Annotated in this window: 77 protein-coding genes, 10 tRNA genes, 1 other RNA gene, 1 pseudogene and 1 riboswitch (1 of these 90 only partly in view); of the genes and pseudogenes, 38 read left to right on the top strand and 51 right to left on the bottom strand. The window is 69.9% G+C overall.

Annotation, left to right across the window (positions count from 1 at the left end; all coding sequences use genetic code 11):
- Positions 1-487 precede the first annotated feature (487 nt).
- Positions 488-1,036 (bottom strand): MarR family transcriptional regulator, encoded by a 549-nt coding sequence (locus tag ABZ855_RS32670; protein WP_360813036.1) that lies wholly within the window; start codon positions 1,034-1,036, stop codon positions 488-490.
- Positions 1,037-1,184: 148 nt separating this feature from the next.
- Between ABZ855_RS32670 and ABZ855_RS32665 the strand changes: the two genes are divergently transcribed.
- On the top strand, positions 1,185-2,459 hold the full coding sequence (locus tag ABZ855_RS32665; RefSeq protein ID WP_360813056.1) for an MFS transporter: 1,275 nt from the start codon (positions 1,185-1,187) through the stop codon (positions 2,457-2,459).
- Between the two features lie 29 nt (positions 2,460-2,488).
- Here the strand turns inward: ABZ855_RS32665 and ABZ855_RS32660 are convergent, their stop codons facing one another.
- The 3 genes from ABZ855_RS32660 to ABZ855_RS32650 all read right to left on the bottom strand — a co-directional run bounded on the left by ABZ855_RS32660 (position 2,489) and on the right by ABZ855_RS32650 (position 6,676).
- Positions 2,489-3,319: a methyltransferase domain-containing protein gene (locus ABZ855_RS32660; protein ID WP_360813034.1), complete on the bottom strand. Its 831-nt coding sequence runs from the start codon at positions 3,317-3,319 to the stop codon at positions 2,489-2,491.
- Positions 3,320-3,378: 59 nt separating this feature from the next.
- A complete protein-coding gene (locus tag ABZ855_RS32655) occupies positions 3,379-5,064 on the bottom strand; it encodes a SpoIIE family protein phosphatase (protein WP_360813032.1) in 1,686 nt (561 codons plus the stop codon).
- Between the two features lie 220 nt (positions 5,065-5,284).
- Positions 5,285-6,676 (bottom strand): NAD(P)/FAD-dependent oxidoreductase, encoded by a 1,392-nt coding sequence (locus ABZ855_RS32650; RefSeq protein WP_360813030.1) that lies wholly within the window; start codon positions 6,674-6,676, stop codon positions 5,285-5,287.
- 380 nt (positions 6,677-7,056) lie between these two features.
- Here ABZ855_RS32650 and ABZ855_RS32645 point away from each other — a divergent pair, with 380 nt between their 5' ends.
- Together ABZ855_RS32645 and ABZ855_RS32640 are read left to right on the top strand one after the other, a co-directional pair.
- Entirely contained in the window at positions 7,057-7,860 is an 804-nt protein-coding gene (locus tag ABZ855_RS32645; RefSeq protein WP_360813028.1) for a helix-turn-helix domain-containing protein, read from the top strand.
- Between the two features lie 195 nt (positions 7,861-8,055).
- Entirely contained in the window at positions 8,056-10,059 is a 2,004-nt protein-coding gene (locus tag ABZ855_RS32640; protein ID WP_360813026.1) for a sigma-70 family RNA polymerase sigma factor, read from the top strand.
- 163 nt (positions 10,060-10,222) lie between these two features.
- On the opposite strand, the gene ABZ855_RS32635 is transcribed toward ABZ855_RS32640, so the two are convergent.
- Positions 10,223-12,421 carry an asparagine synthase-related protein gene (locus ABZ855_RS32635; protein ID WP_360813024.1) on the bottom strand — a complete coding sequence of 733 codons (2,199 nt, stop codon included), beginning with the start codon at positions 12,419-12,421 and terminating at the stop codon, positions 10,223-10,225.
- Positions 12,422-13,186: 765 nt separating this feature from the next.
- Here ABZ855_RS32635 and ABZ855_RS32630 point away from each other — a divergent pair.
- From ABZ855_RS32630 to ABZ855_RS32615, 4 genes are all read left to right on the top strand, one after another.
- Positions 13,187-14,611, top strand: a complete 1,425-nt coding sequence (locus tag ABZ855_RS32630; RefSeq protein WP_319213160.1) for an MFS transporter — start codon at positions 13,187-13,189, stop codon at positions 14,609-14,611.
- Between the two features lie 82 nt (positions 14,612-14,693).
- Positions 14,694-15,911, top strand: a complete 1,218-nt coding sequence (gene lhgO / locus ABZ855_RS32625; protein ID WP_360813054.1) for an L-2-hydroxyglutarate oxidase — start codon at positions 14,694-14,696, stop codon at positions 15,909-15,911.
- 247 nt (positions 15,912-16,158) lie between these two features.
- On the top strand, positions 16,159-16,932 hold the full coding sequence (trmB, locus tag ABZ855_RS32620; RefSeq protein WP_360813021.1) for a tRNA (guanosine(46)-N7)-methyltransferase TrmB: 774 nt from the start codon (positions 16,159-16,161) through the stop codon (positions 16,930-16,932).
- A 79-nt stretch (positions 16,933-17,011) separates the two neighbouring features.
- Positions 17,012-18,421 carry a PrsW family intramembrane metalloprotease gene (locus ABZ855_RS32615; RefSeq protein WP_360813019.1) on the top strand — a complete coding sequence of 470 codons (1,410 nt, stop codon included), beginning with the start codon at positions 17,012-17,014 and terminating at the stop codon, positions 18,419-18,421.
- A 32-nt stretch (positions 18,422-18,453) separates the two neighbouring features.
- Here the strand turns inward: ABZ855_RS32615 and ABZ855_RS32610 are convergent, their stop codons facing one another.
- From ABZ855_RS32610 to ABZ855_RS32595, 4 genes are all read right to left on the bottom strand, one after another.
- Complete coding sequence (locus ABZ855_RS32610; protein WP_360813017.1) at positions 18,454-19,398, bottom strand: aldo/keto reductase; 945 nt, start codon at positions 19,396-19,398, stop codon at positions 18,454-18,456.
- A 160-nt stretch (positions 19,399-19,558) separates the two neighbouring features.
- Positions 19,559-20,620, bottom strand: a complete 1,062-nt coding sequence (locus tag ABZ855_RS32605) for a M23 family metallopeptidase (RefSeq protein WP_360813015.1) — start codon at positions 20,618-20,620, stop codon at positions 19,559-19,561.
- An 11-nt stretch (positions 20,621-20,631) separates the two neighbouring features.
- Positions 20,632-20,789, bottom strand: a riboswitch (cyclic di-AMP (ydaO/yuaA leader).
- Positions 20,790-21,075: 286 nt separating this feature from the next.
- Positions 21,076-21,149, bottom strand: a tRNA-Met gene (locus tag ABZ855_RS32600).
- Between the two features lie 54 nt (positions 21,150-21,203).
- The gene (locus ABZ855_RS32595) at positions 21,204-22,343 is read right to left on the bottom strand and encodes a dihydrofolate reductase family protein (RefSeq protein WP_360813013.1); all 1,140 of its coding nucleotides are present in this window, start codon (positions 22,341-22,343) and stop codon (positions 21,204-21,206) included.
- Positions 22,344-22,426: 83 nt separating this feature from the next.
- On the opposite strand from ABZ855_RS32595, the gene ABZ855_RS32590 reads away from it, so the two are divergent.
- Both ABZ855_RS32590 and ribA read left to right on the top strand, forming a co-directional pair.
- Positions 22,427-22,960 carry a MarR family transcriptional regulator gene (locus ABZ855_RS32590; protein WP_360813011.1) on the top strand — a complete coding sequence of 178 codons (534 nt, stop codon included), beginning with the start codon at positions 22,427-22,429 and terminating at the stop codon, positions 22,958-22,960.
- A 146-nt stretch (positions 22,961-23,106) separates the two neighbouring features.
- The gene (ribA, locus tag ABZ855_RS32585; RefSeq protein WP_360813009.1) at positions 23,107-23,784 is read left to right on the top strand and encodes a GTP cyclohydrolase II; all 678 of its coding nucleotides are present in this window, start codon (positions 23,107-23,109) and stop codon (positions 23,782-23,784) included.
- A gap of 268 nt (positions 23,785-24,052) precedes the next feature.
- Here the strand turns inward: ribA and ABZ855_RS32580 are convergent, their stop codons facing one another.
- The 4 genes from ABZ855_RS32580 to ABZ855_RS32565 are packed head-to-tail and all read right to left on the bottom strand — an operon-like array spanning position 24,053 to position 25,480.
- Positions 24,053-24,379, bottom strand: coding sequence for a hypothetical protein (locus ABZ855_RS32580; protein ID WP_360813007.1), 327 nt, complete (start codon positions 24,377-24,379; stop codon positions 24,053-24,055).
- Positions 24,376-24,723 (bottom strand): hypothetical protein, encoded by a 348-nt coding sequence (locus ABZ855_RS32575; protein ID WP_360813005.1) that lies wholly within the window; start codon positions 24,721-24,723, stop codon positions 24,376-24,378. Before ABZ855_RS32575 ends, ABZ855_RS32580 begins: the two co-directional genes overlap by 4 nt.
- A 29-nt stretch (positions 24,724-24,752) precedes the next feature.
- Complete coding sequence (locus ABZ855_RS32570) at positions 24,753-25,139, bottom strand: hypothetical protein (protein ID WP_360813003.1); 387 nt, start codon at positions 25,137-25,139, stop codon at positions 24,753-24,755.
- Positions 25,139-25,480, bottom strand: coding sequence for a hypothetical protein (locus ABZ855_RS32565; RefSeq protein WP_360813001.1), 342 nt, complete (start codon positions 25,478-25,480; stop codon positions 25,139-25,141). The genes ABZ855_RS32570 and ABZ855_RS32565 overlap by 1 nt, the downstream gene beginning before the upstream one ends.
- A gap of 183 nt (positions 25,481-25,663) precedes the next feature.
- Here ABZ855_RS32565 and ABZ855_RS32560 point away from each other — a divergent pair, with 183 nt between their 5' ends.
- From ABZ855_RS32560 to ABZ855_RS32540, 5 genes are all read left to right on the top strand, one after another.
- Positions 25,664-25,936 (top strand): winged helix-turn-helix domain-containing protein, encoded by a 273-nt coding sequence (locus ABZ855_RS32560; RefSeq protein WP_360812999.1) that lies wholly within the window; start codon positions 25,664-25,666, stop codon positions 25,934-25,936.
- A gap of 68 nt (positions 25,937-26,004) precedes the next feature.
- Positions 26,005-27,150, top strand: a complete 1,146-nt coding sequence (locus ABZ855_RS32555) for a YihY/virulence factor BrkB family protein (protein ID WP_360812997.1) — start codon at positions 26,005-26,007, stop codon at positions 27,148-27,150.
- A 108-nt stretch (positions 27,151-27,258) separates the two neighbouring features.
- Entirely contained in the window at positions 27,259-27,681 is a 423-nt protein-coding gene (locus tag ABZ855_RS32550; protein ID WP_319213169.1) for a phage holin family protein, read from the top strand.
- Positions 27,678-28,355, top strand: a complete 678-nt coding sequence (locus ABZ855_RS32545) for a DUF3618 domain-containing protein (RefSeq protein ID WP_360812994.1) — start codon at positions 27,678-27,680, stop codon at positions 28,353-28,355. The genes ABZ855_RS32550 and ABZ855_RS32545 overlap by 4 nt, the downstream gene beginning before the upstream one ends.
- Positions 28,352-28,618 (top strand): DUF4235 domain-containing protein, encoded by a 267-nt coding sequence (locus ABZ855_RS32540; RefSeq protein ID WP_360812992.1) that lies wholly within the window; start codon positions 28,352-28,354, stop codon positions 28,616-28,618. The genes ABZ855_RS32545 and ABZ855_RS32540 overlap by 4 nt, the downstream gene beginning before the upstream one ends.
- A 114-nt stretch (positions 28,619-28,732) precedes the next feature.
- Here ABZ855_RS32540 and ABZ855_RS32535 read toward each other — a convergent pair whose 3' ends face one another.
- On the bottom strand, positions 28,733-28,936 hold the full coding sequence (locus ABZ855_RS32535; protein WP_319213172.1) for a cold-shock protein: 204 nt from the start codon (positions 28,934-28,936) through the stop codon (positions 28,733-28,735).
- A gap of 242 nt (positions 28,937-29,178) precedes the next feature.
- Positions 29,179-29,517: a MerR family transcriptional regulator gene (locus tag ABZ855_RS32530; protein WP_319213173.1), complete on the bottom strand. Its 339-nt coding sequence runs from the start codon at positions 29,515-29,517 to the stop codon at positions 29,179-29,181.
- Positions 29,518-30,178: 661 nt separating this feature from the next.
- On the opposite strand from ABZ855_RS32530, the gene ABZ855_RS32525 reads away from it, so the two are divergent.
- Positions 30,179-30,538: a hypothetical protein gene (locus tag ABZ855_RS32525; RefSeq protein ID WP_360812990.1), complete on the top strand. Its 360-nt coding sequence runs from the start codon at positions 30,179-30,181 to the stop codon at positions 30,536-30,538.
- 126 nt (positions 30,539-30,664) lie between these two features.
- On the opposite strand, the gene ABZ855_RS32520 is transcribed toward ABZ855_RS32525, so the two are convergent.
- The 8 genes from ABZ855_RS32520 to ABZ855_RS32485 all read right to left on the bottom strand — a co-directional run bounded on the left by ABZ855_RS32520 (position 30,665) and on the right by ABZ855_RS32485 (position 40,981).
- Positions 30,665-32,206: a DEAD/DEAH box helicase gene (locus ABZ855_RS32520; RefSeq protein WP_360812988.1), complete on the bottom strand. Its 1,542-nt coding sequence runs from the start codon at positions 32,204-32,206 to the stop codon at positions 30,665-30,667.
- Between the two features lie 244 nt (positions 32,207-32,450).
- The gene (locus ABZ855_RS32515) at positions 32,451-32,654 is read right to left on the bottom strand and encodes a cold-shock protein (RefSeq protein ID WP_123439992.1); all 204 of its coding nucleotides are present in this window, start codon (positions 32,652-32,654) and stop codon (positions 32,451-32,453) included.
- 400 nt (positions 32,655-33,054) lie between these two features.
- Positions 33,055-33,127: transfer RNA gene (locus ABZ855_RS32510), tRNA-Lys, on the bottom strand.
- Positions 33,128-33,247: 120 nt separating this feature from the next.
- The gene (locus ABZ855_RS32505; RefSeq protein WP_360812985.1) at positions 33,248-34,783 is read right to left on the bottom strand and encodes an amino acid permease; all 1,536 of its coding nucleotides are present in this window, start codon (positions 34,781-34,783) and stop codon (positions 33,248-33,250) included.
- 91 nt (positions 34,784-34,874) lie between these two features.
- A complete protein-coding gene (locus tag ABZ855_RS32500) occupies positions 34,875-37,052 on the bottom strand; it encodes an FG-GAP-like repeat-containing protein (RefSeq protein WP_360812983.1) in 2,178 nt (725 codons plus the stop codon).
- Positions 37,053-37,209: 157 nt separating this feature from the next.
- Positions 37,210-39,471 carry a DEAD/DEAH box helicase gene (locus tag ABZ855_RS32495; RefSeq protein WP_360812981.1) on the bottom strand — a complete coding sequence of 754 codons (2,262 nt, stop codon included), beginning with the start codon at positions 39,469-39,471 and terminating at the stop codon, positions 37,210-37,212.
- 231 nt (positions 39,472-39,702) lie between these two features.
- Positions 39,703-40,275 carry a hypothetical protein gene (locus ABZ855_RS32490; protein ID WP_360812979.1) on the bottom strand — a complete coding sequence of 191 codons (573 nt, stop codon included), beginning with the start codon at positions 40,273-40,275 and terminating at the stop codon, positions 39,703-39,705.
- A 355-nt stretch (positions 40,276-40,630) separates the two neighbouring features.
- Positions 40,631-40,981 (bottom strand): metallopeptidase family protein, encoded by a 351-nt coding sequence (locus ABZ855_RS32485; RefSeq protein WP_319213183.1) that lies wholly within the window; start codon positions 40,979-40,981, stop codon positions 40,631-40,633.
- A gap of 115 nt (positions 40,982-41,096) precedes the next feature.
- On the opposite strand from ABZ855_RS32485, the gene ABZ855_RS32480 reads away from it, so the two are divergent.
- Together ABZ855_RS32480 and ABZ855_RS32475 are read left to right on the top strand one after the other, a co-directional pair.
- On the top strand, positions 41,097-42,719 hold the full coding sequence (locus ABZ855_RS32480; RefSeq protein WP_360812977.1) for a metallophosphoesterase: 1,623 nt from the start codon (positions 41,097-41,099) through the stop codon (positions 42,717-42,719).
- A 48-nt stretch (positions 42,720-42,767) separates the two neighbouring features.
- Positions 42,768-42,840: transfer RNA gene (locus ABZ855_RS32475), tRNA-Glu, on the top strand.
- Between the two features lie 116 nt (positions 42,841-42,956).
- Here ABZ855_RS32475 and ABZ855_RS32470 read toward each other — a convergent pair.
- From ABZ855_RS32470 to ABZ855_RS32460, 3 genes are all read right to left on the bottom strand, one after another.
- Entirely contained in the window at positions 42,957-43,247 is a 291-nt protein-coding gene (locus ABZ855_RS32470) for a hypothetical protein (RefSeq protein ID WP_360812975.1), read from the bottom strand.
- Positions 43,248-43,323: 76 nt separating this feature from the next.
- On the bottom strand, positions 43,324-44,361 hold the full coding sequence (locus ABZ855_RS32465) for a DNA topoisomerase IB (RefSeq protein ID WP_360812973.1): 1,038 nt from the start codon (positions 44,359-44,361) through the stop codon (positions 43,324-43,326).
- Between the two features lie 58 nt (positions 44,362-44,419).
- Complete coding sequence (locus ABZ855_RS32460) at positions 44,420-44,830, bottom strand: helix-turn-helix domain-containing protein (RefSeq protein WP_360812971.1); 411 nt, start codon at positions 44,828-44,830, stop codon at positions 44,420-44,422.
- A 130-nt stretch (positions 44,831-44,960) separates the two neighbouring features.
- Between ABZ855_RS32460 and ABZ855_RS32455 the strand changes: the two genes are divergently transcribed.
- Positions 44,961-45,806: an ANTAR domain-containing protein gene (locus tag ABZ855_RS32455; protein WP_360812969.1), complete on the top strand. Its 846-nt coding sequence runs from the start codon at positions 44,961-44,963 to the stop codon at positions 45,804-45,806.
- A 60-nt stretch (positions 45,807-45,866) separates the two neighbouring features.
- On the opposite strand, the gene ABZ855_RS32450 is transcribed toward ABZ855_RS32455, so the two are convergent.
- From ABZ855_RS32450 to ABZ855_RS32435, 4 genes are all read right to left on the bottom strand, one after another.
- Positions 45,867-46,028: a hypothetical protein gene (locus tag ABZ855_RS32450; RefSeq protein WP_360812967.1), complete on the bottom strand. Its 162-nt coding sequence runs from the start codon at positions 46,026-46,028 to the stop codon at positions 45,867-45,869.
- A gap of 112 nt (positions 46,029-46,140) precedes the next feature.
- Complete coding sequence (locus ABZ855_RS32445; protein ID WP_360812966.1) at positions 46,141-46,587, bottom strand: DUF6098 family protein; 447 nt, start codon at positions 46,585-46,587, stop codon at positions 46,141-46,143.
- 24 nt (positions 46,588-46,611) lie between these two features.
- Complete coding sequence (locus tag ABZ855_RS32440; protein ID WP_360812964.1) at positions 46,612-46,806, bottom strand: CsbD family protein; 195 nt, start codon at positions 46,804-46,806, stop codon at positions 46,612-46,614.
- Between the two features lie 42 nt (positions 46,807-46,848).
- The gene (locus ABZ855_RS32435) at positions 46,849-47,856 is read right to left on the bottom strand and encodes a Ppx/GppA family phosphatase (RefSeq protein WP_360812962.1); all 1,008 of its coding nucleotides are present in this window, start codon (positions 47,854-47,856) and stop codon (positions 46,849-46,851) included.
- Between the two features lie 288 nt (positions 47,857-48,144).
- Between ABZ855_RS32435 and ABZ855_RS32430 the strand changes: the two genes are divergently transcribed.
- The 6 genes from ABZ855_RS32430 (at position 48,145) to ABZ855_RS32405 (ending at position 53,685) form a co-directional block, all read left to right on the top strand.
- A tRNA-Asp gene (locus ABZ855_RS32430) sits at positions 48,145-48,219 on the top strand.
- A 31-nt stretch (positions 48,220-48,250) separates the two neighbouring features.
- A tRNA-Phe gene (locus ABZ855_RS32425) sits at positions 48,251-48,324 on the top strand.
- Positions 48,325-48,472: 148 nt separating this feature from the next.
- Complete coding sequence (locus ABZ855_RS32420) at positions 48,473-48,802, top strand: hypothetical protein (RefSeq protein ID WP_360812960.1); 330 nt, start codon at positions 48,473-48,475, stop codon at positions 48,800-48,802.
- A 55-nt stretch (positions 48,803-48,857) separates the two neighbouring features.
- Complete coding sequence (hrpA, locus tag ABZ855_RS32415; protein WP_360812958.1) at positions 48,858-52,889, top strand: ATP-dependent RNA helicase HrpA; 4,032 nt, start codon at positions 48,858-48,860, stop codon at positions 52,887-52,889.
- Positions 52,890-52,983: 94 nt separating this feature from the next.
- Positions 52,984-53,058: transfer RNA gene (locus ABZ855_RS32410), tRNA-Asp, on the top strand.
- A 423-nt stretch (positions 53,059-53,481) separates the two neighbouring features.
- Entirely contained in the window at positions 53,482-53,685 is a 204-nt protein-coding gene (locus tag ABZ855_RS32405; RefSeq protein WP_360812956.1) for a DUF6274 family protein, read from the top strand.
- Positions 53,686-54,130: 445 nt separating this feature from the next.
- On the opposite strand, the gene bldC is transcribed toward ABZ855_RS32405, so the two are convergent.
- Complete coding sequence (gene bldC / locus ABZ855_RS32400) at positions 54,131-54,337, bottom strand: developmental transcriptional regulator BldC (protein WP_003949541.1); 207 nt, start codon at positions 54,335-54,337, stop codon at positions 54,131-54,133.
- A 512-nt stretch (positions 54,338-54,849) separates the two neighbouring features.
- Positions 54,850-55,701: a hypothetical protein gene (locus ABZ855_RS32395; RefSeq protein WP_360813052.1), complete on the bottom strand. Its 852-nt coding sequence runs from the start codon at positions 55,699-55,701 to the stop codon at positions 54,850-54,852.
- Between the two features lie 242 nt (positions 55,702-55,943).
- Between ABZ855_RS32395 and ABZ855_RS32390 the strand changes: the two genes are divergently transcribed.
- Positions 55,944-57,038: a Glu/Leu/Phe/Val dehydrogenase dimerization domain-containing protein gene (locus ABZ855_RS32390; RefSeq protein WP_360812954.1), complete on the top strand. Its 1,095-nt coding sequence runs from the start codon at positions 55,944-55,946 to the stop codon at positions 57,036-57,038.
- Positions 57,039-57,337: 299 nt separating this feature from the next.
- Entirely contained in the window at positions 57,338-57,604 is a 267-nt protein-coding gene (locus ABZ855_RS32385) for a DUF3073 domain-containing protein (RefSeq protein ID WP_319213195.1), read from the top strand.
- 252 nt (positions 57,605-57,856) lie between these two features.
- Here the strand turns inward: ABZ855_RS32385 and purM are convergent, their stop codons facing one another.
- From purM to ABZ855_RS32355, 6 genes are all read right to left on the bottom strand, one after another.
- Complete coding sequence (gene purM, locus ABZ855_RS32380) at positions 57,857-58,963, bottom strand: phosphoribosylformylglycinamidine cyclo-ligase (protein ID WP_360812952.1); 1,107 nt, start codon at positions 58,961-58,963, stop codon at positions 57,857-57,859.
- Positions 58,964-59,016: 53 nt separating this feature from the next.
- Positions 59,017-60,546 (bottom strand): amidophosphoribosyltransferase, encoded by a 1,530-nt coding sequence (gene purF / locus ABZ855_RS32375; protein ID WP_360812950.1) that lies wholly within the window; start codon positions 60,544-60,546, stop codon positions 59,017-59,019.
- 94 nt (positions 60,547-60,640) lie between these two features.
- Positions 60,641-61,501 (bottom strand): META domain-containing protein, encoded by an 861-nt coding sequence (locus ABZ855_RS32370; RefSeq protein WP_360812948.1) that lies wholly within the window; start codon positions 61,499-61,501, stop codon positions 60,641-60,643.
- Positions 61,502-61,586: 85 nt separating this feature from the next.
- Positions 61,587-62,411, bottom strand: a complete 825-nt coding sequence (locus tag ABZ855_RS32365; protein WP_360812946.1) for a sterol carrier family protein — start codon at positions 62,409-62,411, stop codon at positions 61,587-61,589.
- Between the two features lie 7 nt (positions 62,412-62,418).
- Entirely contained in the window at positions 62,419-62,619 is a 201-nt protein-coding gene (locus ABZ855_RS32360; protein ID WP_360812944.1) for a DUF397 domain-containing protein, read from the bottom strand.
- Positions 62,616-63,536, bottom strand: coding sequence for a helix-turn-helix transcriptional regulator (locus ABZ855_RS32355; protein WP_319213201.1), 921 nt, complete (start codon positions 63,534-63,536; stop codon positions 62,616-62,618). Before ABZ855_RS32355 ends, ABZ855_RS32360 begins: the two co-directional genes overlap by 4 nt.
- Before the next feature lie 188 nt (positions 63,537-63,724).
- Here ABZ855_RS32355 and ABZ855_RS32350 point away from each other — a divergent pair, with 188 nt between their 5' ends.
- Positions 63,725-64,228 carry a hypothetical protein gene (locus ABZ855_RS32350; RefSeq protein WP_360812942.1) on the top strand — a complete coding sequence of 168 codons (504 nt, stop codon included), beginning with the start codon at positions 63,725-63,727 and terminating at the stop codon, positions 64,226-64,228.
- Between the two features lie 5 nt (positions 64,229-64,233).
- Positions 64,234-64,787: pseudogene (locus ABZ855_RS32345) on the top strand (Uma2 family endonuclease).
- 28 nt (positions 64,788-64,815) lie between these two features.
- Here the strand turns inward: ABZ855_RS32345 and ABZ855_RS32340 are convergent.
- Complete coding sequence (locus tag ABZ855_RS32340) at positions 64,816-65,070, bottom strand: hypothetical protein (protein WP_360812940.1); 255 nt, start codon at positions 65,068-65,070, stop codon at positions 64,816-64,818.
- A gap of 325 nt (positions 65,071-65,395) precedes the next feature.
- Between ABZ855_RS32340 and ABZ855_RS32335 the strand changes: the two genes are divergently transcribed.
- Positions 65,396-65,950, top strand: a complete 555-nt coding sequence (locus tag ABZ855_RS32335; protein WP_360812938.1) for a DUF4232 domain-containing protein — start codon at positions 65,396-65,398, stop codon at positions 65,948-65,950.
- A 91-nt stretch (positions 65,951-66,041) separates the two neighbouring features.
- On the opposite strand, the gene purL is transcribed toward ABZ855_RS32335, so the two are convergent.
- From purL to purS, 3 genes are read right to left on the bottom strand one after another with little or no spacing between them, the layout of a single operon-like run.
- Positions 66,042-68,300 (bottom strand): phosphoribosylformylglycinamidine synthase subunit PurL, encoded by a 2,259-nt coding sequence (purL, locus tag ABZ855_RS32330; RefSeq protein WP_360812936.1) that lies wholly within the window; start codon positions 68,298-68,300, stop codon positions 66,042-66,044.
- Positions 68,297-68,977, bottom strand: coding sequence for a phosphoribosylformylglycinamidine synthase subunit PurQ (gene purQ, locus ABZ855_RS32325; protein WP_360812934.1), 681 nt, complete (start codon positions 68,975-68,977; stop codon positions 68,297-68,299). Before purQ ends, purL begins: the two co-directional genes overlap by 4 nt.
- Positions 68,974-69,237, bottom strand: coding sequence for a phosphoribosylformylglycinamidine synthase subunit PurS (gene purS, locus ABZ855_RS32320; protein WP_006377276.1), 264 nt, complete (start codon positions 69,235-69,237; stop codon positions 68,974-68,976). The genes purQ and purS overlap by 4 nt, the downstream gene beginning before the upstream one ends.
- A gap of 359 nt (positions 69,238-69,596) precedes the next feature.
- On the opposite strand from purS, the gene ABZ855_RS32315 reads away from it, so the two are divergent.
- The 8 genes from ABZ855_RS32315 (at position 69,597) to ABZ855_RS32280 (ending at position 74,340) form a co-directional block, all read left to right on the top strand.
- Positions 69,597-69,914 (top strand): Lsr2 family protein, encoded by a 318-nt coding sequence (locus tag ABZ855_RS32315; RefSeq protein ID WP_319213208.1) that lies wholly within the window; start codon positions 69,597-69,599, stop codon positions 69,912-69,914.
- A gap of 142 nt (positions 69,915-70,056) precedes the next feature.
- A tRNA-Gly gene (locus ABZ855_RS32310) sits at positions 70,057-70,128 on the top strand.
- Between the two features lie 80 nt (positions 70,129-70,208).
- Positions 70,209-70,284, top strand: a tRNA-Gly gene (locus ABZ855_RS32305).
- Between the two features lie 145 nt (positions 70,285-70,429).
- Entirely contained in the window at positions 70,430-71,407 is a 978-nt protein-coding gene (locus ABZ855_RS32300; protein ID WP_360812931.1) for an ABC transporter ATP-binding protein, read from the top strand.
- 53 nt (positions 71,408-71,460) lie between these two features.
- Positions 71,461-72,204, top strand: coding sequence for an ABC transporter permease (locus ABZ855_RS32295; RefSeq protein ID WP_360813050.1), 744 nt, complete (start codon positions 71,461-71,463; stop codon positions 72,202-72,204).
- A gap of 23 nt (positions 72,205-72,227) precedes the next feature.
- The gene (locus ABZ855_RS32290) at positions 72,228-73,613 is read left to right on the top strand and encodes a histidine kinase (RefSeq protein ID WP_360812929.1); all 1,386 of its coding nucleotides are present in this window, start codon (positions 72,228-72,230) and stop codon (positions 73,611-73,613) included.
- Positions 73,610-74,221 carry a response regulator transcription factor gene (locus ABZ855_RS32285; RefSeq protein WP_360812927.1) on the top strand — a complete coding sequence of 204 codons (612 nt, stop codon included), beginning with the start codon at positions 73,610-73,612 and terminating at the stop codon, positions 74,219-74,221. The genes ABZ855_RS32290 and ABZ855_RS32285 overlap by 4 nt, the downstream gene beginning before the upstream one ends.
- A 43-nt stretch (positions 74,222-74,264) precedes the next feature.
- Positions 74,265-74,340, top strand: a tRNA-Gly gene (locus ABZ855_RS32280).
- 52 nt (positions 74,341-74,392) lie between these two features.
- Here the strand turns inward: ABZ855_RS32280 and ABZ855_RS32275 are convergent.
- From ABZ855_RS32275 to ffs, 6 genes are all read right to left on the bottom strand, one after another.
- Entirely contained in the window at positions 74,393-75,304 is a 912-nt protein-coding gene (locus tag ABZ855_RS32275) for a phosphoribosylaminoimidazolesuccinocarboxamide synthase (RefSeq protein ID WP_360812925.1), read from the bottom strand.
- Between the two features lie 95 nt (positions 75,305-75,399).
- Positions 75,400-76,926 carry a N,N-dimethylformamidase beta subunit family domain-containing protein gene (locus ABZ855_RS32270; protein WP_360812923.1) on the bottom strand — a complete coding sequence of 509 codons (1,527 nt, stop codon included), beginning with the start codon at positions 76,924-76,926 and terminating at the stop codon, positions 75,400-75,402.
- Positions 76,927-77,208: 282 nt separating this feature from the next.
- A complete protein-coding gene (locus ABZ855_RS32265) occupies positions 77,209-78,969 on the bottom strand; it encodes a hypothetical protein (protein ID WP_360813048.1) in 1,761 nt (586 codons plus the stop codon).
- Between the two features lie 391 nt (positions 78,970-79,360).
- Positions 79,361-80,623 (bottom strand): phosphoribosylamine--glycine ligase, encoded by a 1,263-nt coding sequence (purD, locus tag ABZ855_RS32260; protein WP_360812921.1) that lies wholly within the window; start codon positions 80,621-80,623, stop codon positions 79,361-79,363.
- 176 nt (positions 80,624-80,799) lie between these two features.
- Complete coding sequence (locus ABZ855_RS32255; RefSeq protein ID WP_360812919.1) at positions 80,800-83,217, bottom strand: DNA polymerase III subunit gamma and tau; 2,418 nt, start codon at positions 83,215-83,217, stop codon at positions 80,800-80,802.
- A gap of 73 nt (positions 83,218-83,290) precedes the next feature.
- Positions 83,291-83,381: signal recognition particle sRNA small type (gene ffs / locus ABZ855_RS32250), an RNA gene on the bottom strand.
- 76 nt (positions 83,382-83,457) lie between these two features.
- Between ffs and ABZ855_RS32245 the strand changes: the two genes are divergently transcribed.
- A tRNA-Ser gene (locus ABZ855_RS32245) sits at positions 83,458-83,545 on the top strand.
- A gap of 63 nt (positions 83,546-83,608) precedes the next feature.
- Here ABZ855_RS32245 and ABZ855_RS32240 read toward each other — a convergent pair.
- The 3 genes from ABZ855_RS32240 to ABZ855_RS32230 form a co-directional block, all read right to left on the bottom strand.
- The gene (locus ABZ855_RS32240) at positions 83,609-84,892 is read right to left on the bottom strand and encodes a tyrosine-type recombinase/integrase (protein WP_360812917.1); all 1,284 of its coding nucleotides are present in this window, start codon (positions 84,890-84,892) and stop codon (positions 83,609-83,611) included.
- Between the two features lie 84 nt (positions 84,893-84,976).
- Positions 84,977-85,204, bottom strand: coding sequence for an excisionase family DNA-binding protein (locus tag ABZ855_RS32235; protein WP_360812915.1), 228 nt, complete (start codon positions 85,202-85,204; stop codon positions 84,977-84,979).
- 342 nt (positions 85,205-85,546) lie between these two features.
- Positions 85,547-86,403, bottom strand: partial view of a YfjI family protein gene (locus tag ABZ855_RS32230; protein ID WP_360813046.1) — the 3' portion only. Its footprint extends 691 nt past the window's final position; 857 of the gene's 1,548 nt are visible here — the last part of the coding sequence; the start codon falls outside the window, past its right edge; its stop codon occupies positions 85,547-85,549.

Raw genomic sequence — 86,403 nt, 5'->3', positions numbered from 1 at the left:
CAAGGAACGGACGCTTCCTTCGTACTCACCCTCTCGGGCTTTCCTCCGGGCTTTTCCCTTCGGTTCTTGCTGTCTTGCGTTTCCGACTCTATCAGACCGTTTCCCGATCCGATTTCCTCGGTGCTTTCCAGGTTTCCGCTTTCGCGTTTCCCTTTCCGGCGAGTCCGACTCTATCAGATCCTTTCGGGCCTGATTCCCAGTCAGTGGGGCTTGTCTTCCCGGCTGTTGGGCCGTTCCGACGTCTCAAACCTTAGCCGATCCTCTCGGCGATTCCCAATCGGGCCGCTGAGCTCCATCGAGCCTCATTCGAATTGAATTCGGGCACACCGAAATCACCCCGGATGGGAGATCGTTCTGATGGTTTGGTTTGCCGCTGCTGCGGCGGAGGTGCTGCCGCAGAACCGTTACGGCCCCGTGGCAACCCGAAGAACTCTACGGATCGGGGAGGGGGATGTCAAGCATCCCCTGTCTCGCCCTGTCAAGATCTTTAGTCGAGGTCGCTGAGGCGTCCGCCGGCGTCCGGCTGCGAGTGCTCCACCCGGCGCAGAAGACGGGTGAGGACGTCGCCGAGACTCGCGCGTTCCTCCCGGGAGAGGTCCTGGAGGAGGTCCTCCTCGAAGACAGTGGCCAGGCGCATGGCTTCCAGCCACTTCTCGCGGCCCTCGTTCGTCAGTCCCACGATCACGCGGACCCGGTTGGACTCGTCGCGCTCCCTGGTGACCAGACCCTCCCCCACCATCCGGTCGATCCGATGGGTCATCGCGGCCGGCGTCAGGCCCAGCCGCTTCGCCAGGTCGCTCGGGCCCAGGCGGTACGGGGCACCGGAGAGCACCAGCGCCTTGAGGACCTCCCACTCGGCGTTGCTCATGCCGAGCGTCGCGGTCTGGCGTCCGTACGCGACGTTCATACGGCGGTTCAGTCGCCCGAGGGCCGCGACGATCTTCTCGACCTGGGGGTCCAGGTCTCTGAACTCGCGCTGGTAGGCGGCGATCTGCTCATCGAGCGTCGGCTCGCCGACGGCGGTGGTGTCACCCATGAACGCAGTGTCCCATGCGACCGCTTGGTGTCGAAGTACTTCGAGGTGTATTGTTCAAATCTCAATTTTAGCTTCGAAGTCTTCATGTCTAACCCCTTCGGTTCGCGTAGGACTTCTCGATCAAGGACAGGTGAAAGTGACCAGGGCGATGGGCGCGGAGATGCGCCGGATCCATGTGGGCAACGCACTCAGCGCGTTCGGGCTCGGCTTCACCGTCCCCTACCTGTACGTCTATGTGGCGCAGGTACGGGGACTGGGAGCCATGACGGCGGGTCTCGTGCTCGCCGTCTTCGCCGTGGCGGCGCTGATCGTGCTGCCGTTCGCCGGGCGGGCCATCGTCCGGCGCGGCCCGCTGCCGGTGCTGCTCGTCGCCCTGGTCACCGCGGCTGTCGGCGCGCTGGGCCTCGGGCTCGCCGCCAACGCGACCGCCGTACTCCTGGCCGCTGTGGCGCTGGGGGCCGGGCAGGCCGTGATGCAGCCGGCGCTCGCGACGATGATCGTGGACGTGTCGTCGGCGGAGACCCGGTCCCGGGCGTTCGCCACCCAGTTCTTTCTGCAGAACTTGGGGCTCGGCGTCGGTGGGCTCATCGGTGGGCATCTCGTGGACACGAGCCGGGTCGGCTCCTTCACTCTTCTGTTCTCCATCGAGGCGGCGATGTTCCTGCTGCTCGCCGTGATCATGGCGACGGTGCGGCTGCCTCGTTCACCGAGGATCGACGGTGCTCCGGCTCAGGCCAGGGGCAGCTGGAAGCAGCTGCTCGAGAACCGGGCGATGGTGCAGCTGCTGGTGCTGGGCTTCGTACTCTTCTTCGCCTGTTACGGGCAGTTCGAGTCCGGGCTGAGTGCGTACGGGGTCGAGGCGGCCGGGATTTCGACGTCCGCGCTCGGTTCGGCGCTGGCGGCGAACACCGCGGTGATCGTGGTCGCGCAGTTCGCGGTGCTCAGGTTCGTCGAGCGGCAGAAGCGGTCCCGGGTGATCGCGGCCGTGGGGATCCTGTGGGCCGTGGCGTGGGGCGTGGCCGGGTATGCGGGGCTGGGGCACGGCAGCCAGGCCATGGCGACCGCCGCGTTCGTGTCGACGTACGCGCTGTTCGGGCTCGGGGAAGCCATGCTGTCGCCGACCGTCGCGCCCCTGGTTGCCGATCTGGCGCCGGCCGGGCTGGCGGGGCAGTACAACTCGGCGTTCGCCCTGGTGAAGCAGCTCGCGCTGGCGGTCGGTCCGGCGGTGGGCGGGCCGCTCGGGGCCTCGCTGCACGGGCCGTACATCGTGATGTTCCTGCTGTTCTCGCTGGGGATCAGCGTGCTCGCCGTACGGCTGGGACGGCAGCTGACTCCCGTACAGAATCAGCCCTCTCTGGTGCGGCGGAGTCGGGTGGTCGCGCAGGGTGGGGCTCCGGTGGAGTCCGCGGTGCCTACTACGTAGTAGTAGGCACGGGCGGCGGCCTCTGCTTGTCAGCGGGTGGCTGTGGCCAGGGTCGAGGTGAAGGGGAGGGTGGCCGAGCCGTCGGGGTTCGTGTGGGGGGACAGGGCCTCGCGGATCGTTTCCGCGGCCTCGGTGAATCGGGCCGGGCCGCCCGCCTCCTCGATCGACTGGCCCCAGGGGACGGCCGCCAGGTGGCCCGTGACGAAGTCCGCGAGGTCCGGGAAGGCGATCGCGAAGGTCACCTCGCGGGTCGTGATGTCGTGGAAGCCGGCGCTGGTCAGGGCGGCGGTGAGGCGGTCGGCGGGGCAGGAGAGGGACGTGGCGAAGCGGGCCTGTGCCTCCGGGCCGCCGTGTTCGTCGACCGCCTTGAGCTGGGCGGCGAAGTACGGGGTGCGGTCCGCGGGCGGGGTCCAGGACGTGACGGCGAGACGGCCGCCCGTACGGGTGACGCGGGCCGCTTCGGCGAACGCGGCTTCCAGGTCGGGGAAGAACTGGACGCCCTGTTGGCACAGGACCACGTCGAACGAGTCGTCCGGGTACGGGAGTTTGTCCGCCGGGGCTTGGGTGAACTCGATGTCCGGGTACATCCGGGGTGCGTTGCGCGCGGCGGTTCTGAGCATGTCCTCCAGGAGGTCGGCGGCGGCCACGTGGCCGGTGGGGCCGACCTGGGCGGCGGCCGCACGGGCGACGAAGCCGGTGCCGCAGGCCAGGTCGAGGACCTGGGCGCCCGGGAAGAGGTCGGCGGCCTCGACGACCTCGGTGACGAAGGGCGCCATCATCAGGGCGCTGTAGCGCTCGTAGTGCTCCGTGGCGGTGTGGGTGGCGGTGTCTTTGAGGGGGAAACCTGTGAGATCTGCCATGCAGGAGCTACTAGCAGGCGGTTGAGGGTTCGCCTAGGGGACGCGCGGCCGGGGTTCCGTCATTTGGCGCCCGGCAGTACGAACTCGCACCACACCGCCTTTCCGCCGCCCGGGGTCCGGCGGGCGCCCCAGCTGGTGGCGACCGTCGCGACGATGGCGATGCCCCGGCCCGATTCGTCGCCGGGTTCCGCCGTGCGGCGCAGGGGGAGGTGGTCGTCGCCGTCCGTCACCTCGACGATGAGGCGGCGGTCGGTGCGGCGCAGGCGCAGGCGCATCGGGGGTGTGCCGTGCTGGAGGGAGTTCGCGACGAGTTCGCTGGCCGCCAGGACGCCCACGTCGTGCAGTTCGGTGGGGAAGCGCCAGCTCGTCAGGACGCCGGAGGCGAACGCACGCGCGCGTGGGGCCGCTTCGATGCCACCGAGGAGTTCCAGGGCGGCGTTGCGGAACAGGTCGCCGTCGGGGCCGGTGCGGGCCGGGTGCTGGAGGACCAGGACCGCCACGTCGTCGTCGTGGTCCGCGGTGACGCCGGCCGAGCGGACCAGTCGGTCGCAGACGACCTGGGGGCTGCCCGTGGCGCCGGAGAGGGCCCGTTCCAGGGAGGCGATGCCCTCGTCCAGGTCCTCGTTGCGGCGTTCCACCAGGCCGTCGGTGTAGAGGACCGCTGTGGAGCCCGGGGTCAGCGGGATCGAGCCCGAGGCGTGCATCCAGTCGCCCGTGCCGAGGGGTGGGCCGGTGGGTTCGTCGGCCCGTTGGACGACCCCGCTCTCGTCGCGGACCAGGATCGGGAGGTGGCCCGCGGAGGCGTACACCAGTTTGCCTTCGTTGGGGTCGTGGACGGCGTACACGCAGGTGGCGATCTGGTTGGCGTCGATCTCCGCGGCGAGGCCGTCGAGGAGCTGGAGGACCTCGTGCGGGGGGAGGTCGAGGCGGGCGTACGCGCGGACCGCCGTACGGAGCTGGCCCATGACCGCTGCCGCGCGCACTCCTCGGCCCATGACGTCGCCGATGACGAGGGCTGTGCGGCCGCCGCCGAGGGTGATGACGTCGTACCAGTCGCCGCCCACCGCCGCTTCCGTGCCGCCGGGGTGGTAGACGGCGGCCACGCGGAGGTCGTCCGGTTCCTCGAGTTCCTGGGGGAGGAGGGAGCGCTGGAGGGTCACCGCGGTCTCGCGCTGGCTGCGTTCGCTGGCGCGCAGGCGTTCGGCGGCCTCGGCGTGGTCGGTGACGTCGGCGGCGAAGATGAGGACCCCGCCACTCCCTTCGGGAGTGGCCGTCACCTCGATCGGGGTGCAGGTGACGGTGTACGAGCGCCCGCTGGGCGCCTTGCGGGACTTGACCGTGCGGGGCTTGGAACTGCGCAGGACCTGGTCCAGGAGGGGCAGCAGGCCCAGTTCGTCGAGTTCGGGGGCCGCGTCGCGCGCGGGGGCGCCCTCGGGGCGTACGCCGAAGGCCGCCGTGTAGGCGTCGTTGACGTACGCGATGCGGTGGTCGGCGCCGTGGACGAGGGCGACCAGGGCCGGGATGCGGTCGAGGACCTCGCGGGTGGGCAGGTCGTCGACCGCGGGAGCGCAGGGCGTCCCGTCGGTGAGCTGCTCGGCGCGGGCGGCGGGGACGGAGCCGGGGCCCGAGCCGGAGCTCTCGCCGAGCCGGTCCGGCAGCCGGTCCGGAGTGATCGTGTGATCGGTCCGCGCTGCGGCGCGGCGCTGCGTTCCGGGAAGTCGGGCGCTCCAGCGCGTGAAGTTCACGAATCCTTGCCTCGTGTTTGTCGGCACAGGCCGGCAGCGGGTCGGCCGGAGGTACGGGGGGTGTCCCCCGGGAGATTGAGCACTTACGGAAAGCCTCGTGGGTAGAGAAGGTAGCTGGAGAAGGGATGTGCGGCGAGGACGTGGAGTTAGTCTGGCAGGGCGGTCGAGCGGGCCGACATCCTTCAGACGTCGGCCGCGTCGGCGGAGTTCCTGAATCGGGTCAGGACGACCCCTTCGGGTCCTGGTTCGGTTTCTGGTTCGGGTTCTGGGAAGTCTTTCCACCGGCCGCGAGTTCGAACTCCGCACGGGGATGTTCGAGTGAACCCAGGGAAACGATCTCCCTCTTGAAGAGGCCCGACAGGGTCCATTCGGCGAGCACCCGGGCCTTGCGGTTGAAGGTGGGCACCCGGCTCAGGTGGTAGACGCGGTGCATGAACCAGGCCGGGTAGCCCTTCAGCTTGCGCCCGTAGACGTGTGCGACGCCCTTGTGGAGTCCCAGGGAGGCTACTGAACCGACGTATTTGTGGGAGTACGTTTCGAGCGGTTCGCCCCGCAGGGAGTGGGCGACGTTGTCGCCGAGGACCTTGGCCTGGCGGACCGCGTGCTGGGCGTTGGGGGCCGTCTCCTTGCCGGGTTCCGCGGCCGTGACGTCGGGGACGGCCGCGGCGTCTCCCGCCGCCCACGCGTGCGTGGTGCCCTCGATCCGCAGCTCGGCGGTGCACCTGAGGCGTCCGCGCTCGTTCAGCGGGAGGTCGGTCGCGGCGAGCAGGGGGTGGGGTTTGACGCCGGCGGTCCACACGACCGTACGGGTGGGGAAGCGGGCGCCGTCGCTGAGGACGGCGACGCGGTCCGCGCAGGAGTCGAGGCGGGTCTCCAGGCGTACGTCGATGTTGCGGCGGCGCAGCTGCGTGACCGTGTACTTGCCCATCTCCTCGCCGACCTCGGGCAGGATGCGGCCCGAGGCCTCGACGAGGATCCACTTCATGTCCTCGGCCTTGACGTTGTGGTAGTACCGCGCGGCGTAGCGGGCCATGTCCTCGAGCTCGCCGAGCGCCTCGACGCCCGCGTAGCCGCCGCCCACGAAGACGAAGGTCAGGGCGGCGTCACGGATCGCGGGGTCGCGGGTGGAGGAGGCGATGTCCATCTGTTCGATGACGTGGTTGCGCAGGCCGATGGCCTCTTCGACCGTCTTGAAACCGATGGCGTGTTCGGCGAGGCCGGGGATCGGCAGGGTGCGGGAGACCGAGCCGGGGGCCAGGACGAGTTCGTCGTACGTCAGTTGCTGGGCGCCCGTTCCCTCCTCCGCGGTGGCGAGGGTGGTGACGGTCGCGGTGCGTTTGGCGTGGTCGATCGCGGTGACCTCGCCGACGACGATCCGGCAGCGGTCGAGGACCCGGCGCAGCGGTACGACGACATGGCGGGGTGAGATGGAGCCCGCGGCCGCCTCCGGGAGGAACGGTTGATAAGTCATGTACGGGTCCGGAGTGACGACTGTGATGTCGACCTGGCCCCGTTTCAGCTCCTGCTGGAGCTTCCGCTGGAGGCGCAGGGCCGTGTACATCCCGACGTAACCGCCGCCGACAACGAGAATGCGCGCACGTTCCTTCACCATCCCATGACGCACCCAGCGCTCGCGTTTGTCCACAGGCCCGACAATTTGTGTGACCGGCGGGCGGTGGGCCGCAACGTTGCCCGAATCGTCGCCGCTCGGGGCAGGACCGCAGGTCAGCGGGTGTGAGACGGGTAACAGGAGGGGGTGCATCCGGGACGTAACCGACACCTACTCCGATCGGGCGGCCCCCCGTGCGGAACGCGCCCCTTCTGAATTGACCCTCGCTCAACTATGTTCTTAGGTCGACGGGGTGTAGGGGGATGCGCTCTTTCGGGTCCGCTCCGCGACGGGTGGGCCCGTGGCTCAGTGCTGGTTCCGTACGCTCCGGCTGCCAATGGCGGGGAGTCTCCGGGGGGAGACGTCATTACCGGGGGAACATTATGCACATTCAGGATTCTCGTTGGTCATCCGCGTCAGCCATCGCACCAGGCGGACCGGTAGGAGCGGCGGCGGGCAACGGACGCGGTGACTCATCGCGTACGGCGCCGCTGCGGGTGGACGCACAGCGCAATCTGGAACATGTACTGCGTGCGGCACGTGAGGTCTTCGGCGAGCTGGGGTACGGCGCGCCGATGGAGGACGTGGCACGGCGTGCGCGGGTGGGTGTCGGCACGGTGTACCGGCGCTTCCCGAGCAAGGACGTCCTGGTCCGGCGGATAGCCGAGGAGGAGACCTCCCGGCTGACCGACCAGGCCCGTGCGGCGCTCGGGCAGGAGGACGAGCCGTGGTCGGCGCTGTCGCGCTTCCTGCGGACGTCGGTGGCCTCGGGCGCCGGACGGCTGCTGCCGCCGCAGATACTGCGGGTCGGCGTCAGCGACGACGACGTTTCCGATGTCTCGGGCGGCTCGGGTGACCTCGGCCTCGACGAGGCACGGGTGCCGCAGCAGCGGACGCAGCCTGCGGGTGCCGGTTTCACCACCGGGGAGCTGCGGCTGGTGTCCGACGACGCCACGGCGGCCGCGGTGGCGGACGACCCGGGTGCGGCGGCGCTGCTCGACGTGGTGGGCCGGCTCGTGGAGCGGGCGCGCGAGGCGGGTGCGCTGCGGCCGGACGTGTCGGTGTCGGACGTACTGCTGGTGATCGCGACGGCGGCACCCTCGCTGCCGGACGCCGCTCAGCAGGCGGCGGCCTCTTCGCGGCTGCTGGACATCCTGCTGGAGGGGCTGCGGTCGCGACCCGTATGACGTTCAGGTCGTTCACGTAGGTGTCGGTCGGGTGTTCCCCGTTCGGGTGAACGCTGGTACCTCGTTGCGGGAAGTCCCCACGGACGAGTGGTTGGTTCGTCGGGGACTCCCTGAACAAAAGCCAATATGGGACTCTGGCCCGGTGTTCGGGACTCGATGTGCTGGCAGCTGTGCAGGCGGCAGGGGCTTTCCGCGATGAGCGTTGACGGGCGGGACGAGTCACCGGGTGACGCGGAGGCGGTCGGCGGGCCGGCCTCGCCGCAGGTGCCGAACCAGGGCGGGCCGGGCGGCGCGCAGGGCACCGTTCATGGAGGCGTCCAGTATCTGGGCGGCTCGCTGGACGGTTCGGAGAGCACCGTCCCGGCGCAGCGTGATGGTGGTGTGCTGCCGCCGCCCATCGAGCTGCCGCCGTCCGACACCGACCTGATCGGGCGGATGCGCTCGGGCGACGACACGGCGTACGAGGAGCTGTACCGGCGCCACGCCGACGCCGTACGCCGGTACGCGCGCACGTGCTGCCGTGACGGCCACACCGCAGACGACCTCACCGCCGAGGTCTTCGCCCGCATGCTCCAGGCGGTACGCGGCGGCTCCGGCCCGGAGTACGCCGTACGTGCCTATCTGCTCACCACCGTCCGCCGGGTCGCCGCGAACTGGACGACGTCGGCGAAGCGTGAGCAACTGGTCGACGACTTCGCGGTGTTCGCCACGCAGGCCGCGCGCGGCTCGGAGATGTCCGCGCTGTCCGCCGACAACGACACCCTGGACCTGGGCGCCGACGTGCGCGCGATGCACGAGGCCGAGCGGTCCATGGCCATGCAGGCGTTCCGGTCGCTGCCCGAGCGGTGGCAGGCCGTGCTGTGGCACACCGAGGTCGAGGACGAGTCGCCGAGCGAGGTCGCCACCCTGTTCGGGCTCGACGCCAACGGCACGCGCGTGCTCGCCAGCCGGGCCCGGGAAGGACTCAAGCAGGCCTACCTCCAGGCCCACGTCAGCGCGACGCTCGTCACCGACGAGGAGTGCTCCCGGTACGCCGACCGGCTCGGCGCGTACGCGCGCGGGGGGCTGCGCACCCGGGCCGAACGGGGGCTGCGCAAGCACCTGGAGGAGTGCGCCAAGTGCCGGCTGGCCGCGGGCCAGATCAAGGAGGTCGCGAGCGGTATCCCCGCCGTCGTGCCGATCGCGGTCATCGGCTGGTTCGGCGCCGCCGGGTACGCCAAGGTGGCCGCGCTGGTCGCCGGGGGCGCCGGAGCGGGAGCGGTGGGTGTCGGCGGGGCGGCGGCGGCAGCGGCGGGCGGTTCGTCGTCGTCCGGTGGGGGTGGTGGTGGCGCGGCGGTCTCGGAGGGGCTGGGGGCGCCGGTGAAGGCGGGGATCGCGGCGGGGGTTGTCGCTGTGGGGATCGCGGTGGTGGTGTTCGCGGTGGCGGGGGATGAGGTTTCGAAGCAGTCGGTTGCGCGGCCGTCGGGGCCGGCGTCCGCGCCGGTGGTGCGGCCGGGGGTGCCTACGCCGCCGGCTGCGCCGCCGCGCCCTGCTCCGCCTGAGGAGGGGGCCGTAGCGGCGCCGCCTGCGGTGGTGCCGGCTTTGGTGCCCAAGCCGGCCTTCAGTCCCGGTTCCAGTCCCAGGCCCACGCCGACTCCTACACCGTCCCCGGCACCGACCCTTGCGCCCGCTCCGAAGACGTCCCCGAGTCCTACGCCGACGCCGTCTTCGCCCCCGCCCCCGGCGCCCGTCCCTAGTCCGACTCCGACTCTGCCGCCGCCCGCCCCTGCCGACTTTCAGTGGAACGAGCTGCGGTACGGCGTTCTCGGTGATGGCACCAAACCTGAGATGCGGCTCGGTGAGAGCAGTTGGGTGTGGCAGCGGTGGGGGGTGTCGATCGCGGACAAGCAGTACGAGCACGGGGTGACCGTTCACGGGGAGTCGTCGGTCACCATCGATCTCAATCGGGAGTGCGTCTCGTATGACGCGCTGGTGGGGGTTGACGATCTGACGCTCGGGCTTGGTGCGGTTCGGTTCTCGGTGTTTGCCGATGGGGAGCGTGTTTGGCGGTCCGAGGTGGTTCAGGGTGGGCAGGGGGCCGTGCCTGTTCATGTCGATCTGACCGGGCGTAAGACGATTCGCCTGGTCGTGGAACCGCATTCGGCGTTTGACTCGGTGGCGCTTGCGGACTGGGCGGAGTCCCGGTTCATGTGTCGGTGAGGGGGGGGTGGTTGGGTGTTTTCGCCCCCGCCGCCCCTACCCGTCCCATCACTGGGGGCTGCCGCCCCCAGACCCCCGCTTTCGGCCCTGAACGGGCCTCGTCCTCAAACGCCGGACGGGCTGAAATGCGGGCCGGAACTGGAGGTTCGGGCCTGTCTCGTCCTCAAACGCCGGACGGGCTGGTTGGGGCGCCCGCGCCCAATGCGCCCCTTTGTGGGCGGATTCCCGCCGGTACCGCTCGTTGGCGGGCCGGGGTGCCTGTCCAGCAGGTGCCTCTGCGGGAGAGTAGGCGGCGTAGCCAGACCTCCAGGGAGACCAGGTCTGCCAGGCCGTCCAGGGGGAGGGGTTCGCCTTCCGCCGTCGCTCTGATCGCCTTGCGGACGACTCGCGCCTCGACCAGGCCCGCCTCCGCCAGCAGCGGGGTGTCGAACAGGGTCATCAGGTGTGCCGCCGACACCCGCAGGCCCGTCCGTGACGCCGCGTTCGCCGACGCCTGGGACGGGGCGCCCCAGCCGGGGGGCAGGTCCGCGACGCCGGCGCCTTCCAGGACCGTACGGAGGATGGACGCCCTGGCGCCGGGCTGGACGCGCAAGGCTTCCGGGAGGGCCCTGCACGCGCGTACGACCTGGTTGTCCAGGAACGGTGTGTGGAGGCGCTGGAAGCGGATCTCCGCGGCCTGTTCCAGGACGCGTACGTCCGCCGCCTGGCGGGCCAGTGCCGCACGCGCGCGGAAGTCGCCGGGGCGTTGGCCGGGGCCCACGCCGGCGCCCGCGCGGTCCGTCGCCCAGTTGAGGCGAACCGATACTTCAGCGAGCGCCTCACCGGTCAGCCAGCGTGCCGCCGGGCCCGGTCTCGCCCAGGTGAGTGCGGCCAGCGAGGCCCCCACCGCGCCGCCGGGCTCGTCGAACCTGCGCTGCATCAGGCGGTCGGACAGATGCTCTATGCCGGCGCGGTAGGGCGTACGGGCGAGCTTGCGGGCGGCGCCGTACACGCGCGCGGGGACCATCACCGAGCCGTCGGCCTTCGCGAGGGCCGCCACCGGGCGGACCAGGTGCCGTCGTTTGCGGTCCATCAGGAGGTCGGCGAGGCGGGCCGGGTGGGCGTCCAGCACCTGCCGGGCGCCGTAGCCGGTGAAGTGGTCCGCGCTGCCCGAGGCCAGGCGGGCGCGGTGCCGTGCCGCCGTCACCAGGGACGGGCCCGGCTCGTCGGTCAGCGGGCCCTCCAGGTCGGCGTACGGCAGGACGTCCTCGCCGCCCGGCACCACCACGTGGTGCAGGCGCGGGTTGGCCGCCAGGGCGCCCGCCCGTTCGAGTTCGGCCTCGCGCCCGCCCACCACCAGGTCGTTGAACGTCACCGCCACGAGCCGCTCCCCCGCGCCCGTGCCGTGGCCCAGAACCGTCCCCGGCATGCCCGGCAGCCCGGCCGCCAGGAGTGCGAGCGTCCCCGAGGCGGGGCCGCCGGACAGGTCGGCTCCTATCCCGGGTACGGGCATTCCGCGCGCCGCCCGTCGTTCCGCGGGGCCCATCCCGGGCACCGGGCCGGGGTCCATGTTGGCGTCGGGTACATGGCGGGGGGCGGACAGCCGGGCGCGTACCGCCTCGACCAGCGCGTCCCGTACGCCGTCCACCGCGCTGTCGGGGTCCACGGAGGCCGCCGCGACCGCGAGGGAGGCGACCGGTTCGTACCCGGCGATCTCGCGCGCCCCGGCGCGCAGGATCAGCGCATGGCCGGGTGGAATGCGCCGTACGCCGTCGTAGGGGGTCGAGTCGTGCAGCGCGGCCGGTACGTCGGGGGCCGCGAGAAGGGCGGCGAGGTGGCCGAAGTCGAGGTTGGCCTCGATGAGGTCGGCGAGCGGGAGGGCCGCCGTCGCGTAGGCCGTGCCACCCGCCCACGGGGTGTAGAACACCGGGCGCGCGCCCGCCAGATCGCCGCAGACCATGAGCCGGCGGCCCACCTGGACGATCGCCGTGTAGCTGCCCGGCCAGGCCGTCAGATGGCGAAGTGCCCCTCCGCGGGCGGCGAACAGGGCGACCCTCAGCTGTTCGTCGGTGGCTCCGCAGGTGCCCAGGACCGCTATGCGCGTCTGCTCGTCGGCCCGTACGACGCGCACCTCGTCGGGACGCCAGTCGCCGACCGCCCAGAGCGGATCCGGGTCTCCCCAGATGAGTTGGGAACCGACCGGGTGGACCGTCTCACCGTCATGGCCGGTCGCCCCGGCCGCGTAACCCGCCCCGGCCGAGTATCCGTTTCCGGACCCGTTCCCGTTGCCGATTCCGGCCCCGTCGGACGCGTAACTGCCAGGACCTGTCGTGTATTTGGCGGCCACAGCTGCGGTGCTGCTCCATCCCACCAACCACCGCATCGACGCCTCCACAGGCTGTGGACAACCAGTGCACGGTACGAACTCGGCACCATGCTGCCATGAAGGACGCGTCCAGGAGGGACGGCGGAGCCGCTCGCGCTCCCCGAAATGCGCCCCTGCGAACTCCTGTGCACCCCCTGGAACATGCCCAGGCGGCGTCGAAGGCACGCGCGGATCAAGGGTGTTGGGTGGGAGAAGGGGGTACCAGACCAGCCGATCAGGAAATTTCAGGGAGTTCACGCCAAGACCGCGACCTGAATGCGCCCCCGTTACGCTCCCCAAAGACGCCCCGTGCGCCCTCAATTTCCATGGTCGGAGGGGTAATCGCCCCGGAAGAACGGGGTCTGTTTTCGGCCAAGTTGGCGAAGCACGGGCAGCCTTGTGCACGCTCCGTACAGGCTCTGCGGAGCGCAGCGCCGACGCACAGTCCGGGAGGCGGAGCTCGCCTCCCGGACCGGTCCGCCACCCGCGGGGATGTAGGCGGCGGTGTCCCCCAGCCCACTGGATCCAGTACAGCGGGCCGACCCACGCAGGATCCATGGAAGCGCTCCCGCCATGGCCGGAGAAGAGCGCACGGCCGGGCGCACGGCCACACAGCGGGGGCACGCCGCGACGGTGCGTACATCCCCAGAACTTCCGTACGGACCACAATCCCGCCATCCGGAACAATGCCCCTTAACGCTTGGGATGCGGCGAACTACGCTGGGTTTACGAATGCCGCATGGTTATGCCAGCGCGGCAGCCGTCTGTGTCGAGGGGTGGCGCATGTCCAGGGAGCAACGCGGGCCGAACGAGAAACTCGGCACCGTTCTCGCCCTCGCGGGAATCAGCAACGCAGGACTCGCGCGTCGCGTCAACGACCTCGGCGCCCAACGCGGGTTGACCCTTCGCTACGACAAGACGTCGGTGGCGCGCTGGGTCTCCAAGGGCATGGTGCCGCAGGGCGCCGCGCCGCATCTCATCGCGGCCGCCATCGGCCAGAAGCTCGGCCGCCCGGTGCCGCTCCACGAGATCGGCCTGGCGGACGCGGATCCCGCACCCGAAGTGGGCCTGGCCTTCCCCCGGGACGTCGGACAGGCCGTCCGCTCGGCCACCGACCTCTACCGTCTCGACCTCGCGGGCCGCCGCGCCGGCTCCGGCGGCATCTGGCAGTCGCTCGCCGGGTCGTTCGCAGTGAGCGCATACGCAACGCCCGCCTCACGATGGCTGATAACCCCGGCCGACAGCTCGGTGGCACGCGACGCGAGCCCCGCCGAGGGCTCCGGGGCACCGTTGAAAGTCGGCCACAGCGATGTGCAGAAGCTGCGGGAGGCCGCGGAGGACGCCAGGCGCTGGGACTCCAAGTACGGCGGGGGCGACTGGCGTTCGTCCATGGTGCCCGAGTGCTTAAGGGTGGAGGCGGCGCCGCTCCTGCTGGGGTCGTACTCGGACGAGGTGGGACGCGCGCTGTTCGGGGCGTCCGCCGAACTCACCCGCCTCGCCGGGTGGATGGCCTTCGACACGGGCCAACAGGAGGCCGCGCAGCGGTACTACATCCAGGCGCTGCGCCTCGCGCGCGCGGCGGCCGATGTGCCGCTGGGGGGTTACGTACTGGCGTCGATGTCCCTGCAGGCGACCTACCGGGGCTTCGGTGACGAGGGCGTCGACCTCGCCCAGGCGGCCCTGGAGCGCAACCGGGGTCTGGCGACGGCCCGCACGATGAGTTTCTTCCGGCTGGTCGAGGCGCGGGCCCACGCGCGCGCGAACGACGCCCACGCGGCCGGCGCGGCGCTGCGCTCCTCGGAGAGCTGGCTCGAGCGGGCCCGCGACGGCGACGGCGATCCCTCCTGGCTCGGCTTCTACGGTTACGACCGCTTCGCGGCCGACGCCGCCGAGTGCTACCGCGACCTGAAGGCACCGCGCCAGGTCCGTCGTTTCACGGAGCAGGCGCTGTCGAAGCCGACGGAGGAGTTCGTGCGTTCGCACGGACTGCGACTCGTCGTCTCGGCGGTCGCCGAGCTCGAGTCGGGCAACCTCGACGCGGCATGCGAGCAGGGCGTACGGGCGGTGGAGGTCGCGGGGCGCATCTCCTCGGCGCGCACCACCGAGTACGTGAAGGATCTTCTGCACCGGCTCGAGCCGTACGGCGACGAGCCGCGGGTGGTGGAGCTGCGCGAGCGGGCCCGGCCGCTGCTGATGACCCCGGCGTGAGCGACAAGCCCCGCTTCCTGCGTTTGAAGTGACTGTCAGTGGCGCAGTGCACTATGAAAGCAGGAGGTGGGGCGCGGTGGAGCTGTCGCGTGGGTTCGCTTACGACTGTGACGTGCTGGTGATCGGTGGGGGGATCGTCGGCCTGTCGACGGCGTACGCGATCACGCGTGCCGCGCCGGGCACGCGCGTGACCGTGCTGGAGAAGGAGCCGGGCCCGGCCCGCCACCAGACGGGCCGCAACAGCGGGGTGATCCACAGCGGGATCTACTACCGACCGGGCTCGCTCAAGGCACGCTACGCGGTGCGGGGCGCCGCCGAGATGGTCAAGTTCTGCGCGGAGTACGACATCCCGCACGCCGTCACCGGCAAGCTGATCGTCGCCACGGAGCGGGAGGAGCTGCCCCGGCTGCACGCCCTGGTGCAGAGAGGGCGGGAGAACGGCATTCCCGTGCGGGAACTGGGCCCCTCCCAGATCCAGGAGTACGAGCCGGAGGTGCGGGGCCTCGCCGGCATACACGTGGGGACGACGGGGATCTGCGACTACGTGGCCGTCGCCCGGCAGCTCGCCGAGTCCTCCGGGGCGGAGATCCGGTACGGGGCCGAGGTCGTCCGGATCGACCGGCGCCCCGAGCTCGGGGTGGCCGTGCGGACGGCGGGGCCGGGGGGCGGCGAGGTCGTCCGGGGGCGGGTGCTGGTCAACTGCGCCGGGCTGTACTGCGACGAGGTGGCACGGCTGACCGGCGACGATCCCGGGATGCGGATCGTGCCGTTCCGGGGCGAGTACTTCACGCTGGCGCGGCCCGAGCTGGTGCGGGGGCTGGTGTATCCGGTGCCGGATCCGGCGTTCCCGTTCCTCGGGGTGCATCTCACCCGGGGAATCGACGGGGGTGTCCACATCGGGCCCAATGCCGTGCCGGCGCTGGCCCGCGAGGGGTACGGGTGGGGGACCGTGCGGATGCGGGAGCTGGGGGCGACGGTGGCGTGGCCCGGGTCGTGGCGGATCGCGGCGCGGCACTGGCGGTACGGGGGTGGGGAGCTGCGGCGGTCGGTGTCGAAGCGGGCGTTCGCGCGGGCGGTGCGGAGGTTGTTGCCTGTGGTGGCCGAGGGGGATCTGGTGCCTGCGGCGGCGGGGGTTCGGGCGCAGGCGGTGCTTCGGGACGGGACGTTGGTGGACGACTTTCTGATCCGGGAGGGGGCGCGGGCGGTGCATGTGCTGAATGCGCCGTCGCCGGCTGCGACGGCTTCGTTGCCTATCGGGCGGGAGGTGGCTCGGCGGGCGTTGGCTGTGCTGGGTGGGTGAGCAGGGGGTGTTTCTCGCCCCCGCCGCCCCTACCCGTCCCATCCCTTCCTGGGGGCTGCCGCCCCCAGACCCCCGCTTCGGCCTGAACGGCCTCGTCCTCAAACGCCGGACGGGCTGAAGGGGGTGCCGGCCTGGGCTGTATAGCGACGGTGAACGGGTGGGTGGGTGGGAAACCAGGGGTGGGGTGCGGCCGCGTGCGCTGTGAGCGCCGGACGGGCTGAAGAGCAGCGGTAAAATCGGCGGCACTATGTCTGACTCCCCCGACTCCCCCGCCCCCCTCCGGGCCCAGCGTGCTCCCCGGTTTCCCGGTGGGCCGCAGGCCGATCCCGCCGGGTCGCATTACGAGCGGCGGATCCGGAGCTTTCAGCCCCGGCGCAGCCGGGTCACCACCGGGCAGGGTGACGCCCTGCGGCGGCTGTGGCCCAAGTGGGGGCTCGACATCGACGGGCGCCCCCTCCGGCTCGGCGAGCTGTTCGGGGACGATCAGCCCGTCGTACTCGAGATCGGGTTCGGGATGGGGGAGGCCACCGCGAGGATGGCCGCCGACGATCCCCGTACGAACGTTCTCGCCGCCGACGTGCACACCCCGGGCCAGGGCAACCTGCTCAACCTCGCCGACCAGTACGGGCTGACCAACCTCCGGGTCGCCAACGGTGACGCCATCATCCTGCTCCGCGAGATGCTCGCCCCCGACTCGCTCGACGGTCTGCGCGTGTACTTCCCGGACCCCTGGCCCAAGAAGCGGCACCACAAGCGGCGGCTGATCCAGGCCGAGTTCCTCGACCTCGTCGCCGGCCGGCTGCGCCCCGGCGCGCTCGTGCACTGCGCGACCGACTGGGAGCCGTACGCCGAGCAGATGCTCGAGGTGCTCGAGGCGCACCCCGAGTTCGAGAACACCCAGGCCGGGGGCGGTTACGCGCCACGTCCGGAGTTCCGGCCGCTGACCCGTTTCGAGGGCCAGGGACTGGAGAAGGGACATGTCGTGAACGACCTGCTCTTCCGCCGCGTAGAGCACTCGTAGCGCACTCGTAGAGCACTCGTAGAACACGCATTCAGCTCGTCTGGCTCACTCGCGCCGAGCACTCGTTAGGGTCGATGCCGTGGCCATCTTTCCGCCGTATCCGACGCAGCCCAGCAGCCCCACTGACGCTCCCGTCGGTGGGGCGCTGCGGCACGCTCACTGGTGGCAGCGGAGCTGGGTGCGTTACGGCGCCCTCATCAGCCTGCTCGCGCTCTCCGGGCTCGTCATCCTCGCCCTGGTCCGCGAGCAGACCGGCACCGAGGGGTTCCTGGTCGGGCTCGGGCTCGCCGTACTGCCCGTGCCGTTGCTCGTCGCCGCGTTCCGGTGGCTGGACCGGGTCGAGCCGGGGCCCTGGCGCAACCTGCTCTTCGCGTTCGCCTGGGGCGCCTGCGCGGCGGCCCTGATAGCGATCGTCGCCAACAGCTTCGCGACGCGGTGGATAGCGACCGCCACGGCCGACCCGTCCGGCGCGGACACCCTCGGGGCGACCGTCATAGCGCCCATAGTCGAGGAGTCGGCGAAGGCCGCCGCCATCCTGCTCATCTACCTCTTCCGGCGGCGTGACTTCACCGGGATCGTCGACGGTGTCGTGATCGCCGGGATCACCGCCACCGGCTTCGCCTTCACCGAGAACATCCTCTACCTCGGCACCGCGTTCGGCACCGACCAGCTCACCGGGGACACCGGTATCGCGTCGGTCACCGCGGCGACCTTCTTCGTGCGCGTCGTCATGTCGCCGTTCGCGCACCCCCTGTTCACGGTCCTCACCGGCATCGGTTTCGGGATCTCCGCGCGCTCGGGCGAGCGTCAGCGCGTCCGCCGGGTGCTGCTGCCGCTGACCGGGCTGTTGCTCGCGATGAGCATGCACGCCCTGTGGAACGGCTCGTCGACGTTCGGCGAGTTCGGCTTCATCGCGGTGTACGCCGCGTTCATGCTGCCCGCCTTCGGGCTGCTGACCTGGCTGGTCATCTGGACACGCCAGCGCGAACTGCGTACCGTGCGCGCCGAGTTGCCGGCGTACGCGCTGGCCGGCTGGCTGACCCCGGGCGAGCCGTACGCCCTCGGCTCGATGCGCGCCCGCCGCCTGGCCCGCGAGTACGCCCGCCACCACCTGGGCAGACCGGCGGGGCGCGCGGTGGCGCAGTACGAGGCGTACGCCACCTCGCTCGCGTTCCTGCGTCACCGGGGGCGCCTGGGCCGCGCGGGCGCCGACTTCGTCGTACGGGAGCAGGAGCTGCTGGGCGAGCTGTGGCAGCGCAGGGCGGTGGCCCGCCCGGCCCTGGACCACGCGGCGCGCGCCATCGCACCGGCGCCGGTGCACGTACCGCCGCAGGCCGCCTGGCCGGCGTACGGCCAGCAGCCGTACGCCCAGCAACAGCCGTACGGGCCCCAGGGGTACGGGCAGCAGGGGCACGGGCCCCAGGGGTACGGGCAGCAGCCGTACGGGCCGGCGAGCCCGTACCCGGCCTACAACCCGTACCGCTCCTAGACCTTCACCTCTTCACAGCACCACACCGGTACTTACGCCGAAGCCGCCGTCAAGGTCGCGAGTTCCGCCTCCGTCAGTTCCAGGTCCGCGACCGCGAGCAGCGGCGGGAGCTGGTCGGCCGTGCGGGCGGACGCGATCGGGGCCGCCACCGTGGGCTGGGCGGCGAGCCACGCCAGGGCGACCGTGGCGACCTCCGCGCCATGTGCCTCGGCGACGGAGTCCAGCGCGGCCAGGACCTTCCGGCCGCGCTCCGACTCCAGGTGCTGGGCGGCACCCTGGGCACGCCGGCTGTCGACCGTCGTACCGGCGCGGTACTTGCCCGTGAGGAAGCCGGAGGCCAGCGCATAGTAGGGGACGGCGGCGAGGCCCGTACGGGAGGCGATGTCGAGTCGCGGGCCCTCGTAGGTGTCGCGCGAGACCAGGTTGTAGTGGGGCTGGATGGCCACGTACTTGGCCAGGCCCTCACGGTCGGAGAAGTCGAGGGAGGCCTGGAGCCGCTCGGGCGAGATGTTGGAGACGGCGATGTGCCGCACCTTGCCCGCGGTCACCAGTTCGTCGAGGGCGCCGATGATCTCCTCGACGGGCACCTCGGGCTGGTCGAAGTGCGTGAAGTACAGGTCGATGTGGTCGGTGTCGAGGCGGCGCAGGGAGGCGTCGGCGGCGGCCTTGATGTTGGCGCCCGAGAGGCCGGGGAAGTCGGGGTGCTGGCTGACCTTCGTGGCGACCACGATGTCCTCGCGGTTGCCGCGCTTCTTCAGCCACTTGCCGATGAGGGTCTCGGACTCGCCGCCCTTGTTGCCGTCGGCCCACGCCGAGTAGACGTCGGCGGTGTCGACGAAGTTACCGCCGGCCGCCGCGTAGGCGTCGAGCACCTCGAAGGAGGCCGCCTCGTCGGCGGTCCAGCCGAAAACGTTGCCGCCGAGGGCGAGCGGGAAGACCTCTAGGTCCGATGATCCGAGCTTACGAAGAACAGTCATGTTCGTCGTCAACGCCCGCGGCGGAGATGGTGATTCCGATCCGTTCACGAAGGTCGTGTGAACAGTCGTATGAACAGTCGTGTGAACAACAGAACGCCGGTAGCCATGACGTCGGTTGCGAACGTCAGGACTACCGGCGGAAAACCGGGGAACGCGTCCCTTACGGGTTGAGGCCCATGCTGCGCAGCCAGGCCATCGGGTCGATGCCCGCGCTGTCCGTGCTGCTGGTGTGCACCTCCAGGTGGAGGTGGGCCCCGGTGACGTTGCCGGTGGCGCCGACGCGGCCGATGACGTCACCCGTGGCGACCTTCTGGCCGACGGTGACGTTGATCGAGGACTGGTGGGCGTACCACAGCTCGGTGCCGTCATCGAGGGTGAGGATGGTGCGGTAGCCGAACGAGCCGCTCCAGCCCGCCTCGGTGATCGTGCCGCTGTGGATGGCCTTGAGCGGCGTGCCGGTGGGCGCGGCGAAGTCGAGGCCGGTGTGGTAGCCGGAGGACCACAGCGCGCCGGCCTGGCCGAACGTCGAGGTGATCGTGTACGAGGAGGTCGGCAGCGTGTACTGCTTGGCGAGCTCGGCGAGGCGCGCGGCCTCCCGCTTCGCCTCCGCGGCTTCCGCGGCCGCCTTCTTCGCGGCGGCGGCCTTCTCGGCGGCCTCGCGCTTCACCTTGGCCGCCTCGGCGGCGGCCTTCTTCGCGGCGGCGTCCTCGGCGGCCTGCTGGACCTTGGCCTCGGCCTGGTCCTTCTGCTGCTCGGCCTGGAGGATGATGCGGGCCCGCAGGGCCTCGCCGGCGTCGCTGGTGCCCTGCTCGGTCTCCTCGGTGGTGACGCCGACGCTGCTGAGCGCGGTGGCGGAGCCCTGGGGCTCGTCGTCCGAGTCGTCGTTCGTGAAGGGCGAGCCGACCGAGGGCAGATCGGGGATGGAGATGGAGACCGGCGGCTTGCCGGTCTGCGCGGTGGCCATGCCGGCCCCGCCGACAGCGGCTATGACGCCGACGCCGAGAACGGTGGAGCTGCGGGCGAGCCCTCCGCGCTGCTTGCCGACGCGGTGCCGGCCGCGAACAGGTCGGGTGGAGTCCGCGGTGGGATTCCACTCCTCCCAGGGGCCCTCGTCGATACGGCGACCGCCGAAACCGAAGGTCGGGATCTTGCCGTCCTCGGTCTCGCCGCTGCGCTGGCTCGGCATGAACGGGGCCTCGGGGGCAGCCGGGTTTGACGCCACGTGGGCGTGCTCCTTTCCTTCCTTCTCGCCTACCGGGTTAGCTGACGGGTTCGGAGCAGGAAGGTCTCCTACGCGCGTATACCTGCCGTGTTGCCACGGAGGCGGACGAGCGATTCACCCCAAGTTGGTGGTTCCCCGGTTCCCTTGCGGGATTCGGCGCGTGCGCACGGAGCCGACTCTTGTGACGGCTGGGACAACCGCGCTGCGTTATCGAACGTTAATAGACCTGGACACCTGATTCCAAGCTGTTCCCGTTGATCGTTAACCCTTTTCCGGAGGACTTTCCGGGTCACCACCGGTGAAAATCGGGCGAGTTGACCCGGCCGATGTGACCAGTCAGTAGGCCGTCGCCCGCGCGCGGGGTGACCTGGGGGGACGAGCCGGGAGCGGTCGGGCCGTAAAAACGACTCAGGGCCGGAAACCAGAAGAACTGGTTTCCGGCCCTGGGCCTTCAGTAGCGGGGACAGGATTTGAACCTGCGACCTCTGGGTTATGAGCCCAGCGAGCTACCGAGCTGCTCCACCCCGCGTCGATGAACACAACTATACGCCATCCGCGCGGCCCCGATCACCACGTTTGATCGTCAGCCCGGCAGATGGGCGTTGGGAGCCTTGGCCCGCTCCTCGTACTCGGGCAGTACGACGACGTCGACGCCCTCCCCCGTGAGCAGCCCGGTCCCGTCCGCCGCGACCACGAAGGTGTCCGGTTCACGCCAGGCGGTCACCACCCGGCGTACGCCCGCGTCGAGGATCAGCCGGGCGCAGGGCGCGGGCCGGGAGGCCCGGCGGGCGCAGGGTTCCAGGCTGCTGTAGACGGTGGCCGTCCGAAGCCGGGGGTCGGCCGGGGCGAGCTTCGCGAGGGCCGCCTCCTCCGCGTGCACGACCGGGTCGCCGCCCTCGCGGGAGTGGCCGCGCGCCAGTTCCGTACCGTCGGCGGCGACCACCACCGCACCCACGCTGAACGCCGTGTCCGACGGCGGACAACGCTCCGCCAGTTCGCACGCCAGTGCCAGCCAGTGCCGGTCGGCGGCGGAGACGGCCGGGCCGGCGCCGGGTGCGGTGGGCTCGTACCGCATGAGGACGACGTCCTCGATTTGGCGGGTCTCGGTCAGCCGGAGCCGGCCACCCTGGTAGGCGCCGGGGCCGAAGAGGCGGGGGGCGTCGGGGTCGCCGACGAAGAGGGGCGCGAGGACGAGCTGGAGTTCGTCGGCGAGGCCCTGCTGGAGGAGCTGGGTGTGGACGGTGCCGCCACCCTCGACCATCAGACGCCGTACGCCTCGTACGTCATGCAGGTGTTCGAGCAGGGCCCGCCAGTCGAGCGGGCCGGGGCCAAGGCCGACCACGTCCACGTCGGCCCCGAGGTTCGCGTGCCGGGCCTGTTCGGCGCCCTTGTCCGTCGTGTAGACGACCTTCTCGCCGCCGGTGTGCCAGAAGTTGGCGGCCGGGTCCAGTTCGCCCGATCCGCTCACCGTCACCTTGAGCGGGTACTCGGGCTTTCCGGCCGCCAGCCGCGCGGCCCGCCGCTCGGGCGAGTTGACCAGGAGACGCGGGTTGTCGGCGCGGATGGTGCCGGCGCCGATGAGGATCGCGTCGCTGGACGCCCGTACCTCGTCGACCCGGTCGAAGTCGGCGGGGCTGGAGAGCAGCAGCCGTTCGGGGCCGGTGTCGTCCAGATGGCCGTCGAGGGAGACGGCGGCGGACAACAGGACGTGGGGGAAGGGCATGAGGGCACTCTCTTCAGGCGCTTACCGGGTCGCCGACCGGACCACAGCTTGGTTCAAGTTTTAAACAAACCTACACTGGTCGCATGACGACCCGCTGGCTCACCCCCGAGGAGCAGCGCGCGTGGCGCGCGTACATCTCGGCCTCCCTGCTCCTGGAGGACGTGCTCGACCGGCAGCTTCAGCAGGACGCCGGGATGCCGCACCTCTACTACTCGATCCTGGCCTACCTCTCCGAGACGCCCGAGCGGCGGCTGCGGATGACCGATCTGGCCGCGCAGCTGAAGATCACGCGCAGTCGTCTGACGTACGCGGTGGCACGGCTGGAGAAGGACGGGCATGTACGCCGCGAGGCCTGCAAGTGGGACAAGCGGGGCACCGTCGCCGTCCTGACCGACGAGGGGATGGCGGTGCTGGAGCGCACGGCCCCGGGGCATGTCGCCACGGTCCGCGCGGCCCTGTTCGACCATCTGACGCCGGAGCAGGTGGGCCAACTGGAGGAGATCGGCACGCGGATCGGCCAGGCGCTGCAGGGTGACGGGGCGGAGGCGGTACCGGAGGGTCTGCCGTGGCTGCGCCGGTCCTCCTCGTCGTGCGGGTCCGAGGACTCGGGCACATGAGCCGCGCCACAAACTCGTTGCTTTAACTTTGAAACATGGGGTAAGGTCACCATTCGAGTGAGGGTCTGCTTCAAATCTTAAGCAAAAAGGCAGTAGCAGCGACCGAAGCAGATCCGAGGATCGATCGAGACCAACGGGAGACCCGCATGCCCGACTTCCCCGCCGCCACCCAGCGCTCCCGTGTCCGTGTGCCGCTGCGCTTCCACGACGGCTACAGCGTCGACACCGAACTGGTCACCTTCCACGGTCTGACCGACGGCCAGGAGCATGTGGCGGTGGTCATCGGCGACCCGGCTCCCGGCACCACCCCGCTGGTCCGTCTGCACTCCGAGTGCCTTACGGGCGACGTCTTCGGCTCGGCCCGGTGCGACTGCGGCCCGCAGCTGCGCGAGGCCGTCGAGCGCATCGCCGAGCGCGGCGGCGTCCTGCTCTACCTCCGCCAGGAGGGCCGGGGCATCGGCCTCTACAACAAGCTCGACGCGTACGCCCTCCAGGACGAGGGCCTCGACACCTACGCCGCGAACGCCGCCCTGGGCCTCCCGGAGGACGCCCGCGACTACACGGCCGCGGCCCAGATGCTCCAGGCCCTGGGCATCGACTCGCTGGACCTCCTCTCCAACAACCCGGACAAGGCGAACCAGCTGCGGGGCCTGGGCATGGACGTCCACGACCGCGTCCCGACCGGCGTGTTCTCGACCCCGGCGAACGTCCGCTACCTGCGCGCGAAGGTGCTGCAGACCCACCACACGCTGCCGCTGGGCGAGCTGGGTGGCGTCGGCGGGATCGGCGGGCACGGCGGCCTCACGGAGCTGAGCGTCGGCTGACGTCGGTTGACGGAGGCGAACTCCGGCTGGGTGCGGGGTTCGTTCCAAGAGGGCGCAGGGATGAGAGGGCTGCGGCGAAGGCTGCTCGCAGCGACCTCCGCGCCCTGGCTGATGAGGGCGTCATCGTGCGACCGGACCTGGCACAGGCCGAGCGCTCAGCGCACCCTTTGCGAGCTCGCCTGGGAGTGGGCGGGCCGCTGAGCTGCGGCCCGCCCGCTCACCAGCCACTCGGCGGCGAGCATTCGTCACCGGCGTGACCGGCGCCGCTTCACTGCCAGAAGACCTCTTCCACGATGATCTGCGGGTCCGCGACGCGCCGAATGAAGGTGTAGATCATCCAGCCGTGTCCGCTGTCGAAGAGCAGGACGCGGGCGCCGTTCGGTTCGCTGGACTGAACCGGCTCGACCATCATGCCGTCAGGAAGATCCACATCAGCGTCGATGCCCCGGAAGTAGGGGTCTTTCGCCGTGACCAGCTCGGCACGCGCGGCATCGACAATCTTCCGCACATGCTCCGGAAGCGAATCACGGGCCGCCTGGGCCTTGAGCCTCCAGTCCATCTGCCACGGCGGACCCATGAATCCGTCGTCGGTCACTGGCCGGGCTCCAGCCGTCGTACCTGGTGGCGGATGTTGGACGCCTCTTCCAGGAGTTCCCTGGCTTCGGCGATGTCGGTGGAATCCGACGCGCGGCGATGGAGATCCTTCATGTGGGCGTCGAGCTGCGGATCCCGGGCGATTGCGTACTCCCCCCACCAGCGGGCCATGAATGCGGGCACCGTGCTGATGTCGTACGCATCGGCGACGGCCCACTTCCAGTGCTTGTCGAAGTCAGGAAGGAGCTGGGGGGCGTACCCGGCGATGGCCTCACGTAGTGCCTTCGGGTTCCGCTCGGGCATGGGCGGGACGGCCGGTGTCGGTTCGGCGGCGTGGGCGGTCATGACCAGTGAACTCCTTCGACGCGTCGTGGTTACGACCATAGTCCGCTCCCCGTCTTCTGGGTGGCCTGTCCGCCGTCCTCGGCTTCGGCTTCGGGCAGCCGCATGCCTCGGGACTCGGCGACGCGCAGGGCGTCGGTCAGGCACTCGGCCAGCCGGAGACCGGCGTAGCGGACCTCGGTGTACGGCGACGCCGGGTCGTCCAGCAGAGGGCGGGCGAGGTCGAGGACGTCGGCGGCCATGGCGAGTTGGGTGGCCTCCAGGTCGTCGGCGAGGCGGGACAGGTAGCCGCCGCCGTTGTCGTCCGCGACCAGGTAGCAGGGTTTGCCGTCGAGGGACGGCCAGGGGAGGAGACGGAGGGGCGAGGAGGCGGGCGTCGCGTGGTCGGTGCGCTGGGTGTGGTTGCTGAGGTGCTTCATCAGGCGGCCACCTCCTGCGCGCCGATCAGGTGCGGGTCGACGTCGAGGACGAGTGCGAGGCGGCGGTGCTGCCGGAGGGCGGCTTCCTGGCCGGGGGTGATGTCGGTGTCGGTGAGGTACGGGCGTACGAGGACGGAGTCGGTGCCGTCGAGGAAGGTGACGAGGCCGTACGGGGAGCGGTGGCGGGGGAGGTACGAGGGCGGGGGTGTGGAGGGGCTGCGGCGTACGGCGGTGATGTGCACGCAGAGGTGGGGGCGGTGGTGGATGCGACGCCGTTTACCCGTGCCGGGCACGAAGAAGAGCCGCACCCAGTGGAGGGTGCGGCGGATAAGGTCGTACATGTCTGCGCTCCTGGTTAGCGTTGGCCACGCCCCGGGAGGTCTAGCCACCTCGCCGGGGTCTTGCTTATTTCGACCATACCGGTAACTGCGTCCCCCTGCACCCCTCTGATAAGTACTGCGTTCCACCGCGCTGGGACGCGTTCCACCCCTACACTATGCGTTGGGCTGCGGCACCGTGGAGGGATGAGTGAGCTTCCGCGCTACGAGTACGTGAAACTCGCCGACGCCATCGCGGCGGAAATCTCGGCGGGCAAGTTGCCGCTGGGGGCCGCGCTGCCAGGTGAGCGGGCCATGACGGAGCTGTACGGCGTGAGCATCGGCACCGTGCGACGCGCCGTCGTCGAGCTACGGAAACGAGGACTCGTAGCGACGCTGCCCGCGAAAGGGACGTACGTCATCGGCATGCCGGAGGAGCCGTCCAGCGCCGCGGCCGAAGAGGGCGAACCGAACAACTGAAGGGGCCGCCGAGAAGCAGCCTCCGGCTTCGACGGTTGGGCCACTGCCCAACCGGTTACTCGTGCGCAATGCAACGGAACCTGAGACGGCATGTGCGTCATGCCGAACAAGACGAGTACGACGAGTACGACGGTTACGGCGAGCACGATGGCCACAGGGGGTACGGCGAACACGACGGACGCGGGGCGCAAGGAACCGCCGACGACGAGTCGGCCGGAGCCGCGCGGGCGCCCGTGGACGGGCCGGACGAGGAGGTCGAGAAGCGGGCGCCGGACAGCCCGACCGGCCTGCCCAGGTCCTCCTGGTCGGCGGTGCTGAAAGGCACCGTCAAGGAGTTCAAGCGGGACGAGCTGGTCGACCGGGCCGCCGCCCTGACCTACTACGGCATCCTGGCCCTCTTCCCGGCCCTGCTGGTGCTGGTCTCCCTCCTCGGGATCATGGGGAAGTCGACATCGCAGCGGGTGCTGGACAACATCCAGAACCTGGCCCCGGGCGCGGTGCAGGACGTCCTGCGCAACGCGGTGACGCAGATGCAGGGCACCGCCGGTATCGGCTCGGTCATGGCGATCGTGGGTCTGGTGCTCGCGGTGTGGTCGGCCTCCAGCTATGTCGCCGCGTTCATCAGGAGCGCCAACGCGGTGTACGACATCCCGGAGGGCCGCCCGGTGTGGAAGGTGCTGCCCGTCCGCCTCAGCGTGACGGTGGTCCTGATGGTCCTGGCCGTGGCCAGCGCGGTGATCGTCGTGTTCACCGGCGGCCTGGCCCGGCAGATGGGCAACGTGCTGGGGATCGGCGACACGGCACTGACGGTGTGGTCGATCGCGAAATGGCCGGTACTGGTGGTCCTGGTCACGATCATGATCGCGCTCCTGTACTGGGCGACGCCGAACGCGAAGATCCGCGGCTTCCGGTGGATCACGCCGGGCAGTTTCCTGGCGCTGGTGATCTGGATGATCGCGTCGGGCGGGTTCGCGGTGTATCTGGCGAACTTCGCCTCGTACAACAAGACGTACGGCACCTTCGCCGGCGTGATCATCTTCCTGGTGTGGCTGTGGATCACGAATCTGGCGATCCTGCTCGGCCTCGAGTGCGACGCGGAACTGGCCCGCCAGCGTGCCGTCGCGGGCGGCCATCCGATCGACGAGGAGCCCTACGTAAAGCCCCGGGACACCCGGAAGTGGGACGCGGAGGACCGTCGCCGCCTCGAATCCTGAACCGGCGGAGCGGGGTGCCGCCGGCAGGGTGACGCGGGCATGCGTGGGTACTCGCACAGCCGACAGGGCCCGACCGATCCGACTGACGACAAGGACAGGTGAGCACCCATGACAGCCACAACGGGCTCCCACCGCACCGGCAGCGAAACGCAGGAGCCGGTGGGCGAGCTGGTCCAGCGTGCCTCGCAGCAGTTGTCACAGCTGGTCCGCGACGAGATGCGGCTGGCCCAGGCGGAGATGACCGAGAAGGGCAAACGGTTCGGCAAGGGCGGCGGCCTGTTCGGCGGCGCCGGCCTGGGGGGTGTGCTCACCCTGCAGGCACTGGTGGCCACCGTGATCGCCGCGCTGTCGCTCGCCCTGGACGTGTGGGCGGCGGCGCTGATCGTCACCGGCGTCCTGGCCGCCGTCACCGCGCTGATGGCGGCGCTCGGAAAGAAGCAGTTCAGCAAGGGAGCACCGCCGAAGCCCGAACGAACGATGGACAGCGTCAAGGCCGATGTAGCCGCGATCAAGGAGGGTGCACACCGATGACCGAGAACACGACGCAGCCGGGCGACGACGCGACACCGTCCCCCGAGGAACTGCGTAGGCGCGTCGAGACGACCCGGGAGGAACTCGGCGAGACCGTCGAGGCGCTCGCGGCGAAGGCCGACGTCAAGGCACGGGCTCAGGAGAAGACGGCCGAGGTCAAGGCGCGCGCCCAGGAGAAGACGGCCGACGTCAAGGCGCGCGCCCAGGAGAAGACGGCCGACGTCAAGGCGCGGGCCCACGAGAGGACGGCCGACGTCAAGGCGCTGGCCCACGAGAGGACGACGGCCGTCAAGCAGCAGGTCGCTGAGAGGACCGGCCACGTCGGGACCCAGCTGCGGGACAAGGCCACGCACGCGGCCCACGCCGTACAGGACAGGGCCACGCACGCCGCTCACGCCGTACAGGACCAGGCCACACACGCGGCGCACGCCGTGCAGGACAAGACCCCCGAGCCGGTGCGTGCCAAGGCCCTGGCGGCCGGCGAGCAGGTGCGCGGCACCGCCGTGCACGTCGCGGAGCTGGCCCGGGACGCCCGGGACAGGGCCCCGGAGCCCGTACGTGAGAAGGCCGGCCAGGGCATGCGGGCGGCGCGCGACAACCGTGCCCCGCTGCTCGCCGTGGGCGCCCTCGTCGCGGCGCTGCTGTTGGTCCGCCGGGCGAGGAGGCACCGATGAAGGCCTCGAAGATCGCTTACAAGCCGGTCGGGATGGCTGTGGGCGCCCTCGGTGGCGTCCTGGCCGGCGCGATTTTCAAGCAGGCCTGGAAGCGGATCGCGCACGAGGAGGACGCCCCGGACGCCACGGACGAGCTCCGCAGCTGGCGCGAGGTGCTGACAGCAGCCCTCGTACAGGGCGCGATCTTCGCCGTCGTCAAGGCGGCCGTGGACCGCGGTGGCGCCACCGCCGTCCGGCGCGTGACGGGCACCTGGCCGGGCTGAGAAGCCGGGGTTGTCGAAGAAAACGACCGGGAAAACGACCGGGCCGCGCGGCGTGACGCCGCGCGGCCCAGAACGTTCAAGCGATTCAAGCGATTCGAGCGATTCGAGCGATGATCAGGCGGTGTTGATGTTCTCCGCCTGCGGGCCCTTCTGGCCCTGGACGACGTCGAACGTCACGCTCTGGCCCTCCTGGAGCTCACGGAAGCCCGAGGAGTTGATCGCGGAGTAGTGCGCGAAGACGTCCGGGCCGCCGCCGTCCTGGGCGATGAAGCCGAAGCCCTTCTCCGCGTTGAACCACTTCACAGTTCCAGTTGCCACAGTCTTGCCTTCCAGTCGATGAGACGCCTGCTCCCCCATGGGGCAGACGGAGGTGATCGCCCTGGTCCCTGCGGCACAGCACAGCAAAGCGCCCACACCTAGGGCGTGGGCAAGGGGAAATCCGAACCACGACAGCTCACACAGACGCTACCCGTCCGCACCCGCTATCACCACTGAAAACTCCGCTCAGTATTCCGGCCATTCTCGTGGGTGATGGCCCGTCGCCGACGGGCCCGATCGCTTCAGGACGCGTTCGACGGCTTGGACACGCCGTTGGCGCGGCGGTATTCGGCGTTGATGCGCTGCGCTTCCTCGAGCTGGTCCTCGAGGATGATGATCCGGCAGGCTGCCTCGATCGGGGTCCCCCGGTCCACGAGCTCACGCGCGCGTGCCGCGATACGCAGCTGGTAGCGGGAGTAGCGGCGGTGTCCGCCCTCGGAGCGCAGCGGTGTGATCAGGCGCGCTTCGCCGAGGGCCCGTAGGAAGCCGGGAGTGGTGCCGAGCATCTCGGCGGCCCGGCCCATCGTGAAGGCGGGGTAGTCGTCGTCGTCGAGACGGCCCAGCGACTCGTCTGCTGTCATCTCACCTCTCTGTGGAACGCGTCGAGGGGCCTTGGTGCCGTACGGCACCAAGGCCCCGAAGGAACAGCAAACACCATCTGCCGGTACTACTGCTGCACCGGCCTTCGTTTTCCGCACGGCCGTCCGACAGGCGGACGGGGATGCGGGGATCGCGGATTTATGACCGGAGACCACCTGCCTATCGATGTCCTGCGGTACCCGGGGTCGACTTCCTCCCGGGCGATCCTGATGGCGCTCGACTCCTCCGTTCTTTCCTCTGGAGCAACAACTCGTTTCGAAAATTCGTCGAACAGGAACTGCGGGGTACTGCACTGGGTACTGCACCGCGTCAACCGCGGTCCTGCTGTGGCGGCCCCTGATCACCGCAGGCCACCCGGTCCGGTCGCCAGTCCCGTCGCCGTCCTGCGAAAACTGCGAAAGCTTGGCTTCGAGACTCCACAACCGCACCGTCACGCATGTACTGCTGCCCGCCAGTTCATGTCTGCCGGGCTTCATCAGATCTCGGCTACGAGAGAAACAGTAACGACCTGGCTCCCTAATGTCTACCGTGACAAGCACAGATTTTACGGTGCCAGGTGGTGAGGTATCTGCCGGAGGCGGCCTGGGGAAGTCCGGGGCCGTCTGCGGCGCGCGTCCCGGCCGGTGCATAGAATCCGGTCCCATGTCGAAGCCTGACGAGCTGATCGTTGCCGTCGCCGCCCTTGTGGAGTCCGGGCGGAGCAACCAGATGTCCCTGACCGTGGTCACCAACGGGGCCGTCATCACCGGAAGACTGGCTCCCGAAGCCGTGTGGCGGCAGAGAGTGTCGGAGGTGCTGACGGACTCCGCCCGACTGGGCGAGTTCTCCGCCGTGTTCGACGCCCCGGCCAAGAAGGAGGGGCCGCCCACACATCTGCATTTCCATGTCGCCCGCATCCTGCAGGGCACGGTCGGCATCCCGGAGACGGGCGGGATGTACCGCATCGCGATCGAGGATGTCAGCGCCTGGACCGTGGGCGACTTCAGCTACTCCGACCACTGAACGCACTGAGGGCCCGACCGGCATGTGCCGGTCGGGCCCTCAGTGATGCCTTGGATGTCTCGGATTTGTCGGATTTCTCGCCGCGTCCTTGGAGTACTACGGGTGCTCGGCGGCGCTAGGCCTGTGCTAGGCCGCCGTGCTGCCCGCGCCGGGCCGGCGGTTGGGTGTGCGGGGCGCCGCCGACGCGGGGCGGCGGCGGCCTCGGGATGTGGCGCCGCCGCGCCTGGAGGTTCCGCCGCGCTTCTTGGGGCGCTCGGTCACCGGTGCGGTGATGACGACCGGGATGCCCGAGGGCGCCTGGGCCCCGGTGATGGCGTGCAGGGCTTCCTCGCCGGCGCGGACCCGGGTGGTCTGCGGGACGATGCCGGCCGCCGCCATGAGCCGGGTCATGTCGCGGCGCTGGTTCGGGGTGACCAGGGTGACGACCCGGCCGGACTCACCGGCGCGGGCGGTCCTGCCGCCGCGGTGGAGGTAGTCCTTGTGGTCGGTCGGCGGGTCTACGTTGACGACGAGGTCGAGGTTGTCGACATGGATGCCGCGCGCGGCCACATTGGTCGCCACCAGCACGTTGACGTGCCCGGTCTTGAACTGCGTCAGGGTGCGGGTGCGCTGCGGCTGGGACTTCCCGCCGTGCAGGGCAGCGGCCCGTACCCCGCTGTTGAGGAGGTGCTCGGTGAGCCGGTCGACGGCGTGCTTGGTGTCGAGGAACATGATCACGCGGCCGTCACGGGCGGCGATCTCGGTGGTGGCCGAGTGCTTGTCGGCGCCGTGGACGTGCAGCACGTGGTGCTCCATCGTGGTGACCGCGCCGGCCGACGGGTCGACGGAGTGCACGACCGGGTCGCTGAGATAGCGGCGCACGAGCAGGTCGACGTTGCGGTCGAGCGTCGCGGAGAACAGCATGCGCTGGCCGTCCGCGCGTACCTGGTCGAGCAGTGCGGTGACCTGCGGCATGAAGCCCATGTCGGCCATCTGGTCGGCCTCGTCAAGGACGGTGACGGAGACCTGGTCGAGCCGGCAGTCGCCGCGGTCGATGAGGTCCTTGAGGCGTCCCGGGGTCGCGACGACGATCTCGGCACCGCCGCGCAGCGCGCTCGCCTGCCTGCCGATCGGCATCCCGCCGACCACCGTGGCCAGCCGCAGCCGTACGGCGCGTGCGTACGGGGTGAGCGCGTCGGTGACCTGCTGCGCCAACTCCCGCGTGGGTACGAGGACCAGCCCCAGCGGCTGCCTGGGCTCGGCGCGCTTTCCTGCCGTACGGGCCAGCAGCGCCAGCCCGAAGGCGAGGGTCTTGCCGGAGCCGGTGCGCCCGCGGCCCAGTACGTCCCGGCCGGCGAGGGAGTTCGGCAGGGTCGCGGCCTGGATCGGGAAGGGCACGGTCACGTCCTGGGCGCCGAGCGCGGCCAGGAGTTCCTTGGGCATCTCGAGTTCGGCGAAGCCGTCGACGGCGGGAAGGGCGGGGGTGACCGTCTCGGGAAGGGCGAACTCCCCCTGGACGGCGGCGGATCGACGCCCCGAGCCGCCATATCCGCCGGAGCGGCTCGGCCCACCGGACCGGCCCGAGGCCGACGAGCCGAAGCGGCCACCGCCCCTTCCGGTTCCGGCCCCGGAGGCGGCACCACCATTGCGGGTGCGGGTGGAGCGGTCGTTCGTACGTGCGCGGTTCATGCGGAACCTTTCCTCGATGCGGTGCGGCTCACATCGAGGAATTTCCGCAGCAAACAAGCGGCGCGGAGAATTGCAAGAATGGGCCGATGAAATACGAAGGCGAAGCCGACCCGCAGTGATGTGAATTCACGCGGGCATTGTCACGGAAACCGGCTACGCGATGATGCCGTGAAGGGAAAAACACATGCAGCTGGGGCCCGTACCCCGAGGGATGCGGGCCCCAGCTGAACAGTACGCGTCAGCGTCAGGCAACAACGATGTTCTCGGCCGTGGGGCCCTTCTGGCCCTGCGCGATGTCGAAGGTCACCTTCTGGCCCTCGAGCAGCTCACGGAAGCCCTGGGCGGCGATGTTCGAGTAGTGGGCGAACACGTCGGGGCCGCCACCGTCCTGCTCGATGAAGCCGAAGCCCTTTTCCGCGTTGAACCACTTCACGGTGCCGGCAGCCATGTCATTTCTCCTTTGGGGGGCAGTGCATACGTAATCCGCACTGTACGGACTCCGCGTCGCTGCGATGATCACCCCGCCGGAAAAGACCGAAATCCAAACTTCGGGAACCACACCTGCAACTCACATCGACAGTAGCACACTGCAACGCCATAGGCGGGGTGACTAATCCCGCACTATTCATTGCGGCAAATAACCTGCCCGCACGTTCCGCCAATATCTCAGCTCACGGCCACAGATAATCAACCCCGCGCCGACCCACTGTGTCCTGGGTCCGGCCTGTCCCCTCCCGCCCGCCCCCGGGAGACGAGAGGCACGAAAACGCCGCAGCGCCCGACCCGACCGAAGCCGACCCGGGCGCTGCCCTGCGGACCGGAAGGGGCTGCCCCTCCCGCCGCATCCGTAGACCCTGTGGGACTCGAACCCACAACCAATGGATTAAAAGTCCACTGCTCTGCCAATTGAGCTAAGGGTCCCCGCGATGTTGCTCCCCCGAGCATAGCCGGACCCGGCCGTGTCTCCGATCGGGTATCGGGGACACGGCCGGGTCGTTGTCGGAGCTCGGTGCCAACCGGGCGGCGAAATAGCCGTCTTCGCTACGGATCAACCGGTTCGGGAGCCTCCTTTCGAGCCGCTTCCCGCGCCCGGGTGCGCTCGTGGTCCGGGTTCAGGAACCAGTGCCGGGCCGAGGCCACCCACCACAGCGCCGCGAACCCCAGCACCACGAGGACGGCGATCGGGGCGTAGTTGAAGGTCTCCCAGGTGACAGGCGAGACCTGGGGCAGCATGAACAGCACCGTGATCACGGCCACCCACACCACCGACACCACGCCGATCACCCGCGACCACCGGCCCAGGTGCCACGGCCCCCGCTGGAACGCCTCGCCCTTGCGCAGCCGCAACAGCGTCGGGATGACGTACGCGATGTAGAGGCCGATGACCGCGATCGAGGTCACGGCCGCGTACGCCGAATAGTTGATCAGGTACGGCAGGCCCAGGACCAGCGCCCCGAACACCGCCAGCCAGACCGCCGCGACGGGGGTACGGGTGCGGGGGCTGACGGTGTGCCAGAGGTGGGAGTAGGGGAGGGCGCCGTCGCGTGAGAAGGCGTAGATCATGCGGGAGTTGGCCGTGACGGACGCCATGCCGCAGAACAGCTGGGCCCCGATCACCACCAGCAGGAGCAGCTTGCCGGCGGTCGCGCCGAGCGCGTCGAGCAGGATCTGGGCGGGCGGTACGTCGGTCGGGGAGTTCAGGGCGCCGTCGTACGACTGGATGGCGAAGGTGAAGCCGAGGAGCAGGACGAAGCCGGCTATCCACGAGGTCCAGATGGACTGGACGATGCCCTTGGGGCCCGCCGTGGAGGCGTCCCGGGTCTCTTCGGTCATGTGTGCGGAGGCGTCGTAGCCGGTGAAGGTGTACTGGGCCATCAGCAGCCCGAGTGCGACGACGTAGACGCCGCTCCCCCAGCCCGTGTTGTTCACGAACTCCGTGAACACGAAGGACGCCGACTGATGCTTGTCCGGTACGAAGGTCAGCGCCCCGACGATGACGGCCACGCCCACCACGTGCCACCACACGCTGACGCTGTTCAGCAGCCCCACGATGCGTACGCCGAAGGTGTTGAGGAGGCCGTGCAGGACGAGGATCCCGGCGAAGAGCAGGATCGTACGGCCCGGGGTGACCTCGAAGTCGAACTGGAGGTTCAGATAGGCCCCGAGGAAGGAGGCCGCCCCGAAGTCGATGCCGGCGGTCACCGCGACCTGCCCGAGCACGTTGAACCACCCCGTGAACCAGGCCCACGCGGCGGCGGTACGAGGGGGAGCGAGCTGGGCCGCCCAGAAGTACAGGCCGGCGGAGGTCGGGTAGGCCGAACAGATCTCGGCCATCGACAGCCCGACGAAGAGGGTCATGAGCCCAACGGCGACCCAGCCCCACGTGATCACGGCCGGGCCGCCCGTGTTCATGCCGAACAGGTACAGGGTCAGACAGCCCGACAGGACCGAGATGATCGTGAAGGACACGGCGTAGTTGGAGAACGCCGACATTCGGCGGGCGAGGACCTGGGTGTAACCGAGCTGGGCAAGCCGTTCCTCGTCCGTCAGCCCAGTCGCTATGGCGTCATCTGTCATGCCCCCAGCAATTCCCTCGCTGGGGGTATGACATGCGTCACAGGGCGACCGAAAATAGTCCGTGCGTGGCCTGAACCGGCCTCCAGGGCCTCTAGTAAAGGCCCTTGTATCCCTGCCAGCCACTGCCGATCTTGACCCGCGGCGCGAACGTCCCGTTCCCCAGGCCCGAATTGCGGAACAGGTTCCCGGCCGTGTCACGCACGACCAGGTCGTTTCGCCCGTCGCCGGTGATGTCACCGACGCCGACGATCGCGTTGTAGGTGGCGCCCCACTGGGAAAGGATCTTCACCCGAGCCTTCAGCGTCCCGTCGCCGGCGCCGTCGTACCGCCACAGCGACCCCGCCGTGTCCCGGGCGAGTACGTCGCCGAAGCCGTCGCCGGTCAGATCGCCCGCACCCACGATTTTCGTGTAGCCCTTCCAGGCCGAGCCGACTTTCACGCCCGCTCTGAGTTTGCCTGCCCCGTTGTTGGCGAAGAGGTACATGTCCCCGGTGGACGCCTTGCGCGCCAGCAGGTCGGTGCGGCCGTCGCCGGTCAGGTCGCCGGGTGCGGTGAGCACGTTGTAGGCGTTCCAGCCTGTGCCGAGGGAGGCATGGCTGCTCCCAGGCCCGTACGACCAGCCACCGCAGGTGCCCGCGTACCGGCGCAGTTCCCCGTTCGGCATCCGCACCAGCAGTTCGGCGCACCGGTCGGCACCCATGTCGCCGAAGGGGATCACGGTGGTGCCGGCGGGCCAGCCGGAGGCGGAGGACCTGAAGTCGAAGGTGCCCTTGCCCTTGGTCTGATGCACGGTCAGGGCGCCGGAGGAGTTGAGCGTGACCAGTTCGCCATAGCTGTAGTCGCCCAGGTCGTGGTGGCCGGGCCGGGCGCCCGCCAGCCCGACCCGGCCGCTCTGCGTGTACGTCCCCGTGCCCTCGGTCGCCTTCGCGGTCAACGCCCAGGTGTAGGCCCCGTTGTACGCGTACGTGCCCGCGTCCGTCTTTCCGTCCCAGGTGGCCGCCACCTCTGTGCCCGTCCCGGTGAGGGTGCGCACGACACGACCGCGGGCGTCCTTCAGCGCCAATGTCCACGCGGTCGGCTTGCTGAACTGCCAGGTGCTGGCCCAGAGATCGTTTTTGGCGCTCGCGGAGTCGTCGTCGACGTCCGACTCGATCACCGCGAGCGGCTGCGACGGCACCCCGCTCTGCACGACGTGCACGACCTTGGCCGCGTCCACATACGCGATGTCGCCGCCGAACTTGTCCACGGACCAGGTCAGCCGCCGCTGGTCGGCGGTGTTCCCGGCCGGGAGGTCGGCGATCTGTCGCGGGGCGGCGGCCGTACCGGCGTGGAAGTCGGTCAGCAGCAGCTTCCCGGCCGTGCGGTCGTGCCGCACGAGGTATCCGTCGCCGACGAGCGCGGGGCCCGACGGCACGGTGATCTTCCGCTTGGCCACCCGGTCGTACACACCCGCCGCACCTGTCGGCCCGCAGTTCCAGTAGATCCAACGGCTCACCGCCTGGAGCTCCTTGACCGTGCAGGGCGCGCCCGTCGCGATCGTCTCGACGGTCCGCTTCAGCTCCAGGTCGTACGCGGTGACCGTGCCGGCACCGGCCCCGGGCGTCCACAGCCGCTGGCCCCAGACGGAGGCGGCGGTGATGGAGCGGGTGAGCCGGACGTCCTGCGACCGCAGCTGCTGTGTGGCGTCGACGTACTGCTTGCCGGTCGACGTCGCGTTGTAGATGTAGTAGCGCCCGGTGTAGTCGACGAAACGGCCTCCGGTGACAGCGGGTTCGACGGCCCCGTTGAAACTCCTTTCGCTCAGCCAGAGCTGCGCCGATTCCTTGCCCCCGTCCACGGCGAAGTAGCCGACATCGCCGTTCCCCGCTCCCCGCAGCGGCACACACCGCCCGGCGTCGCATGCGACCTCCTGCACATGCCGGCCGCTCGCGAAGGTACCGGCGAAGCCCCGGTAGTCACGCTCGCCCGCCTTGCTGCCGTCCGACGATATCTGACGGTTGGTGACGTACGGGGAGCCGTTGGGCGCCTTCTCCACCGTGCTGAGTACACCGCCCGTGTAGTCGAACCCCCAAACCCCGCTGGTCTGCAACGGCATCGGCGAATCCGCCGCGCCCGCAGGAGCCGCCACGGCGACGGCAGCGACGAACGCCGTCAGAACCGCGCCCCCGCGCAGCCCGATCGCGCGACGGCGTACCCCTTTACGACCCTTCACATGGCCCCCCAGCCCCTCGACCCGCGACGACGACGCGGGTGAGTATGAGATGTGCATGCCCATTGCAGGACAACGAGAGCCTATCAACGGGCAGTTGGAAGACCCGGGAAGGATTCCGGGACGCCGAAGGGCCCGTACGACCGAAGTCGTACGGGCCCTTCAGAGATCAGTCAGCGATCAGCCGGCGATCCGACTGCGATCAACCGGCCGGCGATCAGCCGTTGCGCTTCCAGCGCGGCTTCTCGTCGCGGCGGCCGTAGGACGAGCCCGAGCCGGAGCCCGAACCCGTGCCGCGGTGGTCGTCGCGGCGGCCGTACGGGCGGTCGTGGCTGCCGGAGCGGAAGCCGCCGCCGGTGGGGCGGTCGCCCTGGCGGTCGCGGTTGAAGGGGCGGTCGCTGCCACGGTGACCGGTGGACGGGCGGTCGTCGCGGCGGAAGCCACCACGGTCGCCACCATCACGACGGTCGTCCCGGCGGAAGCCACCCGAGGGACGGTCGTCACGGCGGTCGAAGGAACGGCCGCCTCGGTCGCCACCACGGTCGTTGTCGCGGTTGAAGCCGCCCGAGGGGCGGTCGTCGCGGCGGAAGCCGCCACCGGTGGAGCGGTCGCCGTCACGACGGTCGTCCCGGCGGAAACCACCCGAGGGGCGGTCGTCACGACGGTCGAAGGAACGGGCACCACGGTCGTTGTCGCGGTTGAAGCCGCCCGACGGGCGGTCGTCGCGGCGGAAGCCGCCACCGGTGGAGCGGTCGCCGTCACGACGGTCGTCGCGGCGGAAGCCACCCGAGGGGCGGTCGTCGCGGCGGTCGAAGGAACGGCCGCCACGGTCGCCACCACGGTCGTTGTCGCGGTTGAAGCCGGCCGACGGGCGCTCGCGGCGCTCGTAGTTGCCCCGCTCGTCACGGCGCTGGCGCTCCTCGCGGAACGGCGCCTCCGCGACGACCGGCTCCTCGGCGGCGACCTCCGCGACGACGGCGGCGGCGGCAGCGGCCTCGGCCACGGCGGCCACGGCGGCCTCCGGGTCCTCGCCGCGCTCGCGCGCCGCACGCGCGGTCAACCGGTCGGCGTCCTCGCGCAGTTCGGAGGCCCGGCGCGTGGCGCGCTCGAGTTCCTTGGTGAGCTGCGCGACCTCACGCTCGGCCTGCTGGGCCGCGTTGCCCGCGGATTCCGCCTGGACCTCGGTCATCGAACGGGCGCCGGTGATCTCGGCGACCTCGGGCTCGAAGGCCGCGCCGCCCTGGATGATGTGGCGCGAGGCGTCGACGCCCGCGTCCTCCATCAGGCGGAAGATCTGGCGGCGCTGGTGCGGCAGGGAGAGGGACACGACCGTGCCGGAGCGGCCCGCGCGAGCGGTACGGCCGGAGCGGTGCAGGTAGTCCTTGTGGTCGCCGGCCGGGTCCACGTTGAGGACCAGGTCGATGCCGTCGACGTGGATGCCGCGGGCGGCGACGTCGGTGGCGACCAGGGCGTTGACGTAGCCCTTCTTGAAGTCCTCGAGGACGCGGGTACGCGCGCCCTGCGTCATACCGCCGTGCAGCGCGTCGGCCTTCACACCGGCGTCGCACAGCTGCTCGGCGATACGGTCGGCGCCCAGCTGCGTGCGGACGAAGATGATCGTGCGGCCCTTGCGGGAGGCGATCGCGGCGGTGACCGGCGCCTTGTCCTTCGGCTTCACGATGAGGATGTGGTGGGACATCGTCGTGACGTTGCCCTGCGCGCTGTCGACCTCGTGCGTGACCGGGTCGGTCAGGTAGCGCTTGACCAGCGTGGAGATCTCGTTCTCCATGGTGGCCGAGAACAGCATGCGCTGGCCGCCGCCGGGGATCTGGTCGAGCAGCTCGGTGACCTCGGGCAGGAAGCCCAGGTCGGACATCTGGTCGGCCTCGTCGAGGACCGCGACCTCGACGTTGGCCAGGGAGCAGGCGCCGCGGTTGATGATGTCGCGCAGGCGGCCCGGGGTGGCGACGAGGACGTCGACGCCGCGCTCGAGGGCGTAGATCTGGTTGCCCATCGACGTACCGCCGCAGACGACCTTCATCTTCAGGCCGAGGACGTCGCCGTACGGCTGGAGGGCGTCCGCGACCTGCATCGCGAGCTCACGGGTCGGCGTGAGGATGATGCCGCGGGGCTTCTTCTTCTCGGTGTGGCCCTCGGACAGCTTGGTCAGCAGCGGCAGACCGAAGGAGAGGGTCTTGCCGGAGCCGGTACGGCCCCGGCCGAGGATGTCCTTGCCGGCCAGGGCGTCCGGGATGGTCGCGGCCTGGATCGGGAAGGGGCTGGTCACACCGTTCTGCGTGAGCTTGCGGACGACGCCCTCGGGGAGACCGAGGTCACCGAAGGAGAGCTGCGGCTCGCCGGCCTCGAGGTCGGTGTCGGCGGCGTCGGTGGTGTCGGTGTCGACGTCGGCCGTCTCGATGAGGTCGATGACCTCGTCGTTCTCGGGCACGACGATGTGATCAGTACTGGAAATGGACATGCGAATGCGAAACCTTCCGGAGTCTCGTCGGCACGCGCCCGTCAACTCCGTGATTTCGCAATTCGACCGCCTCAATGCGGTCAGCCACGGCAAGGGAGAGTACGCGCCACACGCGGCGCGCATCTTTTAAGGCGCCAGGCAATGGGATCAAACGATCTACTACCATACGCACCCCCCTCCCCCTTAGGCAAATCGATACCGTCCGCGCAGGTCAGGCGGGGTCAGGCAGGGTCAGGCGGGTGACCCCGCCTCCGGCGCCGGCTCCCGCGTCACCAGCTGCGGCTGGGCCTGCGGCTGCACCGAGGACGACGGTTCCGCGGCCGGGGACGACGGCGGGGGCGGCGGTGGCGGGGGAGGGGTCGGCGACTCCGCCGGCGGTGTCGGCTCCGGTTCGGCGGTCTTCGTCGGCGTCGGGGGCGCGTGCGTCGGCGTCGGTACGCCGGGATCGACCGGCCCCGGACTGGTCCCGCCGCCCGGTTTGGCGGGCGGCGGCACCGGCGCGCTCTGCCCGGCGGACGGGGAGGCGCCCGGCGAGGCGGGCGCCCCGCTGGCCCCCTTGGCGCTCCCCTTGCCCTTCCCGTGCCCCCGCTTGCCGTCGCCCTCGGCCCCGCCGGCCCACCCTGTACCGCCACCGCCGGTCACCGCGGACCCCCCGTCGGGTGCCTTGCCGCCCTTCTGGCCCGCGGAGTGGGAGGGCTTGACCCTGGCGCCGTCGTTGTTGTCGCCCACGCTCATACAGCCGGCGGCAGCGGCGACCGCCACGACCGTGGCGGCCAGACGGACAGGTACATGCAAGGGGCGCACGAGCAGCCACCTCCGGTGGGGAGTCGAGGAGTCAACGTGCTCAACTCCCGTCGCCCACAAGAAGACACGCGCCCCGCAACACCCTCAGTACGCCGCCCCCCGACCCCATAGCCCCACCGAACCCCGGCCCTACGACCCCGACCCCATGGCCCCACCGAACCCGGCCCACCCGCCCCTCACGGCCCCCGGCCCCAGTCCCCAGGGGCCCCAGTCCCCAGGGGCCCCAGTCCCCAGGGGCCCCACGTCCCCAGCGCCACGGACCCACCGGGCCACCGGGCCACCGGCCCACCGGGCGCGAGGCTCACCGCCCCCCACAACCCCCGCCCCACGCCCCCCGCACGCCCCCGGCGTCCCCTCAGCCGTACCCCAGGGCGTGCAATCTCTCGTCGTCGATTCCGAAATGGTGGGCGATCTCGTGTACGACGGTCACCTCCGTTTCCGCGACCACGTCCTCCCGGTTGTCGCACATTCGGAGGGTCGGGCCCCGGTAGATGGTGATCCGGTCGGGCAGTACCCCCGCGTACCACTCCCCGCGGTCGGTCAGCGGCGTTCCCTCGTACAGTCCGAGCAGTTCGGGATCGTCCTTCGGGGGCTCGTCCTCGACGAACACCGCGACGTTGTCCATCAGCCTCGTCAGCTCCGGCGGAATCCGGTCGAGGGCCTCGGCCACCAGTTCCTCGAACTCCTCGCGCGTCATCTCCAGCACACGCCCATTGTCCGGTACGGGCCGCCCGTGCGGGGGTGACGGACCCGAGCTCTCCGGAAAGCCGCACCCACAGCCACCCCGCTTAGCCGCGCCGCGCACTGGGCATACGGGACCAATGGCACGCGTACCCGCCGACTCCCCGCCCCCCAGCAACCCCCGCACCACCCGCCGCCCGCTCCCCGGCCCCCTGTCCGCGTTCGAAAAGTTCACCGGCCGCTTCCACTCCCGCCGCGCACACCCCGCCGCCGAGCTGGTCCATCCGCCGCACCCCTGGACCCGCGCGCTCGGCCTGGTCGCGGTGGTCCTGCTGGGGGCCTGGCTGGGGCTGCTGATCGTGGGAAACGTACGCGCGCCGGTCGGCCCGATGAACACCACGATGACCCTGCGGCCGTCCCTGACCGGCGGCACGAAGATCAATGTCTCTCCGCTGGGCGCCCTCGAACTCAGCAGCCACACCGCCCCCGTCCGCCTCGACGTGAACATCGACCAGCTGGACCCCGTGCGCGCCCAGGCCCTCGTCGACCACCCCGAACGCCTCTCCGGCCTCCAGGACGAGGTGGCCAAGGACGTCGGACACGGCACCCTCGACCTGGCCGTACGTTCCTGCGTGGCCGTCGTGTCCGGCGCCACCGCCCTCGGCCTCGCGGTCTACCGCCGCCCCCGCCGCGCCCTCGCGGCCGGCGGCCTCGCCCTGACCCTCCTGATCGCGTCGGGAGGGACGGCGTACGCGACCTGGAACCCCAAGTCGGTCCTGGAGCCGAAGTTCTCCGGGCTCCTGTCCTCGGCGCCCTCGCTGGTCGGCAACGCGCGCAACATCGTCACCGAATTCGACGTCTACCAGAAGGAGTTGGCCCGCCTGGTGACCAACGTGACGAAGCTGTACGACGTCACGTCCACCCTCCCGGTCTACCAGCCCGACCCGGCCACGATCCGCGTCCTGCACGTCTCGGACATCCATCTCAACCCGGCGAGCTGGAAGATCATCGCGTCGCTGGTGGAGCAGTACGACATCGACGTCATCGCCGACACCGGCGACACCATGGACCACGGCACGGCCGCCGAGAACGGCTTCCTGGACCCGATCAAGGACCTCGGCGCCCCATACGTCTGGGTGCGCGGCAACCACGACTCGCGGCTCACCCAGCGCTATCTCCAGCGCATGAAGAACGTACGTGTCCTGGACGACGGCCAGTCGGTGAACGTCGGCGGCCTGCGCTTCGCCGGCATCGGCGACCCCGCGTTCACCCCGGACCGCTCGGCGGGCGAGAAGGACGGGGGCCGGGACCAGGAACTGGCGGGCGACCGGCTGGCGTCGGCCATCCGCGACCAGCGGACCCTGGGCACCCCGGTCGACATCGCGATGGCCCACGAGCCGGACGCGGCCCGGCAGACCGACGGCGCGGTGCCGCTCGTCCTGGCCGGACATCTCCACCACGCGGAGATGGAGGTCATGCCGAAGGGCACCCGGCTGCGCATCGAGGGCTCCACGGGCGGCAGCGGACTGCGCGCCCTGGAGAAGAAGAACCCGGACCAGATCGAGGCGTCCGTTCTCTACCTGGACCGCGAGACCCGTCGCCTCCAGGCCTGGGACGAGATCAAACTCGGCGGCCTCGGACTGACCACGGCGGAGGTGAGCCGCCATCTGCCGAAGGAGAACCAGCCGGGCGCGACACCGGTTCCCTCACCCTCGCAGTCCCACACCACGAGCCCGAAACCGAGCGCGAAGCCGAGCCCGTAAACCGTTTTGGCGAAGCTCCCCGGCATCACCTATGCTTCTCACGTCCTCGCCCCCATCGTCTAGCGGCCCAGGACGCTGCCCTTTCAAGGCGGTAGCACGGGTTCGAATCCCGTTGGGGGCACAACTGAGTTCCGTACGTACGGTTGGCGGCATCCCACTTCAGGGATGGCCGCCATTTCGTTGTTACGGGTTCGTTGTTACAGGTTCGTTGTTACGGGCGTTCCGGTCGCGGGCCCGTCAGGCAGTCGGCTCGTCCGGTACGGGATGGTCGGAGCGTCCGCTGCCGGAGTTGGGCGCACCCCGCCTGCCCGTGCCGGCCTCGTCCGTGTCGGGGACCTCCGGGTCGGGACGCTCGGGCGCCCGGGTGTCGTCCGCCGGATTGTCCTCGATCTCCCAGGGGTCCTCCTCGGCGCCGGCCTGCTGGTCGGGCAGGTCCCTCGGGACGGGCTTGTGCCGGGACTCCGGGTGCTGTGCTTCCTCGCCTTCCTCGCCTTCGTCGCCGGGGGTGTCGGTGCGGTAGTCGTTCACGGCTCTGTCCGTTCGTCGTCTCGTCGTCTCTCGTCGGCGAGAGCGGTCGCACTCCGGGTACCCGGGCGGGCGCCGGCTAAGGCCCGCCGTCCAGCAGCCGGAGTACCGCCGCCTCGATCTCGCCCTGGGTGGCAGGGTGCCCGAAGGACGCCTCGGCGCCCAGCCGGTCGAGGACGGGCGCGATGGTCCGGCCCTGTTCGAAGAGCTCGACCGTGCGCGGGTTGATGTACGACGCCCTGCACACCGCGGGCGTGTTGCCCAGGTACTCGCTCACCTCACGCACGGCACGGGTCACCGCGCGCTTCCGGGCCGTCCTGGACCCCTGGGAGACCTGCACGGACACGGCGAGGGCGACGGAGGCGAGCACGGTGGCGTGCCAGGTCCTGAAGTCCTTCGCGGTGAGGTCGGTGCCCGAACACTCGCGCAGATAGGTGTTCAGGTCCCCCGCGTGCACCTCGTGCCAGACCCGGCCCTGCCGGTACACGAAGAGCCGGGGGCCGCCGCCTCTACGGCGCATGAGCGAGCACAGGGCCCGGTAGGCCGGGCCGTCGACCAGGGTCCGGGACTGCTCCTTGGCGCTCTTCGCGGGAAAGGTGAAACAGACCTCCCCGCGCCGGCAGGACGTGTGCTCCTTGAGCAGGGTGGTCAGTCCGTACGAGTCGTTGTCGCGCCGGTAGGACTCGTTGCCGATCCGGAAGAAGCCGAGGTCGAGCAGTCGTGCCGCGCAGGCCGGCACCCGCTCCCGCGTCAGTCCGGGCGCGGCGAGGTCCTCGGCCACCCGGGTGCGCAGTTCGGGGAGGGTTCTCGCGGCCGCCAGGACGTGGTCGTGCTTGGCCGCTTCCTGCTGCTCGCGGAACTTCTGGTGGTACAGGTACTGGCGGCGTCCCGCGCTGTCCGTGCCCATGGCCTGGATGTGCCCGTTGGGCCAGGGGCAGATCCACACGTCCTGCCAGGCGGGCGGTACGACCAGCTCCCGCAGCCGCCGTATCTCCGCCGCGTCCGTGACGGGCCGTCCGGCGGCGTCCCGGTAGCGGAAGCCGCGACCGCAACGAGTCCTGGTGATCCCGGGGCCTTCGGAGTCACTTCTCCGCAGCCGCGTCGAACGCCCGTCCATGAGGCCCGGGTTCCCCGATCACGCCGTACGAGCCTTATGACCGTAGGAGCCGTACAAGTCACTGCTCGTCTTCGGGGCTTCTCGCGTGCGGGGCCGTCGACTGGAGCTCACGTCGAGCCCCGTCCACGTGTTCGACGCTCTTGCCGTGCTCGCCGTGCTCGCCATGCGCGACGTCGTGCCGGGCGAGGAGGGACAGCAGCTGCGCCACGCTCAGCCCGTCGTCGGCGGGGTGCCGCAGGATGGTCCCGTCCTGGATCCGGTACGCGTTGGAGCGGCCCTGACGGGTGTGGGTGAGATAACCGGCCCCCTCCAGATCGGAAACGATCTTCTGGACGGCACGTTCGGTGAGCCGGCAGCGGGCGGCGATGTCGCGGATGCGGATGGTGGGGTTCTCCGCGATCGCGGCCAGCACACGGGAGTGGTTGGTGAGGAACGTCCAACCGGTATGTGGCTCGGGTACTTCGGGCATGGCGCCAGCATAAGCCCTATGATTCACGTATTCAAAAGGGTGAATCGAGTTTCGTGTATCTCTTGACGTACGAGACCTTCGGACCGACGCTTGAAGGGCCACGAACTGCCCGATGCCTACGGAGTGCGCAATGTCAGACCGCGCAGTTACCACGCAGCTCACGGTGGCGGACGAAGTCCCCCTGGCACCGCTCGCCCCTCAAGGGAGCGCTGCTGAGGCCCCCCTGCTCGGGATCGAGACCCGCCCCGAGGGCTATGCGACGCTCGTCGTGGTGACCGGCGCGATCGACCTCGTCACCGAGCAGGCCCTGCTCAACGGCCTGCGCCAGGCCCTCGCCCGTTCCGAACGCGGCATCGATCTCGATCTGAGCGGCGTCGACTTCTGCGACTGCTCCGGGCTCAACGTCCTGCTGCTCGTGCGCAGACGCGCCCTCGACGAAGGCAAGATCATCACCATTCGGTCGGCGGGCAGCGCGGTGCTACGCCTCTTCGCGATCACCGGCACCCTGCCCCTGTTCGCCGGCCCGCCCGAGCCGGGCGAGGCCGAGGCGACTTCCGGCCGGACCCCGGACGCCCACTCCGCGACGGCCACGACGGCCACGGCGGCCGTCGCGCCCACCCCGGCCACCGCCGCCCTGGGCCTCGGGGCGGAGTCCTCCCCGCTCAGCGAAACCGACGAGGACCTGCGGATCGAGGTGATCCAGCTCCGCCGGGCCATGCAGACGCGGCCCGTCATCGACCTCGCCCGCGGCGTCCTGATGGCGTCCTTCGGACTGAGCGCGGAGGACGCCTGGAAGGTGCTCGTGGCGGTGTCCCAGAACACCAACACCAAGCTGCACGAGGTGGCCGACGGCCTCGTCACCGCCGTCACCGGCGACGCACTCCCCGAGACCTTCCGACAGCAGATCGCCGAGACGATCGCCGGCCTCCGGACAGCACGTGAGGAGCCGCCCACCCCGTACAGCGAAGAGTCGTAGGGGCGGCGCCATCGCCGCCCCTACGACTCACGTCACTGTGACGTACGCGTCCGCGTCCGTTCAGTCCTCGCCCAGGACGATGTTGCTCTCCTGGTCGGGGCCTTCCGGTTGACGCGTGCCGACACCTGGGGGTTGCCGGGGGCCGGGCGGTACGACCAGGTTGTCGCCGCTCGACACGGCCTCGTGCGTCGGCCGGACATCAGTACTGGTGCCGGTTTCCATGGGGGTGGCACCTCCTCGGTCCTACGGGGTGTGCCTACCGAGTACCCGGAACGCGCCGCCCAAACTGCCCACGGCACTGCCCACGGCGCTGCTCACGGCCGCCGTCCCCGCCTCAGTCGCCCCTGCGCATGGTCCCCCAGGACCGCTCCTGCTCGGCGACCGCCGCCCGCGCCTCCTCGATGACGGCCTCGTCGATCCAGCCGACGGGCTCCACATCACGGACCAACGGCTCGTTGTCGGGACCGTGCCCTTCCACCCGCCCGCGAAGGACCCACGGCCGCACTCCCGCGCCCTTCTCGCGGGGCAGATGGGAGTAGTCGTACAGCCGCCGGGCCACCCACAGGTCGATCGGCCGGTCCTCCCACCAGTCCTCGACATCGAGCGGATTCGCGGACAGCCCCGGCATCCGGACGCCGGTGAGCTCGTCGGTGCTGCGGGCGACCTTCCGGTCCGCGTCGGGGCCGTTCGACCAGCGCACATAGAGGTGAGGCTCCCGCTCCACCAGGGTTCCCAGATCATGGAGGGAGCGCAGGACCGGCAACGCTTCTCGTACGTTCATGAGTGGCCCCGTTCGACGAACGGCTCAGGCGCGGCGGTCCCGCCTGTCCGGACGCATGGCATTCTCGGCTCGCTCCTGGGCCTTGCCCCTGATCTTCTTGGCCTCGCCCCGAGCCTGTTCCAGCTTGCCTTCGAACTCCTGCTCGTGATCGCTCGTCGCCTTGCCGGCCATTTCCTTGGCCTTGCCCTTGATCTTGTCGCCGCGACCCTTGTCGACCATGACTCCTCGACTCCTCCTGGGGGTGGGGGTGTGGGGTGTGCCTCAGGCCTTCGGCGTCGCGATCCGCAGGGACGTCGGCCCGACAGGCGCCGCTTCGTCCCGCTCCTGCGCGATGTCCGACCACCACGATCCGCCGTCCTCGACGCACCGCAACAGCACTCCCTCACGGATGGCCCATGGGCAGATCGTGAGCGTCTTGATCCCCGTGAGCTTCATCGCCGTGTGCCCCACCACCGCTCCGGCCAAACTCTGCAGGGCCCGGGGCGCGGAGACCCCCGGCAGCATCGCCCGCTCGGACGCGGGCAGCGCGGCGAGCCGGGGTACGCACTCGCGCAGATCCCCCCGGGTCAGCTGCCTCGGCACGAACACGCCCTGCCGGCCGGGCGGGGCACCGCAGAGCCGGGCGAGCTGCTGGAAGGTACGCGAGGTCGCCACCGCCACCTGAGGCCGCTCCCACCTGAGCCGGGCGGCCACATCCCGCATCTGGTGACGCACCCGGCGGCGCAGCGCCCGCAGGTCCTCCGCGGACGGCGGGTCCTCCCCGTCGAGGAACTCCCGGGTCAGCCGGCCCGCGCCGAGCGGCAGCGACGCCGCGAAGTCGGGCAGCCTGCCACGCCCGAAGGCCACCTCCAGCGAGCCCCCGCCGATGTCGAACAGCGCGATCGACCCGACCCGCCAGCCCATCCACCGCCGGGCCCCGAGAAACGTGAGCTCGGCCTCGACCTCCCCCGGCAGCGTGCACAGTCGTACGCCGGTCTCGGTCCGCACGCTCCGCAGTACGTCGAGCCGGTTCGGCGCGGAACGCACCACCGCCGTAGCGAAGGCCAGCGGTCCTCCCGCTCCCCACCGCTGGGCGGTCTCGGCGGCCAACGAGACCGCCTCCACCAACTGCCGCACGGACTCCTCGGGAATCACTCCGCCGGATTCCACCTGCTCGGACAGGCGCAGCTTCCACTTCTCCGTGTGCACCGGCAGGGGGACTCCGTTCCCGGTGTCCGCGACCATCAGCCGAACCGTGTTCGAACCCACATCCAGCACACTCATCCGCATGGGGCCGCAGTACCCATGGCCGCCCGCTCCATTCCTCCGATCGGCGCCGACGCCGACACCGGGATCGACTTCAGGACTGCCCGGAAAACGGATCACATGCCCCTCGACCTGCGCTGTCGCGTGGGCGGAGCATCCCCCGTGGTCTGATACGCTTTTCCAGCGACATCGGCCCGCCCGCCAGTTCAAACCGGTCACCCAGCAACACCAGATCGGCGAGAGCGAGCGGCGGGAAATCCCGTTGGGAGCATGCAAGACGGTGTGCAAGACTTACGTCGCACACAACAGCAAGGTCCTGTGGAGCAGTTTGGAGTGCTCGCCACCCTGTCAAGGTGGAGGCCGCGGGTTCAAATCCCGTCAGGACCGCTGAGGTTACATGTTTCACGTGAAACCTCGTGGCTGGGTAGCTCAGTTGGTACGAGCGATCGCCTGAAAAGCGATAGGTCGCCGGTTCGACCCCGGCCCCAGCCACAACCCAAAGGCCCCGTCCATCGGACGGGGCCTTTGTCGTGACCACCCTTCGCCTCACGCGCCCTTTGTCGTGCCCACGCTTGGCACGCGTTCCGGGCGGCGCTACGTTCTGGCTGGTCGGCGGAACGTACGCAGTGGGGCGGGGACGATGGCTCAGGGTGAGGCAAGTGCCAGGCAGGATCATGACGGGCTGGAGAGGAGCCGCGCCCTGTACGGGCTCCTGGCGGTCGTCACCAGCAACGTCGCGATAGCCGGCGTGGCGATCTTCGGTGTGTGGCGGCTGCACGGCGACTCCGCCGTGATCGTCGGCATCCTGACCGCCGCGTTCACCGCGGTCAGCACGATGACGACCGCCTATCTGAGCATCAAGGCGGTGTCCAACACGGCGAAGTCGATCGCCCTCGGCGACACCAGCGCCCGCACGATGCCCCCGGTGGCCCCGACGACTCCCCCGGTGCCCGCCCCGTCCGCCGACTGAGACGGGCCAAAAGGGTTCGCCAGTCATTTGGCCGAGGTGAGATCCTGGATCGCGTATGTCTACGCAACCCGCCTCCGCCCCCGGCCCCGGTGACCGCGCGCCCGGCGCTCCCGCCCTCGGCGATCTCGCCCCCCGCCTGACCGAGCTGTCCCTGCGCGACGCGCACCGGCTCGGGCGCAGGCTCGAAGGTGCGCGCAGGATCCGTAAGCCGGAAGCCCGAACCGCGGTCCTCGCCGAGATCGAGGCGGAGGTCGCGAAGGCCGAACTGCGGATGGCCGAGCGGCGCAGCCGTGTGCCCTCGGTCAGCTATCCCGAACAGCTTCCGGTCAGCCAGAAGAAGGACGAGATCGCGGACGCCATCCGCGATCACCAGGTCGTCATCGTCGCCGGTGAGACCGGCTCCGGGAAGACCACGCAGATCCCGAAGATCTGCGTGGAACTCGGGCGGGGCGTACGCGGCATGATCGGGCACACACAGCCCCGTCGTATCGCCGCCCGTACGGTCGCGGAGCGGATCGCCGACGAGCTGGACACGCCCCTCGGCGAGGCCGTCGGCTGGAAGGTCCGCTTCACCGACCAGGTGAACCAGGACGCGACGGTCATCAAGCTGATGACGGACGGCATCCTGCTCGCCGAGATCCAGACCGACCGCGAGCTGCGCGCCTACGACACGATCATCATCGACGAGGCCCACGAGCGGTCCCTCAACATCGACTTCCTGCTCGGCTATCTCGCCCAGCTCCTCCCCAAGCGCCCGGACCTGAAGGTCGTCATCACCTCGGCGACCATCGACCCCGAGCGCTTCTCCCGGCACTTCGGCGACGCACCCATCGTCGAGGTGTCAGGCCGTACGTACCCGGTCGAGGTCCGCTACCGCCCGCTCCTCGAAGAGGACTCGGAGGACTCCGACCGCGACCAGATCACCGCGATCTGCGACGCCGTCGAGGAACTCCAGGGCGAGGGCAAGGGCGACATCCTCGTCTTCCTCTCCGGCGAGCGCGAGATCCGCGACACCGCGGACGCGCTCAACAAGAAGAACTACCGGTTCACCGAAGTACTGCCCCTGTACGCCCGCCTGTCGCACGCCGAGCAGCATCGCGTGTTCCAGCCACACACCGGGCGCAGGATCGTTCTGGCGACCAACGTCGCCGAGACCTCGCTCACCGTGCCCGGCATCAAGTACGTCATCGACCCGGGCTTCGCCCGTATCTCCCGCTACAGCCATCGCACCAAGGTCCAGCGGCTGCCCATCGAGGCGATCTCCCAGGCCAGCGCCAACCAGCGCAAGGGCCGCTGCGGCCGTACGTCGGACGGTATCTGCATCCGCCTCTACAGCGAGGACGACTTCGAGGCCCGTACGGAGTTCACGGACGCCGAGATCCTCCGGACGAACCTCGCCTCCGTCATCCTCCAGATGACCGCCGCCGGTCTCGGCGACATCGAGAAGTTCCCCTTCATCGACCCGCCGGACCACCGCAACATCCGTGACGGCGTCCAGCTCCTCCAGGAGCTCAACGCGCTCGACCCCAGCGAGAAGGACCCGCGCAAACGGCTCACGGACACCGGCCGCAAGCTCGCGCAGCTGCCCGTCGACCCCCGCCTGGCCCGAATGGTCCTGGAGGCCGACAAGAACGGCTGTGTCCGCGAGGTCATGGTGATCGCCGCCGCGCTGTCCATCCAGGACCCGCGCGAACGGCCCGCCGAGAAGCAGACGCAGGCCGACCAACAGCATGCCCGCTTCAAGGACGAGACGTCCGACTTCCTCGCGCTGCTCAACCTCTGGCGGTACATCCGTGAGCAGCAGAAGGAGCGGGGCTCGTCGTCGTTCCGGCGGATGTGCAAGCAGGAGTACCTGAACTTCCTGCGCATCCGCGAGTGGCAGGACATCTACACCCAACTCCGTACCGTGGCCCGCCAGATGGGCATCCACACCAACGAGGACGACGCCCCCGAGCAGAGCGTCCACGTCTCCCTCCTGGCCGGCCTCCTCTCCCACATCGGGATGAAGGACGTACCGACGAAGGCCACCGGAGCGTCCACGACGACCGGCGACAGTGCCCGGGGCACCTCCGGCAAGAACGAGTACGTCGGGGCCCGCAACGCCAAATTCGCGATCTTCCCCGGCTCCGCCCTCTTCAAGAAGCCCCCGCGCTTCGTGATGTCGGCGGAGCTGGTGGAGACCTCCCGGCTGTGGGCCCGCGTCAACGCGCGCATCGAGCCCGAGTGGGTCGAGCCCCTCGCCGAGCACCTCCTGAAGCGCACGTACAGCGAGCCGCACTGGGAGAAGGACCAGGCGGCCGTGATGGCGTACGAGAAGGTGACGCTGTACGGCGTACCGATCGTCGCCCAGCGGAAGGTGAACTACGGGCGGATCGACGCGGAGGCGTCCCGTGAGCTGTTCATCCGCAACGCGCTGGTCGAGGGCGACTGGCGGACGCACCACAAGTTCTTCGCCGACAACCGCCGACTCCTCACCGAGGTCGAGGAGTTGGAGCACCGGGCCCGCCGCCGGGACATCCTGGTCGACGACGAGACCCTCTACGACTTCTACGACGAGCGCGTCCCCGAACACGTGGTCTCCGGGGCCCACTTCGACTCGTGGTGGAAGCACAAGCGGCACGAGCAGCCCGAGTTCCTCGACTTCGAGCGGGCGATGCTCATCAACGAGCGCGCCGGTGACGTCAGCAAGGACGACTATCCGGACTCCTGGCACCAGGGGCGGCTCAAGTTCCGGGTGACGTACCAGTTCGAGCCGGGCGCGGACGCCGACGGGGTCACCGTCCACATCCCGCTCCAGGTGCTGAACCAGGTCACGGACGAGGGCTTCGACTGGCAGATCCCGGGCCTGCGCGAGGAGTTGGTGACGGAGCTGATCCGTTCCCTGCCCAAGCCGATCCGCCGCAACTACGTGCCGGCGCCCAACTTCGCCCAGCGTTTCCTGGCCGCCACCCCGGCCCCGCTGCAGGAGCCCCTCACCAGCGCCATGGCCCGCGAGCTGAAGCGCATGGTCGGAGTCCCCTTCACCGCCGACGACTTCGACTGGGACCGCATCCCGGACCATCTCCGGGTCACCTTCCGGATCGTCGACGAGCGGCGCCGCAAGCTGGCCGAGGACAAGGACCTCGAGGTACTGCGCCTGCGGCTCAAGCCGAAGGCCCGCCAGGCCATCTCCCAGGCCGCCGCGGCCACCGCGGAACGCGCCGGCGGGGAGTCCCTGGAGCGCACGGGCCTGACGGACTGGTCGATCGGCACCCTGGCCCCGCTCTTCGAGACACGCAGGGCCGGCCAGCCGGTGAAGGCGTACCCGGCGCTGGTCGACAACGGCGACACCGTCTCCGTACGCCTCTTCGACACCGAGGCCGAGCAGCAGCAGGCGATGTGGAAGGGCAGCCGGCGGCTCATTCTGCGCAACATCCCGGTCAACCCTGCGAAGTTCGCTTCCGAGAAGTTGACGAATGTTCAGAAGCTCGCGCTGTCGGCGAATCCGCACGGTTCGATCCAGGCCCTGTTCGACGACTGCGCGATGGCCGCGGCCGACAAGCTGATCGCCGATTTCGGCGGCCCGGCGTGGGACGAGGAGTCGCACCGGAAGCTGTACGACAAGGTCCGCGCGGAGATCGTGGACACGACGGTCCGTACGGTGGGCCAGGTGCAGCAGGTGCTGGCCGCCTGGCAGGCCTGTGAGCGCCGCCTGAAGGGCGTACGCAGCGCCGTGCTCCTCCCGAACCTGACGGACGTACGGACGCAGCTGGACGCCCTCGTACGGCCCGGGTTCGTGACGGCGACCGGTCTGCGCCGGCTGCCCGACCTGATGCGCTACCTCGTGGCCGTGGACCGGCGCCTGCAGCAGATGCCGACCAACGTCCAGCGGGACACCACCCGCATGGAGAAGGTGCACGAGATGCAGGACGAGTACGCGTGGCTCCTCGAGCAGCTGCCCAAGGGGCGCCCGGTGCCCTCGGCGGTCACGGACATCCGCTGGATGATCGAGGAGCTGCGGGTCAGCTACTTCGCCCACGCACTGGGCACGGCGTACCCGGTGTCGGACAAGCGGATCGTGAAGGCGATCGACGCCCAGGTTCCGTAACGACCGGTGCACGGTGGGTGAGTTCGACCCCGGGCTCACCCTCCTGTACAGTCTCTTTTCGCAGCACAGCGCAACATCAAGTGCCGCGAAACCTGGTCCTGTGGAGCAGTTTGGAGTGCTCGCCACCCTGTCAAGGTGGAGGCCGCGGGTTCAAATCCCGTCAGGACCGCAAGAAAGAAGAGGGCCCGCATCCGGCAACGGACGCGGGCCTTACTCGTGCCGCAACCCCGCCATCAACCCGCTCGCCGGCCTGTCAAGGTGGAGGCCGCGCCCGCGGCGGAGCCGCAATCAGATGCAGCAAATCCCGTCAGGACCGCAAGAAAGAAGAGGGCCCGCATCCGACAACGGACGCGGGCCTTACTCGTGCCGCAACCCCGCCATCAACCCGCTCGCCGGCCTGCCAAGGTGGAGGCCGCGCCCGCGGCGGAGCCGCAATCAGATGCAGCAAATCCCGTCAGGACCGCAAGAAAGAAGAGGGCCCGAGTCTCACGACTCGGGCCCTCTCGCGTTTCGCCGTATTGACGGCGCCGTCCGCCACCGGTACCCAGGGAGCAGGGCCTTCGATGCCCTGTCCCCCTTCCGGAGGTGGCGTATGGCGGCGACCGCGCGACGGTATGAGACACGTGCTCTGCTCCGGGCACACCTGTCGGCCGCCAGCGGGTACCCGCACCTCATGCGGCACTGCGCGATCTGCCACCGGTTACAGAGGCTCGCGATGGAGCGCTGCGTCGAGGCGGAGCCGACGGCCGACGACGCGCCGGACGAGACACCGAGTGCCAACGGCGGTTCCCTTTAACACCTGCGCCGTACCGTCAACAAGGCGCGCGGCGTGTGACCGGTGTCACTGCATGAGTTTTCAAAATGAGGGTTCTTACCGGTCTCCTACAACCGGTCAATTTTATATGTGCAATTGCACCAGCTCCGGACGGCTTCCGACACGTCCCCCTCAGACTCCAACAAGCCCGCTCACAGCACCCCGTGCCACCCCACTCGGGGGCACAAAAAAGATCGCGCTGGACCCGGCGGAGTCCAGCGCGATCTGAAACGACGCACCCTTGAAGCTGTGGAACTGATGGAACTACGTTGGGCGTGGGGCCTGTTGGGGCAGGACCCGCGTCGCTCGGAGCGGTGTCTTACTGGTGGTGCTGGTCTTGCGGATGGTGCTGGTACTGCTGGTGTTGCCAGTCGGACGGCGCGGCCGATAGTTGGGGGACCTGCCGGTTCGTCCGACTATTCAGTGGTCAGGCCTCGCTGCGCTGCTGCGGAATACCCGCAAGCAGGGCGCGGACCTCGGCCTCGCGGTAACGGCGGTGTCCGCCGAGCGTCCGGATGGACGTGAGCTTGCCGGCCTTCGCCCACCGCGTCACCGTCTTGGGGTCAACACGGAACATGGTGGCGACCTCAGCCGGGGTCAGCAGCGGCTCGGCATCAGGGGTGCGAGCGGTCATGAGCGGCCTCCTCGGGAGAACCGAACCTTCTCGGTTCATTCCTCTAAATTCTGCACCTTGACCCGCGTTGCCCGAAATGGCGGATGCGGGTCGAGTCGGTTATAGGACGAACGGCTTGTCCTCGGCACTACAACTACACCATCTGTCCAACCGCGTAGGCCAAACCGATGGAATTGCCCTTGCAGGCGTCCATCGGCGACGGAAGCCAATGGACCATGCCATAGCGGACAGTCACGCCACTGTGACGATCAGTCACAGTGGCGATCAGGAGTCACGAGACCCCCCATAGCGTGCAATGCTGAGATTCCACCCATAGTTGGGCAGATAGAGCCTCCCCCGGACTCCTTGTCCTATTTTGGCACGAGGAGGGGCAAGGGACGCAAGCCACCTGTACGTGCGGTCCGTCACGCTTGACACAAACGCCCGGATCGGGACCTACGTCCCACGGCAGCCCCAAGAGCGTCCCACAGAAATGGAACTCACGTTCCAGGGTGCCCTTCTTTGACGAAACGTCAGTTGGCGGACCGTCGGTCCCGCACCGCCCGCCACCGCTCCACGAGCCGCCCGTACGCCTCCCCGGCCGACTCGGCGTCCCCCGCGCGCAGCGCGTCGATGCCCGCCGCCACGTCCGCCGCCGAGTGGTCCCCCGCCAGATCGCCGGCCGGCAGCACATGCACCAGCCCGCCGTAGTCCAGCTCGACCAGCGAGCGCGGATGGAACTCCTCCAGCCAGCGCCCGACGTCCAGCAGCCCGTCGATGAGCGGCCCCTCGTCGAGGCTGTCGCGCAGGGTCCGCAGCCCGCGCGCCACGCGCCGCCGCGCCTGCACCATGGGCGTCCGGTACCGCAGCACGGGCGCCACGTCCCCGTCGGCCCCCGAGCCCTCGTCGTACTCGCGCTCCTCGTCGGACACGAGGACGAACCAGTTCAGCGGGACCTGCCAGGTCGCCGTGCGGATCCACGGGCGGGCGTCCGGGTTGCGGATCAGCCAGCGCTCGTAGTCCTGGGCCGCCTGGTGGCGTACGAGGGGTGGCAGGACGGCGTCCAGGACCGGGAGGGGCAGTTCCTCCGCCAGCCCGCCCAGCGCCTGCCAGCCGCGCAGCCGGGTGCGCCAGGGGCAGACGCACAGCACGCCCTCGACCTCGGTCACGAACGCGTCGGCGCTCTCCTGCACGGGCACCGCGACCGGCGGGGTGGGCAGCAAGTCGGCCAGGGAGCGGCGCAGTTCGTCCTGGTACGAGGGCCGGTCGGACCGTCGGGCGTAGCGCGCCCAGTGGCTGCGCTCGGGCTCGGGGAAGGCCGCCAACGGCTCGTAGACGCGCAAGTAGGACGCGTACGGAACGATCACCGAGGACACCTTGGGCACCTTGGGCACGCCTGCTCCCTCCCCCCTGGACGACCTGGAAAACCCGTGAGAACAGCACACAGCAGCACGGGAAAATTATGCAAACCGTCGTTCGTTTCCATGGCACCGGTGGGTGATCCTTGGCACTGCGGGGACGGTTGGCATACGCGGGCCGGGGAGGAGCTTTACCCTCATGCCCACGGAGGCCCGCCACCCGTACGGGCCCCGGCCCCACCCGCCGCTACTTCCCTGGAGTCACCACAGTGACCGACGTAACCGGCGCGCCTGCTGATGTACTGCACACCCTGTTCCACTCGGAGCAGGGGGGTCATGAGCAAGTCGTGCTCTGCCAGGACCGGGCCACCGGCCTCAAGGCCGTGATCGCCATCCACTCCACCGCACTGGGCCCCGCCCTCGGCGGTACGCGCTTCTACCCCTACGCGAACGAGGCGGAGGCCGTCGCCGACGCGCTGAACCTCGCGCGCGGGATGTCCTACAAGAACGCCATGGCCGGTCTGGACCACGGCGGCGGCAAGGCCGTGATCATCGGCGATCCGGACGTCGTCAAGAGCGAGGAGCTGCTTCTCGCGTACGGCCGGTTCGTGGCCTCGCTCGGCGGTCGGTACGTCACCGCGTGCGACGTCGGTACGTATGTGGCCGACATGGACGTGGTCGCGCGCGAGTGCCGCTGGACGACCGGACGGTCCCCGGAGAACGGCGGGGCCGGCGACTCGTCCGTGCTGACCGCCTTCGGCGTCTACCAGGGGATGCGGGCCTCCGCCCAGCATCTGTGGGGCGACCCGTCGCTGCGGGCCAGGCGCATCGGCATCGCGGGCGTCGGCAAGGTCGGGCACCACCTCGTGGAGCACCTGGTGGCGGAGGGCGCCGAAATCTTCGTCACCGATGTGCGCGAGGACGCCGTACGGCGGATCACCGAGCGGCACCGGAACGTCATGGCCGTCGCGGACACGGACGCGCTGATCCGGGTCGACGGGCTCGACATCTACGCCCCCTGTGCGCTCGGCGGAGCGCTCAACGACGAGACCGTGCCCGTGCTGACCGCCGAGGTGGTGTGCGGGGCGGCCAACAACCAGCTCTCGCACCCGGGCGTCGAGAAGGACCTCGCGGACCGCGGGATCCTCTACGCGCCCGACTACGTCGTGAACGCCGGTGGCGTGATCCAGGTGGCCGACGAGCTGCACGGGTTCGACTTCGAGCGGTGCAGGGCGAAGGCGGCGAAGATCTACGACACCACGCTGGCCATCTTCGCACGTGCGAAGACCGACGGTATTCCGCCGGCCGCCGCGGCCGACCGGATCGCCGAGCAGCGGATGTCCGAGGCCCGCCGGAGCCGGTAGTCCGGGGCCCTCCCCGGGGGCCCGCGAGGTACCTGCCGACGGGGTGTTGGAGAGAACTCTCACTCCCGTCGGCGGGTCGGCCGCCGAGAAGTGGTTAAAATCGCGGTTGACCAGCGAGTACAGGGCACCTCGCGGGTTCTGGGCACCGCCACGTCCTGTGGGCGACGTACCGTATGTGCGTGGGCTCAGGTACCGTGGAAGCCCTACGGACCGGTCTCTCCACGGAGAGCCCGTTCCAGATCATGAACGCGTGTCAAGACTCTGGGGCCACCGAGCCCCGTATCCGAGGGGGTCGAGCCATGGGGCGCGGCCGGGCAAAGGCCAAGCAGACGAAGGTCGCCCGCCAGCTGAAGTACAGCAGCGGCGGGACTGACCTCTCGCGTCTGGCCAATGAGCTGGGCGCTTCGACTTCGAGCCAGCCGCCGAATGGCGAGCCGTTCGAGGACGACGACGAGGAAGAAGACGACCCGTACGCTCAGTACGCGGATCTCTACAACGACGACGATGAGGACGAGGACGACCAGTCCTCAGGTCCCGCGTCGTCCCAGCAACGCCGTGGGGCTTGACGCGTGACGCCTGCGGCGCGCTGAGCAGGTTGTTTTCTTCCTGTTGGTTATCAGCCGCACCTCTCCCGGTTCGGGGCCATTGGCACCGGACCGGGTTTCGTGCGTTGCCGTTCCACTGGGGTTGGGCGGGGGGCGCCTAAAGGGTGGGGGGCTCGTGTGGGTTGGCGGGTGCGGGTGCGTGGGGGTTGGTCGCGCAGTTCCCCGCGCCCCTGGAAAGGGGGCGGCTGCGTCGGCCCCCTTTCCCCCTTCGGGCTAGCTGGTTGCGTAGGTGCCGGTCAGGGCTGCGCCTGTCTGGTGGTTGCCCCGGTCGGTGATTTCGCCTGCTACCCAGGCTTCTACGCCTCGGTCCGCCAAGGTGGTGAGGGCCGTGTCCGCTGCGTCCTGGGGGACGATGGCGATCATGCCTACGCCCATGTTGAGGGTTTTTTCCAGCTCCAGGCGTTCTACCGAGCCCGTCTTGCCGACCAGGTCGAAGATCGGCGCCGGGGCCCAGGTGGAGCGGTCCACGGTGGCGTGCAGGGTGTCCGGGATCACTCGAGCCAGGTTGGCTGCCAGGCCGCCGCCGGTGATGTGCGAGTAGGCGTGCACGTCCGTGGTGCGGGTGAGGGCCAGGCAGTCCAGGGAGTAGATCTTGGTGGGGACGAGGAGTTCCTCGCCGAGGGTGTGGCCGAACTCCTCGATGTGCGCGTCCAGGGAGAGGCCGGCCTGGTTCAGGAGGACATGGCGGACGAGCGAGTACCCGTTCGAGTGAAGCCCGGAGGCCGCCATGGCGATCACCGCGTCACCCGTACGGATGCGGTCCGCGCCGAGCAGCCGGTCGGCCTCCACGACGCCCGTACCGGCGCCGGCCACGTCGAAGTCGTCCGGGCCGAGCAGACCCGGGTGTTCGGCCGTCTCGCCGCCGACCAGGGCGCATCCGGCCAGTACGCAGCCCTCGGCGATGCCCTTGACGATCGCGGCGACGCGCTCGGGGTGGACCTTGCCGACGCAGATGTAGTCGGTCATGAACAGCGGTTCGGCGCCGCACACCACGATGTCGTCCATGACCATGGCGACCAGGTCGTGGCCGATCGTGTCGTACACGCCGAGCTGCCGGGCGATGTCGACCTTCGTGCCCACGCCGTCGGTCGCGGAGGCGAGCAGCGGGCGCTCGTAGCGCTTGAGGGCGGAGGCGTCGAAGAGGCCGGCGAAGCCGCCGAGGCCGCCGAGGACCTCGGGGCGCTGGGTCTTCTTCACCCACTCCTTCATCAGCTCGACGGCGCGGTCGCCCGCTTCGATGTCGACGCCGGCGGCCGCGTAGCTGGCACCGGTGGTACCAGCGGCACCAACGGTCCCAGGGGTCTCAGTGGTCTCAGACATGAGGGTGAGAACTTTCGTGTTCGTACGGCTCGTGAAGCAGGTTTTACGGCTGCTTACGGGCGGCGGATCGCGTCGGACGCGGCCGTGGCGGCGGGCCCTGCGGCCAGCTCGGTCTCCAGGAGCTGCTTGCCGAGCAGTTCGGGGTCCGGGAGGTCCATCGGGTACTCGCCGTCGAAGCAGGCACGGCACAGGTTCGGCTTGGCGATGGTGGTCGCCTCGATCATGCCGTCGATGGAGATGTACGAGAGGGAGTCGGCGCCCAGCGAGGTGCCGATCTCGTCGATGGTCATGCCGTTGGCGATGAGCTCGGCCCGGGTCGCGAAGTCGATGCCGAAGAAGCAGGGCCACTTCACGGGGGGAGAGGAGATCCGGATGTGGACCTCCGCCGCGCCCGCCTCGCGGAGCATCCGCACGAGCGCGCGCTGGGTGTTGCCGCGCACGATCGAGTCGTCGACGACGACCAGGCGCTTGCCCTTGATGACTTCCTTCAGCGGGTTCAGCTTCAGCCGGATCCCGAGCTGCCGGATGGTCTGGGAGGGCTGGATGAACGTACGTCCGACGTACGCGTTTTTGACGAGGCCGGCGCCGAAGGGGATTCCGGAGGCCTCGGCGTAGCCGATCGCGGCCGGGGTGCCGGATTCCGGGGTCGCTATCACCAGGTCGGCCTCGACCGGGGCTTCCTTGGCCAGTTTCCGACCCATCTCGACGCGCGAGAGGTACACGTTCCGGCCGGCGATGTCGGTGTCCGGGCGGGCCAGGTACACGTACTCGAAGACACAGCCCTTGGGCTTCGCTTCCGCGAATCGGGAGGTGCGCAGACCGTTCTCGTCGATGGCGACGAACTCGCCCGGCTCTATCTCGCGGACGTAGGCAGCGCCGCAGATGTCCAGGGCGGCGGACTCGGAGGCGACCACCCAGCCGCGCTCCAGCCGGCCCAGGACCAGGGGGCGGATGCCCTGCGGGTCGCGGGCGGCGTACAGCGTGTGCTCGTCCATGAAGACGAGGGAGAAGGCGCCCTTGACCTGCGGGAGGATCCGCGCGGAGGCGTCCTCGATGGTCAGCGGCTTGCCGTCGTCGTCGGTCTGGGCGGCCAGCAGGGCCGTCAGCAGATCGGTGTCGTTGGTCGCCGCGACGCGCGGGGTGCGGCCGTCGTGCTGCTTGGGCAGGTCGGCGACCATCTCGGCAAGCTGCGCCGTGTTGACGAGGTTGCCGTTGTGGCCGAGGGCGATGGAGCCGTGGCCGGTCGCCCGGAAGGTGGGCTGGGCGTTCTCCCAGGTGGAGGCGCCAGTCGTCGAGTAGCGGGCGTGACCGACCGCGATATGCCCCTTGAGGGCGCCGAGCGAGGTCTCGTCGAAGACCTGGGAGACAAGTCCCATGTCCTTGAAGACGAGGATCTTCGAGCCATTGCTTACCGCGATACCCGCGGATTCCTGGCCTCGATGCTGCAGGGCGTAGAGCCCGAAGTAAGTGAGCTTGGCGACCTCTTCACCGGGGGCCCAGACCCCGAAGACGCCGCAAGCGTCCTGGGGGCCTTTCTCGCCGGGGAGCAGATCATGACTGAGTCGACCGTCACCACGTGGCACGCCACCGAGTGTAGGCGAGATCGACCACTGGTCCGAATTAGGGAATGCGACTGTGACACACCGGCCCTGCGGGGGTGTGAACTGCGGTAGAGGGTCAGTCGGCGACGGTCGCGGCGACGGTTGTCCCGTTTTCGCTGGTCAGGGACAGGCTACGGTGATCGATCTTGTAGGCCGTCTTGCCGTCGAAGAGTTTCAGGAAGGCCCTCTCGGCCTTCATGAGTGAGGCGTCGCACATCCTTCGGGTGGTCGCCGGGCTGCCGAAAGTGATAGCGCCGTCGCTGACCGTCGCCTTCGCAGAAACGTTGTTGCAACCAGCCTTGCCGCGGACGGTCCCCTTCTTCTGATCGAACACGAGATAGGTGTCGGCGGCGGACGGCAGCGGGCTGACGCCGGAGTCGGCTCCGGCTTCACCGACCGTCGTGACCGTCCACTTGGTGCCGTAGAGGGAGGACGCCTTCTCCTCGGTGAGGTGGATGGTGGCGCCGGCCTTGGTGGTGAGGGTGAGCTGCTGCTCGCCGTCGCCCTTGACCTGGGCGGTGAGGGTGCCGCCGGTGAGGGCCTTGGAGAAGGCGCCCTCGAAGGTCATCCGATCATCCCCGCAGGCCATGTCGGTCGAGCGGGCCGTTCCGAGGGCGATGTCGTCGCCGTCGACCTTGGCGGTGGCGCCGAAGCTGTTGCAGCCGTAGTTGCCGCTGACCTCGCCGTCCTTGGCGATCCGGAGGTAGGCGCCGGCGGGCGCGGCGCTCTTCTTCCCGTCGACGGTCAGGTCCTCGACCTTCCAGTGGATGCCGGTGACATCGGGTGACCCCGATGTCGTCGTTCCGGTTCCCGACCCGGTTCCCGACCCGACGGTCTGGCTGTCGCCGCTCTTCTCACTGCCGCACGCTGCGGCGAAGGGGAGTACGGCCAGGGTGAGGAGGCTGAGGCTGACGCTCGTCAGTCGCTGCGTGTTCATGCCGTTGGGACGGAAGGGGTGGGTGGGCGGTTCCCCGCCCGGCTGTAGTTCGGAGGGGGCTGCGGATTCTCCGTACGGGGTGCCGTCAGGCCATGAGGGGCAGTAGGGCTGCGAGGTCTGCTCGTTCGCCGCTCGCGCTGACCTGGGCCTTGTCGAGGGCGTCGGCCCACTGGACCCGGCCGGTGGCCAGGCGGATCCAGGTCAGCGGGTCGGTCTCGACGACGTTGGGCGGGGTGCCACGGGTGTGCCTCGGCCCCTCTACGCACTGCACCACGGCGTACGGCGGGATCCGCACCTCCGTCGAGCCGCCCGGCGCCTTCGCGGCGAGGGCGTCGGCGAGGAGGCGGGTGCAGGTGGCCAGGGCCTGGCGGTCGTACGGGATTCCGAGGCCAGGGACGGCGTCGTTCAGGTCGTCCGTGTGGACGACCAGCTCGACGGTACGGGTGACCAGGTAGTCGGCGAGGGTCATGGCGCCGGTCCGGGTGGCGAGCCGACGGGTGCCGGGGGCTTCGCCGATGCCGGTCAGGCGTTGGGTGAGGCGTTCTTCGGTGCGGGTGTAGAGGGCGTTGAGGGAGTCAAGGTCGGGGTGGGCGGCTGCCAGCTCTCGGGTGCCCTCTGCGATGTCGGCGGCTCGGGAGGCCGTGGCGAACGGCCAGTCGAGGAGGCCGAGGTCGGCTTTCTCCGGCTCGTCCCGGTCCAGGTTTCGGCTGACGGTCTCCATGGCCATGGTGACGTGCGCGGCCAGGTCGTGGACGGTCCAGTCGCCGAGGCGGGTGGGGAGGGTGAGCTGGTCGGGGGTGAGTGTGCGGATGGCGGAGCGGATGTTGTCGTACTGGGTGAGGATCGCTGCGCGGGTCTTGGCGGGGTCGTAGCTGCGGGTGCGGGACTTCGGCTTTTTGGCCGGGGGCATCGGGGGGTCAGCTCCGGAGGTGGTCGAGCAGGGCGGTGAAGGCTTGGCGGGGGAGGAGGAGGGCGGGGCCTTGGGGGTGTTTGGAGTCTCTGAGGGCTATGTGGGCGGGGGTCGGGGCGGGGTGGGCGACTTCTACGCAGTTGCCGCCCGAGTCGTTGCTGTAGGTGGACTTCTGCCAGGTGGCTTCCGACGTGGGGTCAGTGGTCATGGTTGTTCCATCTCTCGTGCCAGTCGTTGCAGGAGGTCGGAGGTCTCCCGGGGGCTCGGCGCCCCGGCCCGCATGGCGTCGAACCGGCGCGAGAAGCGCCACAGTTCCGTGTCCTTGTCCGTCAGGTTGACGGTGTCCTGACCGTCCTTGCTGACCACGGTGGGCAGCGGCGGCTCGAACTCCATGAGCACGAAACTCTCGGGCGCCCGGTACACCGGTTGCGACAGCGGGAGGATCTGCACGGTCACATGATCCAATGCGCAGAGTTCCGCGAGGTGCGCGTACTGCTCGCGCATCACGTCCGGGCCGCCGTAGACGCGTCGCACAGCGGCCTCTTCGAGGATCGCGTGCACCTCCACCGGGCGGTCGGACCGGGTGATGATCTGCTTGCGCCTCATCCTGATCTCGATGTTCCGCTCGACGAACTCGGTCGTCCGTTCGTCGATGGGCTTGGCGATCTCGAACTGGGCCCGGGCGTACGCCTCGGTCTGGAACAGGCCGTACAGCACGCATGGTTCGTAAACGCGGAGGATCTTGGCGTCGCCTTCGAGGCCGACGCTCATGCCGAATCCCGACGGCATCAGGCTCCGGTAGACCGACCACCATCCCCGGTTCAGCGAGTTCTTGTGGATCTCCAGGAGGAACTCCACGTCGTCGGAGTCCATGACCCCGTAGCGGTCCAGCAGCTCCTTGAGGTCCTGCACCTTGGGGAGGCTGGTCAAGCCGTTCTCGACTCGGTACAGCTTCGACTCGGTGAACCCCAGACCTCGTACCGCCTGAGCCAAGGTCAGCCCCTGACCGTCTCCGTCATCGCGGGCTGCTTGCTGTCGCAGCCTCCGTAGCTCCTGACCGAGTTGCATCCGCCGGATCGTCGGCCCCGTCTTCGTTGCCACCGTGCCCGCCCCTTCTGCGGTCATGCCCGCCAACAGTACGACTATGCCTGTCACTTGACGCCCTGTGCCCACCAAGTCACGGTCTGTGCATCGAGTGTGGCAGCTTGTGTCCACCTTGCGCAGCAGCATCCCAACTTTCCGGCATTTGCCAGTTCTCGTGGAATTTCTACGTTCGATTGTTTTGCCCTTGGAACGACGGAACCGTTGTCCCCATGACCACTCCCCCTCCCCACCCCCAGCGCCTCCCCCTCACCGACGGCCCCTTCCTCGTAGGGGACCGGGTCCGCGGAACCACCTACGTCCCGCCCGCCCTCCGCAAGCGCGAGGCGCCCGAGCCCGTCGAGGGCGTCGTCGTGCAGGTCGGATCCGGTTACGAGAACGCCGACGCCGAGGACGGCGACCTCCTCTGGGTACGCATCGCCGACTGCACCGAGCGTCAGTGCCGCGTGGGGGACGTCGTCACCGCCGACGTCGAAACCGAGCCGCTCTGCGACATCTGCAAGGTCGGCCGCGCCCCCTTCCTGCGCTACGGCACCCTGGAGAACACCGGCCGCATGTGCTCGGCGTGCCTGCACAGGACCCGCCTGTGCGCCATCTGCCAACAGCCCACCAGCACGGCGATGGTCGCCCTGCCCACGGTCGACCAGGGAACGGGGCCGGGCTGGACCTCGTACGCGTGCAAGGACTGCGCCGAACCGAAGAAAATGGGAACGTGACCGCGATGTCAGTGGCGGAGTTCGAGACGATCGCCTGCGCCGCACCGGAGACCGTGACGTTGGAGTTCGTCGGGGGACGCCTCGGCGTCAAGAGGAAACCGGACGGAGACCACAGCACCGTCGTAGCCTGGCTGGCCCGGCGCTGTATGCAGTCCAGGCCCGACCTGGACCTTTACCGGGGCACGGGACTCCGGGTGGAGGCCCATCAGGAGGGCAGGGTGAGACCGGACGCGGTACTCGCCCCGAGGCCCACTTCGCGGGGTCCGGCGAATGGGCCGACCCGGCCGGGGCTCTGCTGGTCGTCGAGATCACCTCGTACGACGCGGACACGGACTGGCGGATCCGCCACGAGAAGCCGGCCGCGTACGGCCAGTCCGGAATCCCCCTCTACCTCCTGATCGACCGGGACTCCTGCACCCTCACCGTGCACAGCTCCCCGGACCGGAAGGTCGGCGGCTACCGCGCCATCCACACCGCGAAGTTCGGCGAGAAGGTGCTCCTCCCCGACCCGGTCGGCATCGAACTCGACACGGAGATCCTCAAGAACTACGTGCGTTGAACCCGTACGCGCGGCCCCAACTGCCCACTCACCGCTGGGACTTCACGGCGTAGCCCAGCGCGACCAGCCCGACGCCGACCGCGAAGAGCGACGGCGACCCGCCGTTGAACAACATCAGAAGGGCACCCGCTCCCCACAGCCTGGGCTGCCTCACTCGCCACGGCAGCCGCTTGCCCGGCACCCGGCCGAGGAGCAGGGCGTGCACCCCGACGACGACCCAGGCGATGGCGAGCCCCAACGCCACCAAGCCCAGCAGGATGAACACGAATCCCCCGTAACCCATACGCCCCCCTGACCAGCAAACGACGAGGTCCCGCCCGAACCCGGATGTGACGGACGGGACCTCAGCCTCGTACAACCAAAGGCGACTGCGCCAGCAGCGCCGGAATCGTCCCCTCGTGCGCGGAACGGCGAAGGTGTTCGTGCCCGACCCGATCGGCATCGAACTCCACACGGGCGGGTGCACGAAGTGGTGACATCGGTTACCCGAATGTCGAAAAAAGGTTCTTCGGCCCGCCCAACCGCGCCCGACCCCCGCACCTCTTCACGTGCGTAGACGCGCACTGACCCCGCGCGCCGATCCGCACCCGAGGGGAACCAGAAACTCCATGAACAGCAAGCTCACCGCCGTCGCCCTGGCCGCTGTCGTCGTCGGCGGCTACGCCGTCACCACCGTCCCGGCCTCGGCCGCCACCACCTCCGGCGCCGCCAAAGCCGCTCCGACCCGTTGCCACACCGCCGACCTGAAGGCCGGTTTCGCCACGGGAGGCGACGCGGCACCGGAGATGGGGCAGACCACGAAGCAGACGCAGGCGTTCATCTGGTTCACCAACAAGAGCTCGCGCACCTGCACGCTGTCCGGCTTCCCCGGTGTCGACATGGTCGGCGCCCAGTCGACCGACGGGACGTGGTCGCTGGCGCGCTCCTCCAAGAGGCCCGTGAAGATCACCCTGGAGAAGGGCGACACGGTCGACTTCAGCATCAACCTGCTCCCGGTGGCCAAGTCCACGCCGAAGAAGGAGAAGTTCGTCCCGAAGCAGTTCCTGGTCACCCCGCCGAACGAGACGAAGCACTTCACCCTGACCTGGCCCTTCGGCGGCCAGATCCTCAAGCAGGACGGCGCCACCCGCCCGGGCACCTACGTGAACCCGATCGGCTTCTGACCCACCTCCCGACCGAGACCGCTGAGGGCCCCGCCTGCCAACCCGGCAGACGGGGCCCTCACCGTCGTACAACCAGAACCGACTACGCCGGCTACGCCAGCAGCGCCGGAATCGTCCCCTCGTGCGCCTCACGCAGTTCCGTCAGGGGCAGGGTGAACTCGCCCTGCAGTTCCACCGCGTCGCCGTCGACCACGCCGATTCGCGTCACCGGCAGGCCCCGCGCCCCGCACATGTCGTTGAAGCGGAGCTCCTCCGAGCGCGGGACCGCGACCACCGCGCGGCCGGCCGACTCCGAGAACAGGAGGGTGAACGCGTCGAGCCCGTCCGGTACGACGAGACGCGCGCCCTTCCCGCCGAGGAGAGCCGACTCCACCACCGCCTGGATCAGACCGCCGTCCGACAGGTCGTGCGCGGAGTCGATCATGCCGTCACGGGAGGCGGAGATCAGGATCTCCGCCAGGAGACGCTCACGCTCCAGGTCGACCTTGGGCGGCAGGCCACCCAGGTGGTCGTGCACGACCTGCGACCACGCCGACCCACTGAGCTCCTCGCGGGTGTCGCCGAGGAGGTACAGCAGCTGGCCCTCCTCCTGGAACGCGACCGGCGTGCGACGCGCCACGTCGTCGATGACGCCCAGGACCGCGACGACCGGCGTCGGGTGGATGGCCGCCTCGCCGGTCTGGTTGTAGAGCGAGACGTTGCCGCCGGTCACCGGGGTGCCCAACTGCAGGCAGGCGTCCGCGAGTCCACGTACCGCCTCCGCGAACTGCCACATCACCGCCGGGTCTTCGGGCGAGCCGAAGTTCAGGCAGTCGGAGACGGCGAGGGGCTTCGCGCCTGTCGTCGCCACGTTGCGGTAGGCCTCCGAGAGCGCCAACTGCGCGCCCGCGTACGGGTCGAGCTTGGCGAAGCGGCCGTTGCCGTCCGTCGCGATGGCGACCCCGAGGCCGGTCGTCTCGTCGATGCGGATCATCCCGGAGTCCTCGGGCTGGGCCAACACCGTGTTGCCCTGCACGAAGTGGTCGTACTGGGAGGTGATCCAGGACTTGGAGGCCTGGTTCGGGGAGGAGACGAGCTGGAGGACCTGAGCCCTCAGCTCCTCCGAAGTCGCCGGGCGCGCAAGCTTGTTGGCGTCGTCCGCCTGGAGGGCGTCCTGCCAGTCCGGGCGGGCGTACGGGCGCTCGTAGACCGGGCCGTCGTGCGCGACCGTGCGCGGGTCGACGTCGACGATCTTGCCGCCGTGCCAGAAGATCTCGAGGCGGTCGCCGTCGGTGACCTCACCGATCACCGTGGCGATGACGTCCCACTTGTCGCAGATGGCGAGGAACCGGTCGACCTTCTCCGGCTCGACCACCGCGCACATGCGTTCCTGCGACTCGCTCATGAGGATTTCCTCGGGAGACAGGGTCGAGTCGCGGAGGGGGACGTCGTCGAGGGTGACGCGCATGCCGCCAGAGCCGTTGGACGCCAGCTCGGACGTCGCGCAGGACAGGCCCGCCGCGCCGAGGTCCTGGATGCCGACGACCAGCTTCTCCTTGAAGGCCTCCAGGGTGCACTCGATGAGCAGCTTCTCCTGGAAGGGGTCGCCGACCTGGACGGCGGGGCGCTTCGACGGCTTCGCGTCGTCGAAGGTCTCCGAGGCGAGGATCGACGCGCCGCCGATACCGTCACCGCCCGTGCGGGCCCCGTACAGGATGACCTTGTTGCCCGTGCCCGACGCCTTCGCCAGGTGGATGTCCTCATGCCGCATGACGCCAATGGCGCCCGCGTTGACCAGCGGGTTCCCCTGGTAGCAGGCGTCGAAGACGACCTCGCCGCCGATGTTGGGGAGCCCGAGGCAGTTGCCGTAGCCGCCGATGCCCGCCACCACACCCGGCAGCACGCGCTTGGTGTCGGGGTGGTCCGCCGCACCGAAACGCAGGGGGTCCACGACCGCTACCGGACGCGCACCCATCGCGATGATGTCGCGCACGATGCCGCCGACGCCCGTGGCCGCGCCCTGGTAGGGCTCGACGTAGGACGGGTGGTTGTGCGACTCGACCTTGAAGGTCACCGCGTAGCCCTGGCCGACGTCGACGACGCCCGCGTTCTCGCCGATGCCGACGAGCATCGCGTCGGAGTGCGGGGCCTTCTCGCCGAACTGGCGCAGATGCACCTTCGACGACTTGTAGCTGCAGTGCTCGGACCACATCACCGAGTACATGGCCAGCTCGGCGCCCGTCGGGCGGCGGCCGAGGATCTCCACGACCCGCTCGTACTCGTCCTTCTTCAGGCCGAGTTCGGCCCAGGGCAGCTCGACGTCGGGGGTCTCGGCCGCGTGCTCGACCGTGTCCAGAGGCGTCCGGCTCATGCGTTGACCAGCTTCTTGAGGATCGAGGTGAAGAACGGGAGACCGTCGGTACGGCCCGTGCCGATCAGCGGCTCGGTGGCGTGCTCCGGGTGCGGCATGAGGCCCACGACGTTCCCGGCCTCGTTGGTGATGCCGGCGATGTCACGGAGGCTGCCGTTGGGGTTGAAGTCCAGGTAGCGGAAGACGACCCGCCCCTCGGCCTCCAGCTTGTCCAGCGTGTACTCGTCGGCGACGTACCGGCCGTCCATGTTCTTCAGCGGGATGTGGATCTCCTGGCCGGCCGCGTAGTCGACGGTCCAGGCGGTGTCCGCGTTCTCCACCCGCAGCTTCTGGTCACGGCAGATGAAGTGCAGGTGGTCGTTGCCGAGCATCCCGCCCGGCAGAAGGTGCGCCTCGGTGAGGATCTGGAAGCCGTTGCAGATGCCGAGGACCGGCATGCCCGACTTCGCCTGCTCGATGACCGACTCCATCACCGGCGAGAAACGGGAGATGGCGCCCGCGCGCAGATAGTCGCCGTACGAGAATCCGCCGGGCAGAACCACCGCGTCGACCTGCTTGAGGTCCTTGTCCTTGTGCCAGAGAGCTACCGGCTCGGCACCCGCGAGACGGATCGCACGCTGTGTGTCCCGGTCGTCCAGTGAACCCGGAAAGGTGACGACTCCAATACGAGCAGTCACTTCTCTTCCCCCACCATCTCCTCCACCTTCACGGTGAAGTCCTCGATCACGGTGTTGGCGAGGAAGGATTCGGCAAGATCATGGATGCGGGCGAGCGCGGCGTCGTCCACCGGCCCGTCAACTTCCAGTTCGAATCGCTTTCCCTGACGTACGTCGGAGACGCCCTCGAAACCGAGACGCGGCAGTGCACGCTGCACCGCCTGGCCCTGGGGGTCGAGGATCTCCGGCTTGAGCATGACGTCGACTACGACGCGTGCCACTGGCACTCCCGGTGTGTGGTGCTGAGCAGGTTCCTTCAGGATACCCGCACAAAATTTCTACGCGGGTAGATTCGTAGGAAACTACGGGAGCCGAGGAGTGCGGCATCACGATCCGGTATCGGAGCGGTGCCAACGCGAAAAATTCTGGGAAAGATCCGGGTTCGCTACCAGGATGTCTATTGCGGGGAGACACGCGGACAGATTTAGTCGGTCTTCCCATTGCAATGCCGGGCACTGTACAAAGGAAAAGGCATTAGCCGATACTTTGCCCATTAACTGTCGGACAACCGAGATCTCCCGACACCTCCCGACGTCTACCGATGTCGCGGTCAAGGTGTCGCACGAAGGGACCGATATTCGTGGCTCAGCGTGTCGTGGTCACACTCTCCGACGACATCGACGGCTCGGAAGCGGCGGAAACGATCGCCTTCGGACTCGACGGCAAGTCGTACGAGATCGACCTGAATCAAACCAATGCCGAGAAACTGCGTAAGGCACTGGAGCCGTACGTGGACGCCGGCCGCAAGCGGTCGCGCTCCGGCAAGACGTACAAGCAGACGGAGGTCGCCCCCGACCCTGCGGCGGTCCGGGCCTGGGCCCTCGCCAACAAGTTCGACGTACCGACCCGGGGCCGCATCCCGAAGAAGGTGTACGAGGCCTTCACCGCCGCGCAGTAGGCGGCCCGCAGCCATCCGGCAGCCGGGCCTCAGCGCCCCACCGCCCCCTCGGCACAACCGACTTGCGTTGACCCCCCGCTGATCAGCTAGAGTCTGGAACACGCCGAGGGGCAAGGCCGAAAGGCCCGGCTCACGGAGGCTTGCGGGTGTAGTTCAGTAGCAGAACATCCCCCTTCCAGGGGGAAGGCGCAGTGTGCAATTCCTGTCACCCGCTCTGCATCGCCGGTCCTGACCACTCTGTGGATCAGGTAGGCTGGTGCTCGCGCCAGTCGGTGAAAGCCGACTGGAGGCAATGCGGACGTAGCTCAGTTGGTAGAGCGCAACCTTGCCAAGGTTGAGGTCGCCAGTTCGAACCTGGTCGTCCGCTCCAGATCAAGACCCCGGTCCTCGTGACCGGGGTCTTTTTCGTGTTCCGTCTGTTCCCGTCCGTTCCGTCTGTGGCGTCTGACATTTGTCATGTGCGGTGATGACACCACGCACTGCCTTCCGCTCCTTCCCGCCGGGATGCTGAAGACATGGAAACCAACGAACGCGAACACGTGATTGAGGTCACTGACCTGCGGCGTGTGTACGGGGGCGGGTTCGAGGCGGTGCGCGGGGTGTCCTTCTCCGTGGGCCGCGGGGAGATCTTCGCCCTGCTGGGCACGAACGGCGCCGGCAAGACGTCCACCGTCGAACTGCTGGAGGGGCTCGCGGCACCCGCCGGGGGACGCGTGCGTGTGCTGGGCCATGATCCGTACACCGAGCGGGCCCTCGTACGGCCGCGTACCGGCGTGATGCTCCAGGAAGGCGGCTTCCCGTCCGAGCTGACCGTCGGCGAGACCGCGCGGATGTGGGCCGCCTGTACGAGCGGGGCTCGGCCCGAGGCGGAGGTGCTCGCGCTCGTCGGGCTCGAGCGGCGCACCGACGTACGCGTGAAGCAGCTGTCCGGGGGTGAGCGGCGGCGCCTCGACCTCGCGCTCGCCCTCCTCGGCAACCCCGAGGTGCTGTTCCTCGACGAGCCGACGACCGGCCTCGACGCCGAAGGGCGCCGGGCCACCTGGGAGTTGGTACGGGAACTGCGCGCCGGCGGCACGACCGTACTGCTCACCACGCACTACCTGGAGGAGGCCGAGGATCTCGCCGACCGGCTCGCCATCCTCCACGAAGGGCGCATCGCCGCCTCCGGTACGCCCGCCGAGGTGACCGCCTCGCAGCCGTCCCGGATCTCCTTCGAACTGCCCGCGGGGTACTTCGTGGGCGACCTGCCGCCGCTGGGCCCGCTCGGCGTGAGCGAGTACGAGGAGCAGGGGCGTGTCGTCGTGCTGCGGACCCATGAACTCCAGCGGGCGGCAACGCGGTTGCTGGTCTGGGCTGAGCAGGCCGGGATCACCCTGCGGGGGCTGGACGTGCGGTCGGCCTCGCTGGAGGAGGCGTTCCTGCGGATCGCCCGGGAGGCTTCGGCGAGCGTGGATTCGTCCGTCGTCGGCGTCGCTGAGGAGAGTGTCGCGTGAGTACGGTCATCGGTGCGGGCGGGACGAGGGTCGCGACCACTCCCGCCGAGCGGATGCGGGCCCTGGCTCGGGCCGAGTCGACGTTGTTCCTGCGCAACAAGGGGACCCTGGTGGCCGCCCTGTTCGTGCCGCTGGTGCTGCCGGTCAGTGTGCGGTCCGCCACCTCGGACAGCGACCTGAAAGAGGCCGGCCTCGACCTCGGGACGCTCATCCTGCCCGCCTCGGTCGGCTTCTCTCTCCTCTTCGCCGTGTACGCGGCCCTCGTCGGCGTCTACGTCGCCCGGCGCGAGGAACTCGTCCTCAAACGGCTGCGCACCGGGGAGTTGCGCGACGTCGAGATACTCACCGGCTCGGCGCTTCCCGCCGCCGTGACATGCCTCGTACAGTGCCTGCTGCTGGCTGTCGGCTGCACCGTCCTGCTCGACATCGACGCGCCACCGGCGCCCCAACTCGCCGTCGTCGGACTGCTGTTGGGCCTGGTGACCTGTGTGGCGCTGGCCGCTCTCACCGCCACTTTCAGCCGGACCACCGAGAGCGCGCAGGTCACCTCGCTGCCGCTGATGCTCATCTCGTTCCTCGGGTCCGGGATCACCGTCCCGCTGGAGGTGCTGCCCGACCGGCTCGCGTCCTTCTGCGAACTTCTCCCGCTGACGCCCGCGATCACCCTCGTACGCGGGGCCTGGACCGGTGACCTGTCGGCGTACGAGGCGCTGGGCGCCGTACTGACCGGTCTGGCCTGGACCGTTCTGTCGGTGTTTGCTGTACGACGGTGGTTCCGCTGGGAGCCCCGGCGATAGGGGAAGTTGGGGGGCGCGGGGACATGGGCAGGCCGAGGCCGGGGAACTGGTGGGGGCGCAAGAGCACACCGGCGAAGGTGGAGACGTACACGCGCTGGTCGTTCCATCTCTTCCCCTTCATCGAGGTCACGGCGCTCGCACTGCCCGTCCTCGGGGATGTGGAGGAGCGGCTCGCGTACGTGCTGTTCCTGCTGGTGTGCGTGCACGCGGCGCTCTGCGCGGTCACCGCGTCCCGGGCGCTGGACTGGATCCGCGGGACCCGGGAACAGCCGTTGCGGCTGTCGGTCGCACTCGGTGCGGTCACCGCGGCGATCGGGATCCTGGCGCTCGTCCTGGCCACCCACGGGCCGGGCGGCGAGGACACCGAGACCGCCGCCGGCAGCCTGTTCGCCGGGGTGATCTCGTTCGGCACCGGGACCGTCACCCTCGGCATGCGCAGCCGACTGCGGATGCTGTCACTGGTGGCCGGGCTGGCCGTGGGCACGGTCGCCGTGGCCCTCCCGCTGGGTCTCTCGGTGCCCGCGGCCTTCGGCACGGGGCTGGCCGTACTGTTCGGCGCCGGGTTCATGTCGCTCACGTTCGTCTTCTCCGTCTGGCTGCTCACCGCCGTCTACGAACTCGACGAGGCCCGGGAGAACCGGGCCCGGCTCGCCGTCGCCGAGGAGCGGCTCCGCTTCGGGCGCGATCTGCACGACGTGATGGGACGCAACCTCGCGGTGATCGCCCTCAAGAGCGAGCTGGCGGTGCAGCTCGCCCGCCGCGAACGGCCCGAGGCCGTCGACCAGATGATCGAGGTGCAGCGGATCGCACGGGAGTCGCAGCGGGAGGTACGGGATGTCGTACGGGGGTACCGCGAGGCCGACCTCGGTGCGGAACTCCTGGGCGCGCAGGGGGTGTTGACAGCCGCCGGGATCTCCTGCGAGGTGAGCGGGGAGGCAGCGGGAGCGGCGGCCGGGCTGCCGGGTGAGGTGCAGTCGGCGCTCGGGTGGGTGGTCCGGGAAGCGGCCACCAATGTGCTGCGGCACGGGGATGCCGGGTGGTGCGGGGTTCGGGTGCGAGTGGGAGACGGGTGCGTGGTGCTGACCGTGGAGAACGACGGGGTCGCTCACAGGGGGGAGGCGCGCGAGGAGTCCGGGGTGGGGGCCGGGTCCGGGCTTGTCGGGTTGCGGGAGCGGTTGTCCGCGGTGGACGGGCGGCTGGAGGCGGGGGTCGTGGGAGGAGCCGGAGATCGGTTCCGGGTGGTCGCCACTGTGCCGTTGCCCGCCGGGACGGGGACGGGGACGGGGACGGGTGTGGGTTCGGGTTCGGGTTCAGGTTCGGGTTCAGGTTCGGGTTCGGGTTCGGGTTCACACAGTGGTTCGGGCTCGGGGACTGGTGCCGGGGTCGTTGTGAGTGAGGTCACTTCATGAGTGGGGTGCGGCTTCTGCTCGCCGACGACGAGCACCTCATCCGGGGTGCGCTGGCCGCCCTGCTCGGGCTCGAGGACGATCTCGTGGTCGTCGCCGAGGCCGCCACCGGGCCCGAGGCGCTGGCCATGGCTCGGGCGCACCGGCCCGACGTGGCGGTGCTCGATCTCGAGATGCCGGGCGCGGACGGTGTGAAGGTCGCCACATCGCTGCGTACCGAACTGCCGGAGTGCCGGGTGCTGATCGTGACCAGTCATGGCCGGCCTGGGCATCTGAAGCGGGCGCTTGAGGCCGGTGTGCGCGGGTTCGTCCCCAAGACCGTCAGTGCTCAGCGGCTCGCCGAGATCATCCGGACCGTGCACGCCGGAAACCGTTACGTCGACCCGGAGTTGGCGGCCGACGCGATCTCCGCCGGGGACTCGCCGCTGACCACGCGCGAGGCCGAGGTGCTCGAACTCGCCGCCGACGGCGCACCTGTCGCGGAGATCGCGGAGCGGGCCGCGCTGTCACAGGGGACCGTACGGAACTATCTGTCCTCGGCCGTGTCGAAACTCGGGGCGGAGAACCGGCATGCCGCAGTGCGGCTCGCACGGCTTCGGGGTTGGGTATAGTTGGCCTCGCGCCACGGCACATAGCAGCAGTGCGGGGCGCGATGCGGACGTAGCTCAGTTGGTAGAGCGCAACCTTGCCAAGGTTGAGGTCGCCAGTTCGAACCTGGTCGTCCGCTCCAGATCAAGCCCCCCGACTTCGGCCGGGGGGCTTTGTCGTGCGCCGGGCGGCTGCTATGCCCAGCTCAGGCCCGTCAGGCGCTCGTACGCCTCGATGTACTTCGCCCGGGTCGCGTCCGTGACGTGCTGCGGGAGCGGCGGCGGGGGCTGCTCGCTGGCGCGGACCCAGCCGGACTCCGAGGATGTCAGCCAGTCCCGTACGAACTGCTTGTCGAACGAGGGCTGCGCGTGGCCCGGCTCCCACTGGTCGGCCGGCCAGAAGCGGGACGAGTCGGGGGTGAGGACCTCGTCGGCGAGGACCAGCTTCTCGCCGTCCTCGGTGCTCTCGTACCCGAACTCGAACTTGGTGTCCGCAAGGATGATGCCCCGCTCGCGGGCGATGTCCCGGGCCCGGGAGTACACGGCGAGGGTCGCCTGGCGGAGCTCGGCGGCGGTCTCGGCGCCGACCTGGCGGGCCACCTCCTCGTACGACACGTTCTCGTCGTGCTCGCCGACCGCGGCCTTCGTGGCCGGGGTGAAGATCGGGGCGGGCAGCTCGGAGCCGTCGGAGAGGCCTTCGGGCAGGGCCAGGCCGCAGACCGTACGGGACTGGTTGTACTCGGTGAGGCCGGAGCCGGTGAGGTAGCCGCGGGCCACGCACTCCACCGGCATCATGCGCAGGGACTTGCAGATGAGGGTGCGGCCCGCCCAGTCGGCGGGGGCGCCCGGCGGGAGTTCGGTGCTCAGGACGTGGTTGGGGGCCAGGTCGGCGAGCTGGTCGAACCACCAGAGCGAGAGCTGGGTGAGGACGCGGCCCTTGTCGGGGATCTCCGTCTGCAGCACCCAGTCGAAGGCGGAGATGCGGTCGCTGGCGACCATCACGAGGTCGCCCGCCTCGTTCTGGTACAGGTCGCGCACCTTGCCGGTGTGCAGATGCACCAGACCCGGAACCTGAAGGGGCTCGGGCTTTTCTACGAATCCGGACACGGTTCCTCCCCGTGGTGATGACCAAGTGGCTCGGTGTGGCTCGATTCTCCCGTATGCGGAGGACACCTTTTCGCCGGGGGGAGGCTGGAGACCGTTCAGTCTCGTTTGCAGATGCGGTCCAGGAGGTTCGCGGTGGCCCGCTGGACCCGGGGATCCACATGCCCGGGGCGGTCCAGGGCGGGGGACCACGCGAACGTTCCGGACGCGAAGACCAGGGCGCCCGAGGGGGCCCGGTAGAGGGAGGTCTCCTGGTGGCGGAGGGCGCCCTCGCTGTCGGCGTACGGGGAGTGCGCGAGGAGGATGCGGTCCTCGTGCTCGGGGAGCTGGGTGCGCGGGAAGTAGCGGTCGGCCTCGCCGGCGACCATGCCCTCGATCTTGTCGCCGTCGTGCGCGCCGGTCGCCTCCCACATCCAGTGGTCGGCGTTGCGGACGACTAAGGGCGTCGGCTCCGGGACCCTCCCCGCGTACTGGATGCCGATCAACTGCTGCTCCGGACGGTCGATTTCACGCCACAGAGCCGGCTTTCCGGGGCCGCGCCGCTTTCGGCAGGTGAGGAGGCGGTCCGCGACGCCCGACGGGGACGGGCCCAGCTCGACCTGCCAGTACATGGTGTTGGCGGAGAGGAAGACGAGGGAGGTGCCGTTCTCCCGGGCGAGTTCCGTGGTGCGGCGCATCGCCGACGACCAGTACTCGTCGTGGCCCGGGAAGACCAGGCCCCGGTAACGGGTGGGGTCGACGCGGCCGGCGTGCAGGTCTCGGGCGTCGGCGTACGCGACGTCGTAGCCGTAGCGCTCGGCGAAGCGGATGAAGTCGTACGCGTGACCCACGTGGAGCGGGAGGCCCGCGCCGGCGTACGGACGGTCGAAGGAGACCGTCGTCGCGGCGTCGGCCTCGCCGAGGAGCCGGCCGTCCTCGTCCCACGCGTGGTAGAGGCTCGCGCCGGTGTGGCCGTCCTCCGGGTAGAGGTTGTACGCCTGCCAGGTGATGTCCGGCAGGAGGAGCAGCAGGTCCGCCGGGTGGTTGTCGCGGACCGTGAACGGGATGTGCGAGCGGTAGCCGTCGGCGGTGGTGAGCACGGCGACGTACGCCCCGATGTTCCAGTACGACGGGATCTGCAGCCGCCAGGACAGCCACCAGTGGTGGCAGGAGACAGTGCGGTCGGCGGTGAGGGGCGGGGGCTGGACGATGCCGGATAGGCGGGGGCTCGTCGTGATCTTCGCCGCGCCGTCGCCGCCGTAGTGGCCGATGCGGTAGATGTCGACGGCGAACTCCTGCGGCGGGTCCACGGTGATGTGGAAGTCGATCGCCTCGCCGGGGGCGGCCGGGCCGGTGGAGGCGAACCCCTTGATCTGACGGCGTACGTCGTCGGCGGCGCGGGGGCCGCCGGTGGTGGAGGGCGCGGGGCGGGGAGCGGGGATCCTGGCGGTGCCGCTCCGGCGCGTGGGGGTGGTCGGGGGCGGTGTCGGGTCTAAGGGGTCCACGTACCAGGGCACGACCTGGCCGGTGTCGCTGAAGTACGTCTCGCTGCCGCGCAACCAGGGGACGGGGCCCAGGCCGAAGGGGTCCGTGACGGCGTGCGCGAGTGCCCCTGACTCCCAGCGGCGGATCGGCTGCGACCCCATGTGCGTCCCTCCCTGGCTCCCCCGTCAGGTGTCTGTCCTATGTCCCGCGCGATTGCCATGTGCGCGTTCGGTCCCAGCACATCACATTTCGCACGCAGTACGTCACCGTTCGTCGCGAATTGGCCGTAAGCGGAAGAGAGGGGTCCGACCGGTTTCTTCGTAACCGGTCGGTGGTGTCTGGGGGCTGCCGCCCCCAGGCCCCCGCTCCGGCCCTGAAGGGGCCTTGTCCTCAAGCGCCGGACGGGCTGCTGGTGTCGGCCGGGGCTGAAGAGATATGGCCGATCACACCAGGCGTACGGGTTTTTCTGGGCGTACTCCTGTTGTGCGGAGCCAGGTTTCCAGGGGGGTTGGGTCGCCCGTTTCTATCAGGGTGAGGATTTTGGGGCCCAGGTCTGCCGCTCGTTCGCCGTTCAGGAGGAGGGAGGGGCCGTCCAGCCAGTCCAGGCCCGGGGTCGCGCCCGCCGTGTCCATCGCCGCGCAGCACACCATCGCGGTGACGTGATCGGCGAGCAGTTCGCGGCCCGTGCGCGGGGGCTGCAGCGGGAACAGGGGCAGCGATCCGTCGTCCCGGAGGGACGTGTCCGGGGTCTGCTGTCCGCCTGCCGGTGTCGCCGCCTCCTCTCGGGCGACCTCCGCGCTGAGCCCGGCGGCGAGAGCCTCGCCGCGTTCGCTTGCGACATCTTCGTACTCGTCGTGCTCGTCGTGCTCGTCTCCCACGGCACGGTCTGTCGCTGTCGCGGGGGGCTGGGGTGTTGTCAGGTGGGTCATCACCCGGGACAGGGTCGGGGCGTCGGGGGCCTGGGGCTTGGGGGTTGTCGGGGCGGACTCCAGGGTGTCCAGGACTCGGTGCAGGCGCGCCGCGTCCGTACGCCACTTGCGGTCGACCACCTCGTCCGGGTACTCCAGCCAGTCGACCGGCGCCCAGTCGGGGCCGGGCTCTGCCGGGCCGCCGTGGAAGAGGCGGGCGGCGAGCAGGGAGGCCGCCTCGTCGACCAGCCCGGGCTCCTCGAGGAGGTCGCAGGCCGGGCGTTCGCCCAGCCGGGACGTGAAGCCCTCGGCCAGCCTGTCCCGGCGGGACAGTTCCGTGAGCGCCGCGACGACGCCGGCGTCCAGCCGGGCGGGCCAGCGGCCCATCCGCCAGGCGGGCAGCGCGACCCGGGTCAGCAGCCGGTCCCAGCCCGCGTACGCCAGACCGACCTGCTCCTGTGCGACGATCCGCAGCCCGTAATCCACAGCCTGTGCACGCTCGGCGGCGGCCGCCGCGACCCCCCGCTCCATCTCGGACGCGTGCACCCGGCAGCTGCGCAGCAGCACCCTCGCCACCCAGCCGACGCCCGCGAGCGCCGCACGGGACACCGGCCCGCGCTGGGGCGCCCCGGCCACGGCCACCGCCGCGTCCAGGCCCCGCACGAAGCGCCGCGCCGCCGCGATGTCCGGGTGCGCCGAAGGCCCCGTACCCGCGACGACCGGGGCGAGGACCGCGCGCAGCTCGGCGACGCGCATCCACCACAGGAACGGCGAACCGATCACGAGGACGGGCGACGCGGGCACCGACGTACGCCGCCGCTGCCCCTGGAAAGCGGGACGCAGGCCGCGTACACCGGATATCTCGTCGCGGCCCTCCGGGGCCGGCGGGGCGTTGGCGGGGTGGGTACGGTCCTCCAGCCAGCTGTCGCAGTCCGGGGTGAGCGCTATCGCGGAGGGCGCGGGAACGCCCAGGCGGTCGGCCAGGTCGCGCACCAGGTGATAGAGGTCCAGCGCCGATTCCTCGGCGATCGGGACCGTGGGGCTCATGGCCGGACGGGCGCGGGCGACGACGAGGGCGATGCCGGTGGCGGCGAGGAGTACGACCAGTGCGGCGACGCTCGTGATCCAGCGGGCGAGGTCCCAGCCACCGCCCACCAGATGGCCGCTGGAACCCCCTGCCATCAGCACGACGGCGACGGCCGCGGGCAGCAGGGCGACGGCCAGGGCCCTGCTGCGGATGCGCAGCACGGCGAGGGCCCGGGAACGCGCGACCTGCGCGCCCGCCTCCACACCCATACCGGTCACGACCGGATGTCACCCCCTACCTTTTCCGCACACACCTGACATTGCTCACTCCCCCACTGTGGCACCCACCACTGACATCGCAATGCCGGTGGGCCAAGTGCCGGAACGCTTGCGCCGCACCATAGTTGGGGCCCCGGTCCTCGTCAGCCGGATGGGGGATCGGTCACTCGATGGAATGGCTTTGGGGAGAGGTGGATGACACGCGGTGATGGTGAAGTGCCGGCTGGGTGGGGGTCGGGGGCGGTCTGGGACGGCCTGCGGACGGCCAGCGGATGGCGTGCGGACGGCCTGCGGACGCGGCAGAGAACACTCTCGGGCCCCGCATCCTTAGACGGATTCGGGGCCCGAGAGGTTCATCGACGTGTGGGGGAACTGGAGGGCGTTACTCCCCTGTTGACGCCTTCGCCGCCTTTGCCGCGATGTCCGTGCGGTGCTGGGAGCCGTCCAGGTAGATGCGGCCAAGAGCGGTGTACGCGCGGTCGCGGGCCTGGTTGAGGTCCTTGCCGGTCGCCGTCACGGAGAGCACCCGGCCGCCCGCGCTCACGATCGCGTCGCCGTCGCGCTTCGTACCCGCGTGCAGGACGTACGCGTGCGGCGCGTCCTCGGCGGCGACGTCGGCGAGGCCGGTGATCGGGTCGCCGGTGCGCGGGGTGCCGGGGTAGTTGTGCGAGGCGATGACCACGGTGACCGCCGCGTCGTCGCTCCAGCGCAGCGGTTCCAGGTCGGCGAGGGTGCCGTTCGCCGCCGCGAGGAGGATGCCCGCCAGCGGGGTCTTCAGCCGGGCCAGGACGACCTGGGTCTCCGGGTCGCCGAAGCGAGCGTTGAACTCGATCACGCGGGTGCCGCGCGAGGTGATCGCGAGGCCCGCGTAGAGGAGGCCGGAGAAGGGGGTGCCGCGGCGGCGCAGCTCGTCGACCGTCGGCTGCAGAACCGTCTGGAGGACCTCGTCGACCAGCTTGGGGTCGGCCCACGGGAGCGGCGAGTAGGCGCCCATGCCGCCCGTGTTCGGACCCTCGTCGTCGTCCAGCGCGCGCTTGAAGTCCTGGGCGGGCTGGAGCGGGAGGACCGTCTCGCCGTCGGTGATCGCGAAGAGGGAGACCTCGGGGCCGTCGAGGAACTCCTCGATGACGACGCGCTCGCAGGAGTTCGCGTGCGCGGCGGCCTCCTTCAGGTCGGCGGTGACCACCACGCCCTTGCCCGCCGCGAGTCCGTCGTCCTTCACGACGTACGGGGCTCCGAAGGCGTCGAGCGCCTCGTCGACCTCCTCGGGCGTCGTGCAGACGTACGAGCGGGCAGTGGGGACGCCGGCTCCCGCCATGACGTCCTTCGCGAAGGCCTTGGAGCCCTCCAGCTGCGCGGCCTCCTTGGAGGGGCCGAAGACCGGGATGCCCGCCTCGCGCACGGCGTCGGCGACCCCGGCGACGAGCGGCGCCTCCGGCCCTACGACGACCAGGTCGGCGTCCAGCTCCAGGGCGAGCGCCGCTACGGCCTTGCCGTCGAGGGGATCGACCTGGTGCAGCTCGGCGACCTCGGCGATGCCGGCGTTGCCGGGGGCGCAGTGGAGCGCGCTGACGTCGGGGTCGAGGGACAGGGAGCGGCACAGGGCGTGTTCGCGGGCGCCGTTACCGATGAGGAGGACCTTCACGGGGGTCAGCTTAGTGGGCGGGGTGGGGGAGATTCGGCTGGGTTGGTGCGGGCCTCGCCGGGCGCTGCCGCCCCCGGGCCCCCGCTCCGGCCCTGAACGGGCCTTGTCCTCAAGCGCCGGACGGGCTGGTGGGTGGGCCCGGGGTGGACTGGCTGGGCGCTGGTTCCACTACTCGTTTACTCGTTCGAGAACTCCTCGACCACCGTCGCGCCCAGTTCTCTCACGATCAGTTCGTGGCCGGAGAGGGCGGACTCGTCGAGGTCGGGGTCGTCGTCCTCGGGGGTGTCGTCCTCGGGGGCGATGGGTGGGGGTTCCGGGGCCTGCGAAACCGGGGGGGCGGAGGGCTGGGGGCGGGGGGCGCCGGATCCCTGGGGGGCGGACGGTGCGGGGGACGCGGGCGGGGGCTGCTGGTGGGTGGCGGGCGGTGCGGTTGGGGCGGCGGCGCTGTAACCGCCACCGCCACCGCTGTATCCACCGCCGCTGCCGTATCCACCGCCTTGTCCACCGGCGCCGTAAGCGCTCGGGGCGCCGCCTCCGCCGTAGCCGCCGGGCGCGCCTGCTGTGGGGGCCGCCTGGCCGCCGCCCGTCGGGTCGACGATCGCCTCGATCCTCCACTGGACGTTGAACTGTTCCGACAGCGCCTGCTTCAGCACTTCCTCGCTGCCGCTGCTGGCGAAGTTGTCCCGCGCGCCCGCGTTCATGAAGCCGAGCTGGAGGGTGGTGCCGTCGAAGCCGCTGACCTGGGCGTTCTGGCTGAGCAGGATCCAGGTGAACCGGCGGCGGTTCTTCACCGACTCCAGGATGTTCGGCCAGAGCATGCGGGGATCCAGGCCGCCGGGGACGGGGGCGCCGGCCTGCGCGACAGGGGCGGGTGCGGGGGCATGAGCCGGGGGCTGGGACTGGGCGTAGGGCGCCGCCGGGGTGGGTGCGATGGGTGCGGCAGGGGACGGGGGCTGGCCGCCGCCCGCTGGTGTCGCCGTGGGCCAGCCTCCGGGGCGGCGGCCACTGCCCGCGGCGGTCGCGGTGGGCCAGGCGCCGGGGGCGGTCTGGGCGGGGGGCTGCGTGGGGGCTGGTGCTGCCGGAGCTTGGGCTTGGGGTTGCGGTTGTGTTTGCGGTTGGTGCTGGGACTGGGGTTGGGGTTGGAAGGGGGCCTGGGGCTGCGCGGCCGGCGCGACACCGCCCGGGTCCGTCGTAACGGGCACTCCGCCTCCGCCGGCATTTGGCGCCCCCGGGGACACACCGGGCATGACCGGCGCACCCGGCGTCGCCTCCGCGCCTCTCACCGCCGCCCGTGCCGCCGCGACCCCGCCGCCCGGCGGAATCGGGGCTCCCATGGGTGCGCCCGCCACCGCGCCCTCGTGGGCACCGGGTCCCGGCACGTACCCCATGGGGATACCGGCGCCGCCCATGCCCATCGCGGGACCGCCGGAGAAATTGACGCCGCGCTCCAGTTTGTCGAGGCGGGCCATGACCGAGCGCTCGTCGCCGTACGCGGCGGGTAGGAGCACGCGCGCGCAGATGAGTTCCAACTGGAGACGGGGCGAGGTCGCGCCCCGCATCTCCGTGAGGCCGTCGTTGACGAGGTCGGCGGCGCGGCTGAGTTCGGCGGCGCCGAAGACGCCGGCCTGGGCCTGCATCCGCTCGATGACGTCCACCGGGGCGTCGATGAGCCCCTTCTCCGCCGCGTCCGGGACAGCGGCGAGGATCACCAGGTCGCGCAGCCGTTCGAGCAGGTCGGCGACGAAGCGGCGCGGGTCGTTGCCGCCCTCGATGATGCGGTCCACGACCTCGAAGGCCGCAGCTCCGTCGCCGGATGCGAATGCCTCGACCACGGAGTCGAGCAATGAGCCGTCCGTGTAGCCGAGCAGGGAGGTGGCCATGGCGTACGTGACGCCTTCGGCTCCGGCGCCGGCCAGCAGCTGGTCCATGACGGACATCGAGTCTCGTACGGAGCCGGCGCCGGACCGTACGACCAGGGGCAGCACGCCGTCGGCGACCGGGATGTTCTCGCGCCCGCAGACCTCGGCGAGGTACTCGCGGAGCGTGCCGGGCGGGACCAGCCGGAAGGGGTAGTGGTGGGTCCGGGAACGGATCGTCCCGATGACCTTCTCGGGTTCCGTGGTCGCGAAGATGAACTTGAGGTGCTCCGGCGGCTCCTCGACGACCTTGAGCAGGGCGTTGAAACCGGCCGACGTGACCATGTGGGCCTCGTCGATGATGTAGATCTTGTAGCGGCTGCTCGCCGGTCCGAAGAAGGCCTTTTCACGCAGGTCACGGGCGTCGTCCACACCACCGTGCGACGCCGCGTCGATCTCGATGACGTCGATCGACCCCGGCCCGTTGCGCGCCAGGTCCTGGCAGGACTGGCATTCGCCGCAGGGGGTCGGCGTGGGCCCCTTCTCGCAGTTCAGGCAGCGCGCCAGGATGCGCGCACTGGTCGTCTTCCCGCAGCCGCGCGGCCCGCTGAACAGGTACGCGTGATTGACCCGGTTGTTCCGCAGCGCCTGCTGCAGCGGGTCGGTTACATGCTCCTGCCCGATGACCTCGGCGAACGACTCCGGGCGGTAGCGGCGGTACAGCGCAAGGGACGACACGCATACGACGATATCGGGCCCCACTGACAGTCGACCCCGCCCGCCCGCTGACCCCGCGGGCCCGGGCACACGGAAAGACCCCCCACGCACCCGCCAGAGCCAACCTACCCTTGCTGCCTTCCGGCCCTGGGGGAGTTCAGTCAGATAGCGCCGCGTGAGGGGCTGAGGCCCAGCGTACCTGATCGCCGGGGGCCGGAACGAGTTCGCAAGCACCGCCCACCGTCATGTAATGTTCCCGGCGGAGGATTCGCCTAGAGGCCTAGGGCGCACGCTTGGAAAGCGTGTTGGGGGCAACCCCTCACGAGTTCGAATCTCGTATCCTCCGCCATTGCTCTCACCGGGCAATACGTCGAAGGGCCCCACCTCAGGGTGGGGCCCTTCGACGTTGTCCTCAGACCTCGTTGTCCTGGTTTTTGTCCACAGTGGGTGTCTCCGGGGATCCCCAGATGGCTTCGGCGATCTTCCGGGCAACGTCCTTGAGCATGGCGTCCGGCACATGGAGGTACCGCGCCCGCATGCTCGCGGACGTGCCCGGCTCCCACCCCATGATCTGATCGATGACGCGGGCCGGGACACCGAGCAGCATGAGCACGGTGGCGGCGGTGTGCCGTGCGTCGTGCAGCCGCCCGTTCCGAACCCCCGCGTCTTCCAGTAGCCGCTTCCAGTCGTGGTAGTCCGTGTTCGGGCTCAGTGGACCACCTAGCGGCTTGGTGAACACGTAGTCCGACTCGGTCCACAGGTCGCCGGCCATCTTGCGCTCTCGCTCTTGCGTCTCGCGGTGTGCACGGAGCATGGCAACCAGCGGGCCGGGCAGGGGCACGGCGCGGCGGCCCGCGCGGGACTTGGTGTTCTTGGTCTCGCGCCGCACCTGCACCTTGGCGGGGCAGTACCCCGCCTTCCGGCCGCACGGTGAGGCTTCCGGGCACCCGTGCTCGTACCGGGGGCGCAGACGGTTCCGCCGCAGCTTCAAGTACTCGTTGGCGAGGTCGACGTCAGACCAGCGCAGTCCGAGCGTCTCGCCCTGCCGCAGACCGAGCGCGAGCGCGAGCATCCAACGGGCGCTGTTCCGGCGCTTGTTGGCTTCGAGCAGCAGGCACTGCACCTCATCTACGGAGTAGGGCTCAACCTCGGATTCGTCCTCTTCCATGCGGGGCGGCTTGGCCAGCGCGGCGGCATTCTTCGCCGCGTAGCCGCGCCGTACGGCCTCTCCCAGCGCGGTTCGGGCGGTGCGGTGAGCCTGGTGAGCCGTTCCGGCCTTGCGGGCCCCGTTCGCCTGCATACGGCGGTACAGGCTTTCCAGGTGCTCGGGCTGCAAGCGGTCAAGGCGGTGCTTGCCGATACCGGGCACGAGGTGCACGCGGACGGCCACCTCGTAGCCGTCGTACGTGTTCTCGCTGACGGTCGGCTTGGCGATGTTCTCGACCCAGTGCTGAAGCCACTTATCAACCGTCCACGCCTTGCCCGGCTGTTGCGCCGAACCCGCGTCGCGCTGCTTCTCCAGCTTCTTGACTTCCGCGACCAGGTCCTCGCGCGTCTTGCGCGTCAGGTGCCGGCGGTACGGCTCCCCGTTGTCCTTGTAGCCCATCGGTACGCGAGCGTGCCAACGCTCGTCTTTTCCGAAGTAGATCGCGGATTCGCCGTTGGCACGGCGGGTGCCCTTCTTCTTCTCTGCCACAGGCAGGCTCCTGTTTCTTCGGTGTCGGGATGGAGACCGGGGCGGCGGGCTGTCCTGTCCGGGAGTGCTGCCGCCCCGGGGTGGTCAAGCGGCTCGTTTGGCCGCGCGTCGGCGAGCGAGGTATTCGGCGGGTGCATCCGCCGGGACGCGGCGGAGTCGGCCGATGTCGATGGACTCCAGTTCGCCGGTGCGGATCAGTGCGAAGCACGTTGTGCGGCCGATGCGGAGTCGGCGGGCGGCCTCTTCGACTGTGAGGAGAACCAGGGTCGTGTCGTCGTCGGCGGGGGTGGCGAGGGTGCGGTGTTCGTCCATGTGTCGCTCCGGTGGGGGCTGAGTTCATGGGCAGGTGCCGCCGCACAAACCGCAAAATCCGCAGAAAAGCCGGGGATGGCCGTTGACCTGCGGTGTTGTGGTGTGCGGGTGGTGGTGGGTGGTGCTCCGCAAAAATCCGCGATATTCCGCAAAAATCAGGGGCGGCCGTCGGCCGGTCCTGGGCGGTGGGGTGGTGCTCGGTTTTTTTGCGGAATATCGCGGGATTGTGCGACGGACCCCCGGCCGAGATGGGGCAGGGGTCGCTTCGCAGGTCAGTGGGGGTGTCCGGGGGTTATTGCGATTTTGCGGTTTGTGCGGGAGGGGTTGGGTGCGCGGCCGGGGTCACCGGCCGTTCTGTCGCAGGGCGGGGTGGGCGAGTAGGCGGGGTGCCGGGGGACGTCCGCGCTTGCCGGTGCGCTCGGGTTGGTAAGAGCGCAGGTATCCGTGGTCTTCCAGCAGTGCGAGCGCCGGTTCCAGGTCGGCGACCGTGGGCACCTCGCTGCGGGACAGGGCGGTGAAGACGTCCCGCCGGCTGACGTCCTCCCATTCGTTGTCCCTCAGGGCGTCCAGGACACTGCGGGCGCGGCCCATGACCGGGTCGGCGCCCATGGCGTCGAACACGGCGAGGGCATGGGCGGTGTAGTACTCCCCCAGCTCGATGGCCGCGCTCATGGTGTCTTCGGTGACGGGGTGGGCGTAGCCGTTGCCGCCGTGTTCGGCGAGGTGCAGCAGCGCGGCCATGCGGGCGGTCGCTCCGACGAGTTTTCCGGCCCAGTCGGTGATGTGGCCCAGCTTCCCGCCGCGCTCCTTGAGCCACGGTTCGACTCGTTCCTGATAGGCGATCAGGGCCGCGCTCGCGTCGGGGGTGAGCTGGATGACGGCCGGGTCGGTCCAGTCGGCGAGGGACAGGGTGAGGTCGATGACCCGGGCGGTGTAGGTGGCGGCCGTCGGTTCGGGGACCGGGTCGGTGATGACCTTCCGCTCGCCGACCGTCGACACCGGCAGCGAGTACAGGAAGCGGCCCAGCAGTCCGCGACCTTTCCCCCCCTTGATCTTCCCCATGTCCAGCAGCACATCGGGCTGTACGGCGAGTCCCATGGTCAGGGCGGGGGCGTCGACGTACTCGCGGCGGGTTTGCCGGTTGACCCTCAGGCGCCCTCCGGCATGGCCTTTGAGGAAGACTTCCATGTTGGGACTGC

The organism is Streptomyces sp. NPDC047042 (assembly GCF_040644035.1).
In the GTDB taxonomy this organism is placed as follows: domain Bacteria; phylum Actinomycetota; class Actinomycetes; order Streptomycetales; family Streptomycetaceae; genus Streptomyces.
The sequence above is the reverse complement of the archived record's forward strand: the minus strand, read 5'-3'. Positions and strand labels throughout refer to the sequence as shown.

Coding starts and splice junctions, on each gene's coding strand:
- ABZ855_RS32575 (WP_360813005.1), bottom strand. CDS start 24,723: ATGACCGCCCACGCCGCCGAACCGACACCGGCCGTCCCGCCCATGCCC.
- ABZ855_RS32540 (WP_360812992.1), top strand. CDS start 28,352: ATGAAGGCCTCGAAGATCGCTTACAAGCCGGTCGGGATGGCTGTGGGC.
- ABZ855_RS32300 (WP_360812931.1), top strand. CDS start 70,430: ATGGAAACCAACGAACGCGAACACGTGATTGAGGTCACTGACCTGCGG.
- ABZ855_RS32550 (WP_319213169.1), top strand. CDS start 27,259: ATGACAGCCACAACGGGCTCCCACCGCACCGGCAGCGAAACGCAGGAG.
- ABZ855_RS32640 (WP_360813026.1), top strand. CDS start 8,056: ATGAGCGTTGACGGGCGGGACGAGTCACCGGGTGACGCGGAGGCGGTC.
- ABZ855_RS32350 (WP_360812942.1), top strand. CDS start 63,725: ATGACCACTCCCCCTCCCCACCCCCAGCGCCTCCCCCTCACCGACGGC.
- ABZ855_RS32270 (WP_360812923.1), bottom strand. CDS start 76,926: ATGGGGTCGCAGCCGATCCGCCGCTGGGAGTCAGGGGCACTCGCGCAC.
- ABZ855_RS32590 (WP_360813011.1), top strand. CDS start 22,427: ATGACGACCCGCTGGCTCACCCCCGAGGAGCAGCGCGCGTGGCGCGCG.
- purL (WP_360812936.1), bottom strand. CDS start 68,300: ATGAGCCGGACGCCTCTGGACACGGTCGAGCACGCGGCCGAGACCCCC.
- ABZ855_RS32505 (WP_360812985.1), bottom strand. CDS start 34,783: ATGACAGATGACGCCATAGCGACTGGGCTGACGGACGAGGAACGGCTT.
- ABZ855_RS32495 (WP_360812981.1), bottom strand. CDS start 39,471: ATGTCCATTTCCAGTACTGATCACATCGTCGTGCCCGAGAACGACGAG.
- purM (WP_360812952.1), bottom strand. CDS start 58,963: ATGTCTGAGACCACTGAGACCCCTGGGACCGTTGGTGCCGCTGGTACC.
- ABZ855_RS32450 (WP_360812967.1), bottom strand. CDS start 46,028: ATGGAAACCGGCACCAGTACTGATGTCCGGCCGACGCACGAGGCCGTG.
- trmB (WP_360813021.1), top strand. CDS start 16,159: ATGTCTGACTCCCCCGACTCCCCCGCCCCCCTCCGGGCCCAGCGTGCT.
- ABZ855_RS32440 (WP_360812964.1), bottom strand. CDS start 46,806: ATGGTCGACAAGGGTCGCGGCGACAAGATCAAGGGCAAGGCCAAGGAA.
- ABZ855_RS32565 (WP_360813001.1), bottom strand. CDS start 25,480: ATGTACGACCTTATCCGCCGCACCCTCCACTGGGTGCGGCTCTTCTTC.
- ABZ855_RS32570 (WP_360813003.1), bottom strand. CDS start 25,139: ATGAAGCACCTCAGCAACCACACCCAGCGCACCGACCACGCGACGCCC.
- ABZ855_RS32520 (WP_360812988.1), bottom strand. CDS start 32,206: ATGAACCGCGCACGTACGAACGACCGCTCCACCCGCACCCGCAATGGT.
- ABZ855_RS32355 (WP_319213201.1), bottom strand. CDS start 63,536: ATGACCGCAGAAGGGGCGGGCACGGTGGCAACGAAGACGGGGCCGACG.
- ABZ855_RS32645 (WP_360813028.1), top strand. CDS start 7,057: ATGCACATTCAGGATTCTCGTTGGTCATCCGCGTCAGCCATCGCACCA.
- ABZ855_RS32235 (WP_360812915.1), bottom strand. CDS start 85,204: ATGGACGAACACCGCACCCTCGCCACCCCCGCCGACGACGACACGACC.
- ABZ855_RS32560 (WP_360812999.1), top strand. CDS start 25,664: ATGAGTGAGCTTCCGCGCTACGAGTACGTGAAACTCGCCGACGCCATC.
- ABZ855_RS32525 (WP_360812990.1), top strand. CDS start 30,179: ATGTCGAAGCCTGACGAGCTGATCGTTGCCGTCGCCGCCCTTGTGGAG.
- ABZ855_RS32670 (WP_360813036.1), bottom strand. CDS start 1,036: ATGGGTGACACCACCGCCGTCGGCGAGCCGACGCTCGATGAGCAGATC.
- ABZ855_RS32340 (WP_360812940.1), bottom strand. CDS start 65,070: ATGGGTTACGGGGGATTCGTGTTCATCCTGCTGGGCTTGGTGGCGTTG.
- ABZ855_RS32650 (WP_360813030.1), bottom strand. CDS start 6,676: ATGGTGAAGGAACGTGCGCGCATTCTCGTTGTCGGCGGCGGTTACGTC.
- ABZ855_RS32480 (WP_360812977.1), top strand. CDS start 41,097: ATGGCACGCGTACCCGCCGACTCCCCGCCCCCCAGCAACCCCCGCACC.
- ABZ855_RS32460 (WP_360812971.1), bottom strand. CDS start 44,830: ATGCCCGAAGTACCCGAGCCACATACCGGTTGGACGTTCCTCACCAAC.
- hrpA (WP_360812958.1), top strand. CDS start 48,858: ATGTCTACGCAACCCGCCTCCGCCCCCGGCCCCGGTGACCGCGCGCCC.
- ABZ855_RS32370 (WP_360812948.1), bottom strand. CDS start 61,501: ATGAACACGCAGCGACTGACGAGCGTCAGCCTCAGCCTCCTCACCCTG.
- ABZ855_RS32285 (WP_360812927.1), top strand. CDS start 73,610: ATGAGTGGGGTGCGGCTTCTGCTCGCCGACGACGAGCACCTCATCCGG.
- ABZ855_RS32335 (WP_360812938.1), top strand. CDS start 65,396: ATGAACAGCAAGCTCACCGCCGTCGCCCTGGCCGCTGTCGTCGTCGGC.
- ABZ855_RS32610 (WP_360813017.1), bottom strand. CDS start 19,398: ATGACTGTTCTTCGTAAGCTCGGATCATCGGACCTAGAGGTCTTCCCG.
- ABZ855_RS32455 (WP_360812969.1), top strand. CDS start 44,961: ATGTCAGACCGCGCAGTTACCACGCAGCTCACGGTGGCGGACGAAGTC.
- ABZ855_RS32635 (WP_360813024.1), bottom strand. CDS start 12,421: ATGCGGTGGTTGGTGGGATGGAGCAGCACCGCAGCTGTGGCCGCCAAA.
- ABZ855_RS32405 (WP_360812956.1), top strand. CDS start 53,482: ATGGCGGCGACCGCGCGACGGTATGAGACACGTGCTCTGCTCCGGGCA.
- ABZ855_RS32665 (WP_360813056.1), top strand. CDS start 1,185: ATGGGCGCGGAGATGCGCCGGATCCATGTGGGCAACGCACTCAGCGCG.
- ABZ855_RS32595 (WP_360813013.1), bottom strand. CDS start 22,343: ATGCCCTTCCCCCACGTCCTGTTGTCCGCCGCCGTCTCCCTCGACGGC.
- ABZ855_RS32445 (WP_360812966.1), bottom strand. CDS start 46,587: ATGAACGTACGAGAAGCGTTGCCGGTCCTGCGCTCCCTCCATGATCTG.
- ABZ855_RS32295 (WP_360813050.1), top strand. CDS start 71,461: ATGCGGGCCCTGGCTCGGGCCGAGTCGACGTTGTTCCTGCGCAACAAG.
- ABZ855_RS32420 (WP_360812960.1), top strand. CDS start 48,473: ATGGCTCAGGGTGAGGCAAGTGCCAGGCAGGATCATGACGGGCTGGAG.
- ABZ855_RS32545 (WP_360812994.1), top strand. CDS start 27,678: ATGACCGAGAACACGACGCAGCCGGGCGACGACGCGACACCGTCCCCC.
- ABZ855_RS32360 (WP_360812944.1), bottom strand. CDS start 62,619: ATGACCACTGACCCCACGTCGGAAGCCACCTGGCAGAAGTCCACCTAC.
- ABZ855_RS32465 (WP_360812973.1), bottom strand. CDS start 44,361: ATGGACGGGCGTTCGACGCGGCTGCGGAGAAGTGACTCCGAAGGCCCC.
- ABZ855_RS32500 (WP_360812983.1), bottom strand. CDS start 37,052: ATGCACATCTCATACTCACCCGCGTCGTCGTCGCGGGTCGAGGGGCTG.
- ABZ855_RS32555 (WP_360812997.1), top strand. CDS start 26,005: ATGCAACGGAACCTGAGACGGCATGTGCGTCATGCCGAACAAGACGAG.
- ABZ855_RS32515 (WP_123439992.1), bottom strand. CDS start 32,654: ATGGCTGCCGGCACCGTGAAGTGGTTCAACGCGGAAAAGGGCTTCGGC.
- ribA (WP_360813009.1), top strand. CDS start 23,107: ATGCCCGACTTCCCCGCCGCCACCCAGCGCTCCCGTGTCCGTGTGCCG.
- ABZ855_RS32435 (WP_360812962.1), bottom strand. CDS start 47,856: ATGCGGATGAGTGTGCTGGATGTGGGTTCGAACACGGTTCGGCTGATG.
- bldC (WP_003949541.1), bottom strand. CDS start 54,337: ATGACCGCTCGCACCCCTGATGCCGAGCCGCTGCTGACCCCGGCTGAG.
- ABZ855_RS32265 (WP_360813048.1), bottom strand. CDS start 78,969: ATGGGTGTGGAGGCGGGCGCGCAGGTCGCGCGTTCCCGGGCCCTCGCC.
- ABZ855_RS32530 (WP_319213173.1), bottom strand. CDS start 29,517: ATGACAGCAGACGAGTCGCTGGGCCGTCTCGACGACGACGACTACCCC.
- ABZ855_RS32365 (WP_360812946.1), bottom strand. CDS start 62,411: ATGCCCCCGGCCAAAAAGCCGAAGTCCCGCACCCGCAGCTACGACCCC.
- ABZ855_RS32660 (WP_360813034.1), bottom strand. CDS start 3,319: ATGGCAGATCTCACAGGTTTCCCCCTCAAAGACACCGCCACCCACACC.
- ABZ855_RS32630 (WP_319213160.1), top strand. CDS start 13,187: ATGTCCAGGGAGCAACGCGGGCCGAACGAGAAACTCGGCACCGTTCTC.
- ABZ855_RS32290 (WP_360812929.1), top strand. CDS start 72,228: ATGGGCAGGCCGAGGCCGGGGAACTGGTGGGGGCGCAAGAGCACACCG.
- ABZ855_RS32385 (WP_319213195.1), top strand. CDS start 57,338: ATGGGGCGCGGCCGGGCAAAGGCCAAGCAGACGAAGGTCGCCCGCCAG.